The 112,677-nt window shown below is 68.3% G+C and carries 106 protein-coding genes, 1 tRNA gene and 1 pseudogene (1 of these 108 only partly in view); 58 read left to right on the forward strand and 50 right to left on the reverse strand.

What is annotated here, in order from left to right:
* Positions 1–101: 101 nt before the first annotated feature.
* The 9 genes from ACFYO1_RS36400 to ACFYO1_RS36440 all read left to right on the forward strand — a co-directional run bounded on the left by ACFYO1_RS36400 (position 102) and on the right by ACFYO1_RS36440 (position 6,571).
* The gene (locus ACFYO1_RS36400) at positions 102–254 is read left to right on the forward strand and encodes a hypothetical protein (RefSeq protein ID WP_387241729.1); all 153 of its coding nucleotides are present in this window, start codon (positions 102–104) and stop codon (positions 252–254) included.
* A gap of 198 nt (positions 255–452) precedes the next feature.
* Complete coding sequence (locus tag ACFYO1_RS36405) at positions 453–701, forward strand: hypothetical protein (protein ID WP_387241732.1); 249 nt, start codon at positions 453–455, stop codon at positions 699–701.
* Positions 701–1,327, forward strand: coding sequence for a hypothetical protein (locus ACFYO1_RS36410; RefSeq protein WP_387241734.1), 627 nt, complete (start codon positions 701–703; stop codon positions 1,325–1,327). Before ACFYO1_RS36405 ends, ACFYO1_RS36410 begins: the two co-directional genes overlap by 1 nt.
* Positions 1,327–3,021 carry a replication initiator gene (locus tag ACFYO1_RS36415; protein WP_387241737.1) on the forward strand — a complete coding sequence of 565 codons (1,695 nt, stop codon included), beginning with the start codon at positions 1,327–1,329 and terminating at the stop codon, positions 3,019–3,021. Before ACFYO1_RS36410 ends, ACFYO1_RS36415 begins: the two co-directional genes overlap by 1 nt.
* 12 nt (positions 3,022–3,033) lie before the next feature.
* Positions 3,034–3,252 carry an excisionase family DNA-binding protein gene (locus tag ACFYO1_RS36420; protein ID WP_387241740.1) on the forward strand — a complete coding sequence of 73 codons (219 nt, stop codon included), beginning with the start codon at positions 3,034–3,036 and terminating at the stop codon, positions 3,250–3,252.
* A complete protein-coding gene (locus ACFYO1_RS36425) occupies positions 3,252–4,373 on the forward strand; it encodes a tyrosine-type recombinase/integrase (RefSeq protein ID WP_387243115.1) in 1,122 nt (373 codons plus the stop codon). Before ACFYO1_RS36420 ends, ACFYO1_RS36425 begins: the two co-directional genes overlap by 1 nt.
* A gap of 308 nt (positions 4,374–4,681) precedes the next feature.
* Complete coding sequence (locus tag ACFYO1_RS36430) at positions 4,682–5,362, forward strand: GAP family protein (RefSeq protein WP_387241743.1); 681 nt, start codon at positions 4,682–4,684, stop codon at positions 5,360–5,362.
* 79 nt (positions 5,363–5,441) lie between these two features.
* Positions 5,442–5,609, forward strand: a complete 168-nt coding sequence (locus tag ACFYO1_RS36435; RefSeq protein WP_191094086.1) for a hypothetical protein — start codon at positions 5,442–5,444, stop codon at positions 5,607–5,609.
* A gap of 260 nt (positions 5,610–5,869) precedes the next feature.
* Positions 5,870–6,571: a polyprenol monophosphomannose synthase gene (locus tag ACFYO1_RS36440; protein ID WP_387243117.1), complete on the forward strand. Its 702-nt coding sequence runs from the start codon at positions 5,870–5,872 to the stop codon at positions 6,569–6,571.
* A gap of 61 nt (positions 6,572–6,632) precedes the next feature.
* Here the strand turns inward: ACFYO1_RS36440 and ACFYO1_RS36445 are convergent, their stop codons facing one another.
* The 3 genes from ACFYO1_RS36445 to ACFYO1_RS36455 all read right to left on the reverse strand — a co-directional run bounded on the left by ACFYO1_RS36445 (position 6,633) and on the right by ACFYO1_RS36455 (position 11,110).
* A complete protein-coding gene (locus tag ACFYO1_RS36445) occupies positions 6,633–7,070 on the reverse strand; it encodes a DUF6069 family protein (RefSeq protein WP_387241746.1) in 438 nt (145 codons plus the stop codon).
* A 156-nt stretch (positions 7,071–7,226) separates the two neighbouring features.
* Complete coding sequence (locus ACFYO1_RS36450) at positions 7,227–8,651, reverse strand: HAD-IB family hydrolase (protein ID WP_387241749.1); 1,425 nt, start codon at positions 8,649–8,651, stop codon at positions 7,227–7,229.
* Positions 8,648–11,110 (reverse strand): glycerol-3-phosphate 1-O-acyltransferase, encoded by a 2,463-nt coding sequence (locus ACFYO1_RS36455; RefSeq protein ID WP_387241752.1) that lies wholly within the window; start codon positions 11,108–11,110, stop codon positions 8,648–8,650. Before ACFYO1_RS36455 ends, ACFYO1_RS36450 begins: the two co-directional genes overlap by 4 nt.
* Before the next feature lie 279 nt (positions 11,111–11,389).
* Between ACFYO1_RS36455 and ACFYO1_RS36460 the strand changes: the two genes are divergently transcribed.
* Both ACFYO1_RS36460 and ACFYO1_RS36465 read left to right on the forward strand, forming a co-directional pair.
* A complete protein-coding gene (locus tag ACFYO1_RS36460; protein ID WP_387241755.1) occupies positions 11,390–12,154 on the forward strand; it encodes a DUF2127 domain-containing protein in 765 nt (254 codons plus the stop codon).
* 103 nt (positions 12,155–12,257) lie between these two features.
* The gene (locus tag ACFYO1_RS36465; protein WP_387241758.1) at positions 12,258–13,574 is read left to right on the forward strand and encodes a salicylate synthase; all 1,317 of its coding nucleotides are present in this window, start codon (positions 12,258–12,260) and stop codon (positions 13,572–13,574) included.
* 72 nt (positions 13,575–13,646) lie between these two features.
* On the opposite strand, the gene ACFYO1_RS36470 is transcribed toward ACFYO1_RS36465, so the two are convergent.
* Positions 13,647–15,260 carry a (2,3-dihydroxybenzoyl)adenylate synthase gene (locus tag ACFYO1_RS36470; protein ID WP_387241761.1) on the reverse strand — a complete coding sequence of 538 codons (1,614 nt, stop codon included), beginning with the start codon at positions 15,258–15,260 and terminating at the stop codon, positions 13,647–13,649.
* A 146-nt stretch (positions 15,261–15,406) separates the two neighbouring features.
* Between ACFYO1_RS36470 and ACFYO1_RS36475 the strand changes: the two genes are divergently transcribed.
* Positions 15,407–16,285 (forward strand): oxidoreductase, encoded by an 879-nt coding sequence (locus ACFYO1_RS36475; protein ID WP_387241765.1) that lies wholly within the window; start codon positions 15,407–15,409, stop codon positions 16,283–16,285.
* A 7-nt stretch (positions 16,286–16,292) separates the two neighbouring features.
* Here ACFYO1_RS36475 and ACFYO1_RS36480 read toward each other — a convergent pair whose 3' ends face one another.
* The gene (locus ACFYO1_RS36480; RefSeq protein WP_387241768.1) at positions 16,293–16,922 is read right to left on the reverse strand and encodes a disulfide bond formation protein B; all 630 of its coding nucleotides are present in this window, start codon (positions 16,920–16,922) and stop codon (positions 16,293–16,295) included.
* Positions 16,922–17,086 (reverse strand): DUF5993 family protein, encoded by a 165-nt coding sequence (locus ACFYO1_RS36485; protein WP_387241771.1) that lies wholly within the window; start codon positions 17,084–17,086, stop codon positions 16,922–16,924. Before ACFYO1_RS36485 ends, ACFYO1_RS36480 begins: the two co-directional genes overlap by 1 nt.
* Before the next feature lie 180 nt (positions 17,087–17,266).
* Here ACFYO1_RS36485 and ACFYO1_RS36490 point away from each other — a divergent pair, with 180 nt between their 5' ends.
* The 4 genes from ACFYO1_RS36490 to ACFYO1_RS36505 all read left to right on the forward strand — a co-directional run bounded on the left by ACFYO1_RS36490 (position 17,267) and on the right by ACFYO1_RS36505 (position 20,652).
* Positions 17,267–17,737, forward strand: coding sequence for a carboxymuconolactone decarboxylase family protein (locus tag ACFYO1_RS36490; protein WP_387241774.1), 471 nt, complete (start codon positions 17,267–17,269; stop codon positions 17,735–17,737).
* Between the two features lie 305 nt (positions 17,738–18,042).
* Positions 18,043–19,107: a 3-deoxy-7-phosphoheptulonate synthase gene (locus tag ACFYO1_RS36495; RefSeq protein WP_387243120.1), complete on the forward strand. Its 1,065-nt coding sequence runs from the start codon at positions 18,043–18,045 to the stop codon at positions 19,105–19,107.
* A gap of 131 nt (positions 19,108–19,238) precedes the next feature.
* Positions 19,239–19,883 carry a LysE family translocator gene (locus ACFYO1_RS36500; RefSeq protein ID WP_387241777.1) on the forward strand — a complete coding sequence of 215 codons (645 nt, stop codon included), beginning with the start codon at positions 19,239–19,241 and terminating at the stop codon, positions 19,881–19,883.
* Positions 19,884–19,947: 64 nt separating this feature from the next.
* Complete coding sequence (locus ACFYO1_RS36505; protein ID WP_387241780.1) at positions 19,948–20,652, forward strand: trimeric intracellular cation channel family protein; 705 nt, start codon at positions 19,948–19,950, stop codon at positions 20,650–20,652.
* A gap of 35 nt (positions 20,653–20,687) precedes the next feature.
* Here ACFYO1_RS36505 and ACFYO1_RS36510 read toward each other — a convergent pair whose 3' ends face one another.
* Positions 20,688–21,230 carry a dihydrofolate reductase family protein gene (locus ACFYO1_RS36510; protein WP_387241783.1) on the reverse strand — a complete coding sequence of 181 codons (543 nt, stop codon included), beginning with the start codon at positions 21,228–21,230 and terminating at the stop codon, positions 20,688–20,690.
* Positions 21,231–21,273: 43 nt separating this feature from the next.
* The gene (locus ACFYO1_RS36515) at positions 21,274–22,446 is read right to left on the reverse strand and encodes a pyridoxal phosphate-dependent aminotransferase (RefSeq protein ID WP_387241786.1); all 1,173 of its coding nucleotides are present in this window, start codon (positions 22,444–22,446) and stop codon (positions 21,274–21,276) included.
* 174 nt (positions 22,447–22,620) lie between these two features.
* Here ACFYO1_RS36515 and ACFYO1_RS36520 point away from each other — a divergent pair, with 174 nt between their 5' ends.
* Complete coding sequence (locus ACFYO1_RS36520) at positions 22,621–22,824, forward strand: hypothetical protein (RefSeq protein WP_375915188.1); 204 nt, start codon at positions 22,621–22,623, stop codon at positions 22,822–22,824.
* Positions 22,825–22,868: 44 nt separating this feature from the next.
* Here the strand turns inward: ACFYO1_RS36520 and ACFYO1_RS36525 are convergent, their stop codons facing one another.
* Positions 22,869–23,774, reverse strand: coding sequence for a sigma-70 family RNA polymerase sigma factor (locus ACFYO1_RS36525; protein ID WP_387241789.1), 906 nt, complete (start codon positions 23,772–23,774; stop codon positions 22,869–22,871).
* A 106-nt stretch (positions 23,775–23,880) separates the two neighbouring features.
* Between ACFYO1_RS36525 and ACFYO1_RS36530 the strand changes: the two genes are divergently transcribed.
* The 5 genes from ACFYO1_RS36530 (at position 23,881) to ACFYO1_RS36550 (ending at position 29,070) form a co-directional block, all read left to right on the forward strand.
* Entirely contained in the window at positions 23,881–24,468 is a 588-nt protein-coding gene (locus tag ACFYO1_RS36530; RefSeq protein WP_387241792.1) for a GNAT family N-acetyltransferase, read from the forward strand.
* 81 nt (positions 24,469–24,549) lie between these two features.
* Positions 24,550–26,208: a DNA repair helicase XPB gene (locus ACFYO1_RS36535; RefSeq protein ID WP_387241796.1), complete on the forward strand. Its 1,659-nt coding sequence runs from the start codon at positions 24,550–24,552 to the stop codon at positions 26,206–26,208.
* A 41-nt stretch (positions 26,209–26,249) separates the two neighbouring features.
* Complete coding sequence (locus tag ACFYO1_RS36540) at positions 26,250–26,918, forward strand: DUF3239 domain-containing protein (RefSeq protein ID WP_387241799.1); 669 nt, start codon at positions 26,250–26,252, stop codon at positions 26,916–26,918.
* Between the two features lie 49 nt (positions 26,919–26,967).
* Entirely contained in the window at positions 26,968–27,606 is a 639-nt protein-coding gene (locus ACFYO1_RS36545; protein WP_387241802.1) for a LysE family translocator, read from the forward strand.
* 60 nt (positions 27,607–27,666) lie between these two features.
* Positions 27,667–29,070 carry a M1 family metallopeptidase gene (locus ACFYO1_RS36550; RefSeq protein WP_387241805.1) on the forward strand — a complete coding sequence of 468 codons (1,404 nt, stop codon included), beginning with the start codon at positions 27,667–27,669 and terminating at the stop codon, positions 29,068–29,070.
* Between the two features lie 664 nt (positions 29,071–29,734).
* Here the strand turns inward: ACFYO1_RS36550 and ACFYO1_RS36555 are convergent.
* Positions 29,735–30,547, reverse strand: a complete 813-nt coding sequence (locus ACFYO1_RS36555) for a hypothetical protein (protein WP_387241808.1) — start codon at positions 30,545–30,547, stop codon at positions 29,735–29,737.
* 294 nt (positions 30,548–30,841) lie between these two features.
* On the opposite strand from ACFYO1_RS36555, the gene ACFYO1_RS36560 reads away from it, so the two are divergent.
* Entirely contained in the window at positions 30,842–31,360 is a 519-nt protein-coding gene (locus ACFYO1_RS36560) for a hypothetical protein (RefSeq protein ID WP_387241811.1), read from the forward strand.
* Here ACFYO1_RS36560 and ACFYO1_RS36565 read toward each other — a convergent pair whose 3' ends face one another.
* The gene (locus ACFYO1_RS36565) at positions 31,361–33,655 is read right to left on the reverse strand and encodes a helicase-associated domain-containing protein (RefSeq protein ID WP_387241813.1); all 2,295 of its coding nucleotides are present in this window, start codon (positions 33,653–33,655) and stop codon (positions 31,361–31,363) included.
* Positions 33,656–33,861: 206 nt separating this feature from the next.
* Between ACFYO1_RS36565 and ACFYO1_RS36570 the strand changes: the two genes are divergently transcribed.
* Positions 33,862–34,050 carry a hypothetical protein gene (locus tag ACFYO1_RS36570; RefSeq protein WP_150403929.1) on the forward strand — a complete coding sequence of 63 codons (189 nt, stop codon included), beginning with the start codon at positions 33,862–33,864 and terminating at the stop codon, positions 34,048–34,050.
* A gap of 87 nt (positions 34,051–34,137) precedes the next feature.
* Here ACFYO1_RS36570 and ACFYO1_RS36575 read toward each other — a convergent pair whose 3' ends face one another.
* Together ACFYO1_RS36575 and ACFYO1_RS36580 are read right to left on the reverse strand one after the other, a co-directional pair.
* The gene (locus tag ACFYO1_RS36575) at positions 34,138–34,770 is read right to left on the reverse strand and encodes a resuscitation-promoting factor Rpf1 domain-containing protein (protein WP_387241816.1); all 633 of its coding nucleotides are present in this window, start codon (positions 34,768–34,770) and stop codon (positions 34,138–34,140) included.
* Positions 34,771–35,221: 451 nt separating this feature from the next.
* On the reverse strand, positions 35,222–35,488 hold the full coding sequence (locus ACFYO1_RS36580; protein WP_387241819.1) for a hypothetical protein: 267 nt from the start codon (positions 35,486–35,488) through the stop codon (positions 35,222–35,224).
* A 202-nt stretch (positions 35,489–35,690) separates the two neighbouring features.
* Here ACFYO1_RS36580 and ACFYO1_RS36585 point away from each other — a divergent pair, with 202 nt between their 5' ends.
* Complete coding sequence (locus tag ACFYO1_RS36585; protein WP_191094095.1) at positions 35,691–36,122, forward strand: cold-shock protein; 432 nt, start codon at positions 35,691–35,693, stop codon at positions 36,120–36,122.
* A 186-nt stretch (positions 36,123–36,308) separates the two neighbouring features.
* Here ACFYO1_RS36585 and ACFYO1_RS36590 read toward each other — a convergent pair whose 3' ends face one another.
* The 3 genes from ACFYO1_RS36590 to ACFYO1_RS36600 all read right to left on the reverse strand — a co-directional run bounded on the left by ACFYO1_RS36590 (position 36,309) and on the right by ACFYO1_RS36600 (position 39,599).
* Positions 36,309–36,824 (reverse strand): DUF2771 domain-containing protein, encoded by a 516-nt coding sequence (locus tag ACFYO1_RS36590; RefSeq protein WP_387241822.1) that lies wholly within the window; start codon positions 36,822–36,824, stop codon positions 36,309–36,311.
* Positions 36,821–38,665, reverse strand: a complete 1,845-nt coding sequence (locus ACFYO1_RS36595) for an MFS transporter (RefSeq protein ID WP_387241825.1) — start codon at positions 38,663–38,665, stop codon at positions 36,821–36,823. Before ACFYO1_RS36595 ends, ACFYO1_RS36590 begins: the two co-directional genes overlap by 4 nt.
* A gap of 157 nt (positions 38,666–38,822) precedes the next feature.
* Positions 38,823–39,599: a glutaminyl-peptide cyclotransferase gene (locus ACFYO1_RS36600; RefSeq protein WP_387241829.1), complete on the reverse strand. Its 777-nt coding sequence runs from the start codon at positions 39,597–39,599 to the stop codon at positions 38,823–38,825.
* Between the two features lie 17 nt (positions 39,600–39,616).
* Between ACFYO1_RS36600 and ACFYO1_RS36605 the strand changes: the two are divergent.
* Positions 39,617–40,343 (forward strand): annotated as a pseudogene (locus tag ACFYO1_RS36605) (DUF3027 domain-containing protein); the annotation flags it as partial.
* Positions 40,344–41,754: 1,411 nt separating this feature from the next.
* A complete protein-coding gene (locus ACFYO1_RS36610; protein ID WP_387241832.1) occupies positions 41,755–44,988 on the forward strand; it encodes a sacsin N-terminal ATP-binding-like domain-containing protein in 3,234 nt (1,077 codons plus the stop codon).
* Between the two features lie 33 nt (positions 44,989–45,021).
* Here the strand turns inward: ACFYO1_RS36610 and ACFYO1_RS36615 are convergent, their stop codons facing one another.
* Complete coding sequence (locus tag ACFYO1_RS36615; protein WP_387241835.1) at positions 45,022–45,636, reverse strand: TetR/AcrR family transcriptional regulator; 615 nt, start codon at positions 45,634–45,636, stop codon at positions 45,022–45,024.
* Between the two features lie 124 nt (positions 45,637–45,760).
* Between ACFYO1_RS36615 and ACFYO1_RS36620 the strand changes: the two genes are divergently transcribed.
* Positions 45,761–47,818, forward strand: a complete 2,058-nt coding sequence (locus ACFYO1_RS36620) for a neutral/alkaline ceramidase (protein WP_387241838.1) — start codon at positions 45,761–45,763, stop codon at positions 47,816–47,818.
* 14 nt (positions 47,819–47,832) lie between these two features.
* Here the strand turns inward: ACFYO1_RS36620 and ACFYO1_RS36625 are convergent, their stop codons facing one another.
* Positions 47,833–48,072, reverse strand: coding sequence for a DUF2530 domain-containing protein (locus ACFYO1_RS36625; protein WP_387241840.1), 240 nt, complete (start codon positions 48,070–48,072; stop codon positions 47,833–47,835).
* Between the two features lie 62 nt (positions 48,073–48,134).
* Between ACFYO1_RS36625 and ACFYO1_RS36630 the strand changes: the two genes are divergently transcribed.
* Positions 48,135–48,572: a MarR family winged helix-turn-helix transcriptional regulator gene (locus tag ACFYO1_RS36630; RefSeq protein ID WP_387241843.1), complete on the forward strand. Its 438-nt coding sequence runs from the start codon at positions 48,135–48,137 to the stop codon at positions 48,570–48,572.
* Positions 48,573–48,584: 12 nt separating this feature from the next.
* On the opposite strand, the gene ACFYO1_RS36635 is transcribed toward ACFYO1_RS36630, so the two are convergent.
* Entirely contained in the window at positions 48,585–48,986 is a 402-nt protein-coding gene (locus ACFYO1_RS36635; protein WP_387241846.1) for a YccF domain-containing protein, read from the reverse strand.
* A gap of 94 nt (positions 48,987–49,080) precedes the next feature.
* The gene (locus ACFYO1_RS36640) at positions 49,081–50,286 is read right to left on the reverse strand and encodes a GNAT family N-acetyltransferase (protein ID WP_387241849.1); all 1,206 of its coding nucleotides are present in this window, start codon (positions 50,284–50,286) and stop codon (positions 49,081–49,083) included.
* 106 nt (positions 50,287–50,392) lie between these two features.
* On the opposite strand from ACFYO1_RS36640, the gene ACFYO1_RS36645 reads away from it, so the two are divergent.
* Together ACFYO1_RS36645 and ACFYO1_RS36650 are read left to right on the forward strand one after the other, a co-directional pair.
* Entirely contained in the window at positions 50,393–51,193 is an 801-nt protein-coding gene (locus tag ACFYO1_RS36645) for a TrmH family RNA methyltransferase (RefSeq protein WP_387241852.1), read from the forward strand.
* Entirely contained in the window at positions 51,190–51,474 is a 285-nt protein-coding gene (locus ACFYO1_RS36650; RefSeq protein ID WP_387241855.1) for a DUF2537 domain-containing protein, read from the forward strand. The genes ACFYO1_RS36645 and ACFYO1_RS36650 overlap by 4 nt, the downstream gene beginning before the upstream one ends.
* Here ACFYO1_RS36650 and ACFYO1_RS36655 read toward each other — a convergent pair.
* The 3 genes from ACFYO1_RS36655 to serC all read right to left on the reverse strand — a co-directional run bounded on the left by ACFYO1_RS36655 (position 51,471) and on the right by serC (position 55,246).
* Positions 51,471–52,217, reverse strand: a complete 747-nt coding sequence (locus tag ACFYO1_RS36655; RefSeq protein ID WP_387241858.1) for a DUF6928 family protein — start codon at positions 52,215–52,217, stop codon at positions 51,471–51,473. The two genes, ACFYO1_RS36650 and ACFYO1_RS36655, sit on opposite strands and share 4 nt — an antisense overlap.
* Before the next feature lie 336 nt (positions 52,218–52,553).
* A complete protein-coding gene (gene sepH, locus ACFYO1_RS36660) occupies positions 52,554–53,627 on the reverse strand; it encodes a septation protein SepH (protein WP_387241861.1) in 1,074 nt (357 codons plus the stop codon).
* A 494-nt stretch (positions 53,628–54,121) separates the two neighbouring features.
* Complete coding sequence (serC, locus tag ACFYO1_RS36665) at positions 54,122–55,246, reverse strand: phosphoserine transaminase (RefSeq protein WP_387241864.1); 1,125 nt, start codon at positions 55,244–55,246, stop codon at positions 54,122–54,124.
* Positions 55,247–55,412: 166 nt separating this feature from the next.
* Here serC and ACFYO1_RS36670 point away from each other — a divergent pair, with 166 nt between their 5' ends.
* Complete coding sequence (locus ACFYO1_RS36670; protein WP_387241867.1) at positions 55,413–56,078, forward strand: hypothetical protein; 666 nt, start codon at positions 55,413–55,415, stop codon at positions 56,076–56,078.
* A 6-nt stretch (positions 56,079–56,084) separates the two neighbouring features.
* Here the strand turns inward: ACFYO1_RS36670 and ACFYO1_RS36675 are convergent, their stop codons facing one another.
* Positions 56,085–56,945, reverse strand: a complete 861-nt coding sequence (locus ACFYO1_RS36675; RefSeq protein WP_387241870.1) for a polysaccharide deacetylase family protein — start codon at positions 56,943–56,945, stop codon at positions 56,085–56,087.
* Positions 56,946–57,059: 114 nt separating this feature from the next.
* Positions 57,060–58,208 carry a citrate synthase 2 gene (locus ACFYO1_RS36680; protein WP_387241873.1) on the reverse strand — a complete coding sequence of 383 codons (1,149 nt, stop codon included), beginning with the start codon at positions 58,206–58,208 and terminating at the stop codon, positions 57,060–57,062.
* 83 nt (positions 58,209–58,291) lie between these two features.
* Here ACFYO1_RS36680 and pdxH point away from each other — a divergent pair, with 83 nt between their 5' ends.
* From pdxH to ACFYO1_RS36700, 4 genes are all read left to right on the forward strand, one after another.
* Complete coding sequence (gene pdxH, locus ACFYO1_RS36685) at positions 58,292–59,020, forward strand: pyridoxamine 5'-phosphate oxidase (RefSeq protein ID WP_387241876.1); 729 nt, start codon at positions 58,292–58,294, stop codon at positions 59,018–59,020.
* A gap of 20 nt (positions 59,021–59,040) precedes the next feature.
* A complete protein-coding gene (locus ACFYO1_RS36690) occupies positions 59,041–60,336 on the forward strand; it encodes an MFS transporter (RefSeq protein WP_387243123.1) in 1,296 nt (431 codons plus the stop codon).
* 188 nt (positions 60,337–60,524) lie between these two features.
* Positions 60,525–61,835 carry a citrate synthase gene (locus ACFYO1_RS36695; RefSeq protein WP_387241879.1) on the forward strand — a complete coding sequence of 437 codons (1,311 nt, stop codon included), beginning with the start codon at positions 60,525–60,527 and terminating at the stop codon, positions 61,833–61,835.
* A gap of 45 nt (positions 61,836–61,880) precedes the next feature.
* Positions 61,881–62,240, forward strand: a complete 360-nt coding sequence (locus ACFYO1_RS36700; protein WP_378983939.1) for an FKBP-type peptidyl-prolyl cis-trans isomerase — start codon at positions 61,881–61,883, stop codon at positions 62,238–62,240.
* A 196-nt stretch (positions 62,241–62,436) separates the two neighbouring features.
* Here ACFYO1_RS36700 and ACFYO1_RS36705 read toward each other — a convergent pair whose 3' ends face one another.
* From ACFYO1_RS36705 to ACFYO1_RS36725, 5 genes are all read right to left on the reverse strand, one after another.
* Positions 62,437–63,606: a hypothetical protein gene (locus ACFYO1_RS36705; RefSeq protein ID WP_387241882.1), complete on the reverse strand. Its 1,170-nt coding sequence runs from the start codon at positions 63,604–63,606 to the stop codon at positions 62,437–62,439.
* 108 nt (positions 63,607–63,714) lie between these two features.
* On the reverse strand, positions 63,715–65,088 hold the full coding sequence (locus tag ACFYO1_RS36710; protein ID WP_387241885.1) for a sensor histidine kinase: 1,374 nt from the start codon (positions 65,086–65,088) through the stop codon (positions 63,715–63,717).
* On the reverse strand, positions 65,085–65,795 hold the full coding sequence (locus ACFYO1_RS36715) for a response regulator transcription factor (RefSeq protein WP_387241888.1): 711 nt from the start codon (positions 65,793–65,795) through the stop codon (positions 65,085–65,087). Before ACFYO1_RS36715 ends, ACFYO1_RS36710 begins: the two co-directional genes overlap by 4 nt.
* Before the next feature lie 84 nt (positions 65,796–65,879).
* Positions 65,880–66,266, reverse strand: coding sequence for a hemophore-related protein (locus ACFYO1_RS36720; RefSeq protein ID WP_387241891.1), 387 nt, complete (start codon positions 66,264–66,266; stop codon positions 65,880–65,882).
* A 235-nt stretch (positions 66,267–66,501) separates the two neighbouring features.
* A complete protein-coding gene (locus tag ACFYO1_RS36725) occupies positions 66,502–68,490 on the reverse strand; it encodes an AMP-binding protein (RefSeq protein WP_387241894.1) in 1,989 nt (662 codons plus the stop codon).
* Between the two features lie 316 nt (positions 68,491–68,806).
* On the opposite strand from ACFYO1_RS36725, the gene ACFYO1_RS36730 reads away from it, so the two are divergent.
* The 5 genes from ACFYO1_RS36730 (at position 68,807) to ACFYO1_RS36750 (ending at position 75,418) form a co-directional block, all read left to right on the forward strand.
* The gene (locus tag ACFYO1_RS36730; RefSeq protein WP_387241897.1) at positions 68,807–72,526 is read left to right on the forward strand and encodes an ATP-binding protein; all 3,720 of its coding nucleotides are present in this window, start codon (positions 68,807–68,809) and stop codon (positions 72,524–72,526) included.
* Entirely contained in the window at positions 72,523–72,936 is a 414-nt protein-coding gene (locus tag ACFYO1_RS36735) for a roadblock/LC7 domain-containing protein (protein WP_011207200.1), read from the forward strand. Before ACFYO1_RS36730 ends, ACFYO1_RS36735 begins: the two co-directional genes overlap by 4 nt.
* A gap of 7 nt (positions 72,937–72,943) precedes the next feature.
* Positions 72,944–73,318, forward strand: coding sequence for a DUF742 domain-containing protein (locus ACFYO1_RS36740; protein ID WP_040731099.1), 375 nt, complete (start codon positions 72,944–72,946; stop codon positions 73,316–73,318).
* 88 nt (positions 73,319–73,406) lie between these two features.
* A complete protein-coding gene (locus ACFYO1_RS36745; RefSeq protein ID WP_228541077.1) occupies positions 73,407–73,901 on the forward strand; it encodes an ATP/GTP-binding protein in 495 nt (164 codons plus the stop codon).
* An 11-nt stretch (positions 73,902–73,912) separates the two neighbouring features.
* The gene (locus ACFYO1_RS36750; protein WP_387241900.1) at positions 73,913–75,418 is read left to right on the forward strand and encodes a carboxyl transferase domain-containing protein; all 1,506 of its coding nucleotides are present in this window, start codon (positions 73,913–73,915) and stop codon (positions 75,416–75,418) included.
* Here ACFYO1_RS36750 and ACFYO1_RS36755 read toward each other — a convergent pair.
* A complete protein-coding gene (locus ACFYO1_RS36755) occupies positions 75,415–76,374 on the reverse strand; it encodes a hypothetical protein (protein ID WP_387241903.1) in 960 nt (319 codons plus the stop codon). The two genes, ACFYO1_RS36750 and ACFYO1_RS36755, sit on opposite strands and share 4 nt — an antisense overlap.
* Before the next feature lie 80 nt (positions 76,375–76,454).
* On the opposite strand from ACFYO1_RS36755, the gene ACFYO1_RS36760 reads away from it, so the two are divergent.
* Positions 76,455–77,066, forward strand: a complete 612-nt coding sequence (locus ACFYO1_RS36760) for a TetR/AcrR family transcriptional regulator (protein ID WP_387241906.1) — start codon at positions 76,455–76,457, stop codon at positions 77,064–77,066.
* Between the two features lie 145 nt (positions 77,067–77,211).
* Complete coding sequence (locus ACFYO1_RS36765) at positions 77,212–78,066, forward strand: aldo/keto reductase (protein WP_387241909.1); 855 nt, start codon at positions 77,212–77,214, stop codon at positions 78,064–78,066.
* On the opposite strand, the gene ACFYO1_RS36770 is transcribed toward ACFYO1_RS36765, so the two are convergent.
* The gene (locus ACFYO1_RS36770; protein WP_387241912.1) at positions 78,063–79,166 is read right to left on the reverse strand and encodes an NAD(P)-binding domain-containing protein; all 1,104 of its coding nucleotides are present in this window, start codon (positions 79,164–79,166) and stop codon (positions 78,063–78,065) included. The two genes, ACFYO1_RS36765 and ACFYO1_RS36770, sit on opposite strands and share 4 nt — an antisense overlap.
* Positions 79,167–79,256: 90 nt before the next feature.
* On the opposite strand from ACFYO1_RS36770, the gene ACFYO1_RS36775 reads away from it, so the two are divergent.
* The 6 genes from ACFYO1_RS36775 (at position 79,257) to ACFYO1_RS36800 (ending at position 86,120) form a co-directional block, all read left to right on the forward strand.
* Positions 79,257–79,985, forward strand: a complete 729-nt coding sequence (locus ACFYO1_RS36775) for an enoyl-CoA hydratase (RefSeq protein ID WP_387241915.1) — start codon at positions 79,257–79,259, stop codon at positions 79,983–79,985.
* Positions 79,985–81,127, forward strand: coding sequence for an MBL fold metallo-hydrolase (locus ACFYO1_RS36780; protein ID WP_387241918.1), 1,143 nt, complete (start codon positions 79,985–79,987; stop codon positions 81,125–81,127). The genes ACFYO1_RS36775 and ACFYO1_RS36780 overlap by 1 nt, the downstream gene beginning before the upstream one ends.
* Positions 81,128–81,166: 39 nt before the next feature.
* On the forward strand, positions 81,167–81,457 hold the full coding sequence (locus ACFYO1_RS36785; RefSeq protein ID WP_378722560.1) for an antitoxin: 291 nt from the start codon (positions 81,167–81,169) through the stop codon (positions 81,455–81,457).
* Between the two features lie 52 nt (positions 81,458–81,509).
* Positions 81,510–83,822 (forward strand): ATP-dependent DNA ligase, encoded by a 2,313-nt coding sequence (locus tag ACFYO1_RS36790; RefSeq protein ID WP_387241921.1) that lies wholly within the window; start codon positions 81,510–81,512, stop codon positions 83,820–83,822.
* A 75-nt stretch (positions 83,823–83,897) separates the two neighbouring features.
* Positions 83,898–84,077: an antitoxin gene (locus tag ACFYO1_RS36795; protein WP_387241924.1), complete on the forward strand. Its 180-nt coding sequence runs from the start codon at positions 83,898–83,900 to the stop codon at positions 84,075–84,077.
* 741 nt (positions 84,078–84,818) lie between these two features.
* On the forward strand, positions 84,819–86,120 hold the full coding sequence (locus ACFYO1_RS36800; protein WP_387241927.1) for a lipase family protein: 1,302 nt from the start codon (positions 84,819–84,821) through the stop codon (positions 86,118–86,120).
* A gap of 69 nt (positions 86,121–86,189) precedes the next feature.
* Here ACFYO1_RS36800 and ACFYO1_RS36805 read toward each other — a convergent pair whose 3' ends face one another.
* From ACFYO1_RS36805 to ACFYO1_RS36825, 5 genes are all read right to left on the reverse strand, one after another.
* Positions 86,190–86,846: an ammonium transporter gene (locus tag ACFYO1_RS36805; RefSeq protein WP_387241930.1), complete on the reverse strand. Its 657-nt coding sequence runs from the start codon at positions 86,844–86,846 to the stop codon at positions 86,190–86,192.
* Positions 86,847–87,065: 219 nt separating this feature from the next.
* Positions 87,066–87,740, reverse strand: coding sequence for a hypothetical protein (locus ACFYO1_RS36810; protein WP_387241933.1), 675 nt, complete (start codon positions 87,738–87,740; stop codon positions 87,066–87,068).
* A 47-nt stretch (positions 87,741–87,787) separates the two neighbouring features.
* Entirely contained in the window at positions 87,788–88,528 is a 741-nt protein-coding gene (locus tag ACFYO1_RS36815) for an energy-coupling factor transporter transmembrane component T family protein (protein ID WP_387241936.1), read from the reverse strand.
* Positions 88,525–90,648, reverse strand: a complete 2,124-nt coding sequence (locus tag ACFYO1_RS36820; RefSeq protein WP_387241939.1) for an ATP-binding cassette domain-containing protein — start codon at positions 90,646–90,648, stop codon at positions 88,525–88,527. Before ACFYO1_RS36820 ends, ACFYO1_RS36815 begins: the two co-directional genes overlap by 4 nt.
* Positions 90,649–90,684: 36 nt before the next feature.
* A complete protein-coding gene (locus tag ACFYO1_RS36825; protein ID WP_387241942.1) occupies positions 90,685–92,151 on the reverse strand; it encodes a flavin-containing monooxygenase in 1,467 nt (488 codons plus the stop codon).
* Between the two features lie 121 nt (positions 92,152–92,272).
* Here ACFYO1_RS36825 and ACFYO1_RS36830 point away from each other — a divergent pair, with 121 nt between their 5' ends.
* On the forward strand, positions 92,273–93,331 hold the full coding sequence (locus ACFYO1_RS36830) for an AraC family transcriptional regulator (protein WP_387241945.1): 1,059 nt from the start codon (positions 92,273–92,275) through the stop codon (positions 93,329–93,331).
* A gap of 9 nt (positions 93,332–93,340) precedes the next feature.
* On the opposite strand, the gene ACFYO1_RS36835 is transcribed toward ACFYO1_RS36830, so the two are convergent.
* The 3 genes from ACFYO1_RS36835 to ACFYO1_RS36845 all read right to left on the reverse strand — a co-directional run bounded on the left by ACFYO1_RS36835 (position 93,341) and on the right by ACFYO1_RS36845 (position 95,464).
* On the reverse strand, positions 93,341–94,018 hold the full coding sequence (locus ACFYO1_RS36835) for a phosphodiesterase (RefSeq protein WP_387241948.1): 678 nt from the start codon (positions 94,016–94,018) through the stop codon (positions 93,341–93,343).
* A 76-nt stretch (positions 94,019–94,094) separates the two neighbouring features.
* Complete coding sequence (locus ACFYO1_RS36840; RefSeq protein WP_387241951.1) at positions 94,095–94,874, reverse strand: metallophosphoesterase; 780 nt, start codon at positions 94,872–94,874, stop codon at positions 94,095–94,097.
* A gap of 152 nt (positions 94,875–95,026) precedes the next feature.
* Positions 95,027–95,464, reverse strand: a complete 438-nt coding sequence (locus ACFYO1_RS36845) for a MarR family winged helix-turn-helix transcriptional regulator (RefSeq protein WP_387241954.1) — start codon at positions 95,462–95,464, stop codon at positions 95,027–95,029.
* Positions 95,465–95,554: 90 nt separating this feature from the next.
* Here ACFYO1_RS36845 and ACFYO1_RS36850 point away from each other — a divergent pair, with 90 nt between their 5' ends.
* Positions 95,555–96,199 carry a TIGR03086 family metal-binding protein gene (locus ACFYO1_RS36850; protein ID WP_387241957.1) on the forward strand — a complete coding sequence of 215 codons (645 nt, stop codon included), beginning with the start codon at positions 95,555–95,557 and terminating at the stop codon, positions 96,197–96,199.
* 1 nt (position 96,200) lies between these two features.
* Here the strand turns inward: ACFYO1_RS36850 and ACFYO1_RS36855 are convergent, their stop codons facing one another.
* The 5 genes from ACFYO1_RS36855 to ACFYO1_RS36875 form a co-directional block, all read right to left on the reverse strand.
* Complete coding sequence (locus ACFYO1_RS36855; protein ID WP_387243126.1) at positions 96,201–96,968, reverse strand: RluA family pseudouridine synthase; 768 nt, start codon at positions 96,966–96,968, stop codon at positions 96,201–96,203.
* A 51-nt stretch (positions 96,969–97,019) separates the two neighbouring features.
* A complete protein-coding gene (locus ACFYO1_RS36860; protein ID WP_387241959.1) occupies positions 97,020–98,027 on the reverse strand; it encodes an adenylate/guanylate cyclase domain-containing protein in 1,008 nt (335 codons plus the stop codon).
* Between the two features lie 83 nt (positions 98,028–98,110).
* Complete coding sequence (locus ACFYO1_RS36865) at positions 98,111–98,770, reverse strand: DJ-1/PfpI family protein (RefSeq protein ID WP_387241962.1); 660 nt, start codon at positions 98,768–98,770, stop codon at positions 98,111–98,113.
* Positions 98,771–98,886: 116 nt separating this feature from the next.
* Positions 98,887–100,062 (reverse strand): alpha/beta fold hydrolase, encoded by a 1,176-nt coding sequence (locus ACFYO1_RS36870; protein ID WP_387241965.1) that lies wholly within the window; start codon positions 100,060–100,062, stop codon positions 98,887–98,889.
* Between the two features lie 96 nt (positions 100,063–100,158).
* Positions 100,159–101,082 (reverse strand): LysR family transcriptional regulator, encoded by a 924-nt coding sequence (locus tag ACFYO1_RS36875; protein WP_387241968.1) that lies wholly within the window; start codon positions 101,080–101,082, stop codon positions 100,159–100,161.
* A gap of 70 nt (positions 101,083–101,152) precedes the next feature.
* On the opposite strand from ACFYO1_RS36875, the gene ACFYO1_RS36880 reads away from it, so the two are divergent.
* On the forward strand, positions 101,153–102,040 hold the full coding sequence (locus ACFYO1_RS36880) for an SDR family NAD(P)-dependent oxidoreductase (protein ID WP_387241971.1): 888 nt from the start codon (positions 101,153–101,155) through the stop codon (positions 102,038–102,040).
* A 127-nt stretch (positions 102,041–102,167) separates the two neighbouring features.
* Positions 102,168–102,491 carry a putative quinol monooxygenase gene (locus ACFYO1_RS36885; protein ID WP_387241974.1) on the forward strand — a complete coding sequence of 108 codons (324 nt, stop codon included), beginning with the start codon at positions 102,168–102,170 and terminating at the stop codon, positions 102,489–102,491.
* Between the two features lie 3 nt (positions 102,492–102,494).
* On the opposite strand, the gene ACFYO1_RS36890 is transcribed toward ACFYO1_RS36885, so the two are convergent.
* Complete coding sequence (locus ACFYO1_RS36890; RefSeq protein WP_387241977.1) at positions 102,495–105,734, reverse strand: BTAD domain-containing putative transcriptional regulator; 3,240 nt, start codon at positions 105,732–105,734, stop codon at positions 102,495–102,497.
* An 88-nt stretch (positions 105,735–105,822) separates the two neighbouring features.
* On the opposite strand from ACFYO1_RS36890, the gene ACFYO1_RS36895 reads away from it, so the two are divergent.
* Together ACFYO1_RS36895 and ACFYO1_RS36900 are read left to right on the forward strand one after the other, a co-directional pair.
* Entirely contained in the window at positions 105,823–106,698 is an 876-nt protein-coding gene (locus ACFYO1_RS36895; RefSeq protein WP_387241980.1) for an alpha/beta fold hydrolase, read from the forward strand.
* A 542-nt stretch (positions 106,699–107,240) separates the two neighbouring features.
* Positions 107,241–107,780: a restriction endonuclease gene (locus tag ACFYO1_RS36900; protein ID WP_387241983.1), complete on the forward strand. Its 540-nt coding sequence runs from the start codon at positions 107,241–107,243 to the stop codon at positions 107,778–107,780.
* 343 nt (positions 107,781–108,123) lie between these two features.
* Here ACFYO1_RS36900 and ACFYO1_RS36905 read toward each other — a convergent pair whose 3' ends face one another.
* Complete coding sequence (locus ACFYO1_RS36905) at positions 108,124–108,693, reverse strand: TetR/AcrR family transcriptional regulator (protein ID WP_387241986.1); 570 nt, start codon at positions 108,691–108,693, stop codon at positions 108,124–108,126.
* A gap of 60 nt (positions 108,694–108,753) precedes the next feature.
* Positions 108,754–109,647, reverse strand: coding sequence for an SDR family oxidoreductase (locus ACFYO1_RS36910; RefSeq protein ID WP_387241989.1), 894 nt, complete (start codon positions 109,645–109,647; stop codon positions 108,754–108,756).
* 232 nt (positions 109,648–109,879) lie between these two features.
* On the opposite strand from ACFYO1_RS36910, the gene ACFYO1_RS36915 reads away from it, so the two are divergent.
* The 3 genes from ACFYO1_RS36915 to ACFYO1_RS36925 all read left to right on the forward strand — a co-directional run bounded on the left by ACFYO1_RS36915 (position 109,880) and on the right by ACFYO1_RS36925 (position 111,945).
* Complete coding sequence (locus ACFYO1_RS36915; protein WP_387241992.1) at positions 109,880–110,245, forward strand: darcynin family protein; 366 nt, start codon at positions 109,880–109,882, stop codon at positions 110,243–110,245.
* 181 nt (positions 110,246–110,426) lie between these two features.
* A complete protein-coding gene (locus ACFYO1_RS36920; RefSeq protein WP_387241995.1) occupies positions 110,427–110,669 on the forward strand; it encodes a helix-turn-helix transcriptional regulator in 243 nt (80 codons plus the stop codon).
* Between the two features lie 4 nt (positions 110,670–110,673).
* Complete coding sequence (locus ACFYO1_RS36925) at positions 110,674–111,945, forward strand: type II toxin-antitoxin system HipA family toxin (RefSeq protein WP_387241998.1); 1,272 nt, start codon at positions 110,674–110,676, stop codon at positions 111,943–111,945.
* A gap of 58 nt (positions 111,946–112,003) precedes the next feature.
* Here the strand turns inward: ACFYO1_RS36925 and ACFYO1_RS36930 are convergent.
* Together ACFYO1_RS36930 and ACFYO1_RS36935 are read right to left on the reverse strand one after the other, a co-directional pair.
* Positions 112,004–112,076: transfer RNA gene (locus ACFYO1_RS36930), tRNA-Arg, on the reverse strand.
* A gap of 234 nt (positions 112,077–112,310) precedes the next feature.
* On the reverse strand, positions 112,311–112,677 hold the final stretch of the coding sequence (locus ACFYO1_RS36935; protein ID WP_387242001.1) for a S41 family peptidase. 989 nt of this gene lie beyond the right edge of the window; 367 of the gene's 1,356 nt are visible here — the last part of the coding sequence; its start codon lies beyond the right edge, outside the window; the stop codon is at positions 112,311–112,313.

Below are 112,677 nucleotides of genomic sequence, written 5' to 3' on the forward strand. Positions count from 1 at the left end.
CACTTCCCCGACACCTGGCAGGCCACCCAGCGCCTGGACGGTGTCTCCACTCGCCTGCGCACCTGCATCGTGTGCGGCATCCCTGAAATCGAGGCTCTGCCATGACCATTCACCTCTACGACGACAACGACGGATTCGACGCCGACGAGATCGACGCCGCACTCCGGTTGCGCTCGGTGCGCCTGCTGATCGACAACGACGGCTTCACCGGATGGGACGCCGAAACCGGCCTCGATTGGGACACCGCAGCATGAGCACCACCGTGGGGCCGCTGTGCTGCGGGAAACCGACGACTATCGAACGGGTCAGCGTGTGGCCCCACGGGGAGGCCATGCACTGCTACGAATGCGGACACTGGGAGCCCTGGGAAACCGACGACCCGCACTACTGCGGCGACCCCGAATGCGAACGCTGCGGCACCTGGCCGCCCAACCCTGACCGGCCCCGCGGCGATGACCGCTGATCCCGGACGCAAGCAGGTGCAGTGGGGCGTACTGATCGGACGGTCGGTGCGCCCCCTGCCCAAGGCCCGCAACGTCACCGACGCAGTCCTCTACGCCTGCCACCTCAAAACCCGCCGGAACGTGAAAACCGCTGTCGTCTACCGCGATTCGGAATCGGAGACGTGGCGCAAATGGATCGATGAAACCCCGGTGCCGACACAACTGGCACTGGACCTGTTCGACAAGGAGGCCCAGTGATGGCCACGAAAACCACTGACCTACATAAAGAACCGGCCGAGGTCATCACCGAAGCCGTCCTGATGCTGGGGTGGCAGCTGCTCAAACTCGCCGTGGTGACGGTCTGGTGGGCGTTGCTGTTCCCGATGGTCTCGCTCCCGATCGCGCTGGCTGTCGCGGCCGGCCTTCTCCTCGGCTGGGCGTGGGTGCTCGTGGTGGTCGGGGTGTCCATCGCGGGGATGGTGCTCTGGCGTGCGAAGCATCCGGAGACCTTCGAGCGGTGGCTCACCCGGCGCGCACGTACCCGGTTCCTGCGCTGGTTCCGCTACCGGCTGCGCTGGGACAAACGCCTGGAAGCCTGCAAACTCACCGTGTCCGCCGACACGTCGACGTTCGTCCCGCGGCTCCTCGATGCCCAGATCGGTCAGTGCATGGACTGGGTACAGGTGCGCATGCTCGACGGCCAGTGCCCTGCCGACTACGAAAATCGTGCCGAGCGTCTGGCCCACACCTTCCAAGCATTGGAATGCCGCCCCGCCGTCGTCGGTCCCGGCGTGGTCGAGCTGGTGTTCCGCTACGCCGATGCCCTTGCCGAACCCGTCCCAGCGCCCCGCATCGACCCTCGTTTCCGGAAGGACGCCGCCTGATGAACGCCAGCACCGAACTGCCCACGATGGGAGGCACCGCGGCTGCGCGCCGTGCCCTACCCAACCTCTACGAAGTCGCCCAAGCTGCCGCCGACCAGCACGTGGTGTGCAAGCGGCCGATCGCGATGCGCGTCGAGGACTCGAAAACCGGCACGGTCACCTATGAGGGTTCCCCGTGCAAGTCCACGATCGCCTCGGTGTGCCCGGCGTGCGCGAAATCGAACCTGCTGCTGCGGATGGCGCAAAGCCGTGAAGGCTGGCACACCGGCACCGAACTCGTACCCGACAAGACCGACCCGACCGATGTGCAGGTCGAATTGCTCACCGCCCGAGCCGATCTCGTCACCCAATACCGTGCAGCGGTCAGTGACGCGGACGAAGAACTCGCCGCCGGGATTACCGAGGTCATCCGTGACCTGGACGCCGAGCTGCGGGAAACGGGGTTACGAGGCCGTCTGCCAGCCTTGGACGCGACGAGCAAGGATCGGCGTCGGCGTTCGACCAGGCGGCGGCAGGACGTGCCGGATCTGCCGCGGCTCAAGGTTTCCAAGACCACCGTCGGCAAGGTCTACGACGGCAAGCATCGGCCCTCGATGTTCGTCACCCTGACCATGGACTCCTACGGGCGGATCAACCGCGACGGTGCCGGGGTCGATGAGAAAGGCCGCCCGGTCTCCGACGGCTCACCGGTCAACATCGACAGCTACGACTACGTGCGGGCCGCACGCGACATCGTGTTCTTCTCCAAGCTGGTCGATCGCTGGATTCAGAACCTGCGCCGCGCAGTCGGCCGTGACTTGCAGTACTTCGCCACCGTCGAACCGCAGAAGCGTGGTGCCCCGCACCTGCACATCCTGATCCGGGGCGCGATCTCCCGCGAAATCCTCAAGCTGGTCACCGCGGCGACCTATCACCAGGTGTGGTGGCCGCACTTCGAGCCCGAGAACCGCGTCTACGGTGGCGCGCATCAACCGGTCTGGGACCACAAACACGCCACCTTCATCGACCCCGAAACGCGGTTGCCGCTGAAGTATTGGGACGACGCCCTGGACACCCTCGATCAGATCGATGACCTCGAGCCCGCGCACGTGGTGCGGTTCGGTACGCAGATGGACCGCAAATCCATCACCGGCGTGATCCCGGAAAAGGCCGGCCGGACCATCGGCTACGTCACCAAATACTTGACCAAGTCCATCGCGGAAATCGTAGAACCGCAGTCCGACCGCGCCGCCGAACACTACGACCGCCTCCATGCCCAGCTCCAGAGCACACCGTGCTCGCCCCGGTGTGCGGTGTGGCTGGAATACGGCATCGTCCCCCAAGGCGCGAGCGACAAAACCATCCCGGGCCGCTGCCGGGGCAAAGCACACCGCCGCGACACCCTCGGCCTGCCCGGTCGCCGGGTCCTCGTCTCGCGGCGCTGGTCGGGCAAAACCCTCACCGACCACAAACAAGACCGGGTCGCGTTTGTTCGGCAACTCCTCGCCGATGCCGGAATCGAGAAACCCGACACCAGTCATTACCGGGTGACACCGGTCGAACCCGGCGACAAATCCCGGCCCTTGCGTGAACACCTGATCCTGGGCTCGATCGCCCGGCGCACGACCTGGAAAGCCGAACTGCTGCGTGCGCAACTTGCGACCGACCCACCAGGCCGCGACAAAACTTCGGCAATCCAGCAAGCAGCAGCGTAGGGAGGGACAGAGATGGACATCGGACCCGGATACATGGACGTGGCAGGCGCAGCGGTGTACCTGGGCACGGGAGAGCGGTTTGTTCGTCGGCTGATCGCGGAGCGGCGAGTCGTGTTCTACAAGGTCGGAACTCACGTGCGGTTCAAGGTCACAGACCTGGAGGCATACGTACAAGCCGGAAAGGTCGAACCGATCACGGTTCGCTGGAGCGGCGGCAAGGTGGTGGCGTGATGGCCCGGCGTCGATTCGGCAAAGTGCGCAAGCTGCCTTCCGGGCGGCATCAGGCGTCGTTCATCGGCCCGAATGGGCAGCGCCAGAACGCACCTCATACCTTTCGGACCAGGGGAGATGCTGATAGGTGGCTGGTCAAGGTGGAAGCGGACATCAGTCGGGGGACATGGCTGGATGAGAAGCTTGGGCTGGAACTGTTCGGCGTGTACGCCAAGGCGTACCTGCACGAGAATCCGGACGTCGGTCGGCGGTGGGAAGAAACTTGCCTGCGCAACATGCGCCTGCACATGGTCGAACTGCTCGACAAGCCACTCGTTTCGATTACCGCCCCGGTTGTGCGTAGCTGGCACGCGAAAGCGCAAGCGGGAAAGGGCGGCAAGACATCGATCGCACAGTCATATCGGTTCCTGCGCGCGGTCATGAACCAGGCCAAGCGCGACGGCGCGATCTTGACGAACCCGTGCACGATCAAAGGCGCGGGCTCGGAAGGATCGAAGGAACGCGGCATCGCGAACGTGACCGAGGTGTCCGCCTTGGTCGACAACATCACTCCTCGGTACCGGGCGGCTGTTCTCCTGGCGGCATGGTGCGGGCTGCGTCGTGGCGAGATCATCGGCCTGGCGGTGGTGGACCTGAACCTGGAGGCCAGCGAGGTATGGGTACGCCGCAACCACGTCGAGTTGCTGGAGACGGCGGAATCCTTCGATAAGGACCCCAAGACCGACGCGGGAAAGCGCCCGGTATCGATCCCACCTCACCTGCGGCCCTACCTGGTCGAGCACCTGGAGAAGTGGGCTGGTGACACCTGGCTGTTCATGGGCCGCGATGGCCGGCGGATGCGGGGCAATGCCGTCTACCAGGCGTTCGTCCGAGCCCGGGACAAGGTCGGTGTCACCGTGACGTTTCACGATCTGCGCCATACCGGCCAGACCCTGGCAGCGAGCACCGGCGCGACCCTGGCCGACCTCAAGAAGCGCCTTGGCCATTCCTCCACCGCAGCGGCCAACCGCTACATGCATGCCGTCGACGGCCGTGATAAAGAGGTCGCCGAACAGCTGAGCAAGCTCGCTGCCCGGGGAAACGCAGTCGCCCTCCCGCGCACCATCGTTGTGAAGCACTGACCGGGAGATAGGGCACGTGGAAGGCACGACATCGCAAACAGGGCATCTGAGCTGCGGTTTTGTGCCTGACTGAAAAGCGGAAGGTCGCCGGTTCGATCCCGGCCCTGGCCACTCGAAAGCGGGGAAGCCCTGCGTGCAGAGAACGCACGCTGGAGCTTCCTCGTCTTTTTTGTTTTGTGGGGTGCAACCCCACGCCCGCCCGGAGGGCTTCGCCCCCGGACCCGCTCCCTTATATGCCGATCCTGCGCAAGGTTGGTGCTCGTCGGTCGAGCGGGGCGGGGATGTCGCTCCCGTAGGCTGGCCGGGTCATGCTGACCCTTCTTCTGGCGCTCGCGGGTTTCGCGTTTCTGGACTCGTTGGATGTGCTGCTGGTGGGGGTTACTACGGCGGTGGTAACGGACAGTCGGGTGGGGCGGCGGTCGCCGGTGCCGGGTGGGGTGAGTTTTATCGCGGGGGTTTTCGCAGTTACCACCGCGTTTGGCATCTGTACGGTGCTCGGGTTGAACTTTCTGACGGGGCTGGTGGAGTTCGAGTTCACGCCGGGGGTGCGGTATTGGGGTGAGTTGATGTTGGGGGTGGTGTTGATCGCGGTCAGCCGGGTTTCGGTGGGCGGTCGGACCGAGCCGCCTGGGTGGGCGGGGGCGGTGCGGCGGCGGCCGTGGTTGTTCGGATTCGTCGGTATGGCAATCGGTCTGGTGCAGGCGCCGACGGCGGTGCCGTATCTGGCGGGGCTGGCGATGATCTCGGCGCAGGATCCGCTGCCGGCGCTGTGGCCGCTGATCGTGGTGGCGTATTGCGCGCTGGCGCTGTTGCCGCCAGTGCTGGTGCTGCTGCTCTCGCTGCGCCGGACGATCAGGGCGCGGCGGATCTACCGGATGGTGGTGCGGATACTCACTCGATATGCGCCGCCGGCATTGCGCGTCCTTTTCATGGTGTTCGGCACAGTTCTGGTGATCGACGCGCTCATCCACCTCCGTTACCTCTGGTAACCCCCGGATGCGGGACACCGGGCCGTCGATGATCTTGGAAATGGGGTTGAAGGGGCGGTGACGGTGGAATGCTGGGGGCATGGCTGAGCGCTGGTATTACTGCTTGAAGCACAAGCGGGCCGAGAAGGGGCGGCAGTGCTGGTTCCAGGATCGGATGGGCCCGTACCCGGACCAGGCGACCGCGGAACGGGCATTGGAGATCGTCAAGGCGCGCAACGCGCAGGCCGATTCCGGGGACGAGGACTGACCCGGGCCGGTAGTCCGGTGTGCGACAAGTGATCTGATCGCGACGGCCGGTGCGCGGCGGACAGCCGCACGGCAGGAGTGATCTTGTGACGTGCGCTGATGCACGCCCGATATCGGCGAGCTGGTAGATCCACTCAGGCCCGCTTCAGCTGGATCGAGTACGGTTTCTCCGAACTCGAACGAATGCTCGGTGGTCCTGACGTGGGCTGCGAGCTGGACCAGGATCAGCAGGGAGGGCGACCCTTGAGGGTTACCGTTGTTGTGCCGACCTACAACGAGCGGGAGAACCTGCCGGTAGCGGTGGAGCGCCTGACCGCGCTGCCGGTACCCGACCTGCACGTGCTCGTGGTCGACGACAGTTCGCCGGACGGCACCGGTGACGTCGCCGACAAGCTGGCCGTCGAACTGCCGAACGTGGTCGGCGTGCTGCACCGCACGGAGAAGGACGGCCTCGGCCGGGCCTACATCGCGGGCATCACCCGGGCGCTGGACGAGGGCGCGGACGTGGTGATCCAGATGGACGCCGACCTGTCGCATCCGGCCGAGGTGATTCCGGCCATGCTGGAGAAGCTGACGACCACCGACGCCGGCGTCGTGCTGGGCTCGCGCTACGTTCCGGGCGGCTCGACCGCCGACGAGTGGAAGTGGCACCGCAAGGCGCTGTCCGCGTGGGCCAACTTCTACGTGAACCTGATCCTGCGGCTCGGCGTGAAAGACGCCACCGCCGGGTTCAAGGCGTGGAAGGCGGACACGCTGCGCGCCATCGACGTGGCCTCGATCCGCAGCAACGGCTACTCGTTCCAGGTCGAGATGAACTACCGGACGGTCAAGAAGGGCATCGAGATCGCGGAGGTGCCGATCCGCTTCGAAGAGCGCACACTGGGCGCGTCGAAGATGAGCCTGAAGGTGCAGCTGGAGTCGGCGCTGATGCCGTGGAAGCTGCTCTTCGGCCGCTCGGTCTAGAACAGACAGGCGTAGGGCCCCGCATCCGCGATGGATGTGGGGTCCTACGCCGTCGAGGGGGTCAGTGGGCGGACAGTCCGCGGCGCATCGCTTCCAGCCCGACGACGAGCACCGGCGCCAGCACCACATGCATGACCGACAGCGCGATCGTGGACACGGTGTCGAACGGTGCGGCGATGGTCAGGCCGATGGTCGCGATGGCGAGGACGGCGCCGACGATCTGGGCCACTCGCAGCGCGCCGGTCCAGAAGTACGACACCAGCGCGGCCGCCGTCATGCCGACGAGCAGCGGCAGGCCGGAGGAGACGATCACCCCGCCCGCGCCGACGGATGTGGTGACCCCCTGGTCGACCACTTCGAACGCACCGCCAGCGGCCTCGCCGAGCAGCCAGACGATCAGGTTGACCGCGACCGCGACGACGACGCTGCCGATGACGGAGGTCGGCCGGCCGACCGCGGGGATTCGCAGTGCGGGGGTGAAGGTTTGGGCGGTGGTCATGATGTTCTCCTCATCCGAAGCGGTGGTGCTCGCTGTCGGGAACAATCATGAAACCTGAACATTTGTTGAGGTCAATCCGCCGGAAATGTGGCCTGGATCACTCGACAGGCCACCGCCGCACCGGAATTCGCTGCGGCGCGCGAGGGTTCGCGCGGATCAGTCGGGCTTCGGCCAGTCGAGCAACGTATTCAGGTACAGCTGCCGGACCGCGGCGACCTTGTCGTCCAGGTCATTCGGGTCCCAGCCGCTGACATCGATGGGATCGAGGACCGCCACGTCCACGGTGCCCGGCCGCGCGACCATCGAATTGCGCCAGCAGATCTCGCCCGCGTTGCGGATCACGATCGGGATGACCGGCACGCCCGCCTGGATGGCGATGTGGAACGCGCCCTTCTTGAACGGCCCGACTTCCGGTGTGTAGGAACGGGTTCCCTCGGGCGCGACCGCGATCGACAGCCCGCCGCGTAGTGTGTCGACCACCGGCGCGAGCGCGGCCTTGGCCTTGTCGGTGCTCGACCGATCTATGAAGGTCACGCCGACGAAGCGCATCAGCGGTCCGAAGATCGGGTTGCGGGTGAGCTCCTTCTTGCCGATTCCGGTGACCCCGCCCTGGAGCACCTCGGGGACGATGATGATGTCGAACTGGCTCTGATGGTTGAACAGGAACACCGCGGGCCGTGGTGCGCACGCGTTTTCGGCACCGCTCACGCGCAGGTGCACACCCGCGAGGCTCAAGGTATTGCCCGCCGCGTGCTCCAGCAGCGCGTCGGCCATCTGCCGGTGGTCCCTGGTCGGCGACTTGGCCGCGACGCCGTAGAACGCCCCGCCGAGCAATCCGGCGAAACCCGCTGTGGTGCGGGCGTAGTCGGCTGGGCGCGCGTCGCGGCGCGGGTGGAAGCGCAGCGCCGGCCAATCGTGTTCGGCGGCAACCGCGGTGAGCTGCCGGTCGGGGTTCACCGCCGCCGGATGGCCGACCAGGGACAGCAGCGGCAGATCGGCGGCGCTGTCGGCGTAGGCGTAGCTGCGGGTGAGGTCCACCTCGTGGTCGGCAGCGAATTCCCGGACCGCCTCGGCCTTGCCGTTGCGCCACAACGTCTTTCCATCCGGATAGCCGGTGAGAATACCGTTCTCGGCAGCCATCGGGGTGTATAGCACATGCTCTATGCCGAGCTCGGCCGCCGCGGGTGCGACCTGAAAGCGGGTCAGCGAGCTGGTCAGCACGATGGTGTGCCCGGCCGCCCGATGCGTCCGAATCAGTTGCCACGCTTCGAAATACAGATGTCCGTACACGGTGCGCCGGAACAGCCGCTCGCCCAGCGCGTCCAGGTCGGCTTCGGATCTGCCCGCGAGCACCTCGGCGAGCTGGTTCAGGAACCGGCCGTACTCGCCGTCGGTGGTGCCGTTGCGGATGCCCCGGAGCAGCACCTCCTCGGTGCTGCGCCCGCGCAGCAGCCGCCGGAACAAACCCGGTCGCGCGAAGCCGTCGATGACCGTGCCGCCGAAGTCGAAGATCGCGGCGACCGCCGGCCCCTGTGGCCCGGAGCGGATCTCGGCGAGCACGCCGTCGAGCTCGGCACTCACCGGGTCTCCCGATTGGACGGGTCGAGCGCCGCCGCCCTGGAGATGCGGGCGCCGATGGTGCGCAGCTGATCGGCGAATTCCACCCGCCGCTCGGTCAATTCCGCCCGGCGCTTGGCCGAATCGTGCGACACGGCTTCGAGTAGCCCGTAGTTGTCCGCGAGTTTCAGTGCGGTGGTGAACAATTCGGTGGAGACCGATTCCGGGCTGTGCAGCCGCTGTTGCAGCATCATCTGCTTGCCGACCGCGACGCAGTCGGCGATGAACTGCTTGCGGTCGAGTTCGACCTCGGGGTCGCGGTCGGCCAGCCGCTCGGCCACCACCAGCTGAGCGTCGAAGAACGAGCGAAGCACCCGGTGCGCCATCATGAATCCGGAACCGGTGAGCTTGGCCATCACCTCGGAGCCCAGGGTGTTGTCCCGGGTGTGGCTGTGCCACTCGGGATCCAGCAGCAGCATCTCGGCGGTCATCTGCTCGGCGAACTCGGCCCGCTCGGGGAAGAAGAATTCGAACTTCAGCAGATCGCGCAGCCGGAACGCCTCGTCCCAGCCGGTGGTCAGCTGGTCGGCGCCGTCGCTGTCCAGCGCGGCCAGGATGGACAGCTCGAGGATGGCGCGATTGACGAACCAGTGCACGGCGCTGTTGCGATAGAACGCGGCCTCCAGGTGCGCGCCCGCCTCGATCGAGTAGACCGGCTCCAGCCCGCCGCGATAGACCGTCACCACCTTGGCCAGCGAGAGTTGTTCCAGCACAACGGCTAGGCCCTGATCGTCGCGCAACGCGGCCAGCTCGCCGTGCGGCAGATTGCGCTCCTCGATGTAGCCGAGCACCGGCGCGAGCACTGTGCGCACCTCGCCGAGGGTGAGCGCGCGCTCGTGCACGCCGAGCAGGGCGAGGGTGACCAGCGCGTTGACCGTCACCGGGGTGACCGCGTTGATGCCGACGGCGATCTCGAACGCCAACCGCTGCACGGCTTTGCGCTCCAACTCCGCGATCTCGGGCGCGTCCGGTATGCCCTGCCCGGTATCGGTGAGCCCGGCGGGCGCGGGTTCGGTGCGGTGCAGCGGGATGGTCAGCGGCGGCGTGGTGAGCGGATCGCCGTGCGCGGCGAGCCGGTCGCGCGCCGAAAGCGGTTCGCCGAAGCGCACATACACGTGCCCGGCCGAATGCTGTTGGCTGCGTACATAACGCGCGAGCCAGGCCAGCCCCTCCGGCTTCTTCTTGCCGCCGACCTGTTCGGTGGAGATGGCGCCCAGCTCGTTGAGCCGCTCATAGGTGATCGACACTGGCACCAGCATGACGTCCTCGACCCGGTCCGCCCGGACCGCCGCCGCGAGGTAATTCAGCAGCCCGTAGCGCGGCGGGCGCAGCTTGCCGGTGCGGGTGCGCCCGCCCTCGAAGTACCACTCCAGGTTGAAGCGCTTGGCCAGCAGGTAGGCGAAGTACTCCTCGACCACCGCCTTGTACACCTCGTCGTCGCCGAAACTGCGCCGGATGAACACGGTTCCGGTGCGCCGGGCGATCGGGCCCATCGGCCAGAAGCTGAGATTCGCGCCGCCGATCACGTGGTTCGGCGGGAAGTCGTTGCGGGCCAGCACATCACCGAGCACGAACGCGTCGACGTAGGAGCGGTGCGACGGCAGGAACACCAGCGGGTAGCGGCGGTTGAGGTCGCGTAGCCCGGCCAGTCCGGAATCGTCGGAGTCCACCTTCCAGGTCGACGCGTGGATCGGGCGCATCGCCTGGGTGAACAGGTCGGAGACCAATCTGCTTTGCGCGGCGACGAGTTCGTTCAACGCCTTCTCCGCGCGCCGGTACACCTCGTGCGGACTGGCGCCGATCTGGTCGGCGATGAGTTCGAGCCTGCGGACGAAGTCGGGGGAGTCGAGGATCTCCTCGGCCACCAGCCGGGGCACCTTGTACCGGTCGCCGATGATGGTGCGCTCGGCCCGTTCCAGCGCCACTACCGCGGCGCGCACGACGGCACGGGCGAACGGCTCGGCGGTGCCCTTGGTGACCAGTGCGGCGGCTTCGGGGTTGTTCGTGCGCAATTCGCTGAGCAGCGCGGGCTGCCCGGTCAGCACCACGTGCCGGTTCGGCTGGCCGGCCAGCTTGCGCTGGGCCAGCCGGTTCGGCTTGCGCGGGTTGGTCAGCAGCGCCATGTCGGCGAAGGTGATCCGGCGGACGCCATCGCGCTCCGGCGGCCGCCAGAGCACCCGCACCGGGACCACCAGCGGATCGTCGTGCCGCCCGACCAGCCGGGACGCCACCGCGCCCGCGTCGAGATCCAGCTGGGTGATCGGCGCGTCGGTGCCGAACTCCTTGGCGATCCCGCCGTCGGTCAACCAGGCGCCGATGAGTTCGCGCTCCACGCCGGAGGCCGCGTCGACCAGCGCCACCACCGACCCCGGTGCCGATGCTCGCTCACTATCCGCGGGCGATCCGCCACGGTGCTCGATCATTACCCGATCCCTCCTGTCCCGCCTCTCCGAGTATTCAAGCCAGACTCGCGTGCCATGGTGGTTGCGTCGGCGACCGGCGGTCAGGAGTTGGGTTCGGCTCGGCCCGTACCCGGTGAGTTACCCATGTTCTTGCGTGATCAGGTGTTGAGTCGGGAGAGGTCCAGCGCGGAGTGCGCTGGACAGGATCATAAGGCGCGGGGGCTGGACAGAGTCGCCAGTTGTGGTAATTCCGCGGGTTCGATCCGGCGCTGTGGCGGGGCCGCGGTTTACGCTGCGTTCATGGATTGGGCGCTGCGCGCGTGTGGCTGGCACGGTCATTACACCTACGCACCGGATGAGGCGGATCTGGCCGATCGGCTGCGGGTCGAGACCGTGGCAGGGGTGGCCTGGCGCTGTCTGCGCTGCGGGACCTTCGTGCCCGGCGAGCCGGTCGGATCCGGTCCGGCCGACCACGCGCCGGAGGTGCCGCGCGGGCGGCTGCTGCGGGATCGCTGGTTGATGCGCGCGCTGGCGATCGAGCGGTTGCTGCGCGGGCTGGTGCTGGTCGGTGTGGCGTTCGCGGTGTTGAAGTTCCGGACGTCGCGGGAGACGATGCGGGCCGCGTTCGATCAGGATCTGCCGCTGCTGCGCCCGCTGGCCGACCAATTCGGCTGGGATGTCGACCGATCGAAGATCGTGCACCTGATCGATCAGGCCTTCTCGCTGTCGAATACGACGCTGCTGTGGGTGGCCGTCGGCATCTTCGGCTATGCCGGGTTGCAGGGGATCGAGGCGCTCGGGCTGTGGCTGATGAAGCGCTGGGGCGAGTATTTCGCGGTGGTCGCGACGAGTCTGTTTCTGCCGCTGGAGATCTACGAGTTGACCGAGAAGATCACCGTGCTGCGGATCGGCGCGCTGCTGGTCAATATCGCCGCGGTGGTCTGGCTGCTCTACTCGAAGCGGCTGTTCGGGCTGCGCGGTGGCGCGGCCGCCTACCACGCGGAGCACAGCGCGGAGAGTTTGCTGAGCGTCGAGCGTTCGGCCCTGGCGGTCCCGTCGAACTGATTGTTCGAGGGCCGGGCGGTGTGGTTGCGGGCACAGTATCAAGCTAGTCAGGTAATGCTAACCTTACCTCCAAAGTAGGGCCAGTCAGAACTTTGGAGGATCGTTGTCGACCACGGACGAACGCTTGCGGGTGGAGTATGTGACCGATCCGGCGGCAGCGATGTCCCGGCTGGCGGGGGCCGATCGGTTCGGTGAGTACGTGATGTACGAGCGACCGGGTGAGTGGGTATTCGCCGCCGATCCGATCGGCGGTATCGAACTGGATGTCGAGGAACTGCGGGTCAGCTGGGACGGGCGGACCACCGCGACCCCGTGGACGGGCCGTCCGGCGGGAGTCGTCGATCGGGCGCTCGCCGGGTTGCCGCTCGATGGCCGGAATGCCTACGGCTGGATCGGATTCGAGTTCTGCGCGTGGGCTTATGCCGCGACCGCGCACCTGGACCCACGGACCACGCTGGTGCAGTTGATGGTTCCGCGCATCGAGGTGCGGATCGGCGAGTACGGCATCCGGGTCTCCGGCGCCACCCCCGCCGAGACCGGCGACATCCACGACCTGATCACCGAATCACAGGAAAGCGAACTGCCGCAGCCGCATCCGACGGATATCCGGCTCGACCCGACCGGCTATACCGGCCGGGTCGCCGAGGCGGTGCGCGAGATCCAGGCGGACAAGTACCAGAAGGTCATCCTGTCGCGGAAGGTCGATCTGCCGTTCGTGGCGGACGTTCCGGCCACCTACCGGCTCGGCCGCGCGCACAACACGCCCGCGCGGTCGTTCCTGCTGCGGCTCGGCGGGCTCGAGGCGGCCGGGTTCAGTCCGGAACTCGTTGCGTCCGTGGACGACAACCGCACGGTGACCACCGAGCCGGTGGCGGGCACCCGGGCCTTCGGCCGCGGCGCGGAGATCGACGCGGCCGCCCGCGCGGACCTGCTCGCCGACCCCAAAGAGATCGTGGAGCACGCGATTTCGGTGCAGACCTCGTTCGCGGAGATGACCTCGGTGGCCGACCGGGGCACCGTCGCGGTCACCGACTTCATGGCGGTGCGCGAGCGCGGCAGCGTGCAGCATATCTCCTCCACCGTGTGCGGCACGCTGGCCGCCGACCGGACCAGCTGGGACGCGCTCGAGGTGCTGTTCCCCTCGGTCACCGCGTCCGGGATTCCCAAGGCCGAGGGCATCGACTCGGTGTTCCGGCTCGACCACGACGCGCGCGGGCTGTATTCCGGTGCGGTGGTGACGGTCTCGCCGACCGGCGCGCTGGAGGCGACGCTGGTGTTGCGCGCGATCTATCAGACGACCGAGGGCGCCTGGCTGCGGGCCGGCGCCGGCATCGTCGCGCAGTCGCGCCCGGAGCGGGAATTCGAGGAGACCTGCGAGAAGCTGGGCAGCATCGCGCCGTACGTCGTGCAGGCACGGTAGTGAATCGACCGGCACAACGGGCAGCGCGCCGAAAGGTGCGCTGCCCGTTCACTTGTGCGGGCGATTCCCGAATCAGCCCGCGGTGGCGCGCAACGCCTTCTTGTCGATCTTTCCGACCGCGGTGATCGGCAGCCGGTCCGCGCGGCGCAGGACGTCGGGGAGCTTGTAGGTCGCCAGGCCACGCTCGGTAAGAAAGGCCTTGATCTCGGCGAGGGCCGGCATGGCACCGTCGACAACCAGGACGGCGCAAACCTTTTCGCCGAGCGAGGCGTCGGGCAGGCCGACCGCCGCCGCGTGCCGGACGGCGGGATGCGCGAGCAGGTGCTCCTCCAGTTCGTCGCACGAGACGTTCTCGCCGCCGCGGTTGATCACGTCCTTGATCCGCCCGGAGACGATCAGGTGCCCGCTCGGCAGCCTGCGCACCAGATCGCCGCTGCGGTAGTAGCCGTCCGGGGTGAAGGCGCGGGCATTGTGTTCGGGCGCGCGGTAGTAGCCGCGAATGGTGTACGGCCCCTTGGTGAGCAGCTCGCCCTCGGCGCCCGGCGCGACGTCGTTGCCGTCCGCGTCCACCACCCGGATCTCGTCGGCGGGCGAGAGCGCCCGCCCCTGCGTGGTGTGCAGTAGTTCGGCGGCGTCATCGAGCCGAGTGAAGTTGAGCAGCCCCTCGGCCATGCCGAACACCTGCTGCAAGGTGGCGCCGAGCGCGGGCGTCACCTCCTTGGCGTTGATCTCGGCCAGCCGGGCGCCGCCGACCTGGAGCAGCCGCAGCGAACGCAGATCGGCCTGTTCCCATTCGGTTGCGGCACACCACAGCTGGGCCAGCGGCGGGACGACCGCGGTGACCGTGACCCCATGCCGCTCGATGGCGGCGAACGCACTCTCCGGACTGGGATCGGTGACGAACGCGACCGCGCCGCCGACGCTCACCGTGCCGAGAATCCCCGGGCAGGCCAGCGGGAAGTTGTGCGCCGCAGGCAAAGTCGCGAGGTAGACGTCGTCCGCGGTCAACGCGCACACCTCGGCGCTCGCGGTGGCGTTGTACACGTAGTCGTCGTGCGTGCGGGCGATCAACTTGGGCAGCCCGGTGGTGCCGCCGGAGACCAGCATCAGCGCGATATCGCTCGGATCGATCGCCGGCAGCGAATCACCCTCGCGCGGAACCGAATTCAGGTCGATGCCGAATCCCGGCTCGCCGAGCACCAGCACGTGCCGCAGCGAAGGCACCGACTCTCGCACGGCGTCGGCCAGCTCGCGATAGTCGAAATCCCCGAGCCGATCGATCACGATGTAGGCCACCGCCTCGGAAAGGGCTGCCAGGTGCTCGATTTCGGCCCGCCGGTGCGCGGGCAGGGTCAGCACCGGAATGATCCCGGCCCGCAGCAACCCGAACAGCACGGTCGCGAACTCCGGCACGTTGGGCAACTGCACCACGACCCGGTCGCCGGGCGAAATCCCCAGCGCGAGCAGTCCGTGCGCCATCCGATCGGCCGCCCCGTCCAGCCATGCGTAACTGCGCACGGCGTCCGCCTCCAGCAGGGCCGGTCGATGCGGATGCCGTCGAGCCGTCTCCCGCAACAGTTCACCCAGCGCCCGCCCGTCCCAATATCCGGCGGCCCGGTAGGCCTCCCCGGCCTCGGTCGGAAAGGGCACGTAGCCATCGCGGTGCGGGGTGGATGTCGAAGTCACGGTCGTACCTCACGGTTGACCCGAGCCAGGCTCGGTGAAGATAGGTAAGGCAACCCTATCTCACGGCGGTGGGCCGGTTCGAGCACGCCTCGATCGACGCCGTGCTGGCCCAGGTATGACGTCACGTCTCGGTTTAGACTCCCGCCATGAGCAGGTGGGATACCTCGTCGATGCCCGATCAGTCCGGTCGGAAATTCATTGTGACCGGTGCGAACAGCGGGCTCGGGGCGGCCACGGTGCGCGCCCTGGCGGCGGCCGGGGCAGAGGTGGTGCTGGCCTGCCGGAACGTGGCCAAGGCGGAGCGGATCGCGGCGGAGCTGGGCGAGCGGGCGGTGGTCCGGAAGCTGGATCTCGCGGATCTGGCGTCGGTGCGGGAGTTCGCCGAGGCGACGGATCGGGCCGACGTGCTGATCAACAATGCCGGGGTGATGGCGTTGCCGGAGTCGCGCACCGCGGACGGCTTCGAAATGCAGGTCGGCACCAACCATCTCGGCCACTTCGCGCTGACCGGTCTACTGCTGGACAAGATTTCGGCGCGGATCGTCACGGTGGCCAGCGGTGCGCACGTCATCGGGAGGATCGATCTCGACGATCTCAACTGGGAGCGGCGCCCGTATCGGCGCTGGCAGGCCTATGGGCAGGCGAAGCTGGCCAACCTGCTGTTCGCCTACGAGTTGCAGCGCAGGCTGAGTGCGGTCGGCTCGCCGAAGATCTCGGTCGCCGCGCACCCCGGTTATGCCGCGACCGAGCTGATGTCGCACACCGAGTCGATCCAGGACGCGGTGATGCGGCTCGGCAACCTGCTGCTCGCGCAGAGCGCCGAAATGGGCGCGCTGCCCACGCTGTACGCCGCGACGACCGACGTCGAACCCGGCCGCTACTACGGGCCGACCGGCTGGCGCGGCCTGCGCGGCTACCCGGGCCGTTCCGGTTCGACGAAGGCCTCGCGCGACGAGAACGTCGCGCGCGGCCTGTGGGAGCTGTCGGAGAAACTGACCGGCGTCACCTACGATTTCGCGAAGTAGCCGCCGGTCAGCTCAGGATGTGCAGGTCGTAGAACAACTGGTACCGGCTCGGATCGTCGGGCAGGAACCAGTGGAAGCCTTCCAGCAGGAAGACCGCGACCAGGTTGATCGCCAGCACCAGGCCGAGGAACCACAACGCGATCATCCCGATGAGTCGATGTGGTCTCGCCGGGATCGTCTCCGCCGCGGTGCTGTGCGAAAAGGCCAGCACGGCACCGACGGTCGCGATCGCGGCGATGAACAAGATCCACGCCCAGACGTACAGATGCAGCCCGAGCACGGGCTCCCCGTAGCCGGGATCGCCGGGCAGGATGTGCAGCATCGTCTGCCGCCAGGAGGCGAATCCGCCTGCCACGCAACCGACTACGGCCAAACCCCAGCCCATCGCGTAGTCGCGCGCGGCAATCGTCCCGGTCATGCCCTTGCGCACGATGACCGCCGCTCCCAATGCGGCCAGCGCCATGAACATTCGCTGCACCATGCACAGCGGACACGGATAGTCCCAGCTGCCGAACTGCACGCCGAGCCCGCCGCAGATCACTGCGGTCCAGCCGACCACGAAAACCACGGCCAGCCAGTATTGCAGTTGTCCCACAACGGTTCCCGCCGTCCGGGCGGGCGCGGTCGCGGTGGCCATCAGTAGTTCAACCCGAGGCCGAGCCCGCCGGTGATGTGCTGAGCCAGCAGCAGGATCGTCGCGAGCAGCAGCACCCACCAGGCGCCGAGCACCGCCCGCCGCGAGCGCTGCCCGGACAGCACGACCAGGGCCGCGAGCAGTCCGCCGAAGATCAACGTGTCCATAGCTGTCGGACATTACTTGCGACCGGGGCTCTCGGCCGTGGACACGCCGCGCTCTGAGCTGCGACGATGAATCGAAATGCGGAGTGACTCAGGTCACCACGCGCAGTCGTGTCACACATCGCCTACCCGTGTCGTCCTCTCTACGAAGACGCAGAACAAACCACGAAGGAAGGCAACATCATGGACGCTCGCATCAACCTCTTCGGCAACCAGGTCGCAGGCAGCTTCGTCAAGCGCCTCACCAACGCCGCCCGGATCATCAACGACTCCACCCTGCCCGCGGCCACGCACGAGCTGGTCAAGATCCGGGCCAGCCAGATCAACGGCTGCGGCTACTGCACCGACATGCACACCAAGGACGCCGCGCACCACGGCGAGACCTCGGTGCGGCTCAACCTGGTCGCCGCCTGGCGGGAGGCCACCGTGTTCACCGAGGCCGAGCGGGCCGCGCTCGCCCTGACCGAGGAGGCCACCCGGATCGCGGACAGCGCGGGCGTCAGTGACGAGGTGTGGCAGGAGGTGCGCAAGCACTACGACGAGGACCAGGCCGCCGCCCTGATCTCCGCGATCGCGATGATCAACGCCTGGAACCGGCTGAACGTGATCGCCCGCACCCCGGCCGGCGACTACCAGCCCGGCCAGTGGGGATGAGGCATACCGGCTCGACCGTGCTGTGGCATGCGGCACGGTCGAGTCGCTCTGCGATAGCCGCCTGGTACAGTCCCTGACGTGCAGCGCGTGTATTTCTGGTTTAGCAAGCCGGCCCCGGGTGGGCTGGTCTGCGGCAACCACTTGCGCTGACGACATTCCACCCCGAGCCGGAAGACCGGCTCGACGGGGTTTCGCGTCCGTGGGTCGGCCGAAGAAAAGGAACCCACATGACCACCGCTGTTGACGTCGATCCACGTCATGCCCGCCCGTCGCCCGACCGCCACCCCTCCTCGAATCGCTCCGCGATGCTGTTTGGTCTGGACGACCAACGCACCCTCAGCGTCAGCCCGCTGCGTTCACCCGCCGAGGTGCGCCAGGTGCACCGGATCACCGACGCCCTCGCCGACACCGTTCGCCGCGGCCGCGCGGCCACCGTCGATGTGCTGAACGGCGTGGACGATCGCCTGATGGTGATCGTCGGCCCGTGCTCGGTGCACGACCCCGCCGCCGCCCTCGACTACGCGCGCCGCCTGGCCGCCAAGGCCGCCGAACTGGACGACCGGCTGCACGTGGTGATGCGGGTCTACTTCGAGAAGCCGCGCACCACCCTGGGCTGGAAGGGGCTGATCAACGATCCGCACCTGGACGGCTCGTTCGACGTCAACACCGGCCTCGGCATCGGCCGCAAGCTGCTGGTCGACATCACCGGCCTCGGCCTGCCGGTGGCGTGTGAGTTCCTCGACCCGATCACCCCGCAGTACATCGCCGACCTGGTCGCCTACGGCGCGATCGGCGCCCGCACCGCGGCCAGCCAGGTGCACCGGCAGCTGAGCAGCGCGCTGTCCATGCCGGTCGGCATCAAGAACGGCACCGACGGCGACGTTCAGGTGGCCGTCGACGGCGTGCGCGCCGCCGCGGCCAGCCACGTGTTCCCCGGCACCGACCTGGACGGGCGCGCCGCGCTGATCCGCACCACCGGCAATCCCGACTGCCACGTCATCCTGCGCGGCGGCACCTCCGGCACCAATTACGACGCGGCCTCGGTCGCCGAGGCGTGCGTGCGGCTGGAGAAGGCCGGGCTGCCGCAGCGGGTGGTCGTCGATGCCAGCCACGGCAACAGCAACAAGGACCACAGCAAGCAGGTCGACGTGGTCACCGACATCGCGGCCCGGCTCGGCGCCGGCGAGCCCGGCGTGGTCGGCGTGATGCTCGAGAGCTTCCTGGTGGAAGGCCGGCAGGATCTGACCCTCGGGCACGCGAGCGAACTCACCTACGGCCAGTCCATCACCGACGCCTGCCTCGATTGGGACACCACCGCCCGCCAGCTCGACACGCTGGCCGACGCGATGCGGCAGCGCCGCGATTCCTGACTGCCACACCGGTTCGGCCTCCCGCGCGGGTGCTCGGCGCGGGAGGGTGAGACCGCGCAGGCACGATCACCAGACCAGCAAGTCGGAAGTGGACCGAGACCGGTCGGTGCCGGTCGGCGAGGATCGACAACGTGATCGACATGGCGGCAGTTCTCGGTGTGGCGGCGGTGGCGTTGGGCCTGGTTCTGACGCCCGGGCCGAACATGATGTACCTGGTTTCTCGTACCGTGTCGCAGGGCCGCCGCGCCGGTTTGGTGTCGCTGGGTGGTGTCGCGCTGGGGTTCGGGGTGTACCTGGTGGCCGCGACCGTCGGCATCACCGCCGTGTTCGCGATGGTGCCGGGGCTGTACTTGGCGGTGAAACTGACCGGTGCCGCGTACCTGCTGTGGATGGCCTGGCAAGCGCTGCGGCCCGGCGGCACCTCGATATTCGAGCCCGCGACGATCCCCGCGGATCCGGCCCGGCGGCTGTTCATGATGGGTTTCCTGACGAACCTGCTGAATCCGAAGATCGCGATCCTGTACATGGCGCTGATCCCGCAGTTCGTCGCGCCCGAACACGGGCGGATCTGGTTGCAGAGCCTGATCCTCGGCGCGGTACAGATCGTGGTGGCGCTGACGGTGAACGGTCTGATCGTGCTCGGCGCGGCCGGCCTGGCGACCTTCCTCACCGGGCGGCCGCTCTGGCTGCGTGTCCAGCGCTACCTCATGGGCACCATGCTCGGCGCCATCGCCGTCCTGCTCGCCACCGACCGGGCTCGCCCCACCCCGGCCTGACCTCGCCATAGCCACGGGCCGTGTCGGCGCGGAGCACCCGCCGGGGTGTGACACCGTGAGCGGCATGGTGGATTTCGAGGCCGCGGTGCTGGCCGGCCCGTTCGGGTCGGCGGCCGGCGCGGTGCAGCATGTGGGGGAGTTGTTCGGGGTGTTCGCGTTCGCGAGTTCGGGCGCGTTGCTGGCCGTCCGGCGGGACTTCGACATCTTCGGCATCGTGGTGCTGGCCTGTGCCACCGCGCTCGGCGGCGGCATCATCCGGGACCTGCTGATCGGCCGGACCCCGCCCGCGGCGTTCGTCGATCTCAGCTATCTGTGGACGGCAGTGCTGGCCGCCGCGGTGATCTTCTTCTGGCATCCGTCGCGGCGGTTGACCAGGGGGCCGCTCGAGGTCGCCGACGCGTTCGGGCTCGGACTGTTCTGTGTGACCGGAACGGTCATCGCCTACTCCCACGGCCTCGGCGCGCCCTCGGCCGCGCTGCTCGGCCTGGTGACCGCGATCGGCGGCGGCGTGATCCGCGACCTGCTCGGCGGGCAGACGCCGAATGTGCTGCGGCCGGACCAGATCTACGCGGTGCCCGCGCTGGCCGGCGCCGTCGCCACGGCCACGCTGCTGCACTTCGGTGTCTACCAGGCATGGACCGGGGCGCTGGCCGCGCTCGGCGCGATCGCCTTCCGGCTGCTCGCGTTGCGTTTCGGTTGGCATGCGCCGCAAGCCCGCCGGTATCCGCGGACCAGGCCGGCCGATCCGACCTTGCCGCCCCCGTCCTGATCTCCCGCGACGCGCGCGGGAGATCAGGCGGCGCGCTACTTCACTCGGTAGCGCAGCTGCGCGAACTGGCCCATCTGTGTGACATCGACGAGTTGCATGCGCGAGGCCGGAATTCGCCGCGGCAACACGGGCGAACCGGCGCCCAAGGTCACCGGTGCGACGCCCGCGATGATCTCGTCGAGCAGCCCGGCATCGGCGAACAGTCCGGTCAGCTCGCCGCCGCCGACGATCCAGATGTGCTTCCCGCCTGCGGCTTCCAGCATGTCCCGGTGCACCGGCTCGACCGCGCCGGAGACGAACCGCAGGTTGGCGCCGGGGACGGCGGGCAAGGTGCGATGGGTGAACACCCAGCAGGGGCGGTCGCCGTAGACCTTGACCCAGTTCTCCGGCGGGTCGTTGGCCATGATCCATTCATAGGTGGTCGCGCCCATGCACATCGCGCCGACGTCCGCGAGGAACTCGGTGATGTTGTGCTCGGCGGTGCCGTCGTCGTCGACCTCGAACAGCCAGCTGAGCGAGTTGTGCTCGTCGGCGATGTATCCGTCGAGGCTGGTCGCGGTGAAGTATTGGGTTGCCATAGGACATACCCTGTCAGTAAAACCTGACAGGGTATGTCAAGGTTCAGCGACCGCCCGCGCGGAGCCTGCGCACGCCCTCGTCGAGGGTCTCGTCGCGCTTGCAGAAGGTGAAGCGCACCAGGTGATTCCAGGCCGCGGCGTCGTCGGCGAACACGCTGACCGGGACGGCGGCGACGCCGAGCCGCTTGGGCAGTTCGCGGCAGAAGGCGAGGCCGTCGGCCGCGCCGAGCGGGGTGATGTCGCCGCACACGAAATAGCCACCCGGGCTCTGCTTCACCTCCAGCCCGGTGTCGGCCAGGGCGGCGGCGAGCCGAAGTCGTTTCTCGGACAACGTGTCCCGCAGCCCGGCGACCCACTCCAGCTCGTGGTTCAGCGCGTGCGCGACCGCGGGCTGGAACGGGCCACCGGCGACGAAGGTCATGAACTGCTTGGCGGCGAGCACGCCGTCGATCAGCGGCGCCGGACCGCACGCCCAGCCGGTCTTCCACCCGGTGACGCTGAATGTCTTTGCCGCACTGGACACCACGACGGTGCGCTCGGCCATGCCGGGCAGCGTGGCCAGGCTGATGTGCTCGGTGCCGTCGTAGACCAGGTGCTCGTAGACCTCGTCGGTGAGCACCAGAATGTCGTGCTCACAGGCGATCTCGGCGATGGCCTCCAGGTCGGCGCGGCCGAGCACGGTGCCGGTCGGGTTGTGCGGGGAGTTGACCACCAGCATCCTGGTCGCCGGTGTGATCGCGGCGCGCAGGCTGTCCAGGTCGAGCACGAAGCGATCGCCGTCGGCGACCAGGCGCGCGGTGCGTCGTTGCGCACCGGCCAAAGCGACTGCGGCAGCGTAGGAGTCGTAGTACGGCTCGATCAGTACGACCTCGGAGCCCGGTTCGACCAGGCCGAGGATGGCGGCGGCGATCGCCTCGGTCGCCCCGACGGTCACCAGCACCTGGGTGTCCGGGTCGTAGTGGGTGCCGTAGCGGCGGGCGCGGTCGTCGGCGATCGCGCGTCGCAGCACCGGCATCCCGCGCCCGGGCGGGTACTGGTTGAGGCCGTCGGCGATGGCCTGCCTGGCCACCTCGAGCATGCCGGCCGGGCCGTCGGTGTCGGGGAATCCCTGGCCCAGGTTGACCGCGTCGAATCGGACGGCGAGCTCGGTCATTTCCGCGAATATCGTAGAGGCGAAGGGGCGCAGGCGAGCAACGGTGGCGGGTTGCGGAGGCATAGTCGGAGACTAGCCCAGCATTCGCTATTGTTGCCATTCAATAGCGAATAGCTATGCTTCACTTCACATTCGAGTCCTCTACCTGCATGGTTGTGCGGTTTCCCAGCGGCGGCTAGCCTCGCCGTGTTCTACCTCACAGTCCCGCGATCTGCGGGTATCTCGAAAGGGGCATTCATGGCCTCATATCTCGACCTTGTTGTGAATCCGGCCACGTCGGAGGTCGCCGGATCCGCACTCGGTCTGCTTCGGCACGTCATGCAGGACTTCATCGCGGGCTTCGGCTCCTCTACCCCGGACTGGGGCCTCGGTTCCTCGACCGGCAACCCCGGCCTCGGCTCCTCCACCGGCAACTGGTTCTCCGGCTCGGCCACTCCCTGATGGCAGCCCGCCGGACCGGTCGTGAGGGGGCCGGCCCGGCGGGCTCAGCCGAGCCGGATGCCGGTCAGCTTGGCCGGATTCGCGAGATCGTAAGTGCCCCAGACCAGTCCGTCGCGGACGGTGAAACCCATGACCCGCGGCGGATGTCCGTAGCCCGCGGTGACGACCAGGCCCAATTGCCCGTTGACCGAGGCGAATTCGTAGTTGTAGGCGGGATCCACGTCGCTGCCGTCCAGGCCGTACTTGCGCACCAAGCCCACGTAGAAGCGCGCGATCCGATCCGCGCCGCGCAGGATATTCACCGCGGTCGAGGTGGTTCCGTCCGCATCGCCGATCACCACCGAATCAGGGTGCAGCGCAGCGGTAACCGCGCCCACGTCGCCGGAGCGCAGCGCGGTCAGGAAGCGCTGCACCGCGGCCTCGTGCTCGGCGTCCGGCACCGGCGGCGGCGTGTCCGCCACCGCTTTGCGCGCCCGCGCCGCGAGTTGCCGGGCGGCCTCGGCCGACACGTCGAGGATCTCGGCGATCTCGTCGAACGGCACCGAAAGCCCGTCGTGCAGAACGAAAGCCACCCGTTGTGGCGGGGTCAGGCGGTCCAGTACCACCATGGCCGCGAGCCGATACTCCTGCCTGCGGACCACCGTCTCCAGCGGGTCCGGCGTGCTCGACGGCGTGCGCGCGGTCACCACGGGCTCCGGTAGCCATTGCCCCACATAGCTTTCCCGGCGCACCGCGGCACTGCGCAAGCGGTCCAGGCAGATTCGGCTCACCACGGTGGTCAGCCAGGCGCGCGGGTCGTCGATCTCGGATTGGTGGGCGCCGGCCAGGCGCAGCCAGCTCTCCTGCACCGCGTCCTCGGCGTCGCCGACGCTGCCCGTCAGCCGATACGCGACCGAGAGCAGATGCGCTCGATGTGATTCGAACAATCCGGCAAGCAGAGCGGCAACCATCAGGGAGATTCTACGATCTCCGGGCCGGTCGGTTTACCACGGTGCCCCGGCCCGGCCCGCGGGAAAGCCGATGCTCAGGTCCGGCGATTCGTGACAACATGACTCGATGGACGTACACGCGCTGTCGAACGGAACGGTCTGGCTATCGATCCCCACCGCCGCGGATATCGACGCCATCACCGAATGTTGTCAGCATCCGTCCATCGGCGAGTGGGTGACCATCCCGGTGCCCTACACCCGGGACAACGCGCAGACCTTCGTCGACGACATCGTCCGCCCCGGCTGGGCCGGCCGCAGCCCGACCTGGGCGCTGCGCCTGCGTGCGGGCGGCACCGTCGTCGGCATGGTCGGCCTCGGCGAACGCGACGAGTCCGCGGCCGAGATCGGCTTCTGGCTGGCCCCGGCCGAACGCTCGCGCGGCCTGATGACCCAGGCGGTGAACCTGGTCTGCGACTACGCCTTCCGGCCCGACGGCATGGCGCTGCGCCGGATCAGCTGGCGCGCGTTCGTCGGCAACTACCCCTCGGCCGCCGTGGCTCGCCGCACCGGCTTCCGCTACGAGGGCCTGGCCCGGCAGGGCAGCCTGCAACGCGGCCGCAGTCGCGACCACTGGCTGGCCGCCCGCCTGCCCACCGATCCGCCGGGCCCCGCGCAGGGTTGGCCTGCCGAGTTCGACCGGGCGCTGCAACGCTGATTGTCGTGGTCAGGGGACCGGCCGTGCCGTGCTGTCGGTGGTCTCAGGGAGAATGGTCCGGAATCGATGCGAGGAGGGGCTGTGACCGACGGTCCACTGATTGTGCAGAGTGACAAGACGCTGCTGCTGGAGGTCGACCACGAGTTGGCCGACGCGGCGCGGCAGGCCATCGCGCCGTTCGCCGAGCTGGAGCGCGCGCCCGAGCACGTGCACACCTATCGGGTGACGCCGCTGGCGCTGTGGAACGCGCGAGCGGCCGGGCACGACGCCGAGCAGGTGGTGGACGCGCTGGTCAGTTTCTCCCGGTACGCGGTGCCGCAGCCGCTGCTGGTGGACATCGTCGACACCATGGCCCGGTACGGGCGGTTGCAGCTGGTCAAGCATCCGGCGCACGGGCTCGTCCTGGTCAGCCTGGACCGCGCGGTGCTGGAGGAGGTGCTGCGGCACAAGAAGCTCGCGCCGATGTTCGGCGCCCGGCTCGACGACGACACGGTGATCGTGCACGGCTCCGAGCGCGGCCGGATCAAGCAGATGCTGCTGAAGATCGGCTGGCCCGCCGAGGACCTGGCCGGTTACGTCGACGGCGAGGCGCATCCGATCGAACTGGACTACTCCGACGACAAGTGGCACCTGCGCGATTACCAGGAGATGGCCGCCGACTCGTTCTGGGCGGGCGGCTCCGGGGTCGTGGTGCTGCCGTGTGGCGCGGGCAAGACGATGGTCGGCGCCGCCGCCATGGCGAAGGCCAAGGCGACCACGCTGATCCTGGTCACCAACACCGTCGCGGGCCGGCAGTGGCGGCGCGAGCTGCTCGCGCGCACCTCGCTGACCGAGGACGAGATCGGCGAATACTCCGGCGAGCGCAAGGAGATCCGCCCGGTCACCATCGCGACCTATCAGGTGATCACCCGTCGCACCAAAGGTGAATACCGGCACCTCGAGCTGTTCGACAGCCGCGACTGGGGCCTGGTCATCTACGACGAGGTGCACCTGCTGCCCGCGCCGGTCTTCCGGATGACCGCCGACCTGCAGTCGCGCCGCCGCCTCGGTCTCACCGCGACCCTGGTCCGGGAGGACGGCCGGGAGGGCGACGTGTTCTCGCTGATCGGCCCGAAGCGCTACGACGCGCCGTGGAAGGACATCGAGGCGCAGGGCTGGATCGCCCCCGCCGAGTGCATCGAGGTCCGGGTGACGCTCACCGACGCCGAGCGGATGGCCTACGCGACCGCGGAGCCGGAGGAGCGCTACAAGCTGTGCTCGACCGCGCGCACGAAAATCCCGGTGGTGCAGTCGATCCTGGCCAAGCACACGGACGCGCCGACCCTGGTGATCGGCGCCTACCTCGACCAGCTCGACGAGCTGGGCGCGGCGCTGAACGCGCCGGTGATCCAGGGCTCGACGAAAACCAAAGAGCGCGAAGAACTCTTCGACGCGTTCCGGCAGGGCGATATCCCCGTGCTGGTGGTCAGCAAGGTGGCGAACTTCTCCATCGACCTGCCGGAAGCCTCGGTCGCGGTGCAGGTTTCGGGCACCTTCGGCTCCCGCCAGGAGGAGGCGCAGCGCCTGGGCCGGTTGTTGCGGCCGAAACACGATGGTGGCCAAGCGCACTTCTACTCGGTGGTGGCCCGGGATACCCTCGACGCCGAATACGCCGCGCACCGACAGCGTTTTCTGGCCGAACAGGGGTATGCCTACCGAATCATGGACGCCGACGACCTGCTCGGGCCGCCCATCGGATAAGTGGAGGCAACTCCTCCGTAAAATGTGCTAGGAATAGGGACGTGCGACGCTTCGAATTCCCGGTGGACCGCAAGCATGCCCGCGCGGTCAACGAAGTCTTCGCCGATCAGCGTCGACTACGTATAGGGGCGATAGCCGCGGCGATCATCGCGACCGCCGGCGCGGCGTATTTGATCTACCTGAACCACCCGTGGGCCTACCTGCTGACCATCGCGTTCATCCTCGGCGCGGTGGTCTCGCTGTGGGTGGCCTTCTGGACCGCCCGGCACGCCAGTATCGACAAGCTCTACACCGACGGCGAACTGGTGCCCGCGGTGGTCTCGGAGACCTACCCGTCCAGTGTGGTGCTGCTCGCCCTGGTCGATGTGGCCAAGCCGGACGCCACCGACCCGCGCTACGCGCTGGTCATCCGCCGGGTCCGCACGCTGCCCGGGCACGAGACGACCGCGGGGGAGCGGGTACCCGCGGTCGCGGTGCGCACCGATCGGGCGCCGCGGCAGGTCGGCGAACGCTGGCAGTCGGTCAGCGCCATGCCGATCGCCTGGGGCACCACCGACGACGAGGTGATCGAGCGCGCCCGCGCCGCGATCAGCGACGCCGAATGGCGTTTGCTCACCGACAATCTCGCGCTCACCGAGAAGGTCCGGCGCGCACCGGCCAAGCGGCTGCTGCTCGATCCGCACCAGCTGCCCGACGATCTCGGTTCCTGACGCTGGAACATTCCCTATTTCGGGTTGCGCCGCCGCTTAGACTCCGAAGATGGTTCCGATGTCCAATCTGCTGGCGTTTCTCGCGGCGGCGACCGTCCTCATCATCGTCCCCGGGCCCGGGGTGCTGTTCACCATCGGGCGGGCGCTCACCCTCGGCCGGCGCGCGGCGCTGCTGTCGGTGCTCGGGCACTGCACGGGCGTGTTCGTCGCGCTGCTGCTCGTCGCGGTGGGGCTCGGCACGCTGCTGATGGCCTCGGCGCTCGCGCTCACCGTGATCAAGTTCGCCGGCGCGCTGTACCTGATGTACATCGGCGTGCAGGCGATTCGCGAGCGCAAGACGCTGCTCGACGCGCTCGGCGCCAAGGTCGACCTGGTGCCGGACGCGAAGGTGCTGCGCCAGAGCGTGATCGTCGGCGTGACCAACCCGAAGGCGATCATCTTCTTCGCGGCGATCCTGCCGCACTTCGCCGATCCCGCCGCCGGGTCGCTGCCGTTGCAATTCCTGATCCTCGGCTCGATCTTCCTGGTGATCGCGATGGTCTCGGACAGCGTGTGGGCGCTGCTCGCGTCCTCGGCGCGCAGCTGGTTCGCTCGCTCGCCGCGCAGGCTGGAGGCGGTCGGCGGGGCCGGCGGGATGATGATCGTCGGGCTCGGCGCGTCGGTGGCGCTGACCGGAAGCACGGACTGAACCGGCTACCATCCATCGGGTTGGTACGGCTGTACCGAATGTAAGAGGGGTGGTTGTCGAATGAGGTTGTCCGGCTGGATGTGTGCGGTGGTCGTGGGCGCGGTCGTCGCCACCGGAGCGCCCGCCGCCGCGGACCCGCCGCCCGATCCGTTCACCGGATCGTCCGGCCTCGGCGACCCGTACTACCCGGAGGACGGCAACGGCGGCTACGACGCCCGCCACTACGACGTCACCATCGACTACGACCCGGCGAGCCACCAGCTCACCGGGACCACCCGCGTCGACGCCGTCTCGACGCAGGCGCTGCGCGCGTTCAACCTGGACTTCGCCGGCCCGGACGTGCGCGCGGTGACGGTGAACAACCTGCCCGCCGGGTTCGATCGCCACGGCGAGCACGAGCTCACCGTGACCCCGTCGCTGCCGCTGCTGCCCGGCCTGCCTTTCACGGTGACCGTGGACTACGCGGGCATCGCGCAGAACACCGAGGGCAACGGCTGGACCTACGCGCCGAGCGGCGGCGCGTTCGCCGCGGGCGAGCCGCACTCGGCGACCAGCTGGTATCCGCTCAACGACACCCCGCTGGACAAGGCCACCTTCGCGCTGCACGCGACCGTCCCCGCGGAGTGGGAGGTCGTCTCCAACGGCCTGCGCACCCAGGACGAGGTGCGCGGCGAGCGCCGCACGGTCAGCTGGGCGGCCAGCCAGCCGGTGGTCGGCTACCTGACCACCATCGCGATCGACAAGTTCAGCTTCCTGGAGCAGCGCCGGGCCAACGGCACCCCGCTGATCAGCGCGTTCGCGCCGCAGGCCGAACGCAACCGGGAGACCGAGCAGCGCCTGCCGGAGATCCTCGACTTCATCGAAAGCCTCTACGGCCCTTACCCGTTCGAGTCCTCCGGCGGCATCTACGTGGACGCCGACATCATGTTCTCGCTGGAGACCCAGACCCGGCCGATCTACGCGCCGTGGACCGACCTGCCGACCGCGGTGCACGAGATCACCCACCAGTGGTGGGGCGATTCGGTGTCGGTGCGCCAGTGGTCGGACGTGTGCCTGAACGAATGCTTCGCCAGCTACACCGCCGACTACCTGTGGCCGGAGCACAAGGAGGGCAAGGACGTCGACGCCGAGTACCGGCAGACCCTCCAGACCTATCTGGGCAACAGCGAGTTCTGGCAGATCCCGCTGGCAAACCCCGGCGCCGGAAAGGAATTCACCTCGGTCTACTACCGCGGCCCCCTGTTCCTGCACGCGCTGCGCAGGCAACTCGGCGACCCCGTATTCTTCACCACGGTAAGGGATTTCAACGCAGCCCACGCGTTCGCCAACGCATCGATGCCAGAATTCCGCACCTTCATCCAATCGAAGTCACCAACAGACCTCACCCCCTTCTTCGACGCCTGGCTCAACCAGAACACCCCACCCCCAGACGAGTACCTCTACCCCGGCACCCTCCGCGGCTGACATCGAGCCGAGTCAAAAGGTCGCTGAATGATCTTGAACAGCCACCTTTTGACTCGACTCGACGAGCGAACGACCTTTTGACTCGACTCGATGAGCGGGGCCGACGCTCACCCTCTTCGTTGACTGAACCGCTCACGCGCCCCACGGCGGTGACCGAACCACTCACTCGACGCACCGCGCTTCCCGAGCCTCTTTGAACCGGACCACAACCCGATGACCACGCTGGAACTTCCGCATTGCCCATGCCAACTGCGTGAGTAGGTCGGGGACCCCGCCTGACGTGCTCAGCACTATCGATCATCTCGGGGAGCAGGTGTACCTGACTCGCCAGGTAGACCCCCGGCATGTCCCAACGCGACCTGACAAGAAAACTGAAGACCTACCCCGGTTTTCACTGAAGTAGTGCTGAGCACGTCGCCTGCCGTACCCGGCTTTAGGCGCACGTCGAGCACGCGGTGTCGAGTTCCAGCGTGGTCATCTGGCTGTGGTTGCGTTATCGAGACTTCTTCGCAAACCTGCTTCATCCTTCGCATACCTGTTGAAGGGTTGAGGGGTGTGTGAAGGACGAAATAGGTGTGCGAGGGCGAACCTATCTGTCGCTTGGTCTGAGCGGATCTCGAGAGGGAGCATGGGATCCAGAGGCCAGGGGCGCGGTTTGGTGTAGTTATTCGCCGTCGACGTGGTTGCGTGCCCGTTCTACCCATCGTTCGGCTCGATCGAGTTGCTTTTGGGCTGAACGTAATTCGTCCTGAGCCGCGCGTTCGGTGGCGCGCGCGAACTGGCGTTCCTGTTCGGCCTGGGCGAGTGCTTCCTTCAGCTCGGTGATCCGGGAGTCGATGTCGCTCAGCTGATCTGCCGCTTGGTCGGCTTCTTCGTGGGCCGAATCTCTTGCCGCGCGCGCGGATTCGAGGGATTCCAGCGCGTCGTCCAGATCCTGGCGCGGATTGTCCTCGGCGGGCGCGGCGGACGGTTCGGCATCGTCGACCGCGACCAGTCCCGGCCCGGCCGGGCCGAACCCCTCGTAGGTCGCCGCGGTGGCCAACGTCCCGGCGTGCACCTGCTCGGCGACCGCCGGATCGGCCAGCGCCGCGTTCAGCGTCTGCCCGACCTCGCGTAGCACGCTCTCGCTCACCGGATGGTCGTGCTCCGCGGCGAGCGTGCCTGCCTTCTTGGCCAGGGCGTTGACCGCCTGCTGCCGCTGCCCGGTCAGGCTGCGCAGCTCGGCGCCGGACAGTTTGCGCTGGGCCGAACGCAGTGCCGCGCCCAGCTGGAGCAGCGCTTCCACCTCCTCGGGCGCCGCTCGGGCCAGCAGGTTCACCGTCCACGCGGTGACCGTGGGTTTGCGCAGTTTGCCGATGGCGGTCGCGAGTTCCTTGTCGCCCGCCTCCTTGGCCGCGTCGGCCTTGGCCGTGCGGGCGGCGACGAACTCGCCCGGCGCGAGTCCGTACAAGTCGCGGGCAGCCTCGTCCAGCGTCATACTGGCCAAGCGTAACGACTCGGTTCGCCGGAGCGAAAGAAACCACGTACTGGACGAATGTCCACGTTATGGGTTTGCGCGAAAGGCATTGCTAGTGAATAGCTTTGGATTCCAACTGCTCGGCCGCCTGCTGCCGAGCATCCTCGGGTACGCCCTGCTCGGCATGTGGGGCACCTGGTAGCCGGCACGTCCCCTTGGTTTCGATGTCACCCGTAGAGCCGACGCGGTCTGCATCCGGGTATCCTCACCGCGTTCGCGAGCGGCGTGAATGTGTTCGGTGAGAGAGGTTTTCAGGTGAAGTTTCCAGGAGCGAGGCTGCTGGCACGCGTGGTGCTTGCCCTCGTCGCGGTGGCGGCGGTAATCGTCACGCTGGTCGGTTGTTCGTCGGCCAAGGATGACAGCAAGTCCAGCGGGTCGGCCAAGGTCGGCGACTGCATCGTCAAGGGTGCCTCGGCCGACGCCAAGACCGAGACGGTCGACTGCTCGTCCGACAAGGCGGTCTACAAGATCGCGCAGAGCTCCGACAAGAAGGTCGACTGCGCCACGGACTACACCGCCTACCAGGCGAACCTCGCAGGCGGCACCGCGTTCCTGTGCCTGGCGCCCAACTTCAAGCAGGGCAGCTGCTACAACGAGAGCAGCGCCGCCGGTGTCAAGAACGTGGACTGTGGTTCCACCGAGGCCACCTTCAAGGTGGTCAAGCGGATCGACGGCGAGGCCGACGAGCTGCTGTGCGGGGCCGACGCGGACAGCTTCCGGCTGATCTCCGAGGCGCCGAAGACCACCTTCTGCCTGGCCAAGCCCAAGGCCTGATCATTCGAGCAGGGCGACCGACGCGATCCGGTGCAGCGTGAAGTGCCGGACCGCGCCGGTCACCGGGTCGAGCGCGTCCAGCTGTCCGTTGCCGACCTTGAGCGGTTCCACCACGCGCTGGGTCGCCACACCCGACGCGTCGACGTAGCCGATGTTCACCGAGCGCCGCACCCGCGCCGCCAGTTGCAGCAGGGCCAGGGTCGCGGCCGTGTTGGTGCGGGTGCCGTCCATCCGGACCGATTGCGCGGAGCGCGCACTGGTGGCGCGTTCGGCCGCACGGAGTTCGGTGACCAGCAGTTCCAGCTGTTCGGTGCTCGGCGGCATCGGCCGCCACGGTGGCCGGGCATTGGGCCGGGCCGAGATCCGCGCGCCGCGCTGCCGCAGATCCACGATGACGCCGGCCGAATCCTCGCCCGCCGGCGCGAAACCGGCCGCGCGCAGCTGTTCGAGCACCTCGCCGAGCGGCGCCTGGGCGATCGCCACGGTCGGCGCGATGGCCCGCAGCGCCAGCGTGCCCGCCACCGGTGCGGCGAGCACCTGGGCCAGCAGCGCCGGGTCGTCGCTGCGCAGGAACGACTGGGCCATGCCCGCCCGCAGCTGCCCGTGCCGCCGGGCGACGTCGTCGATCAGATAGGTCAGCGCCTGCGGGATCGGGGTGCGCGAGTGCTTCGTGAACAGCGCGTGCAGTTCGGCGGCGGTGAGCCCGGCGTCGAGCGCACGCCGCACGGACGTTTCGCTGATCCGGTAAACCGTTGCCGCACCGGCGGATTCGACGTCGGCGACCAGTTCGACCCGCTGCTGCAGGTCCGCGGTGAGCGGGCCGGGGGCGATCACCGTCAGGTCCGCCTGGACCAGCACGTGATCGACCGGCGCGGGCAGGGCCGACTCCATCGCCGCCTCGGCATCGGCCGCGCTGGTCGGCGAACCGTGCAGCAGCGCGCGCGCCGGGGAGCCGAGCGCGCCGCGGCCGACGAAGCCGAGCGCCGCCGCCTCGGCCAGCGTGTGTTCCACCGCCTCCAGCCGAAAGTGCCTGCGCCAGCGCGGTTGCCGCCAGGCGAGCACGCGGCCGAGGTCGGCCGGGGTGAGGGCGCTGCCGGACGGATATTCGGCCAGCAGGCCGAGGATCGCGTGCCGGTCGCGCGGCGCGTGCGGGGTGCGCAGCTCCAGCGAGAGCGCCGCGAGGGGTTTGTCGTTGGCGTCGCGGAGACCGATCATCCACGGCATCCGGTCCAGCTCGAGCCACGCGAGGGCGAGGACGGCCCAGCGCCGGGCGAGTGGCGCCTCCAGCCAGGCGTCGACCGCCGGGGTCGGCGCCCAGAAGTCGTCGGTCGAATCCACCTCCGGCGGAGGGTCCGGCAAACCCTTCTCGATCAGTCGCGCGGCGGCCAGCAGTTCGACCAGCAAACCCGCCCGTTGCTCGTCGATGCCTGCCTGCTTGGCGATCCGGCGCAGCTCGCGCACGCCGAGCCCGCCCGCGCGCAGGGCGGGGGCCGGGGCCTGCCCGAGGATGTCCAGGATGGCGGTGCAGTGCCGCAGCAGTTCGCCGACTTCGCCCGCGGCGACGGCGTTCACGTCGGCGGAGGTCTGTTTCTTCGGTTTCGGCGCGGGCGGGGTCAGCGCGTGGGGGTGCGTCACCGGCTCGTTGCGCAGCACCTGACCGACCGTGACGGGCAGTTCCACCGTCTCGTCGTCGATCCGGTTCAACAGCCTGCGGGCAAGTAGCTGTTGCACCGGACGGTCCGCCGGGGTGCCCGGCGCGGCGTCCCTGGTGCGCCCGCGCGGGCCGGTGGCGGCCAGCTTGTCCAGCAGCGCCCGGGCCGCCGAGCCCAGCTCGGGCAGCACCTCGCGGACCTCGGGCTCGGTGAGCGAGTCCGGGATCTCGGTGGTACTGCCGATCGGCCAGGGCAGTGCCTCGACCGCGGCGGTGATCAGATGCAGCCCATCGTCGCTGGTCCAGACCAGCGCGCGGGCGGTCAGCCGGTCGATGGCCGCATCGATCGCGGCGGCGCTCACCCGTTCGTTCAGCTGCACGTGCAACTCGGCGCGGGTCAGCGGGGCGCCGTTGCTCTCGGTGCGCGTCACCCCGTGCACCGCAAGGGTTTCCAGGATCGCGAAGTCGAGTGTGTCCAGGTCGTCGGTGGCGCGCAGCACCGAGGCACGCTGCTCGGCCCGCGCGGCCAGCACGGCCATCGACGAGGGCAGCGGCACAGCCAGATCCGGCCGGAGTTCGAGCAGCGTGACCAACTGGGCATCGCTACGTGCGCCGAGCCATCCGGCTAAGGAGGTCGCGGTCATCCGATCCAGCCTACGGTCTCGGATCGGGGTCCGCCGGTGCGGAGCTGACTGAGCGGCGGATACGCAGGTCACAACTGATTTCGTGAGCACCTCAATCCGATCCTTCAGCGTAATAGACGCTGTCCTGCTGCCGCTGTGCGGAGATAGGGCCGTCCACATGGCAGCGGCAAAGTTGCTCAGCGGGCGGCGCGTGCCAGAATGGGGGCGTGGTGAACAAATCGAAGAAACCGTATGTCGACAACGGCTGGCCCAAGGTCGCCGAAGGTGACCACGCGGTCACCGAACTCTCGTCGACCCGTTCCGGTGGGCTCTCCCCGTACGGTGAGGACACCGAGTTCCCGCTTCCGGCGGATCAGCTGCCTTACATGCACCCGAACACGGTCATCAACCGCTGATCTTCCGGACGGGAAAGTCCGAAGATACGAATAAGCCCGCATCCGAAAGGATGCGGGCTTATTCGTTGTTGATCGAAGGGCAGCCGATCAGGAAGGCAGCAGGCTCTTGTTCGCCTCGTAGAAGTTCACGATGGCGGGATCGAGCTTGGCGTTGCTCGCCTTGGCGGCGTTGAAGAAGTCGAAGGCTTCCTTGGGCACCTGGACGCCCTGGCCCTGAACGACCTCGAGTGCGCGGTCGACGGCCGAGAAGATCTGCTGAGTGCTGTCCGGCGCGGCCTGAGCGGCCTGCGGCGCGGGCTCGGGGTTCCAGCGCGGGGACTCGCTGGTGGTGGGGGCGGAGCGCGGGGTGGGCGCGCTGCTCAGACCCAGTTTGGAGGAGCAGCTCGGCCAGGCGCCCCAGCCTTGGGAGGCGAGGACCTTCTCGGCCACGGCGATCTGCTGCTCGCGGGTGGCCTGGTTGGCGCTGGCCGCATACTCGCCGCCGCCGTGGGCCTTCCAGGTGCTCGGGGAGAACTGCAGTCCACCTTGGAAACTGTTGCCGGTATCGATGCCCCAGTTACCGCCGGCCTCACACTGTGCGAGGCGATCCCAGTCGGAGTCGGGTGCCGCGCTGGCGTTGCCAGCGAGGGCCACACCCGCGGTGCCGATGATCGCACCGGTGACAGCAACCTTGGCTACCGTGCGTCCGGTGGAGCTTGGCTTGCGATGGCGTCCACTCATATCGGGTTCGTCTTCCTCTCGACGCACCTGCGAGGTCATCGGTCGGGCTGGACTGAGAGGTCGTCATGCCCGCCCTCGCCCCTACGTTTCCGTCGGGTTTCCGGTGTCCCGCGGGGCGAGGTTCGGTGCGGCGGGCCGGTGTGTGCCGGTTGTCCCGGCTCGCTAAGAACGGTACGACGATCGGCGGGAAAAATCACCATTTGGTAACCGGCGTGTACGAGCGGGTCTCGGCCCGGTCTCGGCGCGGACGTAACCCCTTCTTTGCAGCTAGACGCGGTGCGCTCAGACGAGTGCCGGGCCGTCACCGGTCCGTGACCTCTCCGTTATGTGACGAGGATCACAACTGGGATTTGGTAACGACAGACCCGGGTAACCCGTTCGCAGCGCACCGGTGACCTTCAGTCCAGATCGATCCGAACGCGGGTTCGAATATCGCCCAAGGGCGGAGCGATCAGCGCGAGCGCCGCCCCGAGCGCAGGGCGAAGACGATCGCGACCAGGAATCCCAACGGCGCGAGCAGCGCGGCAAAATAGAGCCACAGTCCCGGCGATCCGTCCGACAGCACCGGGATCAGGAAGATGGCGACGATCGCCAGCAATCCCAGCGCGAACAGGCCGAGCGCGAGCCGCAGCAACCAGTCACCCGGCCTGCGCTGCCCGTCCCCGGTCGACGCGGGATCGGGGTCGTGCGGCTGTGGTGAAGCGGAAGGGTTCGTCACCGGACGACCGTAAAACTGATGTGCTTGCGTTATAGGCACCGGGGTAGACTCGTTGGCAAGCGCGTCCTGCATCACTGCTGGGCGCGTTCTTTTCGCAAACAGAAGAGAACCTGTCGCCGGTGTTGTGCCGCAGCGGGTTCCGTGGACAGATGTGCTCGGGCCGGTGGGGTTCGAGTTTTTCGATGATGAACGGGTGAGCGCAGTGCCGACCGGCAGGGTGAAGTGGTACGACGTCGAAAAGGGCTTCGGCTTCCTTTCCCAGGACGAGGGTGAGGACGTCTATGTCCGTTCGTCCGCGTTGCCCGATGGCGTCGAGGGACTCAAGCCGGGGCAGCGCGTCGAATTCGGCATGGCCGCGGGCCGCCGTGGTCCGCAGGCGCTGAGCCTGAAGCTGCTCGAGGCCCCGCCGTCGGTGCGCCAGGGTCAGGAGCGTCAGGAGCGCGAGCGCGTCCGCAAGGAGCCGGTCGCCCGCAAGCACACGCCGGACGAACTGCACGGGATGGTCGAGGACATGATCACCCTGCTCGAGGCGACGGTGCAGCCGGATCTGCGCAAGGGTCGTTACCCGGATCGCAAGACCGCGCAACGCATTTCAGAGGTCGTCCGCGCCGTCGCGCGCGAACTCGACCACTGAATTCTCGGCCGCGCGGGCGCGGCGTGTTCGCGGCCCCTGGGTGTCTCGCGTCCGAGATGTCGAGACTCGCGCCTGCGGCGCATGCGCTTCGACAGCTCGGACGCGAGACGGGCCGCGAACGGCGCTCGCAGAACTCGCGCTGTGGTGGCCCGGTTATCGAGTGACGTGGCCAGTCGGTTGGATGTCCTATGCGGCGGTGCTGATCGACCATGCGGCGTGCGGCAGGTAGAACTCCTTGCCCGTGTCCTTGTCCCTGGCCAGGATCGGCAGCTGCAACTCGACCCCGACCAGTCGCAGATCCGGTTCCGGATGCGAGTCGATGGTGACGGCCAGCGCGCCGGCGTCGAAGTTGGCGTGGCTGATCACCCGGTCGACGCGGTCACCGTTGGGCAGCGCGTACACCAGCTGGGCCAGCCACGGCGCGTCCGCGATCTGCTTCGGCAGCGACAGCTGCAACGGGTAGTCCTGGGGCACCTTCAGTTCGATGGTCTGCCCGTAACGACAGTCCTCCATCTTCACCGTGCAGTACACGTACGGGGTGACGTCCACCGTCTTACCGTGGGCGTAGGCGGTGATCACCGGATCGTGCTCGTCCGCGTTGCGCACCAGCACCACCAGGACGCCGACGAAGGCGACGGTGAACACGAGTAGTGCGGCAACGACGAGGGCGCCGATCGCGCGCGGGCTGAGCTTCTCGCTCACTGGCTCGGGTCTCCTATTCCTGGTTGGATACGGCTGGTCTCGCCGCCGCTCGTCCCTGGTCGACGGTATGCGTTCGAAGTCTGTGGCATCGGCCGGGTCGCGGGAACCTCCTGCTCCGCGTGTTGCGGACGATTTCCGCCGAGGCCGGGCAGCAGCGAGTGACCGCGGTAGCTGACGAAGGTCTGTACCAGGCCGATCACCAGGATCGCGGTGACCACCGCGAAGCCCTTCCAGTAGTCGGTCGGCAGCAGCACACCCGCCGCCCCGCCGACCACCCAGCTCAGTTGCAGCACGGTCTCCGACCGGCCGAAACCGGACGCGATCGATTCGGGCGGCAGATCGTCCTGGATCGAGGCATCCAGGGACACCTTCGCCAGCGCGCTGGTGCACGAGGCGATCAAGGCCGCGAGCGCCGCGCCGAGCAGGTTGTTGGCGAACGTGGCGAACAGCGCGACCAGCGTGCAGGCCGCGGTGCAGCCGAGCACGATCAGCGTCGGCTTGCCGAGCTTGAGCCGGGCGCCGGTGGCGTTGCCGGCGAAGTTGCCCAGCGCGGCCATGGCGCCGACCACGCCGAGCATCGCGGCCTGCTGGGCCGGGCGATGTTCGGTGGCCTTGGCGACGAAGGCGACATAGAAGGTGAGGAACCCGGTCAGCACCCGGATGGCGCTGTTGCCCCACAGCGAGGTCACCACCGAGCGGCCGAGCGGCTGCCTGCGTTTGCGCGGCGGCGTCGCGGATTCCTTGTCCGGCGTCAGCACCTCGGTGGGGGCGTGATAGCTCAGCGTCGCCGGCACCTCGCCCTCGGTGACCTCCACCCAGGACGGGATGCGCAGGCTGAGATAGGTTCCGGCACAGGCGATCACCGCCGCGAAGATCAGCGCGCCGCTGGAGCCCGCGATCGCGGCGGCCAGCGCGGCGATCGCCCCGGCGCCCATGGTGCCGCCGACCAAACCGAACACGGTGAGCCGAGAGTTGGTGCGCACCAGGTCGATATCGGGTGGCAGCACGCGCGGTGTCACCGCGCTCTTCAGCACCGAGAACGATTTACTGCCGATCAGCATGCACAACGCCAGCGGATACAGTGCCCAGCTGTCGAATTCGAGGATCAGCACCACCGCGACCACCGCGCGCAACGCGAACGAGGTGGCCAGCGCCACCCGGCGTCCGTGCTGCAACCGGTCCAGCATCGGGCCGATCAGCGGTGCGATCACCGCGAACGGGGCGATCGTGATCAGCAGGTACAGCGCGACTTTCGTCTTGCTCTCGGCGGTGGCGCTGGCGAAGAACAGGGTATTGGCCAGCGAGACGGCGACCGCGGCGTCCAAGGCGAAGTTCGCCATCGTCGCGTAGGTCAGCGCGGTGAGCCCGGATTTGTCGGCGCCGTCCGCCTTGGCCGCGCGCTGGAAGGTGGCGATGCCCTTCTCGGTCAGCTGGCGGCCGCGCATGGCGGCGACCCGGGTGACCGTGAGTTTGCGCGGGACGCGTTGCGTGCCGGGTGGAACCGGCGGGTCGTCGGCGGCCTCGGGCGACTGCTCGGGCAGCGGAGCGGTGGGCGGCGGGATCGCGGCCTTCGGCTCCGGGCGCGGGGGTTCCGGATGGTGCGGCGGTTCGGGGCGATGCGGGAAGACGCGGCGCGGGGTGGTGTGCCTGCGGGTCTCGGCCTCGGCGGGGTCGGAGCTCCGGGCTAGCCGGTCGGGGTCGAGCGGCGGCAGCGGCCTGCGGCCGGACGGTGTGTTCGGCGGCGGGTACCGGTCGAAACCGGGGTGCCGTTCGATCGGCGGATACTCCTCGCCGTCCCACCGATCACGGTCGGGACCGGAAGGTTCGCGGGGAGTAGTCACATCCCCAATTCTGTCGTACTTCGGTGCTGGGCGTTCACTCGCTGTCGAAGGTGTCGGCGGAAGGTGACGTTCGTCGCGTCGTTGACGGCGGTGCATCTCCCTTGACTTCCCCGCACCGCGAATCACATGCGAATCGGTGTGCGGTAACTCACCGCGATCAGGCCGGCACGAAGCGGACCTCGAAGGTGGTCGGCCAGTTCTTACCCGCCAGCAGGAACCGGTCGGTGCCGGGAATCTGGGCGATCCCGTTGAGCGTGTCCTCACCGTTCGGGATGATCGGCCGCGGCAGCAGGCCGGCCGCGTCGATCTGCGCGAGCACCCGGCCGCTGTCCGGGTCGATGCGCAGAATGTGGTCGCTGGGCCAGTCGTTGGCGTAGACCGAACCGTCCTCGGCGCAGTCGAGTTCGTTCAGCCGCGCGTTCTGGTGGCTGGTCAGCCGGATCGTGCCGGTCGGCGCGAAGGTGACCGGGTCGCGGAAGGTGAGCGTGTCGGTGCCGTTGCTCATCACCAGTTGCCCGGCGCGGGTGCACAGACCCCAGCCCTCGCCCTCGTAGGACGCGCGGCCGATCTCGGCCAGGGTGTTCGGGTCCCTGGCGAAGGCCGTGTGGTCCTGCCATGTCAGTTGCCACAGCTTGTCCCCGGCGAGGGTGAGTCCCTCGCCGAAGTACGGCGCGGGCAGATCGACCCGGGCCAGCTGTTCGCCGGTGAAGCGGTTCGTCGCCCGCACGCTCGACGCGCCCGACAGTCCGGTCCCTTCGTAGAGGATGTCCCCATCGATTTCCAGCCCCTGGGTGAACGCGCGCGGATCGTGCGACCGGGTCGCCACGACCTCGACATTCATCGCGGGCGACGCATCATCGGCCGCCGCGCACCCGCCCCATATGACCAGACCGACCAGCACACCGATGGCCAACGTCTGCCGATTGCGTTTCATACGGCAAAATGTAGGCCGTGAGCGCAGTTTCTGTTTCTGAGTCCGGTGTCAGGCCGATTCTGGCCGATGCCGTCGATCTGGCCCGCCGTGCGCTCCTGGAGTTGGAACCAGCCGGTGTCGGGGCGCATCTCGGCGTGGCTGCCGAGGACGACAGCGCGGCAACCCATCACTTCGAGGCCACCCTGCCCGGCTATCGCGGCTGGCAGTGGGCGGTCGTCGTGGCGGCCCCACCGGAGGCCGACTACGCGACGGTGAGCGAATCGGCGCTGCTGCCCGGGCCGGACGCCCTGGTCGCGCCCGACTTCGTGCCCTGGGATCAGCGCATCAGGCCCGGTGACCTGGCCCCCGGCGACCTGCTGGCGCCACCCCCCAACGATCCGCGCCTGGTGCCCGGCTATGTCGCCAACGGCGACCCGGCCGTCGACGAGGTCGCCCTGGAGATCGGCCTCGGCCGCACCCAGGTGCTCAGCCTCGAAGGTCGCGAAGAAGCCGCCGAACGCTGGCACGCCGAATTCGGCCCGGACACGGACATGGCCAAGGCGGCCCCGTCCACCTGCGGCCTGTGCGGCTTCTACCTCCCGCTGGCCGGCTCGATGCGCGCCGCCTTCGGCGTCTGCGGCAACGCGATGGGCGCCGACGGACACGTCGTGCACGTCGCCTACGGCTGCGGAGCCCACTCCGACACGGTCGCCCCCACCGGCGGCGGCTCACCGCTGTACGAGGCATACGACGACGCGGCCGTCGACCTGATCCCGGCCGCGGAACTGCACGCGCCCGCCGCGGCAGCCCCCGCCGCCGCAGGCGAATCAGCTGACGCGGCAGCCGCGCCGGCCGAGGAAGCTCCATCGGCTGACACCGAATCCGCCAAGGCAACGGAAGCATCTGTCGCCGAGGTCGAATCGGTAGCAACGGATGCCGACGCGGCACCGGCCGAGGTCACGCCCGGCGCCGAGACCGTCACCGAGTCTGCCGATGCGGCAGCGGTGCCGGTCGAGGACGCTCAGTCCGCCGAGCCCGAATCCACTGACGAGGCGGACGCATCGCTCGCGACGGGTGCGGTCCCACCGGTCGTCGACCCGGCAGAGACCGAGTCAACCCAGCATCGCGAGGTCGAATCTGCCGACGCGACAGCAGCGACCCAGGCCGAACGCGCATCGAATGTGGTGACTCCCGTTGCTGACCCAGGATCGGCTGCTGCGGCGATTTCCGCGGCTGCCGAAACCTCGTCGGCCGAGGTCGAATCGGTTGTGGCGGATGCCGAAACCGCTCCGGCTTTTGAGATCGGATCGGCCTATGCGTCGGGCGCGTCGGCGGCGGCCGAATCGGCTGCGCCGGTAGCCGATACGGCGACGGCCGATGCAGCGCCGGGCGTCGAGGCGGAATCGACTGATACGGCGGCGGTTGAGACTGCACCTGCGTCGAATGTGGTGACTCCCGTTGCTGACCCAGGATCGGCTGATGCGGCAGTTGCCTCGGCTGTCGAAACCCCGTCGACCGAGGTCGAATCGGGTGTGGCGGATGACGCGGCGGCAACGACTGTGGTTGCGTCCAGCGCGGAGACAGTCGCTGAGCGGGGCGACGTTGCGGCTGCAACTGTCGAGAAAACGACCGCGACCGAATCCGCCGATCAGCCAGGCGTGGCCGAATCGGCTGCGCCGGTTGCCGATACGGCAACGGCTGAGGGCGCGGATGTTGCGGCTGCGCCGGTCGAGGCGACTCCAGTCGGCGAGGCCGAACCCCGGATTGAGGCGGGCACGCCGGTCGTCGCTGAATCGGCTGCGCCGGTTGCTGATACGGCCTCCGGTGAGGTTGCGTCCAGCGCAGAGGCAGTCGCAGCTCCGGTTGTCGAGACCGGATCTGCTGGTGAGTCAGGCGTGGCCGAATCGGCTGCCGGTGCGGCGGGTGCTGAGGGCACGGTGGGTGCGGATGTGCGGGGCGGCGAAAGTGGTTCTGCGGCAGACGATGTGGCAGAGGTGACGCCCAGTTTCGAGGTGGTGGTGGAGCCGAGTGGTTCGGTTACCGTTGTTGCCGAGGACGGGGCCGATGCGCAGGGACCGTCCGGTGACGAGCGGGTGGTCGACGGCGGGGCCGACTCATCGCCGCAGAGCTGACCGAGACGGCCGATCCGTTCGGCACCTCGGCGTTGCGGGCGGGCGTGCTTGCCGCCTGGCGCGATTCGCCGACCCGGCTGCGCGAAGACGCGGCGACCGAGGCGGATCTGGTGCGCGCCGGTTACCGCGACCGGCTGCTGACCGAGCTTGCCCAGAACGCGGCGGACGCGGCCGCCAAGGCCGGCGTCGCGGGCCGGTTGGCGGTCCGGCTCGACGGTGCGCATCTGCATATCGCCAATACCGGTGCGCCGCTGGATCTCTCCGGCGTGCACGCGCTCACCGCGCTGCGCGCGTCGGGGAAGTCCGATGTGACAGCCGTCGGCCGGTTCGGCGTCGGCTTCACCGCCGTGCTGTCGGTCAGCGATGAGATCGAACTGCGCTCGACCACCGGCTCGCTCCGTTTCTCCCGCGATCTGACCTGGGACGCGCTGCGGCGCAACGACATCCGGATACCCGACCAACCCGTCAAGGACCAGGCGGGCGAGTTCGCGCCGCCGGTGCTGCGGATGGCCTGGCCGATCGAGGCCGCGCCGATGGCCGGCTTCGACACCGAAGTCGTGCTGCGCCTGCGCCCGGAGATCGATGCTGCGGCGCTGCTCGGCGGCATGCACGACGAAGCGATCGACCTGCTGCTGGAACTGCCCGCCCTGCAACACATCACGATCGAAGCGGCGGAATTCACCAGCACCACCACCGATCTCGGCAACGCCCTGCAGGCGATCCGCGTCGACGGCCCCGGCGACACGCACCGGACCTGGTGGCAGTACCGGGCGCCACACGCCCGCTGGCTCCTCCCGCTGCGCAACGGCAGCCCGATCGCCGCCACCCCGGACGTACTGCGCGCCCCGACCCGCTCCGACGAGGAACTCTCCCTCCCGGCCCTGCTGATCGCCGACATCGCCATGCAGCCGGACCGCCGCCGCCTCCTGCCCGGCGCCCGGCTCGCCGAACTCGCCACCGGCTACGCGGATTTCGCCCGCGCCCTCCCGCCCCGCGACCGGCTCGTCCTCGTCCCCACGCCCGGCTTCGCGCGTAGCGAGGTCGACAGCCTGCTCCGCGAAGCGCTGATCCGCGAACTCCAGACCAAGCCGTGGCTCCCGGTCGTCGTCGCCCCCGGTGCGGGCGGCAAGGCAGCTGAGGACGCCGCAGCGACCCTGTTCGCCCCTGTGTCACAACCAGGCTCATCCACTGCGCTCAGCACCGCAGAAACGCCGCTGTCGGCCGCACCGTACGAGGATTCGCCCGCAGGCGCCGAGACTTCGCCCCGCGAGCCCTCTCCGTCGGTAGCCGCAAACCCCGGCAGCGCCCCGCCGCGGTCGGACGCGGTGGCCACCCGTGCGGGTGCCGAACCGTTGGACGACTCAGGCATATTCGAGACAGCCGGCGACCCTTCTTCGTCGGTAGCCGCGGACACCGGCACCGCACCGGTATGGCCGGACTCGGTGTCCACCGGCGCGGGCGCCGAACTGTTGGACGATTCAGGCTTATTCGAGACAGCCGGCGACCCATCGTCGCCGATAGACGGGGACACCGGCACCGCACCGGTATGGCCGGATTCGGTGTCCACCGGCGCGGGTGCCGAACTGTTGGACGACTCGGCCCTATTCGACGCGACCGTGACCGATTCCATCGACGTGGCGGTCCCGACGCGGGCGAGTGTGTTCACCGGTCTGACGGATGACTTGGCGGGCTTGCTCGATGATGTGGTCGGGCCGTTGGTGATTCCGGAGTTGTCCAAGCCCGGACATGCCGAAGCCCTCGGCGTGCTGGACGTGCACCGGCTCGGCTTGGCGCGACTGGCCGAGCTGTCCAGCGGTCTGGAACGCCCACCGCACTGGTGGTATTCGCTGTACGCGGCGCTGGAGTTGTTCGTGGGGGACCCGCTGGCCGCCGAAGAACTTGGCGCACTGGCGGTTCCGCTCGCCGACGGACGATTGGTCACCGGCCCGCGCACGACGGTGCTCGACGACCAGCTCGAGGTCGCGATTCCGGTGCATTGGGCCCGGCTGGTTCATCCCGAGGCGGCGCATCCGCTGCTGGCCCGGTTGGGCGCGCGTTCGGCCACCGCCGAAGACCTGTTGAGCGAACCCGATTTACGAGCCGAACTGGAGGATCACCCGGACGACGCGGACACCATCGACGCGGTCCTGCGCTTGGCCGTGCTCGCCGATCCGACCGCCCTCCCGGCGTGGCTCAGCCTGATCGAATTGCCCGACGTCGACGGCGAATTGCGCCCGGCCGACGAATTGCTGCTGCCCGACGCCCCGCTGCGCGAGCTGCTGGTCGAGGATTCGCCGTTCACCGCGATCGATCCGGCCGTGGTGGAAGGCTATGGCGCGCAAGCGCTGCGAGCCATCGGCGTCGGCTGGGACTTCACCGTGGTGACCGAGTCCGATCCCACCGGCCCGGATCACGATCTGGACGACGAGGACCGCTGGTGGTCGACGCTGGCCGACGATCCGCCGGAGTTCGCCGCGATCCGCGATCTCGATCTGGTGGACGACGCCGCCTGGCCGGAGGCGTTGTGGCAGTTGGCTTCCGCGCCGCGCACCCGCCGCCTGCTCACCGATCGCGACGGTTATACCGCGTGGTGGTTGCGCACCAACGCGCGCATCGACGGCACCCCGCTGGGCCTGATGCGGCACCCCTCGGACACCGAATTCGCCGGGCTGCTGCCGACATTCGCGGTTCCCGGTCTGGCCGACGACGCCACCGCGATGCGCGCGATCCTGGCCGACTCGTCCGTGATCACCCCCGAATTGGCGACCGCCCTGCTCAACGCCCTCGCCGATCCATCGAAAACCCCTACCCCCGAGGTGGTTTCGCGCACGCACGCGACATTGGCCGCCGCCGTGGCCGAGGAACGTCTGGATCTCACCGACCTCGCGCTGCCCGACCGGGTGCGCGCGCTGTCCGGCGACGTCATCGATCCGGCCCAGGCCCTCGTCCTCGATCAGCCCTGGTTCGGCCTGGCCGTGCCCCCGAATCGCTTGGTAGCCGGTGACATAGCCACTGCGGCCACCTTGGCGACGCTGCTCGACCTGCCCCTGGTCTCCGAGTCGGTCACCGCCGAAATCCGGTCCACGGGCCACCGCACCACGTGGTCGGACGAGCCGCTGGGAGTCGTACTGCGGCAACTCTATTCGCTGCCCCGACAGGCGGGCGATCTGGTACTGCACGATGACCTGCAAGTCCGTCTGCACGGTGCGATCGAGACCACCGCCTCGGTTCCGTGGTGGCGCGACGGCGACACCGTGCACGTCCGGAGCCCGCACTAGCCGGCGAATCCGCCTGTCCCGCAGCGGCAATCGCTAAGCGGCGTACTCCGCGATCATCTGGCTGAGCAGATCCAGCTGCGATCGCACGCTCTCACTGTCGTTGTCCACCAGCCACCGCAGCACGACTCCGTCGATCACATTCAAGGTGAACCGGCTCAACGATTTCAGCGGAACCGACCACTGGTTCCCGGTCGCGTCGCGCGCGTGTTCCAGGATGTCGGCGACGGTGGAGTCGTTGAAGTTGTACTGTTCCCTGGCGATTGCGAGTTTTGCTGGAGTTTGCTCACCTTCGCGCAGTGCGTAAGTGGTGGTTTCGTAAGTGAGCAGTTGGCGTTCCGGAGTGGCTTCTATGTTGAGCCACATCAGTTCCAGTCCCGCGCGGATCAATTTTTGAAGCGCTTCTTTTCCACTTCCGACGTCTTGCCATACCGTTTCATTGGCGTCGACAGAATCGCGTAATTCCATCGACAACGCCTTGACCAGCTCGGTCATCAGCGCGTCCTTGTTTTCGAAACAGTAATGCACCACTCCAAGCGAGACTCCTGCCGCTTGGGCGACATCGCGGGTGGTCACGCCCGCCACGCCCTTTTTTTCGGCAAGACCGATAGCGGCCTCGATAAGGTGGGCCCGTCTTTCTTCGACGCTCAATCGGGAGGACACCCAAGGGAGTTAAGCGCTCGGGGAGCGTGCAGTCAATTCGCCGGTGGAAAAATCTCGACTGGACGAGTGACCAGTTGTGTGGTTCGCTGCCATCAGATCGAAGGAGACGCGTATGCCGCTGTCGCGCAGAACCGTTCTTGCCCGAACCGTTGCCGGTTCGGCGACGCTCGCTGCCGCCGCGGCAGTCCCCGCCATGTCCGGCGCGCTCGGTGCCGAGGCGGCAGCCGCGCCGGGTTCCGGTGGCTACGAGCTCGGTGTCGGTATTTCCGACATCACCGGACCTGCCGCGGAATGCGGAATGATGGGATATTCCCAGCTCGAACAGCAGACGGCGGGTATCCACCTGCGGCCGCGGGCACGCGCGTTCATCATCGGCAGCGGCGGGCGGCGCATCGTTTTCGTGGTCGCGGAGAACGGGATGATCTTCCAGTCCGTGCACCGCGGCGTGCTCGCGGAGCTGGGGCGCCGGTTCGGCGACCGGTACACCGAGCAGAACGTGGTGCTCACCTCGACGCACTCGCACGCGACCTGTGGCGGCTCGAGTAACGATTACGCATACAACCTGTCCATCTTGGGATTTCAGCAGCAGGTGTACGACGCGGAGGTCAACGGCATCGTCGAGGCCATCGCCGCCGCGGACGCCGATCTCGGCCCCGGCTCGCTCGCGCTGGGGCGCGGCGAACTGCACGACGCGAGCGTCAACCGGTCGCGGGTGGCCTGGGAACTCAATCCCGTTGCCGACAAACAACACTTCCCCGCGGCGATCGACCCGGCTGTGACCGCCCTGTCCCTGGTCAAGGGTGGCCGGCAGATCGGCGCCATCACCTGGTTCTCCACCCACTGCACCTCGATGACCAACGAGAACCGGTTGATCAGCTCGGACAACAAGGGTTACGCGGCGTTCGCCTTCGAGCATGTCGAACACGGCGTGCGCTACCTCGACGGCACACCGGATTTCGTCGCCGCGTTCGCCCAGACCAACGCGGGCGACATGTCCCCGAACCTGAATCTGCGCCCGGGCTCCGGCCCCACCGAGAACGAGTTCGACAACACCCGCATCATCGGCGAGCGCCAGTATCAGGCGGCGAAAGACGCACTCGCCCAGGCGCGGTCGATGAGCGGACCGGTCGACTCGATGCTCTGTTACATCGATCTGGCCGACATCGCCGTCGACGGCCGGTTCACCCCGGACGGGCAGCCGCGGCACACCGCGACCGCGGCGGCCGGTGTCTCGCTCATCGCCGGCAGCATCGAGGACGGCCCCGGCTTCCCCGGCGCGCCCATCCCGGAGGGCGTGCGCAATCCCTTCCTGGCTGCCCTCGGCGGCGCCGACACCCCCGCCCCGGCCTGGCTCGCGGACGCGCAGGCGCCCAAGGCGATTGCCGCGCCGCTGGGACTGATGCCGCCGGTGGCCTGGGTGCCGAATGTGCTGCCGCTGCAAATCGTTCGGCTCGGCGAGCTCTACTTGGCCGCCGCCGGTGGGGAATTCACCATTACCGCGGGCCTGCGCGTGCGCCGCGCGGTGGCGGACGCGCTCGGCGTGCCGCTGGAGCAGGTGCTCATGCAGGGCTACGCGAACGCCTACCACGAATACGTCACCACCCCTGAGGAATACGACTCGCAGCAGTACGAGGGCGCCTCGACCCTGTTCGGCCGCTACACCCTCTGCGCCTATCAGCAGGAATTCACCCGGCTGGCAACAGCATTCGCGGCTCGCCAGGTCGTCCCGCGCGGCCCCGCCCCGCGCGACGTGTCCAACTTGCAACCGAACTTCCAGCCCGGCGCGGGCCCGGATACCACCCCGCCGGGCCGCAACTTCGGTGACGTGCTGACCCAGCCCGCCCCGTCCTACGCCCCGGGCGCCCAGGCGGTCGCCGAATTCGTCTCTGCCCACCCGAAACACAACACCCGCCGCAACAGCACGTTCCTGGAGGTGCAGCGGCAGAACGCGGCGGGGGAGTGGACGCGGGTGGCCAACGAGGGCGAGTGGGCGGTGAAATACTTCTGGAGCAAACGCGGTGCGGCCGAATCCGTGGCGCGTTTCACCTGGGACATCCCGGCCGACGCGACGCCGGGCCGCTACCGGTTCCAGCACTACGCCGACAGCCTGGGCCCCGACGGCGCACTGCGCCCGTTCACCGGTACCACCAACGACTTCGAGGTCGGCTGACCTTCGTGCTCGCGCTACAGACCGGTCTGCGCGCCCTTGTCACCGCGGCGCGCCGCGCGCCGCTGAATCAGGAAAATCCCGAGCGCGAGCACGCCGACCACCAGCCCCATCAGGCAGACCGGCAACACCGACGCCCACCGGTCACCACTGGCCCACACCACCACGGTGGCCACCAACCAGAGCGCGCTGCCGACCGCGAGCACCGGGCGCGGATCGGTCAGCCGGGGCGGGATCTGCGGCACATTCTCGGTCACGGCACCAGCGTAGCTGCGAGAACGCGCGTCCGACGCGCACCCGTCCCGTATCGTTCAGCTCTGTGACAACGCCATCCGATGTTCGAGCCCTCGCCGGTGAACTCTCACTGGCAGTGGTTCGACTGACGCGTCATCTGCGCGGCCGCCGCGCCGACTCCCAGATTTCGCTGACCCAGCTCTCCGCCCTCGCGACCCTGGCCCGCGACGGCGCGATGACACCGGGGGCGCTGGCCGCCCGCGAGCGCGTGCAGCCGCCGTCGATGACCCGCGTGATCGCCTCGCTCACCGACCTGGGCATGGTCGAGCGCAAGCCGCACCCCACCGACGGCCGCCAGATCATCGTGTCGCTGTCCGAGGCGGGCACCGCGCTCATCGCCGACGAGACGCACGCCCGCGAGGCCTGGATGACCGAACAGCTCTCCGGCCTCACCGACAATCAGATCGACGTGCTCACCCAGGCCGTCGGCATCATGAAGCAAATAGTCGCCGAATCCGAATGAGCGGGGCGCGACCTAGCGCGCCCCGAACGGCTGGTCGCTGTCCACGATGTCGCGCCCGAGCGGGAACAGCGACAGCGGGATGAGCTTCAAATTGGCCCAGCCGAACGGGATTCCGATGATCGAGATGAACAGCGGGATGCTGGTCAGCAGGTGGCCGAGGGCGAGCCACCAGCCCGCGACGATCACCCAGATGATGTTGCCGATCAGCGATCCCGCGCCCGCGCCCGGCCGCTCCACCGTGGTCCGGCCGAACGGCCACAGCGCGTAGGCCGCGATCCGGAACGACGCGATGCCCCACGGGATGGTGATGATCAGGATGCAGCAGATGATCCCGGCCAGGATGTAGCCCAGCGCCATCCACACCCCGACGAACACCAGCCACAGGACGTTGAGGATCAAACGAATCGGCGCCATGTGAACAGGATGCCAGCCGGACCGGGGCACCGGCATCAGGGTTTCCCCCGAGCCGGTGCGACATGAACCACAGCCGCGATACTTTCGGCCCGAACTAGAAGAACCAGCCCAGCACCGCGTCGCGTTCGGCGGCGAACGCGTCGCCGAACGCGCGCACCGTCGCGGAGTCCTTGGCCTGCAAACGGTTTGCCTCCGCGAAGACCCGTGCCGGGTAGGCCCCGAGGTACATACTGGCGAGCACGTCGATGCCGAGCTCGAGATCGGCCGGGCGATCGGTCGGCGCGCACTCGGCGACGCCGTCGCGCACGGTGAGGGCGAAGCTGCCGCCCGCGTCGCGGAACGGATCGGTCACCGCGAGCACGACTTCCAGGTCGCGCTGATACGCGCGGGCGGTCAGCGCGGCCGGAATGTCCATGAGCCGCAACCACAGTGCGTCGTAGCGCGCGGTGGTCTCGACCAGCCGGATGTCGGTGAGCAGGTAGGGCAGCGGGTCGTTGTCGCTGAGCGCCGCGTCGATGTGCGTCACCAGCTCCAGCCCCGTCAGCACCCGCCAGAGCGCGGCATGCGCGTCGGCGGTGACCGAGCGCATGTCGACCACCTCGGCGACCTTGACGTCCTTGGTGTAGTTGTAGCGGTAGAGCGCGTAGCCGTCCGGGTGCAGCAGCGCGAACAGATCGGTGCCGCCGCCGCGGTACTCGGCCGGGTCGGCGAACAGCATCCGCCAGCTGGTCTCCGGACGGGCCTGTGCGCCGGGGACGAGCCTGCGCCAGCGGTCGTAGACGGCCCGCACCTGGTCGGTCACCTCGGCGAGCGTGGCGACCTCCACGCCACCCGGATCCGGCGCCGTCGGCCGGAACTCGGCGAATCGGCGGTCGATGCGGACCGAGCTCTCCCGGATCGTCGGCCCATAGCCGAAGCGCCCGTAGATGGTTCCCTGGCTGGCGGTGAAGATGGTCAGCGGCACGCCCGCCGCCTCGGTCCGCCGGTGCTGCTCGGTGTACATCGCCCGGAGGATCCCGCGCCGCCGATGGGTCGGCGCGACCACCACACCCGCGATCCCGCACGCCTCGACCGTCCGTTCGCCGGGCACCGTCAGCGTCATCCCGGCCGCCTTGGTCGCCCCGACGATCCGCTCGCCGTCGAGCGCCACGATGGCGTCCTCGACGGCGAAGACCCTGCTCGCCGGGTTCCGGAACGCCTCGGGCAGCCGCATGCCGAAGGCGGTGTCGGCGACCAGCGTGATCGCGGCGTCGTCGGCGGCGGTGGCCGATCGAATGGTGATTCCGTTTGGCAGCGTCATGGCACGACACTCCCACGCGGCGTGCGACGCCGCATTCGAATTAGCGCCGGGCGACTCGGCTGCACCGGAGGCGGCGGCGCGCGCCTGGCCCAGGCAGGATGTATCCGTGGCCGAAGTGATCGATATCGTCGACCCCGCCGATCCGCGGGTCGATGACTTCCGCGACCTCAAGTCCGCCGATCGCCGGCCCGACCTGCCGGGCCGCAAGGGCCTGGTGATCGCCGAGGGCGTGGTGGTCGTGCAGCGGATGCTGGATTCCCGCTTCGCGCCGACCGCGTTGCTCGGGGTGGACAAGCGGCGCGCAGAGCTGGCCGCCGACCTGGTCGACATCGATGTGCCCTACTACCGCGCCTCCGCCGAGGTGATGGCGGAGGTAGTCGGCTTCCACCTCAACCGCGGGGTGCTCGCGGTCGCGCGGCGGCCCGCGCCGCTCACCCTGGACGAGGTCCTGGACTCGGCGCGCACGGTGGCCGTGCTGGAGGGCGTCAACGATCACGAGAATCTCGGCTCGATGTTCCGCAACGCGGCCGGGCTCGGCGCGGAGGCCATCCTGTTCGGCGATCGCTGCGCCGACCCGCTCTACCGGCGCGCGGTGCGGGTGTCCATGGGTCACGTGCTGCGCGTGCCCTTCGCTTCCGTCCCCGATTGGCCGCAGGGTCTGGATATACTGCGGCGCAAAGGGTTCCAGATCATCGCGTTAACTCCGAACCCGGCCGCGGTGACGCTGGCCGCGGCAATGACCGGAGACCGGGTGGCCTTGCTGCTCGGCGCCGAAGGTCCAGGGTTGAGCGAGGACGCGATGCGAGCCACCGATGTGCGGGCGCGAATTCCGATGTCACCGGGCACCGATTCGCTCAACGTGGCCACCGCGGCCGCGATGGCCTTCTACGAGCGGGTCCGGACGTGAGTTACCCGCCGCATCATGGCCCGACGCCCTGGGGCGCCGGGATCACCGTCTCGATCATGGTCGGGTTGCTCGCCGCGGTGGCGGTGTACTCCTTCGGCCGCGCGCTCGCCGAGGTGCATCCGCTGCTCGCGGTCGCGGTGAACCTGGTCGCGGCCGGCGGGGCCGCGCCGACCGCCTGGCGCTGGCGGTGGACGCCGGTGACCAGGTGGGTGGTCGGCGGCGCGGTGGTGGGTGTGCTGCTCGGCTGGGTGGCGTTGCTGATCAGCGGGATCGCGGGCTAGGAGACCCGATCGTGGCCGCGCAGCCAGCCGAACAGGCCGCGCTTGGGGCGCGCGCCGAGGTCCGGCTCGTGCTGCGGCGGGACGAGCGTGGCCGGGTCGGGCGCTTGGCCTTTCGGATACAGCGTGAAACCGCACACCGCCACATCACCGGGGACCAGCGCGCCCTCGGCGGCGGGGGAGCGGTAGTGGAAGCCGAGCCACTCGTTGTTGGCGGCGTCGGCGAAATCGGGCGGGTCGAACGGCAGGGTCTGCGGGTCCGGCAGTTCGCCGGCCTGCCAGCGCACCGGATGCTCGCCGGCCCAGTACGGCCGCTCCCACACCAGCGGCAGGCCCTCGTCCTCCAGGATGTTCACCCGGCTGGAACTGAACGCCCGGCGGAATTCGCCGCGCTCCCAATGCGCGAACGCGCCCCAGCCGTGCGCGGCGTCGAACGACACCAGGAAGGTGTGCTCGGAGGCCAGCGGCCGGACCAGCAACTCGGGGATCTCGGTCGGGTGCACCCGCGCGGCCTGCGCCGAACACACCACGGTCACGCCCGGGTAGCAACCGATGTAGACCTCGTCGAGGTCGGGGCCGGCACAGCCGGCCAGGGTGCCGACCATGATCGGGAGCACGTCCCGGTCACTGTGCAACTGTTTCGCCAGCGCCAGTGCGGCATCCGGATCCGGATCATGGTTGGCGCGCAGGACCGTCAACGGGTCGGGTGCGTCGACGTACCAGAGCGTCGAAGCTTTCGATAGCATTTCCGGCACCTCCCGATGGTTGCACGAATCAGCTCCGCGAACTTCGAGCAACGCACTGGGGTGTCGGACAATTCATCGTTCTCGTGAATGCCCGAACCGTCGCGCGCAGTCGACCACACACCGAAAAATCTACCCGCCCGGGACCCCGCTGGGCGGCCCTTCGGCCCCTGAACACGCCAATGCGTACCAGAAAATCAGTCGGCGAATTCGATGCCCGCACCGCTGCGATACCGCTGGCTAACTCCCCGGGCGGAGTGTTCGGGTGCTCCGGACCGGCTGGAGCGGCAGCACCTCAATGTGGCCGGGCGGTCGAAATGTGGGTGGCGCCAAGCACACTCAGTGCCCGGAGCTGCGCACCCCGAGCAGCACATCCTCCCAGGACGGCATGGGCGCCTTGCCGCGCTTGGTGCGCGCGGACTTAGCGGGCGCTTTGCCGTTGGCGGCGGGCTTGGCCGGTTCCTCGGCGGCGGGCTTGGCCGATGCGGCGGGCGCGGCCGGGGCGGTGGGCTCCGCCGGTGCGCTCGGAGTCGCCGGCGCGGGCGCGCTCGGTGCGGGGGCCGGGTTGGCCGCGGCGGGCGTCGAGGTCGTCGCGGCAGCAGGGGTCGCGCTCGCACCGGCGGTGATAGCGGGCGTGTTCGAGCCACCGGCGGCGACGGCCCGCTGCTCGTAGTACTCGTCCAAGGTGGGCTGGCTCTGCTGACGGGCCGCGGGGCGGGCGGGCGGCGCGGCGGGCGTCGGGCGCGGTTCGACCGCGGGCTCGGGCTGCGGCGCGGGTGCGGCGGCCTCGGGCTCGGCGGGCAGGATCGTCGCGAGACCGCGTAGCGCGCGGCCGAAGTCGGGATCGATCAGGTCGGAGGCGGGATCGTCGAGCGGGGAGACCGAGCCGCCGTGCGCGTCCGGCTGGTAACGCCAGTGCGCGGCGATCTCCGAACGCCCGTTCTGCCACTGCAATTGGGCGACCCAGAAGCCCTTCTCGTCCTTCCAGGCGTCCCATTCGGCGCCCTCGATGTTGTGGCCACGCTCGGTGAAGGCGGCGGTGACGACATCGATGAGGGTTTCTACGGCGGGACCGTCAGGGCGGACGGGGTGCGCCTTCTGCGCCAGTTCGGCCGCGCGGGCTCGTTCCAGCAGCACCGGATAGGCGAACCGCTCGACGCGGCTGGCCGGCATGCCGGATTCTTCGGTGACCTGGTCGACGGAGGCGCCGGCACGGATACGAGCCTGGATATCGCGAGGACGCATAGTTGCTTCCATTTCGATCTCGATCTGGCCGAATCGGGCAAGGTCTCCGCGCGCTGCGGCTCGTAGCTTGTCGTCGGCGGGAAGCCGGTACTTCGCGCCGGACTCGGTGTCGATACACACGATGTGCGTGGAGTCGGGCGTCACCCCGATCACTCGAAGTTCACGCACCGTTACCTCCTTACCGCGTCGACCCGCGACACCGCCACCTTTCCGAAACAGTAGTGCACTTCTGGGATCCGTGGGGCGAGACACGCGGGGCGGAAATCTCCAAAAACACTCTCACACCCCGCTAATCTGCTCTGCTGTGTTTTTTGCCGCGTGGCCGCGGCGTGTTCGTGGCCCCCGGGTGTCTCGCGTCCGAGCGCTCGAGACTCGCGCCTGCGGCGCATGCGCTTCGAGCGCTCGGACGCGAGACGGGCCACGAACGGCGCTCGATTTCCTCGCGCGTCGTGCTTGCGTATGTGTGTAGGTGCGGCACGTAGATGTGTCGTGTGATGGGGGTGATCAGCCCCCGGGTTTGCACGGCCCAGTCGATGTCGCGGGTGAGCTGACTCACTCGCGCGGATGTCATGTGGTGGGAGTGGTCAGCTCAGACTTTGCGCGGCCCAGCCAATGTCGCGAGCGAGCCGGCTGGGCCGTGCGGATGTGTCGTGTGGGGGTGATCAGCCCAGGTTTTGCACGACCCAGTCGATGCTGCGGGTGAGCTGGCTGACGTCCTCCGGGTCGATTGCGGGGAACATGCCGACGCGCAGTTGGTTGCGGCCGAGTTTGCGGTATGGCTCGGTGTCGACGATTCCGTTGGCGCGCAGGATCTTCGCGACGGCGGCGGCGTCGACGGAGTCGGCGAAGTCGATGGTGCCGACGACCTGCGAGCGGTGGGCCGGGTCCTTGACGTACGGGGTGGCGAAATCGCTGGATTCGGCCCAGTTGTACAGGCGCGAGGACGAATCGAGGGTCCGCTTGACCGCCCAGTCCAGGCCGCCGTTGCCGTTGAGCCACTCGATCTGGTCGGCGAACAGGAGCAGGGTGGCCAGGGCGGGAGTGTTGTAGGTCTGGTCCTTGGTGCTGTTGTCGATCGCGATCGGCAGCGACAGGAACTCCGGCGTCCACCGGCCCGAGCCCTTGATCTCCTCGACTCGGGCCAGCGCGGCGGGGCTCATCAGCGCGACCCACAGGCCGCCGTCGGCGGCGAAGCACTTCTGCGGGGCGAAGTAGTAGACGTCGGCGTCGGTGATGTTCACCGGCAGGCCGCCCGCGCCGGAGGTGGCGTCGATGGCGATCAGCGCGTTCTCCGAGCCCGCCGGGCGCTGCACCGGAATCGAGACGCCGGTGGAGGTTTCGTTGTGCGCCCAGCCGATCAGATCGGCCGACGGATCCGACACCGGCTCCGGCGCGCTGCCGGGCTCGGCCGAGACCACGATCGGGTCGCCGATGAACGGGTTGCCCTTGGCCACACTGGCGAACTTCGAGCTGAACTCACCGTTGGTGAGATGCAGCGAACGCTCCCGGATCAGGCCGAACGCGGCGGCGTCCCAGAACGCGGTGGTGCCACCGTTGCCGAGCACGACCTCGTAACCGTCGGGCAGGCCGAACAGTTCGCGTAGGCCCGAGCGCACCCGCGCGACCACATCTTTCACCGGCTTCTGCCGATGACTGGTGCCGAACACCGAGGCGCCGACGGTCACCAGGGACTGCAACTGCTCCGGGCGCACCTTGGAGGGGCCACAGCCGAATCGACCGTCGGCGGGCTTGAGGTCGGCGGGAATCGTCGGGAGCGCAGTGGTCATGCGAACAGGGTAAAGCGTGTCGGACCTGCCCGGTTCGTGCGGGTCGGCACCTGTGCTCGAGGCCACGGACGCCGAGTACGCGCGCCGCGCCGGAATTGTCCCGGTCCGCTCGGGTTGCAGTGGAATTGCTGTGTCGCGGACCACACTCCAGCTAACCTTTGCGCCCATGAACATGGCGCCGGCGAACTCGGGGTGGCGATTGCTCGGACGACGACCACGATCCTTCGGGCTGCGCGTCGCCGCGATCTCCGATGGCGCGCGCCGGGAGTTGCTGATGCGCGGCGCGCAGGGTTCGGCGACCATCCTCGGCGTGCGGGCGAGTTCGAAGGCGGCGGCCGGCGAACCCGCGGCGCCCGGGCACGTGTTCTGGGTCCGCGTGCTGGTCGACGGAATTCCGCCCTACGAGACCAGGATTCGCCAGCGCGTGTCGGCGGCGAACCTGGAGTGGATGCAACCCGGCGACGTGGTGTGCTGCCGCGTCGACCCGGGCGACCGGGAGCGATTGGTGCTGTATGTGCCGGATTTCGCGGAGACCGGCCGGGCCAGCAGCTCGAAGATCCTCGCCGACGGCCGCCGCGCCGACGCCACCGTGCTGGCCGCGACGCCGGTCGCCGCGGACTACTCCGGCCGCGACGACCCGGTGCTCCGCCTCGATCTCGAGCTGCGCGCCTGGGACGAGCCCACCCCGTGGCTGGTCCGCCTCGTGCAACCGGTGCCGTTGTCCGCGATCGGCCTCGTCGATCTCGGCCAGCACCTGGAGGTCGCCTTCTTCACCGTCGACCACGGCGAATCCGTCGCGGTCGACTGGGCGGCCTCGCTGGGGGAGGACTGAACGCGGTCACAGGTGCACGAAGGTGAAACCCATGTCGCGGATCGTCGGCAGCACCGCGATCATCCCCGCGCCGGTTCCGGACTGCGGGCGATGCATGTGCGCGAGCGAGATCGCGCCCGGCGCGGCGGCATTCATCGCGCCCTGCACCTTGGCCGCGCTCGCGGTCGCGCCGTAATCGGCGTTGATGCTGAAACCCACCGGGGTTTCCCCCAATTCGTTCACGATGGCGACCGCGACGTCATCGTAGTGCGCGGTGCCCGCGCGGAAGAACCGCGGCGGCCGGCCGACCAGCCCGGTCAGTCGCTCGTGGTTGGCCCAGACCTCGTCCGCGACCTCCTGCGCCGAACCGGTGCCCGCGATCCCGTAGGCCGCCTGCCCGTTCACCGACAGCGGCTTGTGCGCCACACCGTGATTGGCCAGCTCGAACAGCGGGTTCATGGCCAGCTGCGCGGCCCGCTGCTGGTTCGCGTCGATCCAGCGCTTGTTCAGGAACAGCGTCGCCGGAATCTGCTGAGCGATCAGGAAGTTCACCAGCGATTCGTCGATGTCGTTGTTGCCCGCCCCGCCGCACGCGTCGAAGGTCAGCGCCATCTGCTTGCCGGTGGCCGCGAACGTGCTGAGGATTCCCGGCATGGCCACGCCCCACTGCTGAGGGTGCGCACCCGCGTGCCGGGCGACGACCGCGGCGGGGGAGTTGTCCGGCGGTGGCGGCGCGTTCTTGGCGACCACGGTGGAATTGCCCGCGACCGGGGCGCGGCCGGTCGAGCTGGGCTGTGCGGGCGTTTCGCTCTGCGCCGTGCCACATCCGGTGGTGGCCAACCCAGCGGCCAGCGCGGCGCCGACGCCGAACATCCGCCGGCGAGACATGCCTTTTTCCATCATCCGTAAGCCCTCTTTCCGAAGTCAGCCCCGGATGCTACGCGAGCCGAACGTCCAAGTGGTGCAGGACATTCGGCTCGCGGTCATACCTTCTATCTATCGCTAGGCGTGCGAGATGGCCGCCCAGCCCGCGACCTCTTCCGGGCCGCGCGGGGCGGGTCCGGTGTAGATGGCCGCCGGGCGCACCAGCTTGCCGAGCTGCTTCTGCTCGAGGATGTGCGCACACCAGCCCGCGGTGCGGCCACAGGTGAACATGGCGGGCATCATGTGCGCGGGCACCTCGGCGAAGTCCAGGATCACCGCGGCCCAGAACTCCACGTTGGTCTCGATCGCCCGGTCCGGGCGACGCTCGCGCAGCTCGGCCAGCGCGGCCTGCTCCAGCGCGGCGGCCACCTCGTAGCGCGGGGCGGCCAGCCGCTTGGCGGTGGCACGCAGCACGCGGGCACGCGGGTCCTCGGCCCGGTACACCCGGTGCCCGAAGCCCATCAGCTTCTCCTTGCGATCCAGGATGCCCTTGACCAGCGCCCGTGCGTCGCCGGTCTTTTCGACCTCTTCGATCATCGGCAGCACGCGGGCCGGAGCGCCACCGTGCAGCGGGCCGGACATCGCGCCGATCGCGCCGGACAGCGAGGCCGCGACGTCGGCGCCGGTGGAGGCGATCACGCGCGCGGTGAAGGTGGAGGCGTTCATGCCGTGCTCGGCGGCGGAGACCCAGTACGCGTCGATGGCCTCGGTGTGCTTCGGGTCCGGGTCACCCTTCCAGCGGGTCATGAACCGCTCGGTGACCGTGGTGCACTCGTCGATCTTCTTCTGCGGCACCGCGGGCTGGTAGATGCCGCGCGCGGATTGCGCCACATAGGACAGCGCCATCACCGAGGCGCGGGCCAGGTTGTCCCGCGCGGTCTCGTCGTCGATGTCGAGTAGCGGCTGGTAACCCCAGATCGGGGCGAGCATGGCCAGGCCGGCCTGCACGTCGACGCGGACGTCGCCGGTGTGCACCGGCAGCGGGAACGGCTCGGCGGGCGGCAGGCCACGACCGAATTCGCCGTCGACCAGCAGCGCCCAGACGTCACCGAAGGTCACCTGGCCCTCGACCAGCTGCTCGATATCGACGCCGCGGTAGCGCAGCGCGCCGCCGTCCTTGTCCGGCTCGGCGATATCGGTGGTGAAGGCCACCACACCCTCCAGGCCGCTGACGAAATCGCTGGGTACGGCGGTCTGGCCGGTAGGCACCGCGGGGCTGGTAGTCATGTTGTGACTTCTCCTTGCAATTTCGAGCACATGCCGATCACCAACACCTTAGATCCTTGCTACCCCGGAGTAACGTCTGGCCCATGCGTGACCTGGACAATTCACCCGGCGGCCAGGAGACGGCCGATTTCGCGCCGAGCACCGATCTCGCGGGCATGCGCGCCGAGTACGGCGGCGCCCCGTTCGGCAGCGGCGAAGACGTCGATCTGGACGAAACCTGGTTGGCCGGCGGCTGGGAGCCGTTGTTACGCCACTGGATCGAGCAGGCGACCGCGGTCGGTGTCGCCGAGCCGAATGCCATGGTGCTGGCCACCGTTTCGCTCGCCGACGGCACGCCCCGGCCGGTCGCCCGGACGGTGCTGTGTAAAGGCCTCTCGCCCGAGGGTGTGACTTTTTACACGAACTACGACTCGGCCAAGGGCAGCCAGCTGGCGGCGGTCCCGTTCGCCGCGGCCACCTTCGTCTGGCCCGCGCTCGGCAGGCAGGTGCATGTGCGCGGGGCGATCGAGCGGGTCGGCGCCGAGACGACCGCGGTCTACTGGCGCTCCCGCCCGCGCGACTCGCAGCTGGGCGCCTGGGCGTCGCGGCAGTCCAAGCCGATCGGCTCGCGCGCCGAGCTGGACCGCACCATGGCCGAGACCATCGCGCGGTTCGAGGACGTCGACGAGATCCCGGTGCCGCCGCACTGGGGCGGGTTCCTGCTCCGCCCGGACGAGGTGGAGTTCTGGCAGGGCCGGCGGGGCAGGCTGCACAACCGGATCCGGGTGCTCATCGCGGACGGGGCGATGCAGGTAGAGCGACTACAACCCTGACCTTGTCCCCGGCACTCGCTATGCTGCCGCCGGTGAGACTGCTGGCCGACACGACACCGCTGCGAAATCCGGACTATCGGCGCCTGTGGACCTCGGGTGTGGTCACCATCATCGGCGCGCAGCTGTCCATCGTCGCGGTGCCGCAGCAGATCTTCCAGATCACCGGCAGCTCCGGATATGTCGGCCTGGCCGGGCTTTTCGGCCTGGTGCCGCTGATCGTGTTCGGGCTGTGGGGCGGCGCGCTCGCGGACGTGATGGACCGGCGCAAGCTGATGCTCATCACCAATGCCGGCACCGGCCTCACCGCGGTGGCGTTCTGGGCGCAGGCGGTGTCCGGCATCGACAACGTGTGGGTGGTGCTCGGCCTGTTCTCGGTGCAGCAGGCCTGCTTCGCGGTGAACCAGCCGACGCGCAGCGCGACCATCCCGCGCTTGCTGCCGGAAGACCAACTGGCCGCGGCCAATTCGCTGAGCATGACGGTGATGCAGTTCGGCGCCATCGCCGGGCCGGTGCTCGCGGGCGCGCTGATTCCGGTGGTCGGGCTGCCCACTCTCTATCTGATCGACTCGATCGCGTTGCTCGCCACGGTGTGGGCGGTGTGGCGGCTGCCCGCGCTGCCGCCGACCGGGACCGCGCGCAAGGCCGGATTCCGTACGGTGCTGGACGGTTTCGCGTATCTGGCGACGCAGCGGATCCTGCTCGCGTCGTTCGCGGTGGACGTGATCGCCATGGTGTTCGGCATGCCACGCGCGCTGTTCCCGCAGATCGCACACGAGACGTTCGGCGATCCGACCACCGGCGGGGTCGCGCTCGGCCTGCTGTTCGCGTCCATGTCGGCGGGCGCGGTGCTCGGCGGGGTGTTCTCCGGCTGGATACCGCGGATTCGCCGCCAGGGGCTGGCCGTGCTGATCTGCATCGCGCTGTGGGGCGTGGCCATGATCGGCTTCGGGGTCGCCGTCGGATTCACCGGACACGGGCTGGGGCTGGGCCTCGGGCTGTGGCTCGCGCTGATCTGCTCGGCCTTCGGCGGCGCGGTGGACATGGTCTCGGCCGCACTGCGGGTAACCATGTTGCAGCAGGTCGCGACCGATGAGATGCGCGGCAGGCTGCAAGGCGTATTCATCGTCATTGTCGCAGGTGGGCCGCGAATCGGTGATGTTGCCCACGGTTTTGCGGCGGCCAGTCTGGGTACCGCTGTGGCCGCGGCCGGTGGCGGCGGGCTGGTGGTGATCGGCGTGGTGATCGCCGCCGTGGCATTCCCGGCATTCCTCCGATACCGAGTAGGCCGCGCACATGCGGAAATAGTGGCACCATGAGCCCTGCGAATATCTGGCAACCTCAGTTCGGTGAGCGGCAACCACCTCACGTGGCCTTGAGATGAATGTGAGGTCGCGCAGGACTACCCTCCTGGTTGTCCGCGTCGGTGAACGTCTAGCGTTGAGACAAGTGCATCGTGCGCCGACCGCGACGGTGCCTACGGTTCTAGCCTGAGAGGGATCCTTCCGTGCCCGCTGAGAACATCATCAACGTCGACGAAGACGCCAAGCCGGTGCTTACCTACCCCGGCGGGGAGTTCCCGATGACGGTCACCAAGGCCGCTGAGGGCAACGACGGAATCGAGCTGGGAAAGCTCCTGGCCAGCACGGGTTACGTGACCTACGACCCGGGCTTCATGAACACCGCCCCGACCAAGTCGGCGATCACCTACATCGACGGTGAGGCAGGCATCCTGCGCTACCGCGGTTACCCGATCGACCAGCTGGCCGGGACCTCGACCTTCATCGAGGTCAGCTACCTGCTGATCTACGGCGAGCTGCCCACGCAGGCCCAGCTGGACGACTTCACCGACCGGATCCGCAGGCACACCCTGCTGCACGAGGACCTGAAGCGGTTCTTCGACGGCTTCCCGCGCAACGCGCACCCGATGCCGGTGCTGTCCTCCGCGGTGAACGCGCTCTCGGCGTACTACCAGGATTCGCTGGACCCGCGCGACCCCGAACAGGTCGAGCTGTCCACCATCCGACTACTCGCCAAGCTGCCGACGATCGCCGCCTACTCGTACAAGAAGTCGGTCGGCCAGCCGTTCCTCTACCCGGACAACTCGCTGAGCCTGGTGGAGAACTTCCTGCGGATGACCTTCGGGTTCCCGGCCGAGCCGTACGAGGTCGACCCCGAGGTCGCCGCCGCGCTGGACATGCTGCTGATCCTGCACGCCGACCACGAGCAGAACTGCTCCACCTCGACCGTGCGGCTGGTCGGCTCCTCCGACGCCAACCTGTTCACCTCGGTGTCCGGCGGCATCAACGCCCTGTGGGGCCCGCTGCACGGCGGCGCGAACCAGGCCGTGCTGGAGATGCTCGACGGGATCAAGTCCGACGGCGGCGACGTCAAGGAATTCATCCGCAAGGTCAAGAACAAGGAAGACGGCGTGAAGCTCATGGGCTTCGGGCACCGCGTCTACCGCAACTACGACCCGCGTGCCGCGATCGCCAAGAAGCACGCCGACGCGATCCTGCAGAAGCTGGGCAACGACGAGCTGTTCGACATCGCCCAGTCGCTGGAGGAGGCCGCGCTGACCGACGAGTACTTCGTCGAGCGTCGCCTGTACCCGAACGTCGACTTCTACACCGGCGTCATCTACAAGGCCATGGGCTTCCCGACCCGCATGTTCACCGTGCTGTTCGCCATGGGCCGGCTGCCGGGCTGGATCGCGCACTGGCGCGAAATGCACAGCGAGCCACTGAAGATCGGCCGCCCGCGGCAGATCTACACCGGCTACGGCGCGCGCGACTACCGCGAGATCACCAATCGTTAGCTCCACCGTTTCACCCACCATCACCTATCGAAGGGGATAAGCCGAATGACCAAGCCGGAGATCGAGTTCCAGGGCGGCCCCGCGCCTGCCGAGCTGGTGATCAAGGACATCATCGAGGGCGAAGGCAAGGAAGCCGTGCCCGGCGGCAACGTCGAGGTGCATTACGTCGGCGTGGAATTCGACACCGGCGAGGAATTCGACTCCTCGTGGAACCGCGGCGAATCCATCAACTTCCCGCTGCGCGGCCTGATCCAGGGCTGGCAGGACGGCATCCCCGGCATGAAGGTCGGCGGCCGCCGCCAGCTCACCATCCCCCCGGCCCTCGCCTACGGCCCGGCCGGCGCCGGTCACGCCCTCGCGGGCAAGACCCTGGTCTTCGTGATCGACCTGCTCGACGCTAGTTAATTTGCCGCGTGGCCGCGGCGTGTTCGCGGCCCGCGGATGTCTCGTGTCCCAGCTGTCGAGACTCGCGCCTGCGGCGCATGCGCTTCGACAGCTGGGACACGAGACGGGCCACGAACGGTCGCTCGTAAGACTCGCTCCGTAGTGGTTGGGTCGGTGGTCCGTGTTCCTTCTTCTCGGGAACGCGGACCATTGTCGTTTATTGACGCACGATTTCGACTGGGTCGGTCAGCGCGAGGGCGAGGGCGGACTGCTGGGCGGTGCTGCGCTGGGGGAGGGATTGGACGGCCTTGTCGGTCTGGGTGCTCAGGTTGCCGACGATGGTCTGCAACTGGGTGACGCCGCCGGTGAGCTGGCTGATGGCGCTGACCAGTTGGGCGCCGCCCTCGTCGGCCAGCCGGGGCAGGTCCTCGGCCAGCTTCGCGCCCTCGTTCAATTGCGCACTGGCACTGGTCATCCGGTCGACCACGGTGTGCAGCAGGGTGCCGAGGTCGGTGCTCGGGTCGACCGCGCCGCCGACCAGGGAGCCGAGGCCGGTGAGCTGTGCACCGGCCTGACCTGAAATGCCTTGCAGCGCTTCGAGCTTCTTGATGATGTCGGCCAGCGCCGGATCGCCGGCGAACGGCAGCGCGCGCAGCGGCGGCAGGATCTGGTCGAGTCCGGTACTCACCGTGTTCGCCGTCTGCTCCACCTGCGCGATCGTGATGCCGGTCGAATCCAGTGCGACGGCAAGCTGATTCGCCTGCTTGGCCGCGCCGTCAACGGTCGAGTTCAGCAGCGCGATCGCCGAAGTCAGCTGTGCGGAGCCCTCTTTCGCGAAATTCAGGAAGCCGAGCAGCTGGTCGGCGCCCGAGCTGAACTGCTCGGCGCCCGAGGCGGCCGCGTTCACCCCGGCCTTCAGCAACTGGGCAGTGAACTGCGCCTGCGTCATCTGGCTGCGCGCCTGCCCGACCGCGGACAGCGCCGCGTCGACACCCGCCGCGCCGACCCGATGGGTGACCTCGGAGACCGCGCCGTTCACCAGGCCGCTGTCCGCACCCTTGTGCGTGGCCACGGTGACCTTGGCACGACGAGGTTCCGCACCGGCCAGAGAGCCCATGGATTCGGTGAGGTCGGCGGGCAGGGTGATCACCGCGGCGTAGTCGTCGGTGCTCGCCTCGCCCGGTTTGGCCGTGGTCCATTCGTAACCGCCCGCGTCCTGCAACGCCTTGACGACCCGCGCGCCCGTCGGCCCGGCGTCGGCATTGACCAGGGCGATGCCGGTGGGGCCACTGTCCGATCGGCTGCACGCGGTGATTCCCGCACCGAGCGCGCCGGCACCGACCAGAGCAACAACGAGCAGGGCCAAGCGGGCACTTTTTCCGGTCACCCCGCTGACCCTAGAACCCCCACATGGCCTCAGCACTGGCGTTTCTATGAGAGTTCGCTAAGGCCCCGCGCACGTTCTCGCCCGCCGCGCACAGATTCTCCGCCGATGTCAGGGGGTGGTGGGGTCTGGGAGGTCGAGCACCAAGCGGATGCCGCCCAGTGTGCCGTCGTCGAAATAGGCTCGGCCGCCGTGTAATTGGGCCTGTTGGGCGACCAAGGCGAGGCCCAGTCCGGAGCCGCCCTTGCTTGCTTGGCTGCCGCGGAAGAAGCGGTCGAAGACTGCCTGCCGTTCGTCCGGTGGGATGCCGCGGCCGTTGTCATCGATGCTGATCACTATGTGCCCGTTCGGCGCTCGGTGCGCGGAGACCAGCGCCTCGGTGGCGCGGCCGTGCTTGACCGAGTTGGCCAGCGCGTTGTCCACCGCGAGGCGCAGGCCCGCGGGCAGGCCCAGAGTCACCAGCTCGGTGTCGCTGTCGATGCGCACCTTCAACCCGGGGAAATGCCGCATGGCATCGTGCGCGGCCTGGTCGCACAGGTCGCCGACATCGGTGGCGACGTGGTCGCGTTCGTTGGTGAGGTCACCGGTCGCGAGCCGCTCCAACGCCGCGAGGGTCGTCTCCACCCGCCCCTGGCTGCGTTGCAGATCGGCGAGGATCTCCGCGCGTTGCGCCTCGTCCAGGTCGAGGGTGCGCAGGACCTCCAGATCGGTGCGCATGGCGGTGAGCGGTGTGCGCAGCTCGTGCGCGGACACGGCCGCGAAATCGCGCGCGGTCTCCAGCGCGGCGGCGGTTTCCGACTGGGCCTGGTCCACCCGCTGCAACATCGTATTCACCGCGTCGGCAAGCTTTTCCGCCTCGCGCACGCCCGAGCCGTCCACCGGTGTCGGTGGGTTCTGCGGATCGGGCAGGCCGCTGCGCGCGTCGACCTGACGGGTCAGCCGGACGATCGGGCGCACCGCACGCCCGGCCAGCAGCCAGCCCAGCGCGGCGGAGGCTGCGATGGCGAACAGGGCGCCGCCGAGCACCCAGCGTCGCTGCTCGGCGGTCGCGGCGGCCGCCGACGCGGTCGGGATGCCCATCGACACCACCCGGCCCGCGGGCTGATTCTCGGTCGTGGACAGGATCCGGTACGGCGTGCCGCCGACCGGCACCGTGCGCGAACCCGGTGCCAGATCGGGCAATTGGGTCGGCGTACTCGCGATGACATCGCCGTCCACCCGAACGGTCACCGCGATGTCGTTGTTCAGCCCGGGCACGAAGCCGATGACCCGGACCACGACGACCGGTTCGATCAGCACCAGGCGCGCGGCGATCGCCAGCTGCTGATCGGATTGGCGCATGTTGTTGCGCTCGATCGCGTGAATACTGATCACGCTGATCACCGCGACGACGATGACCGCGCCGGCGGCCGCCGCGCCCGCGACCCTGGTGCGTAGCGAAAAGGCCCGGCGCCGACGGGTTTTCGACGCGGCGACCTGCGTCATTTGGGCGCCCGCAGCACGAACCCGACCCCGCGGATCGTGTGCAGCAACCGCGGCGCGCCCTCCACCTCCAGCTTGCGCCGCAGATACCCGACGAACACGTCGACCACATTGGTGTCGGCCGCGAAGTCGTAGCCCCACACCAGTTCCAGCAGCCGCTCCCGGCTCAGCACCACGCCGACATTGCGCGCCAGCGTGGACAGCAGCTCGAATTCCCGCTTGGTCAGCTCGATTTCGGCGCCGTTCAACAGCGCGCGATAGCCGGCGACATCGACCTCCAGCGCTCCGACGGTGATCGCGCCCGGCGTGGCCGGCGGCTGGGTGTCGGTCCGCCTGCGCAGCAGCGCCTTGATCCGCGCGACGAGCTCGGCCAGCACGAACGGCTTGACCAGATAGTCGTCGGCCCCCGATTCCAGCCCGGAGATCCGATCGTCCACCGAGGCCCGCGCGCTGAGCACGCAGATCGGCACCTCGTTGCCCAGCGCGCGCAATGCGGTCACCACGCCCGCGCCGTCGAGCACCGGCATGTTCATATCGAGCACGATCGCGTCCGGCGCGTGCTCGTTCACGCTGCGCAGCGCCTGCGCGCCGTCCCTGGCCACCAGCACGTGGAAACCGGAAAGCCGCAGGCCGCGCTCGACCGACGCGAGCACGTCCTCGTCGTCATCGACGACGAGGACGGTCGGGGTCGTTGGTGTCACCTCAGTCATTCTGCTCCCCGTCGCCGCGCGACTTCAGGCTGGACTCGCGTGTCGCGCCGGGCCGACCGGTGATCATCCGTGAAGGGACGGCCGTCAGTAACTGTGGCAGGAGTCGGCGACGGCCTGGATGGTCCCGCGCAGCTGGGCGTAGCGCGGGTCGTTCTGGGCCTGCTGCACGGCGTCCGGGTTCGCGTCGATCGCCCGCTGCAATTCCGCGCGGCGCTGCTCGACCGGCTGGTCGAACTTGCGCTGCAACTCGGCCTTCTGGTTCGGGTTCGCGTCGAGCATCTTGGCCAGCTGCGGAGCCTTGTCGTGCAGCGCGGCGTCGACCTGCGCGAACGAACAGTCCGAGTTCAGCAGCGGGCCGGCCAGCTCCATCGGGTCGGCGGAGGCGATCGCCGGGCTGAGGAACACGGCGACGGTGGCCAGCCCGCCCGCGGCGAGGGCGGCGACTGCGGGACGGCCAACGGAACGCTTCATGGTGTGACTCCAGTTCGTCGAGGGGTGGTTTACCAGCGCCCTCGACGCTAGGCCGCCGCACTGGCACCTTGTTGAACGTTCCTTAAGGAATCTCTGAGCGATGTCACTGTTCGCTGGAATAATCACCAGGACAACTGATTTCGTCGGAACGTGGGGTAACTGGCCGAGTACGGGCCGACCTGCGCGCGCTCTACCGCAGGTCGCCGACGCGACATTCGTGGCACCCGAGTCCGGCCTAGATGCTCGGCGAGGCGGAACGGATCTGTTCTTCCAATGCCTCGAGCACCGTCGGATCCTCGATGGTGGAGGGCACCTCGTACGGCTCACCCGCGGTGATCTGCCGGATGGTCTTGCGCAGGATCTTGCCCGACCTGGTCTTCGGCAGCGAGGTCACGATGACCGCGTCGTGCAGCGTGGCGATCGCGCCGATCTGCGCGCGTACCCGTTCGATCAGCTCGTCGCGCAGCTGCGCGGGATCGACCTCGACACCCGACTTGAGCACCACATACGCCAGCGGCCGATGGCCCTTGAGCTCGTCGGGCAGCCCGATCACCGCGCACTCGGCGACCGCGGGGTGCCCGGCGATGGCCGCCTCGATGCTGCCCGCCGACAGCCGGTGCCCGGCCATGTTGATCACGTCATCGCTGCGGCCGAGCACGTACAGGTAGCCGTCCTCGTCGAAGTAGCCGGAGTCGCCGGTGAGGTAGTGGCCGGGGTAAGCGGTCAGATACGAACGCTTGTAGCGCTCGTCGTCGTTCCACAGACCGGTGAGCGTGCCGGGCGGCAGCGGCAGCCCGATCACGATGTTGCCCTCCACATTCGGCGCCACCGGGTTGCCCTCGGAATCGAGCACCCGCAGCCGATAACCGGGCACCGGCACCGAGGCCGAGCCCGCCTTGATCGGAAGTTGTTGCAGGCCGAGCGGATTCGCGCAGATCGGCCAGCCGGTCTCGGTCTGCCACCAGTGGTCCACGACCGGGCAGTCGGTGCGATCGGCGAGCAGCACCTCGTCGGCCCAGGCGTAGGTCGCGGGATCTAGTCGCTCGCCCGCGCAGAACAGGGCGCGCAGGGACGAGAGATCGTGGCGGTGGGCCAGTTCGGCTTCCGGATCGGCCTTGCGGATGGCGCGCAGCGCGGTCGGCGCGGTGAACAGCACGCGAACGTTGTGTTCGGCCACCACCCGCCAGTAGGCGCCCGCGTCCGGCGTGCCGATCGGCTTGCCCTCGTAGAGCAGCGTGGTCGCGCCGACCAGCAGCGGCGCGTAGACGATGTAGGAATGCCCGACCACCCAGCCGACGTCGGAGGCGGTCCACATCACCTGGCCCGGGCCGATGTCGTAGATGTTGCGCATGGACCAGGCGAGGGCAACCGCGTGTCCGCCGTTGTCCCGCACCACGCCCTTGGGTTTCCCGGTGGTGCCCGAGGTGTAGAGGATGTAGAGCGGATCGGTCGCGGCGACCGGGACCGGCTCGGCCGGTGGCGCGTCTCGGACAGCGTCGTCCCAATCGAGCCATTGGGCGGCGACGGTCTGGGTGGAATCCGGCAGCGATTCGGTCGCGGCCTGCGGCGCGGAGAAGTGGATCGTCGGGAACTGCGGCCGCTGCTTCACGATCACCGTGCGCGGCGCCGTGGTCGCGGCGAGATCCAAGGCCTGCAACACAATCGGCGGATATTCGAGCTGTTTGCCCGGTTCCAGGCCGCCCGACGCTGTGATGATCAACACCGGTTCCGCGTCGTCGATGCGCGCGGCGAGCTCGGGCGCGGCGAAGCCGCCGAACACCACCGAGTGCACCGCGCCGATGCGCGCGCAGGCCAGCATCGCGATCACGGCTTCCGGGATCATCGGCAGATAGATGATGACGCGATCGCCCGCGACCACCCCGAGCCTGCTCATCGCGCCGGCGAACTCGGCAACCTTTTCCAGCAGCTCCGCGTACGTGAAAACGCCTCTGGCGCCGGTCATAGCGGAGTCGTATATTAAGGCGGGCTGATCCGCCAGGCCCCCCTCCGCCGCGCTGCCGCCGTGCACATGCCGGTCGAGGGCATTGAAGGAGGTGTTGAGGCGAGCATCGGTGAACCACCTGGCCACCGGGCGAGCAGCCGGGTCGATGATCTGGGTCGGCGGCACCACCCAATCGATGGCTTCCGCCGCCCCGGCCCAGAACTCGGCGGGGTCGACCAAGCTGGTCTGATAGACCGGTCGGTACTCGTGCCGCACGTTCAAACCCGTGACTCCCTAGCCTCGCCTCGATGCCCGCCTCGATAGATCTGGTTGATTGTGGCAGACTTCACGCGACGCCCGGGTGGGTGTTGTGACCATTGGTTTTGCCTGGAACGGCCAGGTCAAGGGTTGCATGCTTACTCGGAGTCACCCAAGAAGTTATTGATCCGTTAGAATCTGATGTCACTTATTTGGGCCGTCGTAGACGCAATTTCTCGGCCAGCCGCAGTTCTCGGCCAGCTCCGCCTGTCGAGCCAGTATGCGTGTGGAGGTTCGCTGATGGCGCGTGGTTGGGGCCAGTTTGGAAAGTGAGTGGGAGATGCGTGAGGCCGCTAGGTCCGGCAGAAGGCGCTGGGCGCTCGGCAACTGGGACCTGCGCTGGAAGGTGACGGCAGTGCTCGCCGTCCCGCTGGCCGTCGCGGTAGGCCTTGGCGTGTCCAGGATTTCATCGGAGTTCACCAACTCGGGTCGGCTCGCCGACGTCGCGGAGAACGTCCAGGCCATTCCGGCCGTCACGGCGCTGAGCGCGCAGACGGCGACGACCGTCGGTTCGCAGATGATCGCGGTCGCGCCGAACGTCTCGGTGGTGACCGACCAGAACCTCGCCGATCTCGACAAGGCGATTGCCAACGCGGAGAAGGCCGCCGACAAGCTCAGCGGTGTGTCCGGCGCGCGTTCGGCGCTGGACAGCATGCTCAATCAGGCAAAAGCCGTTCGGCAGCAAGGCAAGAACGTCAGCACCGGGCCGAGCTCGGATGCCATCGGCCTGATCGACCGGGTACGCAACGACAGCGTGCGGATCGTCGAGACGACGGTCGGCCAGGTCAGTGACACCGCTGTGGACACGGCCAAGCTGCGCCTGGTCGACTCGCTCAACACCCGTGCGACGCTGGTCGGCGAGGTCGCCGCGTTCCCAGAAGTGTTGAAGGACCCGAAGGTAGGCACGCCGGGCTTCCTCACCGCGGCCAACACCGAGCGCTCGCTGCTCGGCGTGCTGTCGCACCGGTTCGCCGACGGGGACACCTCGATCGCCGATCTGCGCGCGGGCATCGACACTCGCGTGACGCTGTTGAACAGCCCGCAGTCGCAGGCCGGTCAGATTCCGGTCGGCGATCTGAAGAAGTCACTCACCGACAGTCTCGCGGTCTACGAGCTCGTGGTGAGCCGGGCGACCAAGGACATCGACAGCGCGATGAACTCGCTGGTGTCCACCGCGCAACGGGACGCGTGGACCTACACCGCGGTCGTCGTCGCCACCATCCTCGCGGCGCTGTTGCTCGCCGTGTTCGTGGCGCGCTCGATGATCGTGCCGCTGCACCGGCTTCGCCTGGCCGCCTTGCGGGTTGCCGAGAGCGACCTGCCGCACGAGGTGGCCCAGCTCCGCAACGGCGCCTCGCCGGAAGAGGTGCCGCTGGAACCGATGCCGGTGCGCAGCACCGAGGAGATCGGTCAGCTGGCCCGCGCGGTCGACGACATCCACGGCCAGGCGCTGCGCCTCGCGAGCGACCAGGCGCAGATGCGTTCACAGGTCAACGACATGTTCGAGACGCTGGCCCGGCGGTCCAAGTCGCTGGTCGACCATCAGCTCAGCCTGATCGAGGCGATGGAGTACGACGAGAAGGACCCGCGGCTGCTGGAGAACCTGTTCCGGCTCGATCATCTCGCCGCTCGCATGCGTCGTAACGGTGACAACCTGCTCATCCTCGCCGGCACCAGGCAGCGTCGCGCGAAGTCGGCTCCGGTCGAGATCGCCGATGTGCTGCGGGCCGCGATCTCCGAGGTCGAGGACTACGAGCGAGTGAAACTGGGTGCCACGCCGCGTGGTTCGCTGGTCGAGCCCGCCGCCTCCGACATGGCGCACCTGTTCGCCGAGCTGCTGGACAACGCGCTGCGCGCCTCCCCGCCGGAGACCGACGTGAAGTTCACCTTCGCGCAGGCGCACGACCAGGGCATGCTCATCGAGGTGGCCGACCGGGGTATCGGTATGCCGCCGTCCGAAATGGCCGATATCAACCGGCGATTGGAACAGACCGCGGAGCCCGGCCCCGATACCGCGCGGCACATGGGTCTTTTCGTGGTCGGCCGGCTGGCCGAGCGGCACGGTCTCACCGTGCGGCTGCGCCCGACCTTCGACACCGCGCGCGATCCGGGTGTCACGGTGACCGTGCACGTCCCCGGCGCGCTCATCGTCGCGGGCAAGCCGATCACCGCGCAGCCGGTCACCCCGTCGCCGCAGGCGGGCGAGCGGCCGCGGCCGGCCGCCCCGTCGTCGATGCAGATGCGGGCGATCACCCGGACCCCCGGCGGCAATGTCATGGTGACCGTCGATCCTGGCGTCAGCGGACCGCTGCCCATCACTAAGGCCAACCCCAGCGGGCCGATTCCGGCCGGCGGTGGGCTGCCGCAGCGGCAGCCGGGTAACTCCATGGCGTCCGGGCTGCAATCTAATGCTCAACAGGGTGCGACGCTGCGCCCCGCACCGGGTGGCCAGCCGTCCGGTGGGCCGCAGCGCGGCAAGCTCGCTGCCGCGAACCTACCCAAGCGCACCCTCGCCCCCGGCGGTCCGCCGCCGCGGCAGCCGGGCGCCCCGGCCGAGCCGACCGTGACGGGCCTGCCGCCGCGGGACGCTAATTCGGGTGAGCTGCCCAAGCGTCAGCCGGGCAGCAACGGCGTACCGCAGCCGAGCATCAGTGGTCTCGCGCAGCCGCCCAGCGGCCTGCCGCAGCGTCAGCGTGGCGAGAACGGGCTCCCGCAGCGGGATTCCGCGCCCGGTGGCCTGCCCCAGCGGGACCCGAGCGCGGGTGGACTCCCGCAGCGGGACAGCGCGTCGAGTGGTCTGCCACAGCGGCAGACCGGGCCGAGTGGCTTGCCGCAGCGGGAGGGCCTGCCGCAGCGCGACCCGAATGCCGGTGGTTTGCCACAGCGTGATCCGAGCGCCGGTGACCTGCCGCAGCGGGAGTCCGCGTCCGGTGGTCTGCCGCAACGTGATCCGAGCGCGGGCGGCTTGCCGCAGCGCGAGCCGACCGCGGGTGGTCTGCCGCAACGCGAACCCACCGCGGGTGGCCTGCCCAGGCGCCAGCGTGGCGAGAACGGTCTGCCGCAGCGGGAGTCCGCGTCCGGTGGTCTGCCGCAACGTGATCCGAGCGTGAGTGGTCTGCCGCAGCGCGAGCCGACCGTGGGTGGTCTGCCGCAACGCGATTCGGGCCTGCCGCAGCGTGATCCGAGTTCCGGTGGTCTGCCGCAGCGGGAGTCCGCCTCCAGCGGCTTGCCGCAACGTGATCCGAGTGCCGGCGGCTTGCCGCAGCGGGACCCGAGTGCGGGCGGTTTGCCGCAGCGCGATTCGAGTCTGCCGCAGCGTGATCCGAGCGCCGGTGGTCAGCGGCACGCGGCCGCCGCCCTGCCGCAGCGGGAGACGACACCGACCGGCCTGCCGCAGCGGCAGCCGGGCACCCAGGTGCCGCCGAACCTGCCGCAGCGCGAGCCGGGTGACGCTCTGCCCCAGCGGGATTCCGCGCCGGGCCTTGGTCTGGCCCCGCGCGGGCGGGGTACGCTGCCCGGCGTCGACGAGCAGCCGAAGGATGCGGAGGCCGCAGGCGGCGATCCAGGCAGGCACAGTTACCGCGCCAACCCGACCAGGACGGCGTCGTTCTTCCAGACCAGGCTTCAGCCCGCGGTCGAGACCGGCGATTCCGTCATGGGTGGGACACCGATTTTCGCGGAAATGATGTCGGCGTGGCTGTCAGACCCGAATATGGACAGGTCCACCGTGGCCGCCTCCTTCGAATCACCCGGTGATGAAGGATGGCAGGCGGCTCGAGCGGCCAGCGAGGCACAATCCGAAACGAGGACGGCGGCTGGGTTGCCGCAACGCAATCCGGGCGGAAGGCTGGTCCCGGGCGCCGTCAACGGTGCGGTGGAACGAGCACCGAGCCGTGATCCAGAAACGATCAGGTCCAGCCTGAGCCGCCATCAGCAGGGCGTCCGGGACGGCCGCGCAATGAGAGCAATGAACTTAACCGGAGATAAAGGAGACCGATGAACCCCGATCTAGGTGGTACGAATCGTCAGCTGGATTGGCTGGTTTCGAACTTCGCCAACGAGGTTCCTGGCGTAGCCCATGCCGTCCTGGTCTCGGCTGACGGCCTACTCATGGCCGCGAGCGCTCAGCTGCCCGTCGACCGTGCCGAGCAGCTCTCGGCCGTCACCGCCGGACTGGCCAGCCTCTCGGTCGGTGTCTCGAACCTGTTCGAGGGCGGCACCGTGCTGCAGTCCGTCGTCGAGATGGAGCACGGCTACCTGCTACTCATGGCGGTCGGCGACGGCTCGTACCTTGCCGTGCTGACCAACACGTCGTGCGACATCGGTCAGGTCGGTTACGAGATGGCGTTGTTGGTCGAGCGGGTTGGCCAGACAGTTCAGGCCACGCCACGCGTCACGATGGGTTCCTGATGGTGGGATGGACATAGAAGATCACCGCTTGGGGAGCGCCGAGCCCAGTCTCGTCCGCCCATACTCGTTGACCGCAGGCCGAACGAGGCCCGCGGTCGAGTTGGCGTTGGAGGCTCTCGTCGCATCGCATCCGGTCGCCCTGGAGCGGCAGTTCGAACTGACCAACATCGAGACGTCAATCGTGGAGTTGTGCAGAGAATCGCCGTCCGTCGCTGAGGTAGCAGCCCGACTTGGTATCCCCATCGGGGTGGCTCGCGTGCTGGTTGCCGACCTGATCGAGGCCGGGCATGTACGCGTTTCGGCGACTTTGAAAGACGATTCCAGCGACGATGAACGTCGCGAGCTGATCGAAAGGGTTCTCAGTGGACTCCGGCGTATTTGATTCGACGGCGCAGGTCGACACCCGTACCAGCAAGCCAACGTCGGCGAAGATCGTGGTCGCGGGTGGCTTCGGTGTCGGTAAGACCACGATGGTCGGTGCTGTCTCGGAGATCGTTCCGCTGCGCACCGAGGCATTGGTGACCAATGCCAGTACCGGAATCGACAATTTGACGGGCATCCCGATGAAGTCGACCACCACCGTGGCGATGGACTTCGGCCGGATCAGCCTCGCCGACGATCTGGTGCTGTACCTCTTCGGTACGCCGGGCCAGTACCGATTCTGGTTCATGTGGGACGACCTGATCCGCGGCGCCATCGGCGCCGTGGTACTGGTCGACACCCGCAGGCTCGAGGACAGCTTCGCTGCCGTCGACTACTTCGAAGCGCGCGGCCTACCGTTCCTGGTGGCGCTCAACGAATTCGACGACGCGCCGCGGTACCCGATCGAAGACATCCGGCAGGCCCTCGCGGTCCCGGCGGACGTACCGATCCTGTCCATCGACGCCCGGCGTCGCGAGCCGGCCAAGCAGGCCTTGGTCGCGCTCACCGAGTACGCCCTGCGCAAGGTGATGCAGGGCTACTGAGTGCTCGCGCGGTGAGGATTTCGGCGCGCGAACTACTCGGGCAACTGCTCGACACCGACTCGTATGTCAGCTGGGACCGGCCACCGATCGAGGTGGCCGCGACCACGCGATACCGCGAGGCGTTGCAGAAGGCTGCGGTCGCGGCGGGCACCGATGAGTCGGTGCTCACCGGCGAGGGACTGCTGCGTGGCCGTCGCGTCGCTGTAATCGCCTGCGAATTCGGCTTTTTGGCGGGTTCGATCGGGGTCGCCGCGGCGGAACGGATCGTGTCCGCGGTCGAGCGGGCGACCGAACTCGGGCTGCCCCTGGTCGCTTCGCCGACCTCCGGCGGCACCCGCATGCAAGAGGGCACCGTCGCGTTCGTGCAGATGGTGAAGATCGCCGGTGCGGTCGCCGCGCACAAGTCTGCCGGCCATCCCTATCTGGTCTACTTGCGCAATCCCACCATGGGCGGCGTCTTCGCCTCGTGGGGTTCGTTGGGGCACATGACTTTTGCCGAACCCGGCGCACTGATCGGGTTCCTGGGGCCGCGTGTCTATCAGGCGCTGTACGGTCAGCCGTTTCCCGAGGGCGTGCAGACGGCCGAAAACCTTTACCGCCGTGGGGTTATCGACGGCGCCGTCACCGTGTCCATCTTCCGGCGTATCGCTCATCGTGCGCTGAGTGTCTTCGGTGGAATCCCGGATTCGCCTGCGAGCGAACAAGTTCCACGTCTCGGCCGGGAGCTGCCCGATGCCGTCCCGGCGTGGGAGTCCGTCGCGGCCTCCCGCCGGCCGGACCGGCCCGGTATTCGCGATCTGTTACGCCATGTGACACAACGGGTTCCGCTGAGCGGGACCGGGCAGGGCGAGGCCGATCGGACCGTGGTGCACGCACTGGCCCGCTTCCGCGGCCAGCCCTGCGTGGTCTTCGGACACGACCGATCCGGGCAGCAGGACGGGTACTCCATGGGGCCCGCCGCATTGCGCGAGGCGCGCCGCAGTATGGCGCTTGCCGAAGAGTTGCGGTTGCCCCTCGTGCTGGTGATCGACACGTCCGGTGCCGCCCTGTCGAAGGAGGCCGAGGAGCGCGGATTGGCCCCCGAGATCGCCCGCTGCATCGCTGATTTGGTGACATTGGCCACTCCGACCGTCTCGGTGCTGCTCGGCCAGGGGACCGGCGGCGGCGCGCTGGCCCTGCTCCCCGCCGACCGGGTCCTGGCCGCCACCCACGGCTGGCTGGCCCCGCTGCCGCCGGAGGGCGCGAGCGCCATCGTCTACCGCGATACCGAGCACGCGCCGGAACTGGCCGGGTCCCAGCGCATCCGGTCCGCCGACCTGCTCGCCGACGGGGTGGTCGACCGCATCGTCCCCGAATACCCCGACGCCGCCGACGAACCGGTCGACTTCGCCCGCCGGATGGGGGCCGCCATCGCCGACGAACTCGCCCGGCTCCGCCGACGCCCCGCCGCCGAACTGCGCGCACTGCGCCGACAGCGCTACCGCCGCCTCGGTCTCCCGACCGGGACCGACGGCTAGTCCGCCGGCGAGCTGAGTTCCGCGATCAGCTCCCGATATCGCGCGAACGCCGGCTTCGGTGTGTAATCCGAACGCAGCAAACCGAATTGGAAGTTCATGTCCGCGCGCTCGGTGTTCGCGTCGCGCAACGCGAAATGCTCGTAGGTGTCGATATTGAGCGTCGGCGCGAGGGCGTCGATCGTGCGAACCACGCTGTCCAGCACCGCTTCCTGTCGTGCGTACGATCGGCCCGGCCCGGTCGGCCACCCGGTCTCGGTGACGTGCATCGGTGTCGACTCCGGAATTCCGGCGGCGGCCAGGCTCTGCTGCCGGAACCCGGTCAGCACCGCGGTGGCGGCGTCGACCAGCTGCTCGGCAGCGACGGGCTGGAACACATCCGGGAAGAAGTCCAGGCCCACATAGTCGAGCGCATCGACGAATGCCCGCCCGCCCCGCCGGCCGAGATCGGTCCAGAACTCCTGCGCGGGATCAAAGATCGGCGTCGAATTGCACCCGATCCGCACCGTCAACCCGAGTCGCTCGACCTCCTCCTTCGCCGCGATCACCCCCTCGACGATCGCCTGCCGCACCGCCGGAAACTCGCCGTCACCACCGGGACCCGCGTGGTTGGCCTCCTCGGCCACCTGCAACGACGCGAGCCGCGATCCGAATCGCCGCAGCTGGGCCCGGAGGTAGTCCAGCCATCCCGACAGGTCACTGCCGCGGTCGCGAAAGGAGACCACCAGATCGACCTTCCGGTTCCCCCGTGCGTACTGCGCCACGTCCGGCGGCGCCTCGCTCATATCGCCGATGCTCTCGCCGTAGAGCAGATATCCCCGGGCCAGGAACGGATGTTCGCCATGCAGCGCGTCGAGCGCCGCGCCGATCTGCTCGGCCTGTTCCGGCGGGCCGGGCGTCGGATTGCCGTGTGCGTCGGCGCCGAGGCCGCCCGCGTAGATCCCGAATCGAAGAGCCATAGCCCGACCGTAGCATCGATATTTGGTGTCACACCAAAATTGGTGTCACGCTATGATTTGACGGATCACCGAGGAGGACTATGGCGCTGCGCGAGGAAAAGAAGCGAGCGACCCGCCTGGCCATCGCCGACGCAGCGATGGGGCTGTTCGTCGCGCACGGCTTCGACCGGGTCACCGTCGCCGAGGTGGCGGACGCCGCCCGGGTCTCGGTCAACACCGTCTTCAACTACTTCCCGACCAAGGAAGATCTCTTCTTCGACCGGCAAGCTGAGGTGATCGACCGGCTCGCGGGAGCGGTGCGCCGACGCGCCGACGGCGAGTCGCCCGCGGCGGCGATCAAGCGCCTGTTTCTGGACGAACTACGGCGCAACGAGCCGACTTTGGGTCTGTCCGCCCACGCCACCACGTTCTGGCGGCTGGTGGACGCGAGCCCGGCGCTTCAGGCCAGGCTGCGCCTGCTCGGGGAACAGACCGAAACCGCGCTCGCCGAGGCGATCACGGAGTCGATCGGCGCGGGCAAACGGGATGCGACGCCACGGCTGCTGGCGGCCGCACTCGCCGGCGTCGATCGCGCGCTGCACGCGGAGATCCGGCATCGGTTGCAGTCGGGGGACGCCCCGGAGGCGGTGCGCCGCGATATCCGCAAAGCCGCCGGCATCTTCGAGTCGCTGGCCGACCTCGATGTTCAGTGACGCTTATCGAATCCCGTAGCGCGCCTTACCGAGTCATGACCGTCACTGTTGGCCGGCGAGAAAGCGCAGGTCGGGCGGTAAACCGGGGCACAACACGCCAAGGGGCAGCGTTGACGGCTCGCCGCCACACTTCTACCGTCGCAGGGTGACCTTCAGAAGCGAGACCTCCGCCATACCCTCGATCATCCTGAACGACGGCAACGTGATCCCGCAGCTGGGCTTCGGCGTCTTCCAGGTGCCCGACGACGAGGTGACCCAGGTCGTCACCGCCGCGTTGGAGGCGGGCTACCGCAGCATCGACACTGCGGCAGTCTATGGCAACGAAGAAGGAACCGGGCGCGCGATCCGTGAGTTCGGCCTGCCGCGCGACGAGGTCTATGTCACGACCAAGCTGTGGAACGCTGACCAGGGCTTCGACTCGACGTTGCGCGCGTTTGACACGAGCCTGAAGAAACTCGGCTTGGACTACGTCGACCTGTATCTCATCCACTGGCCCGTGGCGCAGGCCGACAAGTACCTCGACACGTTCCGCGCTTTCCAGGCACTGAAATCACAGGGCCTGATCAAGTCGATCGGCGTGTCCAACTTCACCACCGCGCACCTGGAGCGGCTCATCGGGGAGACCGGCGAAACCCCCGTGGTGAACCAGATCGAGCTACATCCGCGACTTGCCCAGCGCGAATTGCGCGACTTCCACGCGAGCCACGCCATCGCCACCGAGGCGTGGAGCCCCCTCGGCCAGGGCACCCTGCTCGACGATCAGACCATCACCTCGATCGCCGCCGCCGTCGGCCGCACCCCCGCCCAGGTGATCATCCGCTGGCACCTCCAGCTCGGCAACATCGTCATCCCCAAATCCGTAACCCCCTCCCGAATCGCCGAAAACCTCGACGTCTTCGCCTTCGAACTCTCTCGCGACCAAATGGACGCCATCAACGCCCTCGACACCGACACCCGCGTAGGCCCCCACCCCGACACAATGACCGCCGGCCTGGACTAACCCAGCCCCAGGTATCTGGTCAGTTCGACGGCTGCCGCGCGGCCTGCGCGGTTTGCGCCGATGGTGCTCGCGGAGGGGCCGTAGCCGATCAGGTGGATGCGGGGGTCTGCGGCTACCTGGGTGGCGAGGCGGCCGGTCATGGTGATGCCGCCGCCGGGGCCGCGTAGTCGTAGTGGGGCCAAATGGTCCAGGGCGCTGCGGAATCCGGTGGCCCACAGGATGACCTGGGCGGGCTGGAAGGTGCCGTCGGCCCAGCGCACGCCGTCCGGTTCGATGTGATCGAACATGGGCAGGCGGTGCAGCGCGCCGCGCCGCTGGGCGGCCCGGAGGCGGTCGTCGAGCCGCAGGCCGGTCACCGAGACCACCGAGCCGGGCGGCAGCCCGCGGCGTACCCGGTCTTCCACCTTGGCGACCGCGGCTCGCCCGTCTTCGGGACCGAACGACGCGTCGCGGAAGATCGGTTCGGTGCGGGTCACCCAGGTGGTCGAGGTGACCTGGGAGATCTCGTCGAGCAACTGGACCGCCGAGATGCCGCCGCCGACCACCACCACGTGCTTGCCGGCGAACTCCGCCGCGGTGCGGTAGTCGTGGGTGTGCAACTGCCGTCCGGCGAAGGTCTCCGCGCCGCGATAGCGCGGGATGAACGGATGTTCCCAGGTCCCGGTCCCGTTGATCAGGCCGCGAACCCGGATCGTGCCCGCCGGATCGGTCTCCGCGTTGAGGATCGGTCCGTGCTCGGCCGGGCTACCGTCCTCGGCCCGGTCGCAGACCACCTTCACCGAGACCTGCCGGCGGACGCGCAGATCGAAGTGCTTCTCGTAGAGCTCGTAATAGTGCGGCACCGCGGTCGCCGCGGGCGCGGACTCCGAGCCGGGCGGCAAGGTCTCGGCGAACGACATGCCCGGAAGGTCGTGCACCCGATTGACCGTGGTCAGGGTGAGCGAGGGCCAGCGGAACTGCCAGGCGCCGCCCGGACCGGGCGCATGGTCCACGATGAGAAAGTCCTGTTCGGGGCGCAGCCCGAGGCGCTGAAGGTGATAGCCAGCTGACAGCCCGGCCTGACCAGCGCCGATCACCAGGAGGTCGAAGTCTGTCGGCACAGCCGCCGATCGTATCCGCTTCAGCGGTCTACGCCGTCGGCTGTGGCACAGTGAAGGTAACTAGACGGATCGTTCAGTTGGGGAGGTCGCATGCTCGGAGTAAGCCGAGACGGTGACGTGGTGACCATCGAACTTCAGCGTGAGGAGCGGCGCAACGCGCTGAACCTCGAACTCATCACGCTGCTGCGCGAAGCCGTCCTTGCCGCCGTCGCCGATGACGCGCGGGTAATCGTGATAACCGGGCGCGGCCCGATCTTCAGCGCGGGCGCGGATCTGTCCGGCGTCTACTCCGTGGAGTTCCTCGAGGGACTCCAGGACATGCTGCACACCATCGAGTCGGTTCCGGTGCCGGTGATCTCGGCGATCAACGGCGGCGCCCTCGGCGCGGGCGTGCAGGTGGCCCTCGCCTCGGATCTGCGGGTCATCGCGCCGGACGCCTACATCGCGGTGCCCGCGGCCAAGCTCGGCATCTCGGTGGACCGGTGGACGGTGCGCAGGCTGGTGTCACTGATCGGCGGCGGCCCGGCCCGGACCATCCTGCTCGGCGCGGATCAGGTGACGGCGGCCGACGCCTACAACTTCGGCTTCGCCAACCGCCTCGGCTCGCTGGCCGACGCCCAGTCCTGGGCCAAGCAGATCGCCCAGCTCGCGCCGCTGTCGCTGCGGCACATGAAGCTGGAGCTCAACGACGACGGCACCCGCGAGCCGGACAACGCGCAGCAGCGCGCCGCGCTTGAGGCAGCCTGGACCAGCGCGGACGCGCAGGAGGGCCGGCTGGCCAGGCAAGAGAAGCGCGCCGCGAAATTCCTGGGGCGCTGATGAACATTCGCAGCATCGCCGCGGCCGCGGCCGGCGCACTGGGCCTGACCTGGGTGGTTCGCGCGGCATGGGGCATCCCGTCCGCGATGGGCGCCTCGATCAATGCCATCCAGCCGTACGCGGCCGGGGCGGCGACCTACCGCAACCGCCAGTTCCACAACACCGAGCCGAGCAGCCAGCTGGCCGCGGGATCCGCACCGTCGCTGCTGGTTTCGGCGTTCACCAAGCGCAACGCGGGCCGCCCGACCGGGGTCATCCCGCTGCAGACCCCGCAGCTGCCGGAGACCGCCGCCGACCTGGCCATCACCTGGTACGGCCACGCCACCGCGCTGATCGAGATCGACGGCTACCGGGTGCTCACCGATCCGGTGTGGAGCGAACGGGTTTCGCCGTCCGCGCTGGTCGGCCCGAGCCGGATGCATCCGGTGCCGACGCCGCTGGCCGAGCTGCCCGCGCTGGACGCGGTGATCATCTCGCACGACCACTACGACCACCTGGACAAGGACACGGTCCGCGAGCTGGTGCTGCGCCAGACCGCGCCGTTCCTGGTCCCGGTCGGCATCGGCGCGCACCTGCGGCACTGGGGTGTGCCGGAGCGCCGGATCATCGAATTGGATTGGGGCGGTTCGGTTTCCCTGTCCGCGCTGGGCCGGGCGCGCGCGGGCTCGGATCTGGTGCTCACCTGTACCGAGGCGCGGCACTTCTCCGGGCGCGGCCTGGTCCGCAACACCACGCTGTGGGCGTCGTGGTCGATCGTCGGGCCGACCAAGCGGGCGTACTTCGGCGGTGACACCGGCTACACCAAGGCGTTCGCCGAAGCCGGTGCGGCCCTTGGCCCGTTCGACCTGACCCTGCTGCCCATCGGCGCCTACGACGAGCGGTGGCGCGACGTGCACATGAACCCGGAGGAGGCGGTGCGCGCGCACGCCGACCTGTGCACCGGCGACGCCGGGTACGGCCTGCTGGTGCCGATCCACTGGGCCACCTTCAATCTCGCCTTCCACGGTTGGTCGGAGCCGGTGCGGCGCATGGTGACCGCCGCCGAGGCGGCCGGCACGGCGATCGCGATTCCGATGCCCGGCCAGCGGGTCGAGCCAGGCAGCACCGCACCGCGTGATTCGTGGTGGGAAGATGTGGGTTGACGACATCCTGCTAGTGGGCTAGAGGAAGGAACGAATGCTATGAGCTTCGCGGATACTCTGAAGGGCCTCGTCGGCAAGGGCAAGGACGCGGCGGCCAAGAACGCCGACAAGATCAACGACGCCATCGACAAGGGCGGCGACTTCATCGATCAGAAGACCCAGGGCAAGTACTCGGACAAGATCGCCAAGGGCAAGGAGGCCGCCAAGAAGGTGGTCCCGCCGGAGGATCAGCCGGGTGCGCCGGGTCAGCCGGGCGGTGCGGGCGCGCCGGGCACCACGCCGGACACCCCGGACGCGCCGGGCATGGACAGCTCGGGCCCGCAGGTCTGACGGGCGGCGGGGATCCGGCTTTCTGTCGGTCCCCGCCTCTAAACTCGATTCCATGGCATCCCGCCGGAAGTTCGGTGGCATCGAGGTTGAACTCAGCAACCTCGACAAGGTGCTGTATCCGGCCACCGGCACCACCAAAGGCGAAGTCATCGCCTACTATTCGGCGATCGCGCCGGCCATGCTCCCGCACATCGCCGGGCGGCCGGTCACCAGGAAGCGCTGGCCCAACGGGGTCGACGAGCCGTCCTTCTTCGAGAAGAACCTGCCCGCGCACGCGCCGTCCTGGATCGAACGGCACACCATCCAGCATTCCGATCGCAAGGTCACCTATCCGGTGATCGACTCCGAGGCCGGGCTGGCCTGGCTCGGGCAGCAGGCGGCGCTGGAAATCCATGTGCAGCAATGGCGCTTCGACGGCGACGCGGTCGGCCCGGCGACCAGGCTGGTGTTCGATCTCGATCCGGGGCCCGGCACCGGGCTGGCCGAGTGCGCGCGGGTCGCGCTCGCGGTGCGCGAGATGGTCGAGGGGATCGGGCTGCACGCGTTCCCGGTGACCAGCGGTAGCAAGGGAATTCACATATACGTCCCGCTGGATCGGGAGCTGAGTTCGGGCGGCGCGTCCACGGTGGCCAAGCAGGTCGCGACCAACTTGGAGAAGCTGCATCCCGACCTGGTGACCGCGACGATGGCGAAATCGGTGCGCAGCGGCAAGGTCTTCCTGGACTGGAGCCAGAACAATCCGTCCAAGACCACCATCGCGCCCTACTCGCTGCGCGGGCGCGAACAACCCAATGCGGCCGCACCGCGCACCTGGAAAGAGATCGAGCGCCGGAAGAAGCTGCGGCAGTTGCGTTTCGACGAGGTGCTCGCCCGCTGGCGCGACGAGGGCGACCTGCTCGCCGAGCTCGATCCGCCGCTGCCGAAGGGCAATACCGCCTCGGCGGAATCCGGCGCCGACGCGCTGGCGAAGTACCGATCGATGCGCGACCCGGCCCGCACACCCGAGCCGGTGCCCGCCGATCGGCCCGCGCCGAGCGCGGGCAACCGCTACGTCGTGCAGGAACACCATGCGCGACGGCTGCATTGGGACGTGCGGCTCGAACGCGGCGGCGTGCTGGTCTCCTGGGCCGTGCCGAAAGGCCCGCCGACCAGCTCGAACCAGAACCGGCTCGCCGTGCACACCGAGGACCATCCGCTCGAGTACCTGGATTTCCACGGCGCCATCCCGAAGGGGGAGTACGGCGCGGGGGAGATGACCATCTGGGATTCGGGCACCTACGAGACCGAGAAGTGGCGCGACGACGAGGTGATCGTCGAATTCCACGGCGAGCGGCTCAACGGGCGTTACGCGCTGATCCAGACCAACGGCAACCAGTGGCTGATGCATCTGATGCGCGAACAGCACGGTGACAGCGCGAAACTGCCCGGGACGGAACCGGATACGCCGTCCGGCCGGATCATCCGGGTGCCGAGCGGTCCGGCGGCGTTCCCGCGCGGACTCTCGCCCATGCTCGCCACCCCCGGCGACGTCACCGATAAGGACGCCGACGAGTGGTCCTTCGAGACGAAGTGGGACGGCTTCCGGCTGATCGCCGAAATAGACTCCGGCACGCTGACTTTACGTAGCCGGGTGGGCAATGTGGTGACCGCCAGGTATCCGGGGATCGCCGCGCTGGCCGACGAATTGGCCGGGCACAGCGTCGTATTGGATGGCGAGGCGGTGGTGTTCGACGACCACGGTGTCGCGAATCTCGGCCTGTTGCAGGCGGATGCGGCGCGCGCGGTGTTCGTCGCCTTCGACGTGCTCTATCTGGACGACACTTCGCTTGTCCGCAAACGGTATTCGGATCGGCGCCGGGTGCTGGAGGCGCTCGCCGGGACCGCGCCCTCGATGATCGTGCCGCCCCGCCTGGACGGTTCCGGCGCCGACGCGGTGCGCTACAGTCAGGACCAGGGCATGGAGGGGGTGGTCGCCAAGCGCAAGGATTCGGTGTATCTGCCCGGCAAGCGCGGTCATTCGTGGGTGAAGCAGCGCAACTGGCGCACCCAGGAGGTGGTGATCGGCGGCTGGCGGCGCAGCGACGCCCGCAACTTCAAGTCACTGCTCGTCGGCATCCCGTACGAGGGCAGGCTGATCTACGTCGGACGCGTCGGCACCGGATTCAACGACACCGATATGCGGGAACTGGCCAAGCGCCTCGGCCCGGCCGAACGCAAGACCAGCCCGTTCGACAACGAGCTGACCGCCGAGGAACGCAAGGAAGCCGTCTGGGTGACACCGAAAATCCATGGCCGGGTGCGCTTCATGAACTGGACCGAGACGGGCCGCCTGTGGCATCCGGCGTGGTTGGGTGCCTCGGACTGATCGCCGAGGGCGGACGTTCGCCGTCGCCGATTACAGTGATCCGCGGCGGGACCCATCTCGGACGAGGAGTACACGGTGGACTTCAAGAACCTGGCGAACAAGGCGCTCGATCTGGCCCAGCAGAACGCGGACAAGGTGGAGACCGTCATCGACAAGGCCGGCGACCTCGTCGACCAGAAGACCGACGGCAAGTTCGCCAGTCAGGTCGACTCCGCCCAGGAAGCCGCCAAGAAGGCCCTCCGCAACCAGGGCTGACCGCCGGCAGCGGCCGCTCATCGAGTCGAGTCAAATGGTCGTTGGTCGTCATCGAGTCGAGTCATATGGTCGCTGTTCAAGATCAGCTAGCGACCATATGACTCGACTCGATTTCTCCCAGTTTCCCTGGGCCGGAACAGTTTCGAAAAGGTGAAGCTGTTCCCAGGTTTTCCCTGGATAGTGTGGGCGCGTCGTCTGCCGTACCCGGCTGTAGTTATCGGTCAGGTGCGTGCCGTCTAGTTTCAGGGGTGGTCATCTGGCTGTGGTCCCGTTTCGGGAGCTTTCGTGGGGTGACCTGGTGCGGTTTGGGGGGTTCACAGACCGTGCAACAGACCGTGCATACGGTTCACAACGGCTAGATGCCCTGTGAACCGTATGCACGCTCTGTGAAAGTGGCTCGGCGGGCGGTTGGGGCGGGGGCGCTTTGGCTGAGTCTGGGGCGGACATTGCGGCGGTGGGGGTGACCGTGGTTGACCGTTGCTGGAGGGGGTGGGTGGTCCGTACTGTCGATGGCCCGAGGCCGGAGTTGGTGGGCGCAGAGTCGCGTCGGTGCGCTCCGTCGCGCCTCGCCGGACAGGGGAGGGCTCCATGCGCAGCATCCACGGAGCGGGCGGAGACGACAAGTCCGCGCTATCGGCGGCTGTCGGGCGAATGTGTCGTTCCGGCAAAGAATTCGGCGTGTCGGCGAAACGTCGAGCGAGTGCTGACGGGTTCGGGCACCGGCAAGGTAGGTTGCCTGCCATGGCGACTCCGCATGGAATCGGTAGGGGGACATCGCTCCTCGGCAGTGCACCACCCGCAGCACCGGTCCGGCGCCTCGGCGCGGTGCTGGCCAGAGCCGGATCCTCGGCGGTCGCGGCGGCGGCGCTCGTGGCCTCGACGCTGATCACCGCGCCGGCCGCGCAAGCGCAAGTGCCCGCACCCGACGCCGATCCGTTCTACGCCGCACCCGCCGACCTCGCCGCCTACCCCGAGGGCGCGATCGTGGAATCCCGGCAGACCGCGTTGTTCGGTCTACCGCTTCCGGTTTCGACCTGGCAGGTCAAATACCGCAGCTCCGACGCGAGCGGCGCGGCGATCGCCGACGTGGCCACCGTCATGGTGCCGATGGTGCCGTGGCTCGGACCCGGCCCGCGTCCGCTGCTGTCGTATCAGGTCGCCGAGGATAGTCTCGGCTCCCGCTGCGCGCCCTCGTACGCGCTGCGCGGCGGCGGCGACCCCGGCGGCGCGCAGGCGTTGATCGACACCCCGTTCATGGCCGACGCGCTGCGCCGCGGCTGGGCCGTGGTGACCAGCGATCACGAAGGCCCCCGGTCCCGATTCCTGGACGGCGTCAATTCCGGCCGCGGCGTGCTGGACGGCATCCGCGCCGCCCGCGACCTGCCCGCCGCCGGCCTCGGCCCGGCGACTCCGATTGCCGCGTGGGGTTATTCGGGGGGCGCCTTCGCCACCCTGTGGGCCGCGCAGATGCAGCCGCAGTACGCGCCGGACGTGCACATCGCGGGCATCGCCGCCGGCGGTGTCCCGTCGAACTGGCCCGCCATCGCCCAGCATGTGGACGGCACCATGCAGGCCGGCCTGGCCATGTTGATCGTCATCGCCGCCGCCAGGGACAACCCCGGCGCGGGAATCACGGATCTGCTCAACGATCGCGGCCGGGCGATGATCGCCGCCGACAGCGCCGCCTGCGGCCCGGATCTGGTGACGAAGTACGTCAACGCCCGCGTCGACGACTTCGCCTCGGTCCCGAACCTGTTGTCGCACCCGGGTTTCCGCGCCGCAACCGATCCGCATGAACTCGGCACACCGGCGCCGGGCATCCCGATGTACCTGTACCACAGCACCAGCGACGACGTGGTCCCCGTGGCCGGCTTCACCGACCTGCTCGGCCGGTACTGCGGCCAGGGCGCGGCCATCACCTCGGTGCATTCGGTGGTGCCCGGTCACAACCCGACCGCCGTCATCGAATCGTTCGGGGCGATGTCCTATCTCGCCGATCGGGTGGCGGGGGCGCCGGCCGCCCCCGGTTGTCACGAGCGGTAGCGCAGCAGACCGGGCAAACAACGACGCGGCCCGCACCGATGATTCGGTGCGGGCCGCTTCGGTCGTGCGTCAGTTCTTGGCGCGTCCGGTCTCGTCCATCCACTTGGTCGTGCCCGGCGGCGCGGCGAGCGTGCTGAGCAGGTCGATGCCCGCGACGATCAGCGTCGGACCGCCGGCCACGATGGTGCCGATGATCCCGCCGACCGCCGCGCCCGCCAGCACGCTGGCGATCACGGTCGGGCCGCCGAGGATGCCGGTCAGCCCGACCAGCGCGCCGATCACGGTGCCGATGAACCCGCCGACCGCGGTGGCGATGCCGAACTGGGACAGGAACGCGTCCTGCGCGCGCTGGTTCTCGAACGGCGAGGCGATCTCGGTCGCCGGGACCGGACGCGCCTGCGCGACGTCCTTGACCACGGTTAGTTCGAGCACCCGGCCCGCGTCCCGCACGGCGTGCGGTAGCGGGAACTCCAGCCCGTCCTGCCGGAACGCCAGCGGCAGGGTGACCACCGTGTGCCCGGCCTCGTCTTTCAGGTCGACGACGGCGCCGGCCACTTCGAACGAACCACCGGTCAGCGTGGTGATGATCTTGTCCCCCACCAGCTTCGCCTCATAGCCGATCTCGGGCGCCTGCGCGACGGCAGGCTGGGCATGGACCGTGCCTGCGCCCACCGCGACGGCGGCGACCAGGGGCACGGCGGCCGCGGTGATTGTGCGGAGAATCATTCGGGTGTTCCATTCTTCATCAGGTTTCGAGCAGCGGAGAACGCCGCGCAACGTCGAATCCCTTCCCCCACTGTGGTGCGCGGCAGCGATGTGATTCAAACAACAGCTACTCCGCAGATAACTCTACCGCCCGCGCCGGGGTTCAGCCCAAGAAATAGGGGGCTTGTGTCCCTTTCCGAAACCGTGAATCCGGTTATAGCGGTTGGCTATTCGTGTTCGTCAGTGCAGGACGTTGATCGCGCGGGCGATGACCAGGGCGGCCAGGATCAGTGAGATCGCCGACTGCGTCATCATCATCGCCTTGGCCCAGCGCGACATCGGCATCACGTCGGTTGGGCTGAAGGCAGTGGCGTTGGTGAACGACAGATACAGGTAGTCCATGAACTGCGGCTCCCAGTCCGGGTCGGCCAGCTCGGGGCTCTGCATCTGGACGAACATGAAGTCCGGCAAGGGCTTTCGGGCATGCGCCCGCGCCGCCGGACCGCCTCGATCGAACTCCCAGTAGCCCAGGCCGAACACCACCACGTTGGTCAGCCAGACCGCACCGCCGGACCCGAGTAGCCGGGCCGGGTCGTCGCTCAGCGTGCCGTCGATGAGTCCGGCCACCAATCGATCCGCCGAATACGCGGTCGCGACTCCGAGCAGCCCGACCAGGGTCAGTCCCAGCCAGCGGAACCACTTCTCCTCGCGGTCGATCCGCACCGGATTCGCGACCAGTACGACCACCAGAAGCACGCCCTCCAGCCCGGGCAGCAACCATTCAGGCTCGGGTAAGAATCGATCCGGCAACACTACTTGCAACGCGATGATCGCGATGACCGCGGCGGTCGCCGCCAGCCGCGATTCACCGGCTGTCCGCCGCTGCCACGCCGGTACCTCGTCGCCGTTGCCCACCTGGTCAGTATCGCCCGCGGCGGTCGGCCGACGGGTTAGGCAGGCGGCTACAGCAGCGCGAAACCCAGTGCGGCGCTGCCCGCGCACACCACAACGACGATGGCCAGCGCGATGGTATCGGCGCGACCGGGCGAGCTGGGATAGGCGGCGAGCTCGCCGGTGCCGCCGCGCGCGGTGATCGCCTCGCCGAGTTCGCCTGCGCGCCGGGTGGATACGGCCATCGCGGCGGTCAGAATGTCGATGAGCGGGTTCTCGGTGGCCAGGTAGAGCAGGTTGTCCTTGGGCCGGAGTTTGCGGGCCGCGCGCAGCACCCGGATCTCCTCCATCAGCAGCGGCAGGCCGCGTAGCGTCAGCGCGACCACGACGGCCCATTCGTCCACCGGCACCCGGAGTCTGCGCAAGGGCGCGCCGAGCTTGGCCAGCGCGGGCGCGATGTCGCTCATCGGTGTGGTCCACGCGACCAGGAACGACGCGGCGACCATGATCAGCGCGAACACCACCGTCTGCGCGTACCGCACCACGGCCTGGGTGCCGACCGGCGCGTTGAGCAGTGCGCCCAGCACGAGCAGTCCCCAGAACCACCAGGGCAGCCGGGGAAGCGTGCCGAGCGGCAGCCGGGCGAGCACCCCGATGAAGATCAGGAAAACGATCATCACGCCGAGCACCGGCCAGGTCGGCAGGAACATCAGCAGGAAGCTGATCAGGAACGCGCTGATCATCTTGGTGCCTGCCCACAGGTTGTGCACCGGGCTCGTCACCGGGACCCGGCGAAACAGCACCACACTCATGACCGGCCTCCATGTTCGAGCCGCCACGCGGCGTCGCCCGGCGGCCGCACCGGGGCGGCGGGCCGGGCCTCGGACTTGTGCGCCGCGTCCTCGGTGGCGGCGGTCACCGAGTCGGCCGCGAGCAGCCGGCCGGAGCGCAGGTGCACGGTCCGGTCGACCACCGCGGACATGTCCTCCACGTCGTGCGAGATGACGATCAGCGTCAACCCGGAATCGCGCAGCCGCGCAAGCAGTTCCACGATGTCCGCGCGTCCCTCCGGGTCGAGCCCGGCCAGCGGTTCGTCGAGCACGACCACCTGGGGATGGCAGGCGACGATCGCGGCGAGCACCACCCGTTTGGCCTGTCCGCCGCTGAGTTCCTCGATGGACCGCGCGGCGAGCGTCCGATCCAGGCCGACCGCGTCCAGCGCCCGTCCGACCGCGCCGGATCCGGTGGCTCGCCCGCCCCAGTCCGCGATCTCCGCGCCGACCGTCTGCTTCTGTAGTTGCAGCCGGGAGTGCTGGAACGCCAGCTCGACGCGGCCGATCTGTTTGGTGACCGCCTTGCCCGCGAGTTCGCAACGGCCGGAACTGGGTTCGATCAGGCCGGCCATGAGCCAGGCGAGTGTGGATTTGCCCGACCCGTTGCCGCCGACGATCAGCAGCGCCTCGCCACGGCGCACCGTCAGGTCCACCGAGTGCAGCGCCGCTGCCTCCCACGGAGTTCCACGGTTGTAGGTGTACTGGACGTCGCGCAGCTCGAGGATCGTGTCGCCCATCGGCCTGCGCCGCACGTCGCGCGCGGGCCGCGGCCAGGCGGGCAAGCGCTCGACCGCGCGTCCCTGCGCCAGATGCACCACTCGACCTGCCGCGGCGGCGTCGGCCTCGTGGTGGGTCACCAGCACGACCGCCATCGAATGCCGTTTCGGCAGCGCCGCAAGCAGTTCGACGAGTTCGCGCCGACCGTCCGGATCGATCATCGAGGTCGCCTCGTCGGCGATGAGCAGCGCGGGCTTGCGCGCGAGCGCCGCGGCGACCGCGAGCCGCTGCTGCTGCCCGCCGGACAGCGTGGCGGTTTCCTTGTCGCCCATGCCGTCCAGGCCGACCTCGCTCAGCAGGGCCGCGACGTCGACCTCGGCGGCGAGTTCGGTCGGCAGGCCCCACACCACGTCGTCGGCGACCAGCACGCCGAGGGTCTGGCTCTCCGGTCGCTGCAACACCAGCGCGGTGCCGCCTTGATGCCCGAGCCCCGCGGAGCCGGGCCGCCGTACCGTTCCCGCGGTCGGCGGCAGTCCGGCGAGCAGGCGGGTCAGCGTCGACTTCCCGGAGCCGTTGTGCCCGACCACCGCGACGAACTCGCCGACCTCGACGGTCAGGTCGATGCCGCTCAGCGCGTCGCGCGTCGCGCCCGGATAGCGGAAGGCGGCGCCGCGCAACGTCACCGGCAGCGGCGCGATCGGGCGATCGTCGGCCGGCGCGTCCAGGCGATCCTGGCCGGGCAGCCAGGTCAGCCGGTCGAGCACCGAGCCGAGCACGAACCAGGAGAACAGGGCGGTCGCGATCATGCCCGAGGCGACCCCGCCGCCGACCCAGGCCCACCACCAGCGCAGTACGGAATCGGTGAGATCGGCGGCCGCGCGCCCGAGCGGCTCGAGCTGCTGCTCGCGGGCGGCGAGATCCTGGATGCCGCGCGAGGTGTTGCGCAGCGTGTCGAACAGCAGATTCCGCCCCGCGGAGAACAGTTGCAGCAGGCCGACCGCGAAGCCGGCCCAGATCAGACCGGCGACGGCCGACAGGCCGAGCACCGAGGCCAATCCGGCGCCGCGCCGCTTGGTCGTGCCGATGATGCCCGCGATGGTCGCCGTCGCCATTAGCCCGGTGGTGGCGACCAGTCCGGTCGCGACGAAGGTGACCACGGTCGCGGCGACGGCCGCGGTGATCAGCGCGCGCAGCCGGAACCGCTGCGCGATCAACCCCATGGGCACCGCGGCGACCAGGTTCAGCGCGGCCGCGAACGGGACCACCGTGCCGACCGTCACCAATCCGACGGTGGCCCCGCCGAGCACCGCCCCGACGGCCAGCTCGATCGGTCGTAGCGGCCCGCGTTCGGCCGTTCCGTCAGCTATCGGGCGTCCAGTCACGGCACAAGTCTGCCAGTGTGTGCGTTCGGCGCGCCGTCATGCGACCGGGGTGAGCGTGTAGGCCTCCGGGTCGAGCTTGCGGATGCGCCGGCGGTAACTGGTTTGCGACCCCGGCCAGTTGTTGGTGATGCGCCCCGCGGCATTGCGGTACCAGCTGGAGCAGAAGTTCCACGGGGTGCGATCGAGGCGTTGTTGCAGCGCCGTGTTGAACCGTTGCTCCTGGTCCGCACGGACCTCGAGGGTGTGTCCCGGTCTGCGCCCCAGCAACTCGATGGCCTGGCGGATGTAGCGGGTCTGGGATTCGATCATGTAGATGATCGAGCCCGCGCTGAGATTGGTGTTCGGTCCGTAGACCAGGAACAGATTGGGGAAGTCCGGCACCGCGATTCCGTAATAGGCGTGCGCGCCGTCCGCCCAGGCGTCGGACAGCTTGTGCCCCGCACGACCGTAAATGTCCATCGGCCAGAGGAATTCGGTGCCCTTGAAGCCGGTGCCGTAGATGATCACGTCCGCCTGATGCACCGTGCCGTCGGCGGTGCGCACGCCCTCGGGCACAACCTCGGTGATCGTGGCGGTCTCCACGTGGACGTTCGGCTGGGTCAACGCGGGGTAGTAGTCGTTGGAGAACAGCGCCCGCTTGCAGCCGATCGGGTAGTCGGGGGTGAGCACGGCCCGCAGCTGCGGATCGGTCACCTGTTTGCGCAGATGGCGGTCGGCGATTCGGGCCACCAGTCGCGCGATGGCCGGGAATTCGACCAGGCCCAGCGAGACGACATCGGCGATCGCCCACCAGCCGAAGCGCTCGGCCAGCAGCGCGCCGGGGAGCCGGGCGAACAGTTTGTGCTGAATCGGGGAGTAGTCGGTGTCGAATTTGGGGATCACCCAGGCCGGGGTGCGCTGGAACAGGGTGAGGTGCGCGACCTTCGGCTGGATCTCCGGGATGTACTGGATGGCGCTGGCGCCGGTGCCGATACACGCGACCCGCTTGCCGGCCAGTTCGACCCCGTGGTCCCACTCGGCGGAATGGAACGCCGGGCCCGCGAAGGTGCCGAGTCCGGGGAGATTCGGCAGCGCCGGGCGCGACAGCTGGCCGACCGCGGAGATCACGATGTCCGCGGTGCGGGCCGTACCGTCCGCGGTGCGGACCGTCCAGCGCCCGGACGCGTCGTCGAATTCGGCAGCGGTCACGTCGGTGCCGAACTCGATCGCGTCCAGCACGCCGTTTCGCTCCGCGACCCCGCGCAGATAGGCGTGGATGGCTTCGCGGCCGGAGTAGCGCTGCGGCCAGTCCGGTTTCGGCTCGAACGAGAAGGAGTACAGCGGGGACGGGACGTCGCAGGCGGCGCCGGGATAGGTGTTCTCCCGCCACACCCCGCCGAGGTCGGCGGCCCGCTCCAGGACGGTGAGGTCGTGGAAACCGTTGCGGCGCAGTTCGATCGCCATGCCGATGCCGCCGAAGCCCGCGCCGATGATGAGCACCGAGGGCCGGTTGCCTGTTGTCATGTGACGCTCCTCACAGGACCGAAGATAATTCCACTGTAGGGGGCTTCTGGACAACCAATAGAGAAATTCGGCCAAAGAGCGCTGACGAGGCCCGAATGCGTGAGGCCGCATACTGAGCGGTGTGGAGCGGGTGCAGGATCCGGGAATCCGCGACTGGAACTTTCCGCGCGGGATAGCCAGCGTGGCACTGATGGTCGGCTACGCGGGCGAATACGGCGTGCCCACCGGGCGAATGCTGGCCGGAACCGGGTTGTCCGAGCCGGTGCTGCGCGACCCGGACGCCCAGATCGACGCGCACATCGAGCTGACCGTGGTGCGCAACCTGGTCGGTGAACTCGGCGACCGGCCCGCACTGGGGGTGGAGATCGGCCGCCGCTACCGGATCACCACCTTCGGTATCTTCGGCTTCGCCTGTGTGAGCAGCCCGACCCTCGGCGAGGCCATCTCGTTCGCGCTGCGGTATCTGGAATTGAGCTTCACCTTCAGCCTGCCGGTCGCCGAATGGCGGGAGGGGGAGTTCATCGCCTGGGTGCACGACGAGCTGATCCCGGCCGACGTGCGGCAGTTCCTGGTCGAGCGCGACGTCACCGCCATGCACCAGGTGATGAGTGATCTGCTCGGCCGGCACCTGCCGCTGGCCAGGGCCGAATTCCGGTTCCCGGAACCGGACTACGCCGACCGGATCGAAGCGGTCACGGTGGTGCGTCCCCGGTTCGGGCAGCCGCGCAACCTGTTCGCGATCGATCCCGCCGTGCTGGACCAGCCACTGCCGCAGGCGAATCAGCAGACCTGGGCCATGTGCCTGGCGCAGTGCCGGGAGCTGGTGCATCGTCGTCGCGCCCGCACCGGCATCGCCGCGGAGGTGCGTGAACTGCTGGTCCCCGGCGGCACCGAGGGATTCTCCGGTCCGCCCGGAATCGATTCCGTCGCAAGTAATCTCAATATGAGCACGCGCACCCTGCGCCGTCATCTCGACGCGGCGGGTACCAGTTACCGCGCGCTGCTCGACGAGGTGCGCCGGGCCCTGGCCGAAGAAATGCTGTCCGCCACACCGCTTTCGGTGAGTGACGTGGCAATCCGCCTCGGTTACGCGGAATCCTCGACCTTCATCTACGCGTTCAAGCGCTGGACCGGCGCGACCCCGGCCGCCTACCGGCGGGAACGAGCCGTGCGCCGCTGACCGGCGCCGTTATTCGACCTCGCCGCGCCCGTTCCGGCTTCCCGCGTAAGCGAATTCGCGCACCTTGCCGACGATTCTCGGCAGCAGTTCCACCCCGTCCGGATGGTTGAGCATGGGATCGAAGAAGTCCGTGCGGTGTTCGGCCGGTTCCGCGGGCCGCAGCGTCAGCGTGGCCAGGCGCTCCGGCGGTCCGGTGAGGCCACGCGCCTGCAACTCGAACGAGATCGGGTGCTCCGCCAGGTGTTCGGTCAGCGCGGCCAGCGACGCGGTGGCGGGCTGTCCGGTGTCGGGCTCGGCGAAGAACCATACGGGCGTGGTCTTTCCCACTCGATAGGGCATCAGGCTGCCGTAGCCCGCGCGGACCCAGCTGCGCGCCGGCGTGATCAGGAACCGGCCCAGCGCTCCGCGACCGGTGGTCGCCAGCGCGAAATCCCATGGCTCGTTGTGCCGATCGAGCACCCGGAACGCGAAGCCGAGCACATCGGGCAGGCCACCCGGTATGCCCGCGCCTTTCGACAGGCGGGCGATGACGGCGCGTTCGCCCTCGCCGAACAGGTGCTCGAACTCGGGTTCCGCGTGCAGCCGACCGGCCAGGTCCAGTCCGTCGGGATGGAAAACCCTGGCGTGGCGCAGGTTTGCCCCGGCCGCGAAGGTGGTGCGCACTACGGAGGCGGCGAGATCGGTCATCGGAGTTCCTTCCCGTCGGGGGAAACTGTCTCTCCCTCGACTGCCCGGACCCGGGCCGGCTAAACGAACCGCGCGGTCAGCTCGGCGCTACGCCCAGCCAGCCGCCCATCGGAACGCTGCGGAAATGCGTTGTCAGGCTGTGTTTTTCATCGATCATGTGCAGCGCGACGGCAGGATCGGGCGCGTAGTCCATCACGTGGTCGGGCAGGTCGAGTTCCCAGACTCCGCCGAGCACCGACGCGGTGCTCGGCGCGACCAGCAGCGGGCGTCCGGCGAATGTGGTTGTCGCCGCGGAATGCGCGTGACCGGTGAGCACCGCGACGATGCGTTTGTCGCCGGCCACCACCTCGGCGAACTTCTCTGGCTCTTCCAGCGAGATCTCGTCGACCACCGGGCTGAACAGGTACGCGGGCGGGTGATGCAGCGCGAGCAGGATCGGTTTGTCGGCCGGCGCGGTCGCGAGGACGTCGTGCAGCCAGGTGTAGGTCTCATCGGCCAGGCGCCCGCTCGGCTCGCCGGGAATGCTCGAATCCAGCAGTGCGACGGTCAGATCCCCGATCCGGTGTGCGTGATTGATCGGCGCGGTGGAGGCGGCCGCGCCGAGCAGCGTGCTGCGGAACGCGGCCCGATCGTCGTGGTTGCCCGGGATGGCGTACACCGGAATGTCGATGTCGAACGCGAGTCTGGCCTCGGCGTATTGCTCGTGCTGGCCGGAATCGGTGACGTCACCGGTCACCAGGATCGCGTCCGGTCTGTGGCGCAGACCGGTGAGAAAGGCCATGACCTGTTCGACCCGTTCGGCGTTGCGGGCGCCGAGATCGAAATGTGTGTCGCTGACCTGAGCCACCAGGATCATCGGCGTTCGCTTTCTCTGGGGGATCGCTCCGTTGCGTCAGAGTGTGCCCGCCTCCCGTGCGCGGCACGCATTAAGGCTAGTTGACCTGCGTGTTACGCGTCGCCATGAGCCTCACCACCAGCGGAAACCTGTGCGGCGGTCTGTGTGCGCGCTCACTGGGGCTGCTCGCCGGCCTGTGCGGACAGCGTCTGCAACGAGCGCACGAATGCTCGCCGATCTGCCGCCGGAAGCTGTTCGAGCAGCTGATTTTCCTGCTTCTGGATGGCGGCCTGCACCCGATCGCGCAGGCTGCGCCCGGCCGGCGTGATCGACACCAGATTGACCCGCCGGTCCGCCGGATCCGGTTCGCGCAGGATCAATCCGTTCTGCTGCAATTCGTCCAGCACGCCGATGATCCGGGTCTTGTCCGCATTGATCGACTTGGCCAGCGCGGCCTGCGTGTACACCGGCTCCTTACCCAGGCCGAGCAGCACGGAGTATCCCCACATCGACAGCTCATGCCGTTCGAGCACCGGTGTTTCCACCGCCAAGAGCGTCCGCATGAGCGGTGCGATCATGGCGGCGAGATCGGGACGAGGGGCTTCGGACATGGGTAGAAAATACTGCTTGAAAGATGATAAGCGGATGCATACGATATGCTCATACTTATCATTTGGGCATCGAGCAGAGAGAAGCCGACGATGGCGACCGAACCGGATATCAGCGCGGAACTGCGCACCCTCGACTCACTGAAGAACGCCGTCGACCTGGTCGCGCTCGACGCGCAGGCCGTGCGGACCAGCATCGATCTGGTCGAGCAGCTCACCGACGCGGACCTGAGCAGGCCGACCCCGTGCGCCGACTGGACGCTGCACGGCCTGCTGACGCACATGATCGCCCAGCACTACGGATTCGCCGCGGCGTCGCGTGGTGACGGCGACCCCGTGCACTGGAAGACGCGGCCGCTCGGCCCGGACCCGGTGGCGAGTTATCGCGCCGCGGCCGAGCATGTCCTCGACGCGTTCGCGGCGCCCGACGTGCTGGACCGGAAGTTTCCGCTCGCCGAGTTCAGTGCCGACTACCAGTTCTCCGGGGCACAGGCGGTGAGCTTTCACTTCATCGACTACGTCGTCCATTCCTGGGACGTGGCACAGACTTTGGGGTTGCGCGTGACCTTCGACGACGCGCTGATCGAGGCCGCGTTCCCGGTGGCGCAGGCGGTGCCCGGCGGCGATATCCGGCTGGCGCCCGGTGCCGCGTTCGGTCCGGAGGTTCCGTGGTCCACGCCGGATCGGTTCGATCAGATCATCGCGATGCTCGGCCGTTCGCCGGCGTGGTCGCGCTGAGCTAACCGAGGTCGCGGCGCAATTCGCGTGCGCGGCGCAGCAATTCGCCAGCCTCGTCCGGCTCGGCCTGGATCGGGCGCCAGAACTCCGCGTCGGGCGGCGCCTCCAGGTCGAGTTCCGGCGGGGTGCGCCAGTCCGCCGTCAGGCCCAGCCGCCACGAATGCAGATAGGTCCGCTCGTGCGCGCCCGACCGGTCGAACAGCGGATCGCCGACGATGGGATGGCCGATCCAGGCCAGCTGCACGCGAATCTGGTGCCTGCGGCCGGTGATCGGACGCAGCGCGAGCACCGCGTGGTCGTCGCGGCGCAGCACCGTGGCGAAGTCGGTGCGCGACGGATAGTTCTTGGTGTCGAGCAGGTCGGCGTCCGCGACGAACCACCGATCCGCTTCGCGGCGAATGCTTTCCCGCGGCGCCGCGATGCGCACCCGGTTCTTGCGGCCCACGCTGAGCGGCAGGTCGATCACCCCGGTGTCGGGCAGGTCGCCCGAGGCGACGATCGCCAGGTACGCCTTCTCGGCGGTCTGCTTGTTGAACTGCCTGGTCAGCTGCCCGTGTGCGCCGAGTTCCTTGGCCAGCAGCACCAGGCCGGAGGTCACCTTGTCGATCCGGTGCACCGGATAGAGCGTCTCGCCCGCGGCGGCTGCCAGTTCGACCAGGTCGGCGTCGTGCCGTTCGCCGGTGACGGAGATGCCCGCGGGCTTGTGCAGGGCGAGGATCGCCTCGTCCTCGTCGACGAGGAATCGCGCGCGCAGCTCGGACCAGTCCATTTCCACTGGCCAGAGCTTAGGTCGCGGTAGGGGCGTGGCCCGAACTCGGGTTCACTGGTTCTTCTCGTTGCGGCGCAGTGTGTGCGGGCGCAACCGGTTGAAGCCCCGCACCCGGACGCTGCGCAGGTTCTTGATGATGAACTCCGGCTCGCCCTGCAGCGCCGTGGCGGCTTCGTCATCGATGAGCACCGTGCCGGGCCGGGCGACGCCGGTGAGGCGGGACGCGATGTTCACCACCGACCCGTACAGATCGCCGAACCGCTGCAGCACCTGCCCGTACGCGAACGCGACGCGCAGTTCCGGGGTGCCGCCGACCATCATCGTCGACTCTTGAATGGCCAGCGCGATGCGCGCCGCGTTGGCGGCGCTGTTCGCGGCGAACATGACCTCGTCGCCGACGTTCTTCACCACCCAGCCGCCGTTCTCGGTGATCGCCGCCGTGGTGGTGGATTCGAACGACTCCAGCAGCAGCGAGAGCTCATCGGGGTGCAGGTGCCTGGTCAGCCGCGTGTAGCCGACCATGTCCGCGAAGCCGACGGCCAGGTCGCGCAGGGTTTCGCCGGCGGAGGTGCCCGGATCGAGCGATCGCGACAGCGCGGCGGCCAGGTGCCTGCGCCAGGCGTAGGTGTTGAGCTGTTCGAGCGTCGCGATGGTGCCCTCGGTGGCGGCGCGAATGGTCTGCTCGGGGTCGGCGTCCGGATCCGCCGCCGCGATGCGCGCCCCGATCTCCGCGAGCACCAGATCGACCTGCCATTCCGCCAGCCGCGCCATGCCCTGGCCGAGGGTGCGCGCGGTCGCCGCCTGCTGCCTGGCATCGGCCGAGGACAGAATGCTCAGATCGCGGAAGTTCCGCAGCGCCGCGATGTCGGCATCGGTGTAGTCGACCGCGTCGTCGTCCAACCCCGCCGGAAAGCCCAGCGCTGTCCACAACCGCTTGGTCAGCGCCGTCGTGGTTCCCGCCTGCCCGGCCACGTCGGTGCGGCTGTACTGCCGATTCCCGTCCAGCAGATACGACTCGACGATCGACTGCACCAACTCGGACTTCTCGGTGGGCACCATGCCCGTACCTTACGACCCCGCGCCGATAACCCGCCGCAAACACCGCCACCATTGGGTGACCTCACAGCGACTACGGAAACGGATCAGACGGGAAGCGGTGCGGAACCCGTGTTCTGCCAGACCGTCCCGCGGCGTTCGTAGGAGATCAACTGTTCGACCGCATGCGCGACGCGCGGGCCGAGCTCGCGTTCCAGCAGGTACAGGCCGACGTCGAGCCCGGAGGTGGCGCCGGCGCCGCAGATCAGGTCGCCGTCGTCGACGACGCGGGCGGGAACTACCGTCGCGCCCGTCCGGGCGAGCGCTTCCAGGCCCAGGGGATGTGTGGTCGCGGGCCGGCCGGTGAGCAGACCGGCGAAGCCGAGCAAGAGCGAGCCGCCGCAGACGCCGACGACGGTCGATCCCGGACGATCGGCGGCTTCCTTCAGCAGGGCGGGCAGTTCGGTGTCGAGGGCGCGGGTGAGCACGGTCAGGACGGAGTCGTCGGCGTGGTCGTCCGCGTCCGCCGGCATCCGGCCCATCCCGCCGGGCACGATGACCAGGTCCGCGCGTTGCGGTGCCAGCTTTCCGGTGGCCCGCAACGAGATCGGCGGCACGCCGCTGGGCACCTCGCGCGCGCCCTCGGCGGACACCAGTTCGACGTCCAGCAGGCCGCCGGTGACCGTGCCGCCCGCGCCGAGTATCTCGAACGGTGCGATCACGTCCATCGGGTCGAATCCATCGAACAGCACGAATTGTGCGAGCATCGAAATCTCCTTCTGCCTCAGGTGATTACGACGCTAAGTGCCGTGCGGGCGGTCGAGAAGTAGCTCGATCGTCAGCTTCCGCCGGATTCTCGCCAGTCGGGTTGCGGCCGAGCCGGTTACCTGACCCGGGCCAGGAAAGCGTCGATGGCAGACCACATCTGGGGGTTGAGCTGGGTGTGCGTGCCGGTGCCCGGGACCGTCTGGAAGTCGACGCCATTGGCGGCGAACTGAGCGGCCAGGGTCGCGTGCAAGGGTGACGGCACGGTGGTGTCGGTGACGTTGGCCAGCAACAGGATCGGCGCGTCGTAACCACTGGTCGGCACCGTCAGGTAGGACTCGTACGCGGCCCGGACCCGGCTGTCGGACAACGGCTTCGAGAGCAGTTCGCCGATGCCGACACCGTCCACCCGCGCCTCGATCTCCGGCTTGCACATGGTGTCGATGTCGTCGAGCAGCTTGCGGCCGACCGGGCTCAGATATTGGTTGAAGTCGATATCCGGTCGCGCGGCGCGGAATCCGGCGAAGATGCTCGACACGAAGCCGAGGGTTTCCGCGGTGCCGGGAATCGTCGGAATGGCCGGACTCGCGATGGGCAGCACCTTTTCGACATCCGATTCCGGGTCGACCGTGATGGTGCCGCGGTAGTCGAGGTCGGCGGCATAGCTCGATTGCAGGTGGCCGGCGCCGAGCGCGGCCTGTCCGCCCTGCGACAGACCCATCGCGGCCCAGGTCCGGGACAACTCCGGATGCGCGGACCGTGCGGCGCGCAGGATGTCTATGGTCGCGGTCGCCTCGGTCCGCAACTCCAGGTACGGATGCGGTCCGGTGTCGAACAGGCCCAGTCCGAGGTAGTCCGGCGCCACCACCGCGAAGCCCTGCCCGACCAGGCGCTGCATGATGTCGTCTTCCTCGGCGTGCCAGTGCGAGTTCGGCGCGGTACTCGGATCGGATTCGCCGCCGCAGCCGCGCCCGAGCCCGGTCGTCCCGTGGTCGAACGCGATGACCGGCCAGCCGCCCGGCGGCGGCGTGCCGTTCGGGATGAACAGTGCCCCGCTGGCCGGCTTCGGTGTGCCGTCCGATCCGGCGGTCCAGTAGGTGATCACCGATCCGTTCGGCATCGGCCGCCAGCCGTCGGCCTGCGGAGTCGCCGAGATCAGCATCCCCGGGGTTTCCGCGGCGGCGGGGGCCGCCTGCAACCCGAGCAGGACACTTGCCGAGACCGTGGCCATCGCCACCGAACTCTTCCAACCACGAGTAACGCGCATCGAAGTCGTCTCCTTGTTGCTGGACATTCGTCCAGTTCAAGTGCAGCCTATGGCGGATTAGCTACCTAAACATCGATCGATAGCAAATTGCAAGCAAACCCACGTTACTCGAATGCTCGCGGGTTACAACGGTCCGTGCAGCTCGATCGCGGCGGCCCGGAAGGCTTCGGCGGTCCTGGCCGCGGCCTCGCTCAGTGGCGACGGGAGATAGGCGAGCAGGAGCCGGCGCTGCTCCTGTGGACCGCCGCGCACCGGCAGGACGCGCACGCCGGGCAGCACGGCGGGGGCGAGAACGGCCGGGATGGTGGTCAATCCGCAACCGGCGGCGACCAAGCGGAGTTTGGCCAGCCAGTCGCGGGCGGTGTGCGCGATCTCGGGGCGTTCGTCCAGCCCGGGCCAGACGCCCATCAGCCGGTCGTCGCTGGTGTTAGGTCCGGCGATCCACTGCTGGCCGTGCAGGTCGGCGACGTCGATGTAGTCGCCGCGAGCCAGCGGGTGCGCGACAGGCAGGGCGATGCACAGGCTGCGCTCGGTCAGGGTGTGCAGGACCAGCGCGGGCGACTCGGTGTCCGGCGCCCGGAACGGCGGCGCGGAGCCGAGCAGGGCGAGATCGACGCTGCCCGCGCGGAGTGCGCGAACCAGCGCCGGCGTGCTGCCTTCCCGGCTCAGCACGGTGATGCCGGGATGTGTCCGGCGCAGTGCCGTGATGGCCTTCGGCAGCAGAGCGGCGCCGGCGCTCGGGAACCAGCCAACCCGAACCGTCGCCGCCTGGGCGGGCAACCCCGACAACTCGCGGGCCGTCGCATCGATCTGATCGAGCACCGCGGTCGCCCGCCGCAACACCAGATGCCCTGCCGCCGTGAGCTTTACCCCCTCGCGATGCCGCTCCAGGAGTTCCGCGCCCGCCAGTTTCTCGATCGAGGCGATCTGCCGCGACACCGCGGACTGCGTGTAACCGAGCGACCCCGCGGCCGCGGTGAAGGTGCCCTGCTCGGCGACCGCGCGAAAAACGCGCAACGCGGTCAGCGAGACATCGGTGAAATCCATGACTTCAACGCATACCAGATGTGCCTGATTCTCGTTGGACTCATAGACGGTGACTGACTAATTTAGAACTATGAACGTTGCACGTATTGCCCTGGTGACCGGGGCGAATCAAGGCCTCGGCCGGGCGCTCGCCGAGGGCCTCGCCACTCGAATGGATCCGGCGGACCTGGTCTTGCTGACCGGACGCAACCCGCAGCGGGTCGCGGACGCCGCGGCCGAAATCGCCGCTGCCCCAGGCACTCGCAGCCGAGTCGAGGCCCGGGTGCTCGACGTCGCCGACGCCGAGGCCATCGCCGCCCTCGCCGCTGAACTGCGCGAAACCCATGGCGGAGTGGACATCGTGCTCTCCAACGCGACCACCCGGTTGCTGCCGGACCAGTCCCAGTCCGCGATGGCCGACGAGTACATCGACGTCGCCAACACCGCGACCCACTCGATCCTGCGTGCCTTCGGCCCCATCCTGCGCCCCGGCGGCCGCCTGCTGGTCGTGGCCAGCTCGCTCGGCACCCTCGGCCACCTGCCCGAGCGGTTGCACCCGCTGTTCGACCACGCCACCCTCGACCAGGTCGAGTACGCCGTCGAATCCTGGCGCAGCGCAATCCATGCCGGGACGGCCGAGGAGGCGGGCTGGCCGCGCTGGCTGAACATCCCGTCGAAGGTCGCCCAGGTTGCCGCCGTCCGCGCCGTAGCCGCCGAACGCCGCGACCACGACCTGGCCACCGGAACCCTGATCGCCTCGGTCTGCCCCGGCATGGTCGACACCGCGACCTCGCGCCCGTGGTTCAGCGACTACAGCCACGCCCAGACCCCCGCCGAGGCCGCCGGTGCCGTCCTGGATCTGGCGCTGACCCCGGGCGTCGACCCCGCCCGGTACGGCGAACTGATCCGCTTCGGCAACGTCGTTCCGTGGTATTCGGGCGAACCGCTGGCCGAACAGGATCAACTGCTCACCCCGTGAGTCAGGCGATGCGTCGTTTGCCTGCCGGCCTGGGTTGATCGTTCGACAATGGGTGTTCGTCGCGATCGCCGTTCGCCGAGGGAGCCGGGCTGTGTCGCGGCGGCCCGACCCCTGCAGGAGGAGCGTCATGATCTTCATCGTCGTCAAGTTCAAGACCAAGCCGGAATGGACGGACAGGTGGCTCGAGCTCGTCGGGCCGTTCACCGCGCTGACTCGGGCCGAGGCGGGCAATCTGTGGTTCGAGTGGTCCCGCAGCGTCGATGATCCGGCCGAATTCGTTCTGGTAGAAGCGTTTTTCGATCAGGCGGCAGGCGAGGCGCACGTGAACAGCGCCCACTTCAAGGCGGCGGTAGCCGAATTGCCGCAGGCGCTCGCGGCCACGCCGAAGATCATCAGCCGGGTCATCGACGGGACCGATTGGTCGGCGATGGGGGAGATGACCGTGGAGTGAACCTTATTCGGGTGACTTCGCGCGGCGAGCGAGGGGGAGTGCTTGCCTTCGGTGCTCGTCGGCTTGTGGCTTGCCGAGTGCGGTGGCGAGTTCGGCGAGGTAGTGGGCGACCGGCTCCAAGGTGATCAGGCCGCTGCCTGCTCCGGCGAGTTCGGTTGCGGCGGGGAGTAATTGGTCGTAGGAGTGACGCATGGCCGGTTCGTCACCGAGGGTGAGGGCGGCGCGGGCGTACAAGCAGGTGCGTAGTTCGAGCAGCAGGTCGCGCGGGGAGTCCGGAACGGCCTTCAATGCTGCGGCTGCTTCGTCGCGAAGACCGTTGGCCGAGAGGATGATCGGGCGAACCCACGGTTCATACGGGCCCCAGGCTGCGGTCGGATCGTCGGGCGGCATGCCGTGCCGCAGGCGCAGGCAGAGCAGGGCGAGAGGGAGGAGACCCTGTTCGACGCCGGGCATTCCGCTGCCGGTGAGCAGCCCGGCGGCGGCGCGATAGGCGCTCTCCGCCTTGCGCTGGTCGCCGGTGAGCGCGGTGCGCAGTGCGGCGTACCACTGGGTGAAGACGCCGACCATCGGCAAATCGTAGTCGGCCGCGAGCCGGCCCGCGGCGGCCGAGTGGGCGTCGGCGGATTCGAGATCTGCTGTTGCGCAAGCTGTTTGAATACCGACGAGGCGGCCGAGAACCTCGAAGGTGGGCAATCGATGCTGTCGGCCCAACTCGATGAGTTCGTCGCCGATACGGGCGCGTTCCGCACTGAGTCCCGCGCGGTGGAAGGTGTGCATGAAGCGGCCGTTGAGGGCGAAGGCCAGAAGAGCGGGATCGTCCAGTTCTCGGGCGATCGCCCCTGCTTCCTCGGCCGCACGCAGTCCGCGATCGTCTGCGGCGCCGCGCAGTTCGAGGGCGATGGTTGTGCACAACCGGGCACGCAGCTCGCGGTATTCGGCGGGCAGGGCGGCGAGGGCGCGTTCGGCGGCGGTGACGATGTGGGCCGCCAAGCCGGGGTCGTCGTTGGTGGTCCAGCTGGCGGGGATGTCGAAGGCGCTGATCACGCGTGCGGCACGGACCGGGTCGGCCCATTGTTCGGCCTGTGTGATGGCCAGTTCGCGGTAGTTTCGTGCCTCGGCGAGATCACCGGTGACTGCCAATGTTCTGGCGAGGCCGGTGATCGCGTCGAGTCGTGCGGCCGGGTCCGGTTCGGGCATTCGGTCGAAAGCGTCGAGTGCCGCGCGCCATTGCCGCACTGCCTCGCCGAGTGCGAATCCATGTTCTGCCTCGAGCGCCGCGGCGCCGGCGTACCGGGCTGCGCTCGGCGCGGTCGCCCGGCTCTGTGCGCGGACGAAGTGGTGTGCCAAGACGGAAACATCTGTGGTGCTGAGTGTTTCGAGTAGGTGGCCGAGCTCGCCATGCCATTGCGCCCGGCGCGGTCCGCTGATCTCGCGGTAGACCGTGTCGCGAACCAGGGCGTGGGTGAAGCGGAGCGAACCATCGGGCAGTTCGGTGAACAGCCCTGCCGCGAGCGCGGTTTCGAGGCCGTCGAGCGCGGGGCGCGGGTTGCCCGCCAGGTCGATGAGGATCTCACGGTCGATGTCTTCGCCGAGTACGGATGCCTGCTGGACCAGAGTTCGCGCGGACTGCGGCAGCATAGCCAGGCGATGCCGGATGACCTCGCGGACACCAGGCGGGACGGCGTCGAACGCATCGGGTCCTTCGTCGCGAAGCAGTCGCGCCAGCTCGCGAACGAAGAAGGGATTTCCATTGCTGCGCCGGTGAATTCGGGAGCCGTCATGTTCGGCGATGTCCGGTCCGGCGATCTCGCGTACCAAGGTGGTGGTGTCGTCCTCGGACAGGCCGCTCAGATACACACGAACAGGTTCGAAGGGTGCGACCTTGCCCAGAGTGGCGGTGAGTTCGGTACTGATCTCGGTGCTGCGGTACGTCGCCAGTACGAGTACCGGGCCCGCTATACCCCCGGTGATCAGGGTGGAGAGCAGGTCGAGGGTTTCCGCGCCGGCGTTGTGGATGTCGTCGAAGACCAGCAGAACCGGCGTGCGTCGCGACACCGACGCCAGATAGTCGGTCGCTGCGCGATGAAACAGAAAGCGCGCCTCGGCCGGATCTGCGGTCGCGACCTGCCCAGGCCGGGTGCTCGCCGCGTGATCTGTGGTCGCGATCTCGTCCGGCCGAGTGCTCGCCGCGTGATCGGCTGTGGTCAGGGTCGCGAGAATCCTCGTCCACGCCCAGCCGGGCGGGACGCCTAGATCCGCTGGGCTCTCGCCACGCGCGGTGAGCCACCCATTGCCGGTCAACGCAGACGAAACCTGTTCGGTGAGTGCACTTTTGCCTGCGCCTGCCTCGCCGGTCAGTAGTGCCAATCGCGCGCGTCCGTGTCGAGCGGCATCGTCGGCGGCGTGTTGGATCGCCGCGAACTCCAGCCGACGCCCGACGAAACCCCTTCCAGGCGTGAGATTTCGGGCGTTCGGCAGCAGTCGTGGAGCTTGGGCCAGGATGTCGGCCTCGACCCGTTGGAGTTCCGGTCCGGGGTCCGCGCCCAGTTCGGTGCGCAAGAGGTGACGGATCCGGCGCAGCGCGGCCAGCGCATCGCTCTGCCTGCCGGATCGGTAGAGCGCGACCGCGAGCAACTCCCACGCGTGTTCGCGCAAAGAATGCTCGGCGAGCAGGGAATTCAACGCGGGCACAGCTTCTGCTGGTCGTGCCAGTTCGATCAGTGCGGCGGCGCGGTGTTCGACGGCAAGCAGACGCAACCCGTCGAGCCGGTCGACTTCGGCACGGGCCCAACCTTGTTCGGCGAATTCCGCGTACGGCGGGCCTTGCCACAGCGCCAATGCCGCGTCGGCGGCCGACAATGCGCGGTCGAAGAGTTCGGTCGTGAGCAGTTCGGCGGCCCGGACGACGGCGGCTTCGAACCGGTCCGCGTCCACCGCGTCCGGCTCGGTGCGCAGCGCGTAGCCGGGGGTGACGGTGACCAGCACCTCGGCCGGGGTGCGCGGCGCACGATCGGGTTCGAGCGCCCGCCGCAGATCGGCGACGAACGTTTGAATCGCCCCCACCGCACCTTGCGGCGGCCGTTCCCACAGGTCATCGATCAGCTGATCCATCGAGACCATCCGCCCCCGCGCGACCAGCAAGCGCGCCAGCACCGCGCGATGCTTCGGCCCTTTCAACGGCAACGGCGCGCCGTCCCGCTCGGCGCCGATCGGCCCGAGCACACCGAAACGAAGGTGCGTCACGACGTCGTACTCAGTCGCTGCTGACCAGTTGCTGAGTGCGCGCGAAAAGACTGTCTGGCGTCACCAGCGAACACCGGAAGGACACCTCATGACACCGAAGATTACCGGATTCGACTACCAGCGGATCACCGTCGACGACCAGGTCGAACTCAATGTCGCGGTGGGCGGCGCGGGCCGTCCCATCGTGCTGCTGCACGGCTTCCCACAGACCCACCTCATGTGGCGGCACGTCGCCGCCGACCTGGCCGCCGACCACATCGTCATCTGCCCCGACCTGCGCGGTTACGGTGACAGCGACAAGCCCGCCGAGACCGGTACCAGCTATTCGAAGCGCACCATGGCCGCCGATATCGTCGCGGTCGCCAAGGCCCTCGGCCATGAGCGATTCGCGCTGGCCGGCCACGACCGCGGCGCCCTCGTCGCCATCCGCGCTGGGCTCGACCACCCCGGCACCATCACCCACCTGGCCTCGCTGGACGTCCTGCCCACCCTCGACATGTGGGACGTCATGCACGGCGTAACCGCCGCCGTCGGCTTCCACCTCTATCTCATGGCTCAACCCCCTGGCCTGCCCGAACAGATGATCGCCGCCACCTCCGACGCCTTCTTCGGCCACTTCCTCGACATCTGGACCCGCGACCCCGCCGCCATCCCACCCGAAATCCGCACCGCCTACCTGCGCGCCAGCGCCGCCGCCGTCCCCAGCATCGTCGCCGACTACCGCGCCTCCGCAGGCATCGACCTCGACCACGACCGCACCGACCGCGCCGCAGGCAACCACCTCCGCATGCCCGTCACAGTCCTCCAACAGGATTGGGGCGCCGCCCTCGGCTTCGACGCCGAATCCCTCTGGCGCGCTTGGGCTCCCGACTTGAAGCACGCCACGGTAAGTTGCGGCCACTTCATGGCCGAAGAATCCCCGGCGACGGTCACCGAAGCCCTGCGTGAGCTCCTGAGACGCTGATGCTCCGCACTGGTCATCTGAGTGGCCAGTGCGATCGGGTGCTGACAGGTGTCGGCGAGACCATCATGCACAGGTCGAGGCTGTGTAGGTTGGTTGGTCAGCGGGTCTCGTTGTCCGGCTGTGTACAGTGCGGCATACTTACAGCGATCGCGCGCTGCTCGGTGGTGCGCTGAACTTGATGGAAGGTGGTGTGGCATAGGTCAAATGATTTGGTTCGTGGGTACTCGCCTTCTTTTTGTTCAATTACCTACGTAGACGAGCGCGCCCAAAAACCGGTCGAATACCTTGCCTAAAACCTCACCAAAATAAGTTCAATAGAAGCCCTCTGGATCGCACTAGCGCCCAGAGGGCAATTTCTGGAACCCTGAAGGATCGCCCGGCCCGCGATGTCGCTGTCGTGTTCAGCGATCTTGCACTCCCTGAGCCGATCGCCCGGGTTGTTGCAGTGTCTGCCTACGACGCTGCGAGCATGCTGGTTGCTCGGCCATTGAGCAGCTGGTTCGTCTTGATGCATAGCCCGGTCCCGCAGGGGGTTCCCTGCGGTGGCTGAACTGAGCATTAACGCCATATCGGCGCACCTGGGACGAGCCGCAGACCCTGCCAACTCGACCCATATGCGTGGCCGTGCTTACGAAGCTGCTCTGGTCCACGTGTTCGATGGGATACCGGGGTGTGTCACGCAGAGCAACAGCTTGAACCGGTTCGCATCTGAAGAAGTCGACATATCGGTCATGAACTTCCGAGAGCGCGACGGGCTACGTGCCTTGCCGGAGCTCTTTCTGGTCGAATGCAAAAACTGGAGCCGTCCTGTCGACTCGGCTAGGGTCAGCACCTTCGCTACCAAGATCCGGCACCGTGACTGCACGCTCGGCGTCCTGGTTGCAGCCAGCGGCGTCACCGGAGATCCGTACGAGAAGACTGCCGCGTACCAAGCGGCAGCAAATGCCTTGCTCGAGAGAACCAGGATCCTCCTGCTGACAACCGACGACCTGATGGCGCTGACATCCAGCAAGGACGTTGTGAATCTTCTGCATCGGCGCCTGCTCGATCTAATCGCTGCCGGTACATTCACCCTCGCTTGAGAACCTGGACAAAGATGAATACCTCGGTCTAGTCCTGCGCTGTCGGGCGTGGCTTGACCAACCTGTCTGACCTGTAGATACCGTTGTATGCAGAAGATTTCGACAGCTCTGGTCACCGGCCAATAGCCGAGTTGCAGAATCCATTGAGTTGAACGCGTACCGGCCGACCATCGTAGGGGGCGTGTCGTGTCGATATGTGCGCTGCGGCGATCGCCAAATACGGAGTGAACTCAGCATTGCCGAGAAGATCAAGCCAGACTGGCTCCGGCCGGCTGGAATTGACCCGAATCGGTCGAGGCCGAGTCGCAGCAACCCGGCCGCAATGAGTACCGCGCGCTCGGATTCAGGCCCAGGCGGTGGCGAGGCGTTGGGCGTGGCCGCGGAGGGCTCGCAGGGGTGGGGGTGCGTTGCCGGTGATGACGATGAGGACGACCGGGCCGCACAATTCGGCGACGGCGAGTTGGTCGTCGGGTAGGCCGGGGAAGTGGGGGCGGACGTGGTCCAGGACGGCGCGCGCCGGTTCGGCGAGCAGGTCGGCTTCGGCGACGAGCTTGCTGACCTCGGTGTCGTGCTGGGCCTCGCCGAGCAGGGCGCGGTAGGCCGCGCCGGCCGCCGAGGTGGTGAGGAATTGGGTGAGGGCGACCAGGAAGTCGGTGATCATCCGGACCGGGTCCGCGTGCACGGCGACGGTCAGTTCGCCGCGCGCGTCGTCGGCGCAGGACTCGATCAGGATGTGCGCCTTGGTCGGCCACCACCGGTAGACGGTCTGCCTGCCGACACCGGCGTGCTCGGCGATGCCCTTCATGGTCATCGCCGAATAGCCGATCTCGACCAGCAGATCGTCGACCGCGTGCAGGACGGCGAGGCGAGCGGTCTCGCTGCGCGGACGCCCCGGAGTGGCAGGTTTCCTCACGCCGCCAGCATATGGGGCCATCGTGCACCGTTTATCCGACGCAGCCGCGTCGCCGCACGATCATTGCCGGTACGCACCGTTCTCGATGTCCTCGATCAGGGTCGGCCCGGTGGGCACCCACGGCACGGTCGAACGGGTGAGCTCGCTCGACGCCGTCATGGACAGCCCGAAGAAGTGGCCGACGATGCCGAAGTGCGCGTCCGCGTCCTGCGGATCGATCGAGGCCACCGGGAGTTCCAGCGAACGGCCCAGTGCTTCCGCGATCGCGCGCGTGGTGATGGACTCCTCGGCGGCCGCGTGCAAACGCGTTCCAGCAGGCGCACTTTCGATGCCGAGCCGGATCAGCCGGGCGGCGTCGGAGCGGTGTGTCGCGGACCAGGTTGTGGAACCGTCGCCGATGTAGCCCGAGACGCCTTGCTTGCGCGCGGCGTCGGCGAGGAACGTGACAAACCCCCAGTCGCCCTCGCCGTGCACGGACGGTGCGAACCGGATGATCATGGACCGCACGCCCCGGTCGGCGAAGTCGAGGGCGAGGTTCTCGCTCCCGCCCCGATCGGACTCCGGTCCGACCGCCGGCGACGGATCCGTCTCCAGCACCGACCGGCCTTCTACCAGGCCGGAAAGCCCATTCGCGACCATCAGCGGCCGATCGGTACCGACCAGCGTCTCGGCCATCGCCTCGACCGCGGCCCGCTCCGCACGATCCGATTCCGCGGGATTGCCCCAGTCGTGCTTGTTCGCCAGGTGCACGACGGCGTCGGTCTCGGACGCGCCGCGGCGCAGCGAGTCGAGATCATCGAGGTCGCCACGCAGGACGATCGCCTTCTTCTTCTCCAGCAGTTCGGCGGCGGCGTCCGACCGAGCCAACCCGACCACCTCGTGACCTGCGTCCAGCAGCTCATCGACAGTTGCCGAGCCGATCCAGCCGCTGGCTCCGGTGACGAATACACGCATCAGCGTGACCTCCTTCAGTACGTGACGACCCGACCTAGTTTCGAGTCACTGTGTACCGCAAAGTTAGCAGAAACAAGCCACTATGTCTCGAAATATTTTCCTGACCGATATGCTGACGGAGACTCCTTGCGCTCGTTAGACCGCGATGCCCTCTTGACTCCGAGTGCTCATATCGAGACACTGTGCCTTGTAACCGCCGCAGTCGCGGCCCAACTGAGGAGCGCCGAAAACCATGAGCGACAAACCCTTCGAACCCGCCCTGACCGCCTTCATCCTGGTCCGAACCACCCCCGAATGGCTCGCCCTCCCCATCCCCCGCCGATTCGAGGTCTTCACCAAGGAAATCCTCGACCCAGTCCGAGCCAAGGTGGCCAACGTCCGCTCCCGCTTCTTCGACACCGAGTTCTACTCAGCCCGCGTAACCGACATCTGGCTCTGGGAAGCCGCCGACCACCAATCCTTCCAACTGGTAATCGAAGCCCTCCGCGAAACCCCCTTCTGGGACCACTATTTCGAGGTAGTAGACATCCTCGTAGGCATCGAAAACGCCTACGCCACCAACTACGGCCGAGAAGCCGCAGCCACCATCAACGCCTGATTGACTTGGTGGATGGCCCACCCTTTCCCTGCGTGACATTCCCGGCAGTCTGGGATTGGGCGCTGGGCGGCAAGCAGTGCGGGTGCTGAGAGCTGGTGATCCATATATCGATCCTCAGGGGCTCCCTTGGTGCGTGATCGATATATGAATCTTTTCGGTAAGTGCGTGCTATGATCGATATATGGATCATGCCAGGGCTGTCACCCCAGTCGAGTTCGGCCAAGCAGTGCGCCGTGCTCGGGAGCAGCGGGGCCTACACCAAGCAGATCTGGCCGAGCGACTCGGCGTCACGAGGATGACTGTGTCGCGGTTGGAAAGGGGAGGCGCGGTCAATATGGAGACCGCCATTCGGGCGCTGTCCGAGTGCGGCTACGAAACCGTTGTAGTACCGAAGTTCAGCCGAGTCACCGTCGAGAAGCGGTAACTCGATGGGCCGCAACAAGGTCCCCGGTTTGGATGTGTGGTTGTACGGACATCATGTCGCCCACCTCGCCGAGCCCAGCACCTACCGATACAAGCTCGAGTTCACCGACGAGGCGCTGGATGTTTTCGGTCAGGGAGCCCGGGTGCTATCGCTTGCCTTGCCTTTCGATACCAAAGCGATCGCTGACGCAAAGGGGCTGGGTAGTCGACCTGTGGCCGCTTTCCTGGAAGGACTCCTCCCCGAGGGGAATCTCCGTCGCCATCTCGCCGCGAGTCTCGGGGTTACCTCCATCGACAAGCTGGAACTCCTGCGCGCGGTGGGCGCCGAATGCGCAGGTGCGGTGCAGTTCGTCCCGGAAGGCGAAGTGCCGTCAACGGGGGCCATCAGAGAGCTCGCCGATGACGAAGTGAACCGGCTCATTGCTGATCTCCCCACTTACCACCTCCCCGAAGGGGCCGTTCCGCAAGCGTCGCTTGCCGGAATTCAGGACAAGGTGCTGTTGGTGGCGCGACCGGACGGATCCTGGGGATGGCCCGAAGGCGGCGCGGTGTCGTCACACATCATCAAACCTGAGCCGTTGGCCGGCGCGACCGTGCCGCATCTCATTCAGGCCGAACATTGGGCGATGTCGGTAGCCGACGCCGCAGGTCTTCGTGCCGCACAGACCACTGTCGAATCTTTCGACGGGCGTAGCGCTCTCGTGGTCGCCCGCTATGACCGCACCCGAGACGGGGACAGACTGCATCAGGAAGATTTCTGTCAGTCGCTCGGTCTGGACCCCGACGCGAAGTATGAAAGTACAGCCGAGTCCGAACGGCTCGGATCCAGGCTGCGCCGCCTCGCGTCCGTAGCGGCCGACCGTGCGATGGATCCCCAGGCGTTCCGCGTCGACCTACTGTCGGCGGTGACCTTCAACGTCATCATCGGCAACGGTGACGCGCATTCGAAGAACTATTCACTCCTGCTCGGCCGTCGCGGCGAGGTGTCACTGGCGCCGATGTATGACTCCGCACCGGTCAGGTACCTGGATCCTAGATTCAAAGGCACAGGCCACATCATCAACGGTCGCACCACCATCGACTCTGTCGATGAAGCGGACCTTGTGGCCGAAGCCCGTTCGTGGGGGCTGTCGCCACGAATCGCGCAAAGCACCGTCCGCTCTGTCATGGCGAACGTTTGGGACGCTGCGCACTCCGTGCCCCTGCCGCCCGGTATCAAGTCGGTCTCGAACAGGCTCGAAGCGCTCTGGGCTCGGCGCCAGTGGACCGTGCCATGACCCGATACTTCGCGCAATTCGAATTGGCCTGACCCGGAAAAGCTCGTTCCCGGCTCTGTGCCCTCGGCAGGATTCGAACCTGCGACACCCGCTTTAGGAGAGCGGTGCTCTATCCCCTGAGCTACGAGGGCTGGCCCGGTGGTGGTCATCGGGACGTTCGGAGTCTACCGGGTCGAGGGGCTGAGGCCGAAACGGATTCGGCGGGCTGGGGGTGACCGGCCTTCGACTACTTGTACCGTTCTCCGGCCCAGCGGCGCGATCGCGGCTGGGGTCAGCGTCATGAACCCTTCCGGCAGGTGCTCTTGACCGGTGCCGTGGGCCGATCCGCAGCGAGGCCGACAGCCCCAGACGGTCTACCACTCACGTCAAGCTCCGCCGGTCAGCCAGCGTATCGCGCGATCGAACGCGGAATCGCGCTGCTGGGCGAACTCCTCGTCGGTGAAGACGGGTTCGGTCAGCTCGGGTGGGATGCCGGTGCCGTCGAAGGTCTGGCCGTTCGAGGTTTGGAACTCCTCGTTGGGTAGGCCGAACCACCAGTCCGAGTGGCGGGCGCCGGGGAGTTTGCGTTCCATTACGTCGGAGAACACGCCCTGGGTGGGTTGGCCGATTCTTGTTGTGCGCGAGGGGCGTTGCAACATGGCCTGGGTGAAGGTCTCGCCGGCGCTGACCGTGGATCCGCCGGTGAGGATGGCGATGGGGCCGGTGAAGGCGACGCGGGCCGGTTCGACGCGT

This window comes from Nocardia sp. NPDC006044 (assembly GCF_042871115.1).
Classification (GTDB): domain Bacteria; phylum Actinomycetota; class Actinomycetes; order Mycobacteriales; family Mycobacteriaceae; genus Nocardia.

What these genes read in the sequence shown, in the direction of transcription:
- ACFYO1_RS36400 (WP_387241729.1), top strand. Translation starts at nt 102, where the DNA reads ATGACCATTCACCTCTACGACGACAACGACGGATTCGACGCCGACGAG.
- ACFYO1_RS36405 (WP_387241732.1), top strand. Translation starts at nt 453, where the DNA reads ATGACCGCTGATCCCGGACGCAAGCAGGTGCAGTGGGGCGTACTGATC.
- ACFYO1_RS36410 (WP_387241734.1), top strand. Translation starts at nt 701, where the DNA reads ATGGCCACGAAAACCACTGACCTACATAAAGAACCGGCCGAGGTCATC.
- ACFYO1_RS36415 (WP_387241737.1), top strand. Translation starts at nt 1,327, where the DNA reads ATGAACGCCAGCACCGAACTGCCCACGATGGGAGGCACCGCGGCTGCG.
- ACFYO1_RS36420 (WP_387241740.1), top strand. Translation starts at nt 3,034, where the DNA reads ATGGACATCGGACCCGGATACATGGACGTGGCAGGCGCAGCGGTGTAC.
- ACFYO1_RS36425 (WP_387243115.1), top strand. Translation starts at nt 3,252, where the DNA reads ATGGCCCGGCGTCGATTCGGCAAAGTGCGCAAGCTGCCTTCCGGGCGG.
- ACFYO1_RS36430 (WP_387241743.1), top strand. Translation starts at nt 4,682, where the DNA reads ATGCTGACCCTTCTTCTGGCGCTCGCGGGTTTCGCGTTTCTGGACTCG.
- ACFYO1_RS36435 (WP_191094086.1), top strand. Translation starts at nt 5,442, where the DNA reads ATGGCTGAGCGCTGGTATTACTGCTTGAAGCACAAGCGGGCCGAGAAG.
- ACFYO1_RS36445 (WP_387241746.1), bottom strand. Translation starts at nt 7,070, where the DNA reads ATGACCACCGCCCAAACCTTCACCCCCGCACTGCGAATCCCCGCGGTC.
- ACFYO1_RS36455 (WP_387241752.1), bottom strand. Translation starts at nt 11,110, where the DNA reads ATGATCGAGCACCGTGGCGGATCGCCCGCGGATAGTGAGCGAGCATCG.
- ACFYO1_RS36460 (WP_387241755.1), top strand. Translation starts at nt 11,390, where the DNA reads ATGGATTGGGCGCTGCGCGCGTGTGGCTGGCACGGTCATTACACCTAC.
- ACFYO1_RS36475 (WP_387241765.1), top strand. Translation starts at nt 15,407, where the DNA reads ATGAGCAGGTGGGATACCTCGTCGATGCCCGATCAGTCCGGTCGGAAA.
- ACFYO1_RS36480 (WP_387241768.1), bottom strand. Translation starts at nt 16,922, where the DNA reads ATGGCCACCGCGACCGCGCCCGCCCGGACGGCGGGAACCGTTGTGGGA.
- ACFYO1_RS36485 (WP_387241771.1), bottom strand. Translation starts at nt 17,086, where the DNA reads ATGGACACGTTGATCTTCGGCGGACTGCTCGCGGCCCTGGTCGTGCTG.
- ACFYO1_RS36490 (WP_387241774.1), top strand. Translation starts at nt 17,267, where the DNA reads ATGGACGCTCGCATCAACCTCTTCGGCAACCAGGTCGCAGGCAGCTTC.
- ACFYO1_RS36495 (WP_387243120.1), top strand. Translation starts at nt 18,043, where the DNA reads ATGCTGTTTGGTCTGGACGACCAACGCACCCTCAGCGTCAGCCCGCTG.
- ACFYO1_RS36505 (WP_387241780.1), top strand. Translation starts at nt 19,948, where the DNA reads ATGGTGGATTTCGAGGCCGCGGTGCTGGCCGGCCCGTTCGGGTCGGCG.
- ACFYO1_RS36510 (WP_387241783.1), bottom strand. Translation starts at nt 21,230, where the DNA reads ATGGCAACCCAATACTTCACCGCGACCAGCCTCGACGGATACATCGCC.
- ACFYO1_RS36515 (WP_387241786.1), bottom strand. Translation starts at nt 22,446, where the DNA reads ATGCCTCCGCAACCCGCCACCGTTGCTCGCCTGCGCCCCTTCGCCTCT.
- ACFYO1_RS36520 (WP_375915188.1), top strand. Translation starts at nt 22,621, where the DNA reads ATGGCCTCATATCTCGACCTTGTTGTGAATCCGGCCACGTCGGAGGTC.
- ACFYO1_RS36525 (WP_387241789.1), bottom strand. Translation starts at nt 23,774, where the DNA reads ATGGTTGCCGCTCTGCTTGCCGGATTGTTCGAATCACATCGAGCGCAT.
- ACFYO1_RS36530 (WP_387241792.1), top strand. Translation starts at nt 23,881, where the DNA reads ATGGACGTACACGCGCTGTCGAACGGAACGGTCTGGCTATCGATCCCC.
- ACFYO1_RS36545 (WP_387241802.1), top strand. Translation starts at nt 26,968, where the DNA reads ATGGTTCCGATGTCCAATCTGCTGGCGTTTCTCGCGGCGGCGACCGTC.
- ACFYO1_RS36550 (WP_387241805.1), top strand. Translation starts at nt 27,667, where the DNA reads ATGAGGTTGTCCGGCTGGATGTGTGCGGTGGTCGTGGGCGCGGTCGTC.
- ACFYO1_RS36555 (WP_387241808.1), bottom strand. Translation starts at nt 30,547, where the DNA reads ATGACGCTGGACGAGGCTGCCCGCGACTTGTACGGACTCGCGCCGGGC.
- ACFYO1_RS36565 (WP_387241813.1), bottom strand. Translation starts at nt 33,655, where the DNA reads ATGACCGCGACCTCCTTAGCCGGATGGCTCGGCGCACGTAGCGATGCC.
- ACFYO1_RS36575 (WP_387241816.1), bottom strand. Translation starts at nt 34,770, where the DNA reads ATGAGTGGACGCCATCGCAAGCCAAGCTCCACCGGACGCACGGTAGCC.
- ACFYO1_RS36600 (WP_387241829.1), bottom strand. Translation starts at nt 39,599, where the DNA reads ATGAAACGCAATCGGCAGACGTTGGCCATCGGTGTGCTGGTCGGTCTG.
- ACFYO1_RS36620 (WP_387241838.1), top strand. Translation starts at nt 45,761, where the DNA reads ATGCCGCTGTCGCGCAGAACCGTTCTTGCCCGAACCGTTGCCGGTTCG.
- ACFYO1_RS36635 (WP_387241846.1), bottom strand. Translation starts at nt 48,986, where the DNA reads ATGGCGCCGATTCGTTTGATCCTCAACGTCCTGTGGCTGGTGTTCGTC.
- ACFYO1_RS36640 (WP_387241849.1), bottom strand. Translation starts at nt 50,286, where the DNA reads ATGACGCTGCCAAACGGAATCACCATTCGATCGGCCACCGCCGCCGAC.
- ACFYO1_RS36655 (WP_387241858.1), bottom strand. Translation starts at nt 52,217, where the DNA reads ATGCTATCGAAAGCTTCGACGCTCTGGTACGTCGACGCACCCGACCCG.
- serC (WP_387241864.1), bottom strand. Translation starts at nt 55,246, where the DNA reads ATGACCACTGCGCTCCCGACGATTCCCGCCGACCTCAAGCCCGCCGAC.
- ACFYO1_RS36670 (WP_387241867.1), top strand. Translation starts at nt 55,413, where the DNA reads ATGAACATGGCGCCGGCGAACTCGGGGTGGCGATTGCTCGGACGACGA.
- ACFYO1_RS36675 (WP_387241870.1), bottom strand. Translation starts at nt 56,945, where the DNA reads ATGTCTCGCCGGCGGATGTTCGGCGTCGGCGCCGCGCTGGCCGCTGGG.
- ACFYO1_RS36680 (WP_387241873.1), bottom strand. Translation starts at nt 58,208, where the DNA reads ATGACTACCAGCCCCGCGGTGCCTACCGGCCAGACCGCCGTACCCAGC.
- pdxH (WP_387241876.1), top strand. Translation starts at nt 58,292, where the DNA reads ATGCGTGACCTGGACAATTCACCCGGCGGCCAGGAGACGGCCGATTTC.
- ACFYO1_RS36690 (WP_387243123.1), top strand. Translation starts at nt 59,041, where the DNA reads ATGCTGCCGCCGGTGAGACTGCTGGCCGACACGACACCGCTGCGAAAT.
- ACFYO1_RS36700 (WP_378983939.1), top strand. Translation starts at nt 61,881, where the DNA reads ATGACCAAGCCGGAGATCGAGTTCCAGGGCGGCCCCGCGCCTGCCGAG.
- ACFYO1_RS36710 (WP_387241885.1), bottom strand. Translation starts at nt 65,088, where the DNA reads ATGACGCAGGTCGCCGCGTCGAAAACCCGTCGGCGCCGGGCCTTTTCG.
- ACFYO1_RS36715 (WP_387241888.1), bottom strand. Translation starts at nt 65,795, where the DNA reads ATGACTGAGGTGACACCAACGACCCCGACCGTCCTCGTCGTCGATGAC.
- ACFYO1_RS36720 (WP_387241891.1), bottom strand. Translation starts at nt 66,266, where the DNA reads ATGAAGCGTTCCGTTGGCCGTCCCGCAGTCGCCGCCCTCGCCGCGGGC.
- ACFYO1_RS36730 (WP_387241897.1), top strand. Translation starts at nt 68,807, where the DNA reads ATGCGTGAGGCCGCTAGGTCCGGCAGAAGGCGCTGGGCGCTCGGCAAC.
- ACFYO1_RS36735 (WP_011207200.1), top strand. Translation starts at nt 72,523, where the DNA reads ATGAACCCCGATCTAGGTGGTACGAATCGTCAGCTGGATTGGCTGGTT.
- ACFYO1_RS36740 (WP_040731099.1), top strand. Translation starts at nt 72,944, where the DNA reads ATGGACATAGAAGATCACCGCTTGGGGAGCGCCGAGCCCAGTCTCGTC.
- ACFYO1_RS36745 (WP_228541077.1), top strand. Translation starts at nt 73,407, where the DNA reads ATGGTCGGTGCTGTCTCGGAGATCGTTCCGCTGCGCACCGAGGCATTG.
- ACFYO1_RS36755 (WP_387241903.1), bottom strand. Translation starts at nt 76,374, where the DNA reads ATGGCTCTTCGATTCGGGATCTACGCGGGCGGCCTCGGCGCCGACGCA.
- ACFYO1_RS36760 (WP_387241906.1), top strand. Translation starts at nt 76,455, where the DNA reads ATGGCGCTGCGCGAGGAAAAGAAGCGAGCGACCCGCCTGGCCATCGCC.
- ACFYO1_RS36775 (WP_387241915.1), top strand. Translation starts at nt 79,257, where the DNA reads ATGCTCGGAGTAAGCCGAGACGGTGACGTGGTGACCATCGAACTTCAG.
- ACFYO1_RS36780 (WP_387241918.1), top strand. Translation starts at nt 79,985, where the DNA reads ATGAACATTCGCAGCATCGCCGCGGCCGCGGCCGGCGCACTGGGCCTG.
- ACFYO1_RS36785 (WP_378722560.1), top strand. Translation starts at nt 81,167, where the DNA reads ATGAGCTTCGCGGATACTCTGAAGGGCCTCGTCGGCAAGGGCAAGGAC.
- ACFYO1_RS36790 (WP_387241921.1), top strand. Translation starts at nt 81,510, where the DNA reads ATGGCATCCCGCCGGAAGTTCGGTGGCATCGAGGTTGAACTCAGCAAC.
- ACFYO1_RS36800 (WP_387241927.1), top strand. Translation starts at nt 84,819, where the DNA reads ATGGCGACTCCGCATGGAATCGGTAGGGGGACATCGCTCCTCGGCAGT.
- ACFYO1_RS36805 (WP_387241930.1), bottom strand. Translation starts at nt 86,846, where the DNA reads ATGATTCTCCGCACAATCACCGCGGCCGCCGTGCCCCTGGTCGCCGCC.
- ACFYO1_RS36815 (WP_387241936.1), bottom strand. Translation starts at nt 88,528, where the DNA reads ATGAGTGTGGTGCTGTTTCGCCGGGTCCCGGTGACGAGCCCGGTGCAC.
- ACFYO1_RS36825 (WP_387241942.1), bottom strand. Translation starts at nt 92,151, where the DNA reads ATGACAACAGGCAACCGGCCCTCGGTGCTCATCATCGGCGCGGGCTTC.
- ACFYO1_RS36835 (WP_387241948.1), bottom strand. Translation starts at nt 94,018, where the DNA reads ATGACCGATCTCGCCGCCTCCGTAGTGCGCACCACCTTCGCGGCCGGG.
- ACFYO1_RS36840 (WP_387241951.1), bottom strand. Translation starts at nt 94,874, where the DNA reads ATGATCCTGGTGGCTCAGGTCAGCGACACACATTTCGATCTCGGCGCC.
- ACFYO1_RS36845 (WP_387241954.1), bottom strand. Translation starts at nt 95,464, where the DNA reads ATGTCCGAAGCCCCTCGTCCCGATCTCGCCGCCATGATCGCACCGCTC.
- ACFYO1_RS36850 (WP_387241957.1), top strand. Translation starts at nt 95,555, where the DNA reads ATGGCGACCGAACCGGATATCAGCGCGGAACTGCGCACCCTCGACTCA.
- ACFYO1_RS36855 (WP_387243126.1), bottom strand. Translation starts at nt 96,968, where the DNA reads ATGGACTGGTCCGAGCTGCGCGCGCGATTCCTCGTCGACGAGGACGAG.
- ACFYO1_RS36860 (WP_387241959.1), bottom strand. Translation starts at nt 98,027, where the DNA reads ATGGTGCCCACCGAGAAGTCCGAGTTGGTGCAGTCGATCGTCGAGTCG.
- ACFYO1_RS36865 (WP_387241962.1), bottom strand. Translation starts at nt 98,770, where the DNA reads ATGCTCGCACAATTCGTGCTGTTCGATGGATTCGACCCGATGGACGTG.
- ACFYO1_RS36870 (WP_387241965.1), bottom strand. Translation starts at nt 100,062, where the DNA reads ATGTCCAGCAACAAGGAGACGACTTCGATGCGCGTTACTCGTGGTTGG.
- ACFYO1_RS36875 (WP_387241968.1), bottom strand. Translation starts at nt 101,082, where the DNA reads ATGGATTTCACCGATGTCTCGCTGACCGCGTTGCGCGTTTTTCGCGCG.
- ACFYO1_RS36880 (WP_387241971.1), top strand. Translation starts at nt 101,153, where the DNA reads ATGAACGTTGCACGTATTGCCCTGGTGACCGGGGCGAATCAAGGCCTC.
- ACFYO1_RS36885 (WP_387241974.1), top strand. Translation starts at nt 102,168, where the DNA reads ATGATCTTCATCGTCGTCAAGTTCAAGACCAAGCCGGAATGGACGGAC.
- ACFYO1_RS36895 (WP_387241980.1), top strand. Translation starts at nt 105,823, where the DNA reads ATGACACCGAAGATTACCGGATTCGACTACCAGCGGATCACCGTCGAC.
- ACFYO1_RS36910 (WP_387241989.1), bottom strand. Translation starts at nt 109,647, where the DNA reads ATGCGTGTATTCGTCACCGGAGCCAGCGGCTGGATCGGCTCGGCAACT.
- ACFYO1_RS36915 (WP_387241992.1), top strand. Translation starts at nt 109,880, where the DNA reads ATGAGCGACAAACCCTTCGAACCCGCCCTGACCGCCTTCATCCTGGTC.
- ACFYO1_RS36920 (WP_387241995.1), top strand. Translation starts at nt 110,427, where the DNA reads ATGGATCATGCCAGGGCTGTCACCCCAGTCGAGTTCGGCCAAGCAGTG.
- ACFYO1_RS36925 (WP_387241998.1), top strand. Translation starts at nt 110,674, where the DNA reads ATGGGCCGCAACAAGGTCCCCGGTTTGGATGTGTGGTTGTACGGACAT.